This is a genomic window from Amycolatopsis antarctica, from assembly GCF_002262875.1.
GTDB classification, from domain to species: domain Bacteria; phylum Actinomycetota; class Actinomycetes; order Mycobacteriales; family Pseudonocardiaceae; genus Amycolatopsis; species Amycolatopsis antarctica.
Genome location: NZ_NKYE01000006.1, coordinates 1 through 115,343 on the forward strand (window position 1 = coordinate 1; position 115,343 = coordinate 115,343).

65 protein-coding genes, 1 tRNA gene and 1 pseudogene (1 of these 67 running past the window's edge) are annotated in these 115,343 nt (G+C 70.3%); 45 read left to right on the forward strand and 22 right to left on the reverse strand.

Going from position 1 to position 115,343, the window contains the following annotated elements; genetic code table 11:
• Positions 1-102 (forward strand): annotated as a pseudogene (locus tag CFN78_RS11370) (IS5/IS1182 family transposase); the annotation flags it as partial.
• 362 nt (positions 103-464) lie between these two features.
• Here the strand turns inward: CFN78_RS11370 and CFN78_RS11375 are convergent.
• Positions 465-548 (reverse strand) — tRNA-Leu (locus CFN78_RS11375).
• A gap of 101 nt (positions 549-649) precedes the next feature.
• Between CFN78_RS11375 and CFN78_RS11380 the strand changes: the two genes are divergently transcribed.
• Entirely contained in the window at positions 650-1,987 is a 1,338-nt protein-coding gene (locus CFN78_RS11380) for a M20/M25/M40 family metallo-hydrolase (RefSeq protein ID WP_240519399.1), read from the forward strand.
• A gap of 35 nt (positions 1,988-2,022) precedes the next feature.
• Here the strand turns inward: CFN78_RS11380 and CFN78_RS11385 are convergent, their stop codons facing one another.
• From CFN78_RS11385 to CFN78_RS11395, 3 genes are read right to left on the reverse strand one after another with little or no spacing between them, the layout of a single operon-like run.
• Positions 2,023-2,268, reverse strand: coding sequence for a DUF5703 family protein (locus CFN78_RS11385; protein WP_094862725.1), 246 nt, complete (start codon positions 2,266-2,268; stop codon positions 2,023-2,025).
• On the reverse strand, positions 2,265-3,320 hold the full coding sequence (locus tag CFN78_RS11390; RefSeq protein WP_094862726.1) for a YncE family protein: 1,056 nt from the start codon (positions 3,318-3,320) through the stop codon (positions 2,265-2,267). The genes CFN78_RS11385 and CFN78_RS11390 overlap by 4 nt, the downstream gene beginning before the upstream one ends.
• Positions 3,321-3,362: 42 nt before the next feature.
• Positions 3,363-4,328 (reverse strand): aldo/keto reductase, encoded by a 966-nt coding sequence (locus CFN78_RS11395; RefSeq protein WP_165777527.1) that lies wholly within the window; start codon positions 4,326-4,328, stop codon positions 3,363-3,365.
• A 215-nt stretch (positions 4,329-4,543) separates the two neighbouring features.
• Between CFN78_RS11395 and CFN78_RS11400 the strand changes: the two genes are divergently transcribed.
• The 4 genes from CFN78_RS11400 to CFN78_RS11415 all read left to right on the forward strand — a co-directional run bounded on the left by CFN78_RS11400 (position 4,544) and on the right by CFN78_RS11415 (position 9,460).
• Positions 4,544-5,590 (forward strand): LLM class F420-dependent oxidoreductase, encoded by a 1,047-nt coding sequence (locus CFN78_RS11400; protein WP_094862952.1) that lies wholly within the window; start codon positions 4,544-4,546, stop codon positions 5,588-5,590.
• 1 nt (position 5,591) lies between these two features.
• Positions 5,592-6,428 carry an undecaprenyl-diphosphate phosphatase gene (locus CFN78_RS11405; RefSeq protein ID WP_094862727.1) on the forward strand — a complete coding sequence of 279 codons (837 nt, stop codon included), beginning with the start codon at positions 5,592-5,594 and terminating at the stop codon, positions 6,426-6,428.
• Between the two features lie 55 nt (positions 6,429-6,483).
• Positions 6,484-7,203 (forward strand): histidine phosphatase family protein, encoded by a 720-nt coding sequence (locus tag CFN78_RS11410; protein ID WP_094862728.1) that lies wholly within the window; start codon positions 6,484-6,486, stop codon positions 7,201-7,203.
• 205 nt (positions 7,204-7,408) lie between these two features.
• Positions 7,409-9,460, forward strand: coding sequence for a M3 family metallopeptidase (locus tag CFN78_RS11415; RefSeq protein WP_094862953.1), 2,052 nt, complete (start codon positions 7,409-7,411; stop codon positions 9,458-9,460).
• A 97-nt stretch (positions 9,461-9,557) separates the two neighbouring features.
• Here CFN78_RS11415 and CFN78_RS11420 read toward each other — a convergent pair whose 3' ends face one another.
• The 6 genes from CFN78_RS11420 to CFN78_RS11445 all read right to left on the reverse strand — a co-directional run bounded on the left by CFN78_RS11420 (position 9,558) and on the right by CFN78_RS11445 (position 22,651).
• Positions 9,558-10,547 (reverse strand): malate dehydrogenase, encoded by a 990-nt coding sequence (locus tag CFN78_RS11420; RefSeq protein WP_094862729.1) that lies wholly within the window; start codon positions 10,545-10,547, stop codon positions 9,558-9,560.
• A 120-nt stretch (positions 10,548-10,667) separates the two neighbouring features.
• The gene (locus CFN78_RS11425) at positions 10,668-12,731 is read right to left on the reverse strand and encodes an FUSC family protein (RefSeq protein ID WP_094862730.1); all 2,064 of its coding nucleotides are present in this window, start codon (positions 12,729-12,731) and stop codon (positions 10,668-10,670) included.
• Positions 12,728-15,979 (reverse strand): GH92 family glycosyl hydrolase, encoded by a 3,252-nt coding sequence (locus CFN78_RS11430; RefSeq protein ID WP_094862731.1) that lies wholly within the window; start codon positions 15,977-15,979, stop codon positions 12,728-12,730. Before CFN78_RS11430 ends, CFN78_RS11425 begins: the two co-directional genes overlap by 4 nt.
• Before the next feature lie 63 nt (positions 15,980-16,042).
• Positions 16,043-20,335, reverse strand: a complete 4,293-nt coding sequence (locus CFN78_RS11435) for a GH92 family glycosyl hydrolase (protein WP_094862732.1) — start codon at positions 20,333-20,335, stop codon at positions 16,043-16,045.
• Between the two features lie 182 nt (positions 20,336-20,517).
• Entirely contained in the window at positions 20,518-21,831 is a 1,314-nt protein-coding gene (locus tag CFN78_RS11440) for a M20/M25/M40 family metallo-hydrolase (RefSeq protein WP_094862733.1), read from the reverse strand.
• The gene (locus CFN78_RS11445) at positions 21,824-22,651 is read right to left on the reverse strand and encodes a M55 family metallopeptidase (RefSeq protein ID WP_094862954.1); all 828 of its coding nucleotides are present in this window, start codon (positions 22,649-22,651) and stop codon (positions 21,824-21,826) included. The genes CFN78_RS11440 and CFN78_RS11445 overlap by 8 nt, the downstream gene beginning before the upstream one ends.
• A gap of 159 nt (positions 22,652-22,810) precedes the next feature.
• On the opposite strand from CFN78_RS11445, the gene CFN78_RS11450 reads away from it, so the two are divergent.
• From CFN78_RS11450 to mptB, 5 genes are all read left to right on the forward strand, one after another.
• Positions 22,811-24,589, forward strand: coding sequence for an ABC transporter substrate-binding protein (locus CFN78_RS11450; RefSeq protein ID WP_094862955.1), 1,779 nt, complete (start codon positions 22,811-22,813; stop codon positions 24,587-24,589).
• A gap of 36 nt (positions 24,590-24,625) precedes the next feature.
• Positions 24,626-25,630: an ABC transporter permease gene (locus CFN78_RS11455; protein WP_094862956.1), complete on the forward strand. Its 1,005-nt coding sequence runs from the start codon at positions 24,626-24,628 to the stop codon at positions 25,628-25,630.
• 38 nt (positions 25,631-25,668) lie between these two features.
• Positions 25,669-26,577 carry an ABC transporter permease gene (locus tag CFN78_RS11460; protein WP_094862734.1) on the forward strand — a complete coding sequence of 303 codons (909 nt, stop codon included), beginning with the start codon at positions 25,669-25,671 and terminating at the stop codon, positions 26,575-26,577.
• A complete protein-coding gene (locus tag CFN78_RS11465; RefSeq protein WP_240519400.1) occupies positions 26,574-28,238 on the forward strand; it encodes an ATP-binding cassette domain-containing protein in 1,665 nt (554 codons plus the stop codon). Before CFN78_RS11460 ends, CFN78_RS11465 begins: the two co-directional genes overlap by 4 nt.
• 106 nt (positions 28,239-28,344) lie before the next feature.
• Positions 28,345-29,940 (forward strand): polyprenol phosphomannose-dependent alpha 1,6 mannosyltransferase MptB, encoded by a 1,596-nt coding sequence (gene mptB / locus CFN78_RS11470; protein WP_094862736.1) that lies wholly within the window; start codon positions 28,345-28,347, stop codon positions 29,938-29,940.
• Positions 29,941-30,060: 120 nt separating this feature from the next.
• Here the strand turns inward: mptB and CFN78_RS11475 are convergent, their stop codons facing one another.
• Entirely contained in the window at positions 30,061-30,486 is a 426-nt protein-coding gene (locus CFN78_RS11475; protein WP_094862737.1) for a TIGR03668 family PPOX class F420-dependent oxidoreductase, read from the reverse strand.
• Between the two features lie 129 nt (positions 30,487-30,615).
• Between CFN78_RS11475 and CFN78_RS11480 the strand changes: the two genes are divergently transcribed.
• Genes CFN78_RS11480 through CFN78_RS11490 form a run of 3 tightly spaced genes read left to right on the forward strand, consistent with a single transcriptional unit; the run spans position 30,616 to position 32,038 of the window.
• Positions 30,616-30,897, forward strand: a complete 282-nt coding sequence (locus tag CFN78_RS11480; RefSeq protein ID WP_094862738.1) for a hypothetical protein — start codon at positions 30,616-30,618, stop codon at positions 30,895-30,897.
• The gene (locus CFN78_RS11485) at positions 30,894-31,076 is read left to right on the forward strand and encodes a hypothetical protein (protein ID WP_094862739.1); all 183 of its coding nucleotides are present in this window, start codon (positions 30,894-30,896) and stop codon (positions 31,074-31,076) included. The genes CFN78_RS11480 and CFN78_RS11485 overlap by 4 nt, the downstream gene beginning before the upstream one ends.
• 59 nt (positions 31,077-31,135) lie before the next feature.
• Positions 31,136-32,038 carry an acyl-CoA desaturase gene (locus CFN78_RS11490; RefSeq protein WP_420807875.1) on the forward strand — a complete coding sequence of 301 codons (903 nt, stop codon included), beginning with the start codon at positions 31,136-31,138 and terminating at the stop codon, positions 32,036-32,038.
• 9 nt (positions 32,039-32,047) lie between these two features.
• Here CFN78_RS11490 and CFN78_RS11495 read toward each other — a convergent pair whose 3' ends face one another.
• On the reverse strand, positions 32,048-32,962 hold the full coding sequence (locus CFN78_RS11495; RefSeq protein WP_240519401.1) for a S66 peptidase family protein: 915 nt from the start codon (positions 32,960-32,962) through the stop codon (positions 32,048-32,050).
• A complete protein-coding gene (locus CFN78_RS11500; RefSeq protein ID WP_094862740.1) occupies positions 32,959-34,914 on the reverse strand; it encodes a S9 family peptidase in 1,956 nt (651 codons plus the stop codon). The genes CFN78_RS11495 and CFN78_RS11500 overlap by 4 nt, the downstream gene beginning before the upstream one ends.
• A gap of 188 nt (positions 34,915-35,102) precedes the next feature.
• Here CFN78_RS11500 and CFN78_RS11505 point away from each other — a divergent pair, with 188 nt between their 5' ends.
• From CFN78_RS11505 to CFN78_RS11525, 5 genes are all read left to right on the forward strand, one after another.
• Positions 35,103-35,678, forward strand: coding sequence for a DUF3090 domain-containing protein (locus CFN78_RS11505; RefSeq protein WP_094862741.1), 576 nt, complete (start codon positions 35,103-35,105; stop codon positions 35,676-35,678).
• 7 nt (positions 35,679-35,685) lie between these two features.
• Positions 35,686-36,489 carry an SCO1664 family protein gene (locus CFN78_RS11510; protein ID WP_338065523.1) on the forward strand — a complete coding sequence of 268 codons (804 nt, stop codon included), beginning with the start codon at positions 35,686-35,688 and terminating at the stop codon, positions 36,487-36,489.
• 80 nt (positions 36,490-36,569) lie between these two features.
• Complete coding sequence (locus tag CFN78_RS11515; protein WP_094862742.1) at positions 36,570-37,376, forward strand: DUF3097 domain-containing protein; 807 nt, start codon at positions 36,570-36,572, stop codon at positions 37,374-37,376.
• 79 nt (positions 37,377-37,455) lie between these two features.
• Complete coding sequence (locus CFN78_RS11520; RefSeq protein ID WP_094862743.1) at positions 37,456-37,887, forward strand: NfeD family protein; 432 nt, start codon at positions 37,456-37,458, stop codon at positions 37,885-37,887.
• A 54-nt stretch (positions 37,888-37,941) separates the two neighbouring features.
• Entirely contained in the window at positions 37,942-39,393 is a 1,452-nt protein-coding gene (locus CFN78_RS11525) for an SPFH domain-containing protein (protein WP_094862744.1), read from the forward strand.
• A gap of 165 nt (positions 39,394-39,558) precedes the next feature.
• Here the strand turns inward: CFN78_RS11525 and CFN78_RS11530 are convergent, their stop codons facing one another.
• Together CFN78_RS11530 and CFN78_RS11535 are read right to left on the reverse strand one after the other, a co-directional pair.
• Positions 39,559-40,332, reverse strand: coding sequence for an SGNH/GDSL hydrolase family protein (locus tag CFN78_RS11530; RefSeq protein ID WP_094862960.1), 774 nt, complete (start codon positions 40,330-40,332; stop codon positions 39,559-39,561).
• 162 nt (positions 40,333-40,494) lie between these two features.
• Positions 40,495-41,010 carry a CGNR zinc finger domain-containing protein gene (locus CFN78_RS11535; RefSeq protein WP_094862745.1) on the reverse strand — a complete coding sequence of 172 codons (516 nt, stop codon included), beginning with the start codon at positions 41,008-41,010 and terminating at the stop codon, positions 40,495-40,497.
• Positions 41,011-41,035: 25 nt separating this feature from the next.
• Here CFN78_RS11535 and CFN78_RS11540 point away from each other — a divergent pair, with 25 nt between their 5' ends.
• The gene (locus CFN78_RS11540) at positions 41,036-41,224 is read left to right on the forward strand and encodes a hypothetical protein (protein ID WP_094862746.1); all 189 of its coding nucleotides are present in this window, start codon (positions 41,036-41,038) and stop codon (positions 41,222-41,224) included.
• A 26-nt stretch (positions 41,225-41,250) separates the two neighbouring features.
• Here CFN78_RS11540 and CFN78_RS11545 read toward each other — a convergent pair whose 3' ends face one another.
• Positions 41,251-42,438, reverse strand: a complete 1,188-nt coding sequence (locus CFN78_RS11545) for a glycine C-acetyltransferase (protein ID WP_205660493.1) — start codon at positions 42,436-42,438, stop codon at positions 41,251-41,253.
• 57 nt (positions 42,439-42,495) lie between these two features.
• Positions 42,496-43,545, reverse strand: a complete 1,050-nt coding sequence (gene tdh, locus CFN78_RS11550) for an L-threonine 3-dehydrogenase (protein WP_094862747.1) — start codon at positions 43,543-43,545, stop codon at positions 42,496-42,498.
• Positions 43,546-43,871: 326 nt separating this feature from the next.
• Here tdh and soxR point away from each other — a divergent pair, with 326 nt between their 5' ends.
• From soxR to CFN78_RS11570, 4 genes are read left to right on the forward strand one after another with little or no spacing between them, the layout of a single operon-like run.
• On the forward strand, positions 43,872-44,327 hold the full coding sequence (soxR, locus tag CFN78_RS11555) for a redox-sensitive transcriptional activator SoxR (protein ID WP_094862748.1): 456 nt from the start codon (positions 43,872-43,874) through the stop codon (positions 44,325-44,327).
• Between the two features lie 46 nt (positions 44,328-44,373).
• Positions 44,374-44,763, forward strand: coding sequence for a YidH family protein (locus CFN78_RS11560; protein ID WP_094862749.1), 390 nt, complete (start codon positions 44,374-44,376; stop codon positions 44,761-44,763).
• Positions 44,760-45,119: a DUF202 domain-containing protein gene (locus tag CFN78_RS11565; protein ID WP_094862750.1), complete on the forward strand. Its 360-nt coding sequence runs from the start codon at positions 44,760-44,762 to the stop codon at positions 45,117-45,119. The genes CFN78_RS11560 and CFN78_RS11565 overlap by 4 nt, the downstream gene beginning before the upstream one ends.
• Positions 45,120-45,165: 46 nt before the next feature.
• On the forward strand, positions 45,166-46,155 hold the full coding sequence (locus CFN78_RS11570; protein WP_094862751.1) for a LacI family DNA-binding transcriptional regulator: 990 nt from the start codon (positions 45,166-45,168) through the stop codon (positions 46,153-46,155).
• Positions 46,156-46,158: 3 nt separating this feature from the next.
• On the opposite strand, the gene CFN78_RS11575 is transcribed toward CFN78_RS11570, so the two are convergent.
• On the reverse strand, positions 46,159-46,590 hold the full coding sequence (locus CFN78_RS11575) for a hypothetical protein (RefSeq protein ID WP_133116330.1): 432 nt from the start codon (positions 46,588-46,590) through the stop codon (positions 46,159-46,161).
• Between the two features lie 242 nt (positions 46,591-46,832).
• On the opposite strand from CFN78_RS11575, the gene CFN78_RS11580 reads away from it, so the two are divergent.
• The 8 genes from CFN78_RS11580 to CFN78_RS11615 all read left to right on the forward strand — a co-directional run bounded on the left by CFN78_RS11580 (position 46,833) and on the right by CFN78_RS11615 (position 59,970).
• Entirely contained in the window at positions 46,833-48,164 is a 1,332-nt protein-coding gene (locus tag CFN78_RS11580; protein ID WP_240519402.1) for an RNA polymerase sigma factor, read from the forward strand.
• 1,833 nt (positions 48,165-49,997) lie between these two features.
• A complete protein-coding gene (locus CFN78_RS11585; protein WP_094862754.1) occupies positions 49,998-52,700 on the forward strand; it encodes an aldehyde dehydrogenase family protein in 2,703 nt (900 codons plus the stop codon).
• Between the two features lie 36 nt (positions 52,701-52,736).
• Positions 52,737-54,440 (forward strand): thiamine pyrophosphate-binding protein, encoded by a 1,704-nt coding sequence (locus tag CFN78_RS11590; protein ID WP_094862755.1) that lies wholly within the window; start codon positions 52,737-52,739, stop codon positions 54,438-54,440.
• A 46-nt stretch (positions 54,441-54,486) separates the two neighbouring features.
• Positions 54,487-55,746, forward strand: coding sequence for a beta-ketoacyl-ACP synthase II (gene fabF, locus CFN78_RS11595; protein ID WP_094862756.1), 1,260 nt, complete (start codon positions 54,487-54,489; stop codon positions 55,744-55,746).
• Between the two features lie 71 nt (positions 55,747-55,817).
• A complete protein-coding gene (locus CFN78_RS11600) occupies positions 55,818-57,128 on the forward strand; it encodes an AMP-binding protein (RefSeq protein ID WP_133116331.1) in 1,311 nt (436 codons plus the stop codon).
• An 85-nt stretch (positions 57,129-57,213) separates the two neighbouring features.
• Complete coding sequence (fabI, locus tag CFN78_RS11605) at positions 57,214-58,041, forward strand: enoyl-ACP reductase FabI (RefSeq protein ID WP_094862758.1); 828 nt, start codon at positions 57,214-57,216, stop codon at positions 58,039-58,041.
• A gap of 76 nt (positions 58,042-58,117) precedes the next feature.
• Positions 58,118-59,170, forward strand: a complete 1,053-nt coding sequence (locus CFN78_RS11610) for an ATP-binding cassette domain-containing protein (RefSeq protein WP_240519403.1) — start codon at positions 58,118-58,120, stop codon at positions 59,168-59,170.
• On the forward strand, positions 59,170-59,970 hold the full coding sequence (locus CFN78_RS11615) for an ABC transporter permease (protein WP_094862760.1): 801 nt from the start codon (positions 59,170-59,172) through the stop codon (positions 59,968-59,970). The genes CFN78_RS11610 and CFN78_RS11615 overlap by 1 nt, the downstream gene beginning before the upstream one ends.
• A 205-nt stretch (positions 59,971-60,175) precedes the next feature.
• Here the strand turns inward: CFN78_RS11615 and CFN78_RS11620 are convergent, their stop codons facing one another.
• Both CFN78_RS11620 and CFN78_RS11625 read right to left on the reverse strand, forming a co-directional pair.
• Complete coding sequence (locus CFN78_RS11620; protein WP_240519404.1) at positions 60,176-60,379, reverse strand: hypothetical protein; 204 nt, start codon at positions 60,377-60,379, stop codon at positions 60,176-60,178.
• Between the two features lie 29 nt (positions 60,380-60,408).
• A complete protein-coding gene (locus CFN78_RS11625; protein ID WP_133116332.1) occupies positions 60,409-60,729 on the reverse strand; it encodes a hypothetical protein in 321 nt (106 codons plus the stop codon).
• 173 nt (positions 60,730-60,902) lie between these two features.
• Here CFN78_RS11625 and CFN78_RS11630 point away from each other — a divergent pair, with 173 nt between their 5' ends.
• The 12 genes from CFN78_RS11630 (at position 60,903) to CFN78_RS11685 (ending at position 97,564) form a co-directional block, all read left to right on the forward strand.
• A complete protein-coding gene (locus tag CFN78_RS11630) occupies positions 60,903-62,111 on the forward strand; it encodes a sensor histidine kinase (RefSeq protein WP_094862763.1) in 1,209 nt (402 codons plus the stop codon).
• Positions 62,112-62,344: 233 nt separating this feature from the next.
• The gene (locus CFN78_RS11635) at positions 62,345-63,454 is read left to right on the forward strand and encodes an SAM-dependent methyltransferase (protein ID WP_094862764.1); all 1,110 of its coding nucleotides are present in this window, start codon (positions 62,345-62,347) and stop codon (positions 63,452-63,454) included.
• Between the two features lie 75 nt (positions 63,455-63,529).
• The gene (locus tag CFN78_RS11640; protein ID WP_094862765.1) at positions 63,530-64,642 is read left to right on the forward strand and encodes a 50S ribosomal protein L11 methyltransferase; all 1,113 of its coding nucleotides are present in this window, start codon (positions 63,530-63,532) and stop codon (positions 64,640-64,642) included.
• A gap of 1,416 nt (positions 64,643-66,058) precedes the next feature.
• Positions 66,059-67,318, forward strand: coding sequence for a beta-ketoacyl-ACP synthase II (gene fabF / locus CFN78_RS11645; RefSeq protein ID WP_094862766.1), 1,260 nt, complete (start codon positions 66,059-66,061; stop codon positions 67,316-67,318).
• A 60-nt stretch (positions 67,319-67,378) separates the two neighbouring features.
• Positions 67,379-78,454 carry a non-ribosomal peptide synthetase gene (locus tag CFN78_RS11650; RefSeq protein ID WP_094862767.1) on the forward strand — a complete coding sequence of 3,692 codons (11,076 nt, stop codon included), beginning with the start codon at positions 67,379-67,381 and terminating at the stop codon, positions 78,452-78,454.
• Between the two features lie 48 nt (positions 78,455-78,502).
• Complete coding sequence (locus CFN78_RS11655) at positions 78,503-89,542, forward strand: non-ribosomal peptide synthetase (RefSeq protein ID WP_094862768.1); 11,040 nt, start codon at positions 78,503-78,505, stop codon at positions 89,540-89,542.
• Entirely contained in the window at positions 89,539-93,438 is a 3,900-nt protein-coding gene (locus tag CFN78_RS11660) for a non-ribosomal peptide synthetase (RefSeq protein WP_094862769.1), read from the forward strand. The genes CFN78_RS11655 and CFN78_RS11660 overlap by 4 nt, the downstream gene beginning before the upstream one ends.
• A gap of 5 nt (positions 93,439-93,443) precedes the next feature.
• Positions 93,444-93,656 (forward strand): MbtH family protein, encoded by a 213-nt coding sequence (locus CFN78_RS11665; RefSeq protein WP_094862770.1) that lies wholly within the window; start codon positions 93,444-93,446, stop codon positions 93,654-93,656.
• A gap of 27 nt (positions 93,657-93,683) precedes the next feature.
• Positions 93,684-94,469 carry a thioesterase II family protein gene (locus CFN78_RS11670; protein ID WP_094862771.1) on the forward strand — a complete coding sequence of 262 codons (786 nt, stop codon included), beginning with the start codon at positions 93,684-93,686 and terminating at the stop codon, positions 94,467-94,469.
• A 97-nt stretch (positions 94,470-94,566) separates the two neighbouring features.
• On the forward strand, positions 94,567-95,547 hold the full coding sequence (locus CFN78_RS11675; RefSeq protein WP_094862772.1) for a TauD/TfdA family dioxygenase: 981 nt from the start codon (positions 94,567-94,569) through the stop codon (positions 95,545-95,547).
• A 158-nt stretch (positions 95,548-95,705) separates the two neighbouring features.
• A complete protein-coding gene (locus CFN78_RS11680) occupies positions 95,706-96,914 on the forward strand; it encodes a sensor histidine kinase (protein WP_240519406.1) in 1,209 nt (402 codons plus the stop codon).
• Positions 96,911-97,564, forward strand: a complete 654-nt coding sequence (locus tag CFN78_RS11685) for a response regulator (protein ID WP_094862774.1) — start codon at positions 96,911-96,913, stop codon at positions 97,562-97,564. Before CFN78_RS11680 ends, CFN78_RS11685 begins: the two co-directional genes overlap by 4 nt.
• 18 nt (positions 97,565-97,582) lie before the next feature.
• Here the strand turns inward: CFN78_RS11685 and CFN78_RS11690 are convergent, their stop codons facing one another.
• On the reverse strand, positions 97,583-98,830 hold the full coding sequence (locus CFN78_RS11690; RefSeq protein WP_094862775.1) for a heparan-alpha-glucosaminide N-acetyltransferase domain-containing protein: 1,248 nt from the start codon (positions 98,828-98,830) through the stop codon (positions 97,583-97,585).
• A gap of 142 nt (positions 98,831-98,972) precedes the next feature.
• Positions 98,973-99,767: a GAP family protein gene (locus CFN78_RS11695; RefSeq protein WP_094862776.1), complete on the reverse strand. Its 795-nt coding sequence runs from the start codon at positions 99,765-99,767 to the stop codon at positions 98,973-98,975.
• 1,041 nt (positions 99,768-100,808) lie between these two features.
• On the opposite strand from CFN78_RS11695, the gene CFN78_RS11700 reads away from it, so the two are divergent.
• Positions 100,809-115,343, forward strand: partial view of a non-ribosomal peptide synthase/polyketide synthase gene (locus tag CFN78_RS11700; RefSeq protein WP_094862777.1) — the 5' portion only. Its footprint extends 7,914 nt past the window's final position; 14,535 of the gene's 22,449 nt are visible here — the first part of the coding sequence; the start codon lies at positions 100,809-100,811; its stop codon lies beyond the right edge, outside the window.

Genomic DNA, 115,343 nt, shown 5'->3' on the forward strand with positions numbered 1-115,343 from the left:
ATCCGATTGATGGCCGCACGGCTAGCAGGCGAAAACGTCGAACCTCACGGCCCCATCGAGACCGAGGCAGCCCAACGCCTAGCAGACGACCTCACACCCTGACCACCAAGGTTTCACCACACCCTCTAAGGCGCGGCTCGCTGATGCCGAGGCACGAGTGCGGTGGCATCAAGCGGCGATCGCGGCGGGTGTCGACCTGGCTGCCGTCGTCGATGCCATCAATGACGCGCAAACCGAACGGGAGCCGCTCGGGCTGAGCTGGCGAGCATGCCCACGGCGCGCACGATCGGAAGAATCGAGGTGTATGCGATGGTCGACTCGCTGGGCGATGTTGGCGCAGCGCTAGCCTAGGCGAACTCGGAGCGGCACGCGCCGTTATACGACAAGCTCGGGGCCGAATTGCGGTACGAACACGAAGAAGCGGCCGTCGATGTGACGACCGCTTCGCGTGTGGTTAGCGAGTGTGTCCGAGGGGGGACTTGAACCCCCACGCCCGTTAAGGGCACTAGCACCTCAAGCTAGCGCGTCTGCCATTCCGCCACTCGGACTTGCTGGGACATAGAGTAACGGATCCCTGATCGGTCGTTCACCGGGGGGTGTCGCGGGTCGACGGGCTGAACGGGTGGCGTCGGGGTGGTAGGAATGCCGGGTGAGCGAAGCGACCGAGAACCATGACTCTGCCCTGGACACCGCCTGTGCCGAGGCGGTCACGCTGACCAGCGACCTGATCCGCATCGACAGCACCAACACGGGCGATCCGGACACGGTGGTGGGGGAGCGGGCCGCCGCGGAGTACGTCGCCGAGAAGCTGACCGATGTGGGCTACGAGATCGCCTACGTGGAGTCCGGCGGAAAGAACCGGCACAACGTGATCGCCCGTCTGGAGGGCGCCGACCGTAGCCGGGGTGCCCTGCTGATCCACGGCCACCTCGACGTCGTGCCCGCCGACCCGGCCGAATGGTCGGTGCACCCCTTCTCCGGCGCTGTCCAGGACGACTACGTGTGGGGTCGGGGCGCGGTCGACATGAAGGACATGGTGGGCATGACGCTGGCGATCGCCCGCCACTACAAGCGGAACAGCATCGTCCCGCCCCGCGACATCGTCTTCGCCTTCCTCGCCGACGAGGAGGCCGGCGGCCAGTACGGCGCGCAGTGGCTGGTCGACAACCGCCCCGAACTGTTCGAGGGCGTCACCGAGGCGATCAGCGAGGTCGGCGGCTTCTCCATCACGCTGAAGGACGGCGTGCGCGCCTACCTGATCGAGACCGCCGAGAAGGGCATCCGCTGGATGAAGCTGCGCGTGCGCGGCACCGCGGGTCACGGCTCGATGATCCACAACGACAACGCCGTCACCAAGCTCTCGGAGGCGGTGGCCCGCCTTGGTAATCACCGGTTCCCGCTGGTGCTCACCGACTCCGTCCGCGAGTTCCTGGCCGGGGTCACCGAGATCACCGGCTGGGATTTCCCGGAGGACGACATCGACGGCGCCGTCGCGAAACTGGGCAACATCTCGCGGATGATCGGTGCGACCCTGCGCGACACCGCGAACCCGACGATGCTCACCGCCGGGTACAAGTCGAACGTCATCCCCTCCGTGGCCGAGGCGGCCGTCGACTGCCGCGTGCTCCCCGGCCGGGTCGAAGCTTTCGACAGGGAGATCGCCGACATCCTCGGCCCGGACATCGAACGCGAATGGATGGAACTCCCGCCTGTCGAGACCACCTTCGACGGTGCCCTCGTCGACGCCATGACGGCGTCCGTGCTGGCCGAGGACCCCGGCGCCAAGACCCTGCCGTACATGCTCTCCGGCGGCACCGATGCGAAGGCCTTCCAGAAGCTGGGCATTCGCAACTTCGGCTTCTCCCCGCTGCGATTGCCCGCCGACCTCGACTTCTCCGCCCTGTTCCACGGTGTGGACGAGCGGGTACCGGTCGACGCGCTCAAGTTCGGCACCCGGGTGCTGGATCGTTTCGTCCGCAGCGCGTGACGGCCCGGTGACACCCTTCCGCGCGGCGGGGCGGCCTAGGTGATCAATTCTGGCAGCCCCGCCGCGGCGAGTTGCCTGCGCCTGCGCAGCCAGATCCGCCGCGTTCCGTCCGGGTAGAGCCGGACGTTCGACAGCTCCCACCCGGTGAACTCGGCGTTGATGGAGAGCTGGGTCGCTGCCGACAGGCGGGAGATGCCCGGTGGCAGGCGCAGCCTCCGGTACTCCCACTTGTCGTCGTGATGAGACCCGTCCACCGCCCCGTCGCCTTCCACGTCACTCATGGTGCGATCACCTGAATCCCCTCTCCGGTGGCGGAACCGACCATGACCTGACCACTCCCGGCGTCGACAGTCACCGTGTCCGGCTGGCGGACCGTGGGGAACCGGAACCGCTCCACCGGCTCGCCACCGCCCACATCGAACCCGACGACCTCGTTGCGTTCGGTGAGCGTCACCCACGCCAGGTCGCGGCGCTCGTCGTAGGCGATGCCGTACGGCCCGCCGGGCACCGGGTACCGCTGCCGCAGCAGTAGCGGGTCGGCGGAGAAGGCGAGCAGTGCACCCGCCCGCGCGTCGGTGACCAGCACCCGCGCGTGCCTGTCGACGACGGCGTTGGCAGCCCCGTCGCCCGCCCGCAGACCCTCGTTGACCGTGCCCGCGTCCAGATCGACGTCGAACAGCGCGGTCCGCAACCGGTCCAGTACCACCGTTCGCCCACCGGGGGTGAACACGTCGTCGGCGCTGTACAGCTGCCCGGTGACGGACTTCGACACGCGATCGCCGTCGAGCACGTCGACCGCCTTGCGGTCGCGTACCGACACCAGTGTCCGGTCGCCGGTCGCCGCCGTGCCGGATGGCTGTCCGGCTACCGGCACGGTGCTCAGCGCACCGTCGCCGGCGCTGATCCGAGCCAGGGCGCCCGCGCCCGGCAACGCCGCCAGGAAGCCCTCGCCGGTGGCGTCGAGGGAGTCCGCCCGCCCCGGCAGCGGCACCGAACGCGGGGGAGCGGACAGCTCGTCCAGTGGGTACAGCAGCATCGCGGGCGGACCGTCAACGGCGACACCGAGGGTCCTGCTGCCGGGGTGGACCGCCATCGCGGTGGCCGCACCCGCGGCGAGAACCGTGCCGCCGGGCGGGGTCGCGACGGGAGGGGCGGCGGCCGGGGCGACCGCCACCGGGTCGGCGACGAGCTGCAGATCGTCGCCCCCGCCCTGTTCGCCGGCACACGCGGTGACGGTCAGCGCGCAGGCGAGCGGGATCGCGAGCAGAGCAGCGGCGCGCCCTCGCACAGTGGTGCCTCCGGTGGTCCTGCGGTGTTCGGTCGCTTCCAGCATCCCCCAGGATCCCCGAGCCGTCACGTGGATGTCACCCGCGGCTCATTTCGGCCATCGCTCCGGGTAGCCGAAATCGATGCCGCTCACGTCGTCGAGGGCGGCCTTGATCGCGGGTGGCAGGGTGATCTCGTCGGCAGCCAGGGAGCCGGTGAGCTGACCGGTGTCACGGGCGCCGACGACCGGCGCGACGACTCCCGGCCGGTCCCGGACCCAGGCAAGGGCGACGACAAGAGGCGAGGTGCCGAGACCGTCGGCCGCCGTGGCGACGGCCTCGACGATGCGAGCCGCCCGGTCGGTGCGGTGCTGCTCGACGTAACCGGCGTAGGTGCCGGAGGCGCCGCGCGAGTCGGCGGGCGTGCCGGAGCGGTACTTTCCGGTGAGCACGCCGCGGCCGAGCGGCGCCCATGGCAGCAGTCCGATCCCGTGGTGCGCGGCGGCGGGGACGACCTCGCGTTCCACACCTCGCTGCACGAGCGAGTACTCGACCTGGCTGGACACGATCGGATTCGTGGTGCGCGAGGCCGCCGCCGTCGCGAGCTGCCAGCCGGAGTAGTTGGACACGCCCACATAGCGGACTTTGCCGCTGCCGACGGCGAAGTCCAGCGCCGCAAGGGTTTCCTCGATCGGTACGGTGCCGTCCCAGGCGTGAAGCTGCCACAGGTCGACGTGGTCCACGCCGAGCCTGCGCAGCGAACCGTCCAAAGCGGACAGCAGGGCGCCACGCGAGGCGCCGCCACCGAAGGGCCCCTCGGTCCGGCGCGCCACCGCTTTCGTGGCCAGCACGACATCGTCCCGCGGAACCAGGTCGCCGAGCAGGGATCCGAGCACCCGTTCGCTCTCGCCCTCGCCGTAGATGTCGGCGGTGTCGACGAGTGTTCCGCCGGCGTCGATGAACGCCACGAGCTGACTGGCGGCCTCCTCGGGATCGGTATCCGTGCCCCAGGACATCGTGCCGAGGGCCATTCGGGACACGCGCAGTCCCGACCGCCCGAGCCGTCGCTGTTCCATGCCCAAACACTAGACGGGCGCGCAGCGCCTCCATTGAGGGTGGTGGTGGGTGACGGTGTGGGCTAGACGGGCGCGCAGCGCCTCCATTGAGGGTGGTGGTGGGTGACGGTGTGGGCTAGACGGGTGCGCAGCGTCTCGGTTGAGGGTGGTGGTGGGTGACGGTGCGGGGATGGCGGGTGCGGAGCGTCCGGGGCTCCCCGTTAGTGTCGGCGTCCGTGCGATTGGGACTGAATCTCGGATACTGGGGCGCGGGTAACGACGCGTCGAATCTGGCGCTCGCCAGGCATGCGGACACCCTGGGCTTTTCCGTGGTGTGGGTGGCCGAGGCGTACGGCTCGGACGCTCCGACGGTGCTGTCCTGGATCGCCGCGCAGACCACCTCGGTGGACGTCGGCAGCGCGGTGTTCCAGATCCCGGCCCGGACGCCCGCGACGACGGCGATGACCGCCGCGACACTGGACACCCTGTCCGGTGGCCGGTTCCGGCTGGGCCTGGGCGTGTCGGGGCCGCAGGTGTCCGAGGGCTGGCACGGCGTGCGTTTCGACAAGCCGCTCGGCCGGACGAGGGAGTACGTGGACGTGGTCCGGATGGCGCTGCGCCGCGAGCGGGTGCGCTACGAGGGCGAGCACTTTCGGCTCCCGCTGCCGGACGGACCCGGCAAGGCACTGGCACTGACGGTGCATCCGGTCCGGGAGCACATTCCCACCTATCTCGCGGCGATCGGGCCGAAGAACCTGGAACTGACCGGGGAGATCGCGGACGGCTGGCTGCCGGTCTTCTACTCGCCGGAGCACGCGCACGAGCAGCTCGGCCATGTGCGGGCGGGCGCGGACAGGGCGGGACGTTCACTGGACGGCTTCGACGTGGCGCCGACGGTGCCGCTGGTGGTGGGCGAGGACTGGCGCGCCTGCGCCGACGCGGTCCGCGCGTACGCGGCCCTGTACCTGGGTGGAATGGGCAGCAGGGACAACAACTTCTACAACCGGCTGGCGGCCCGGATGGGTTTTGAGAAAGAGGCCGCGCAGGTGCAGGAGAAGTACCTCGCCAGGGACTACGCGGGCGCGATGAGCGCGGTGCCGCTGGAGTTCGTGGACGCGACCTCGCTGCTGGGACCGAAGGAGCGGATCGCGCAGCGGTTGTCGGCGCTGGCCGAGTCCGGCGTCACCACGGTCAATGTCGCGATGCACGGAGCCTCGGAGGAGGCGGGCATGGCCTCGCTGCGTACCGCGGTCGAGGCACTGGAACTGGCGGGGGTCGCCTGAGATGGGCTGGTTCGAAGCGATCGTTCTCGGTGTGGTGCAGGGACTCACCGAGTTCCTGCCGATCTCGTCCAGCGCGCACCTGCGGGTGACGGCGGCGCTGGCGGGCTGGGGTGATCCGGGTGCCGCGTTCACGGCGGTCACCCAGATCGGCACCGAGCTGGCGGTGGTCCTGTTCTTCGCGCAGAAGATCGGCCGCATCCTGGTGGCCTGGTTCTTCTCACTGTACAAAAAGGACTGGCGCGGTCATCCGGATGCGCGGATGGGCTGGCTCATCATCCTCGGTTCGCTGCCGATCGTGCTGCTGGGCCTGCTGTTCCAGGACATGATCGACAGCGCGTTCCGCGACCTGCGGATCACCGCGACGATGCTGATCGTGTTCGGCCTGCTGCTCTGGTACGCCGACCGGTACGGCAAGCAGGATCGCGATCTCGACCATCTGAACGTCCGGCACGGGCTGGGCTACGGGTTCGCGCAGGCACTCGCGCTGATTCCCGGCGTCTCCCGGTCCGGCGGCACGATCACGGCGGGCAGGCTGCTCGGCTACAAGCGTACCGAGGCCGCCGAGTACGCGTTCCTGCTGGCGGTGCCGGCGGTGTTCGGTTCGGGTATCTACAAGCTCACCGACATCGGTGGCGAGGGCAGCCCGGCCTGGGGTCCGACGATCGTCGCGACGGTGGTGGCGTTCGGTGTCGGCTACGCGGTGATCGCCTGGCTGATGAACTACATCAAGAAGAAGAGTTTCCTGCCCTTCGTGATCTACCGGATCGCCCTCGGCGTGTTGCTGTTCGTGCTGGTGTTCACCGGTGTTCTCGACCCGGACGAGGGGCCGGTCGGCTGAACGGCGGAAATGCCGGATCCGTGCCCCGGCCGCGCTGACCATCTAGGGTGACGGTGTGAGCACGGTGATCTTGCTGCGGCACGGACGCTCCACGGCGAACGGCAGGGGGGTGCTGGCCGGGCGCGCCCCCAAGGTGGCGCTCGACGACACCGGCCGCGACCAGGCGCGGGAACTGGTGCGCAGGCTGGCCGGGGTGCCACTGGCCGAGCTGGTCGTCTCGCCGATGCTGCGCTGCAAGCAGACCGTCGCGCCGCTGGTGGCCGAACGGGAGCTTCCGCGCACGGTGGAGCCCCGGCTGTCCGAAGTGGATTACGGGGAGTGGACCGGGCGGGAGATCCGCACGCTGGTGAAGGAACCGCTGTGGCGTGTGGTGCAGGCGCATCCGTCGGCGGCGGTGTTCCCCGGTGGTGAGGGCCTCGCCGCGATGCAGGCGCGCGCCGTCGCGGCGATACGGGAGCACGATGCCCGGATCACCGCCGAGCACGGTGACCACGCCGTATGGGTGGCGTGCAGCCACGGCGACGTGATCAAGTCGCTGCTGGCCGACGCGCTCGGCCAGCATCTCGATGCGTTCCAGCGGATCGTCGTGGATCCGGCGTCGATCTCGGTGATCCGCTATACCGAGACGCGCCCGTTCCTGCTGCGTACCAACGACCACGGCGGTGACCTCGCCGGGATCGTGCCCCCGCCGCCGAAAGCGAAGCGCCGCAAGAGATCCGCGGCGCCGAACGCCTCGGCCAGCGACGCCGTTCCCGGCGGCGACACCGGTCGTTAGCCGTGTTCGAGCAGGACGTCGCGCCGCTCTTCTGTGCGTTCGAGGTTCTCGTCCGGACGGAATGACCGCATCCGCGTCCTGTGGCCGGTACGTGGCCGCGGATCGTGGTTCGAGTCCTGGTCCACCTGCCGCGCGGGCGTGAGAAGTAGGGTTGGCCGGTGCCCGCGGTTCGCGGTGCGTGGACGAGGACGAGGAGCGCGATCCGATGATCTCGGCGGACAATCCGTTGGCGGTACCGAGCGAACTTCCCTACGAGTTGCCGCCGTTCGACCGCATCGCCGACGAGCACTACCTGCCCGCGTTCGAGGCAGGCATCGAGGAGCAGTCCGCGGAGGTCAGGACGATCGCGGACTCCGCCGAGCCGCCGACCTTCGAGAACACCATCGTGGCGCTGGAGCGTTCCGGCAGACTGCTGGAACGCACGTCCTCGACCTTCTTCAACCTCACCTCGTCGAACGTGACGCCGGTGCTGCGTCAGGTGCAGGCGACGGTCGCTCCGCGGCTGGCGGCCCACTCGGACGCCATCCATCTGGACGCGGCGCTCTTCGCGCGGGTGCGGGCACTGTTCGAACGCCGGGACGAGCTGGGCCTGGACGCCGAGTCGGTCCGCCTGCTCGAGCGGTACCATCGCGACTTCCAGCGGGCCGGCGCCGACCTCTCGGCGGCGGACCAGGCGCGGTTGCGCACGGTGAACGAGGAACTGTCCACCCTCAGCACGACGTTCCAGGACAACCTGCTCTCCGACACCAACGAGCTGGCCGTGCTGGTCGACTCCGCGGAGGAGCTCGCCGGGCTGTCCGAGGACGCCATCGCGGCCGCCGCGCAGGCCGCGACCTCACGCGGCGAGGACGGTCGTTACCTGCTGAGCCTCGTGCTGCCGACCGGGCAGCCCTCGCTCGGTTCGCTGCGCGACCGCGCGCTGCGCGAGCGGCTGTTCACCGCGTCGAACGAACGCGGGAAGCGGGGCAACGGCAACGACAACTCCGAGGTGCTCGCCCGGGTCGCGAGCCTGCGCGCCGAGCGGGCCCGCCTGCTGGGTTTCGAGAACCACGCCGCGTACGTGATCGCGGACGAGACCGCGGGCGAGGCGTCCGTGGCCACCGAGATGCTGCACCGGCTGGCACCGGCGGCGGTGGCCAACGCGCAGACGGAAGCGGTCGAGCTGCAGGAGCGGATCGACGCCGAGGGGGCGGGAATCGAGCTGCGTCCATGGGACTGGGCGTTCTACGCGGACCGCGTCCGCAGCGAGCGGTTCGACATCGACTCCTCGGCGCTGCGCCCCTACTTCGAACTGGAACGGGTACTGGTCGACGGCATCTTCCACGCCGCCACCCTGCTCTACGGGATCACCTTCACCGAACGCCACGACCTGCCCACCTATCACCCGCAGGTCCGGGTGTTCGAGGTGTTCGAGGCCGACGGCTCTCCGCTGGGACTGTTCCTCGGCGACTACTACACCCGCGAGGCCAAGCGCGGCGGCGCGTGGATGAGCAACTACGTGGACCAGTCCCGCCTGCTCGGCCGCAGGCCCGTGGTGGTGAACAACCTGAACATCACCCGCCCGCCGGAGGGTGAGCCGACGCTGATGACCTTCGACGAGGTCACCACGGCGTTCCACGAGTTCGGTCACGCGCTGCACGGCCTGCTCTCCGACGTCGAGTACCCGACGTTCTCCGGGGCGAACGTGCCGCGCGATTTCGTGGAGTTCCCCTCGCAGGTCAACGAGATGTGGTCGCTGTGGCCGGAGGTGCTGAGCCACTACGCCCGTCACCACCGCACCGGTGAGCGGCTGCCCCGGGAACTGGTGGACCGGCTGCTGGCCTCACAGCTCTACGGCGAAGGCTTCCGCACCACCGAGTATCTCGGTGCCGCCCTGCTGGACCAGGCGTGGCACAGCCTGGCACCGGGGGAGCGGGTGGACGACGTTCAGCGCTTCGAGGCGGAGGCGCTGGCCAAGGCGGGGGTGTCGGTGGCGGCGATTCCGCCCCGCTATCGGAGCACGTACTTCGCGCACATCTTCAGCGGGGGTTACAGCGCCGGCTACTACTCCTACATCTGGAGTGAGGTCCTCGACGCGGACACCGTCGAATGGTTCACCGAGAACGGCGGGCTGCGCAGGGAGAACGGCGACCGGTTCCGCCGGGAGCTGCTCGGCCGCGGCGGCGGCGTCGATCCGATGGAGGCGTTCCGGAACTTCCGTGGCCGCGACCCGAGGATCGAACCCCTGCTGGCACGCCGTGGCCTGACCGGCGCCTGAGCGCCCGGGCGGCTGACGGCGCGGGGCCCCCGGCGAGATGCTCGCCGGGGGCCCCGCGTGGCCGGCCGCCGGAGCGGGCCGATGTGGACGGTGCGGCTCAGATGAGGCCGAGCGCGCGCACGGCGTCGCGCTCCTCGGTGAGCTCCTGCACGGAGGCGTCGATGCGGGCGCGGGAGAACTCGTCGATCTCCAGGCCCTGGACGATCCGGTACTCGCCACCGGAACAGGTGACCGGGAACGAGGAGATGATGCCCTCGGGCACGCCGTAGGACCCGTCGGACGGGATCGCCATGGAGGTCCAGTCGCCCTCGGCGGTGCCGTTGACCCAGGTGTGGACATGGTCGATGGCCGCGCCCGCGGCCGAGGCCGCCGAGGACGCGCCGCGGGCCTCGATGATGGCGGCGCCGCGCTTGGCGACGGTCGGGATGAACTCGTCGGCCAGCCACGCCTGGTCGTTCACGGCTTCGGCGGCGTTCTTGCCACCGACCTCGGCGTGGAAGATGTCCGGGTACTGGGTGGCGGAGTGGTTGCCCCAGATGGTCAGCTTGGTGATCTCGGAGACCGGGACGTCGAGCTTCTTCGACAGCTGGGCCAGCGCACGGTTGTGGTCCAGGCGCGTCATGGCGGTGAAGCGGCCCGCGGGCACGTCCGGCGCGTGCGACTGGGCGATGAGCGCGTTGGTGTTGGCCGGGTTGCCGACCACGAGGACCCGGATGTCGTCCGCGGCGCCCGCGTTGATCGCCTCGCCCTGCGGCTTGAAGATGCCACCGTTGGCTTCGAGCAGGTCACCGCGCTCCATGCCCTTGGCCCGGGGGCGGGCGCCGACCAGCAGTGCGACGTTGGCGCCGGAGAAGGCCTGCTTCGCGTCGTCGAAGATGTCGATCCCGGACAGCAGCGGGAACGCGCAGTCGTTCAGCTCCATCGCGGTGCCCTCGGCCGCCTTGACCGCCTGCGGGATCTCCAGCAGTCGCAGCCGCACCGGGGTGTCGGCGCCGAGAAGCTGGCCGGATGCGATGCGGAACAGCAGCGCGTAGCCGATCTGGCCGGCCGCGCCGGTGACGGTCACGTTGACAGGGGCTTGGGTCATGTCGAGGTCTCCAACAGCTGGGTCGATGCTTTGCGTGTAGGTCGGATGCTATCCGTCGCGACCTGGCCCCATCCGGTGTGTCGGGTCACGTCCGGCTGAACCGGTCGAGCGGGGCGTGCCTCAGGCGGTCGCGCCGAACGCACGGCCCAGTGCGACCACAGCGCCGTCGAGCTGCTCCAGGCCCGCCAGGACGGAGCGCTGCTGGGCGTCCGCGGCCGCGGCGGCGGGCGGCAGGCCGGACGGCGCGGCGAGTGAGCCGGCGACCGCCTCGCCGGGCGCGCGCACGGCCGTGAGCAGGACGTCCACCGCGGCGATGAGCCTGCCGCTGACCTCCCGCAGGCCGTGGTCGTCGGCGAGCAGGCCGGGCTGGGCGCGAGCGGCGACGTGCCGGGCCCGTAGCCCGATCGTCTCCAGCCCGGACAGCACGTACCAGCCGTAGTCACGACGCGAGCTGCTGACGTTGATCGGATGGGTGAGCGGTTCGACCGTGGTCCGGACCTGCGCGATCGACCGGTCGATGTCGCGGGAGAGCGCGATGATGCTGACGTTGTCCTTGCCGGACAACAGGACCGTCGCCTGGACCACGAACTCGCGCAGTTCCTCCAGGGTGGCCGCCACGTCGTCGAGCATCACCGACCTGGTGCGCACGGGAACGATGACGAACGCCGCCAGCATGCCCGCGACGGCGCCGACCGCCGTCTCCGCCAGCCGGATCCAGAGCACCTCGATGCTGAAGGTGCCGAGCAGGCTGTAGAGCAGGCCGAGCATGGTGGTGATGAAGAAGGCCATCACGGCCTGGGACACCCGGGACATGTAGACCATGCCGAACACGCACAGCAGGATCAGCACCAGCGTCGCCGGGACGTTGCCCGCCACCAGCAGGGCCGACACGACGCCGCCGAAGAGCCCGACGAGGGTCCCGCCTAGCCGTCGCGCACCCTTCACGAAGGTCGCGCCCGCCGTCGACGCGCCGACGAAGACGACGAACACCGTGAGCACCGCCCAGTACCACCGCTGCGGTGAGACGAGTTCGCCGCCGACGACCGCCAGGCCGCCGCCGACCACGGCCTGGATCGCGCTGCGGGTCTGGTTGTCGTAGGCGAACGCGCGGGTGGGCTCCTCGGGTTCCGCCTCCGGTTCCGGCTCGGTCTCGGCCGAGAGGTCGTGCTCGGCGATGCGCTGCGCGTTGACGTCGGCGACGGCGAGTTCCGCGATGGCGCGCCGAACCTGGTCGCCGGGGGCGGCCCGGTCGGCCAGCCTGCTGCCCTCGACGAGCATCCGGCTGAACTCCTCGGTGGCGCTGATCAGCGGCAGGTCGCGCGGATCGCGTTCGATCAGCGAGCGCAGCCGGTGCAGGTCGGCGACCAGCGCCGACCGGGTGTCCGCGGGCAGCGCCTCCTCGGCCGCCTGCCGGACGCTGCCGGTGAGACCCTGTACCGCCAATTCCACCTCGATGGCGCGACGTCGCAGTCTCCCGGCCGAGGCCGGGCCCACGACGTCCTCGGCGGTGTCCTCGATCAGCAGCACGCACTCGTGCAGGCGGGTGACGGCCCGGTCGAGCGCGGTCGTGCTGGGGTCCTCGCTGCGGCTGGCGAGGTGACCGGCGGCGGTGCGCACGACGGCGGCGAGCCGGGCCCGGAACGCGACCCGGACCCGCAGCAGCTCCTGTTCCGGCCGCCGGGGCAGCAGCAGGAACCGGACCAGTGCGCTGCTGAGCACACCGATCACCAGCGCCAGCAGCAGTGTGGGTACCTGCGCGAGCCTGGTCTGCAGAAACATGGCGAAGAAGAACAGGAAGAACGCGATCGAGCCGAGCGCCGTGCCCCTGGGCCCGAAGCGTTGCGCGTACACCGCGACGAAGATCAGCAGGACGAACACGATGCTGTCCAGCGGCGGTACCTCGGTACCGAGACTGGCCGCGGTCAGCGCGACCGCGCCGGTCAGCGCACCGAGCAGCATCGTGACCGCCTGGTCGCGCGGCTCCGGGTCGCTGACGGCGAACGCGGCCAGCATGGCACCGATCGCGCCGACGATCGTCGTGGTCAGCGGCAGGCCGAACGGCAGCAGCGCCAGCACCGCGATCGCGATGCCGGCCACGGCCGAGACACCGAGGCGCAGGCGGACGAAACCCGGGTCGGAGGCGAGGAAGCGGTCACGCAGACCGGACCACAGACGTGCGATCACTGCGGCGTCCCGGCGAGCAGTTCCCACTGGGCGAGGCGCAGGCGCCTGCCGCGGACCGCGGTGACCCGCAGGCGGTAGTGTGGAAAGCTCGCGGGTTCCGGCAGCGAGAACGGGCGCGTCTGCCTGCGCCAGCGGAACCGCTGGCCCTGCCGCCGGTCCAGCACCGACCAGGCGACGCCGTCGGCGGAGCCCTCCAGAGTCCAGTCGGCGGGGTCGCCACCCCGGGCACCGGAGGTCAGCGTGTAGCGCAGGACCGGTCGCGGTTCTTCGTCCACCGTGTACCCGATCGTCGCCGTCGAGCCCGGCAGCACCGCCTCGGTGCGGGTGGAGTCGTCGGTGAGCTCGGGGATCTCGCCGCCGGGACCGTGGGCACGGCCGCGCAGGTCGGTCGCCGGGGCGGGCCGCGTTCCGGCCGCGGTCACCGACGGCGGCTCCAGGCCCGGTGCGGCCCCCCAGCCGGAGGGCTCGGTGGACAGGGTGAACTCCAGGACCGCACCGCCGGCCAGCCGATCGTGCGGCAGCCACGGGCGGTCCCAGGCGGTACCGTCCACGGTGAGCCCCGCGACGTGAACACCCTCGCCGCGAGCCCGGACGACGAGTGCGCGCTCACCCGGCAGCCGAACCGTCACCTCGCGGAACAGTGGCGAGCCGACCGCGTAGCCCGGGTTGCCCGGGGCGAGCGGGTAGAGGCCGAGCGCGGCGAACACGTACCAGGCGGACATCTCGCCGTTGTCCTCGTCGCCCGGGTACCCCTGGCCGATCTCGCCGCCCACGTACAGCCGCCGCAGCACCTCGCGGACGATGCGCTGGGCAGCGGCGGGGTCGCCGGCGTGCAGGTACATCCACGGGATGTGGTGCGAGGGCTGGTTCGAGTGCCCGTACTGGCCGAGCCGCACGTCCCTGGCCTCGGTCATCTCGTGGATCACGCCGCCGTACCCGCCGGGCGCGCGTCCCGTCTCCGGGGTGGCGAAGAACGTGTCCAATGTGGACCGCAATCCGGTGCGTCCGCCATGCAGGGCGGCGAGTCCGGCCCCGTCGTGCGGCGCGCTGAACGCCGTGTTCCAGCCGTTGGTCTCGGTGTAGTCGCCACCCCAGGCCGCCGGATCGAAAGCATCCGGTGCCGAGCGCCAGGAGCCGTCCCGGTGGCGTCCGCGGAAGAAACCGGTCGCCGGATCGAAATGGTGGACGTAGTGCAGGGCCCGGTCGCCGAAGTACGCGGCGTTGTCGGCGTACTCGGCGCGGCGCGGATCACCGGGTGCGCACCGTTCGTGCAGCGCGCGGGACCAGGCGGCCAGGCCGAAGTCGTTGACGCAGCCCTCCAGCGTCCAGGACAGGCCCTCCCCGGTCGAGGCGGGCGTGTAACCGAGGAAGATCGACTCGCTGATCCCCTTGCGCCCCACGCGTTTCGACGGCGGGGTGACCGTGGCGTTGCGCAGCGCCGAGTCGTAGGCGGAAGCGACGTCGAAGTTCCGCACACCGCGCAGGTACGCGTCGGCCAGCACGACGTCGGAACTGGTACCGGTCATCAGGTCGGCGTAACCGGGGGAGGACCAGCGCGAGATCCACCCACCCTCCCGGTACTGCTGCACGAATCCGTCGAGCAGTTCGCCGCAGCGGCGCGGGGCGAGCAGCGCGTAGGCGGGCCAGCAGGTGCGGTAGGTGTCCCAGAAACCGTTGTTGACGAACAGTTCCCCGTCCACGACCGGCGCCCCGGTGCGCCTGCGGGTGCTCGGCCGGAGACCGCGCCGGACCGGGCTGGCATGGCGTACCCGCGGGCTGCCGGGCGGGCCGGTGTCCTCGTGCGCGGAGTTCGGGTACAGGAACAGCCGGTACAGGTTCGAGTAGAACGTGCGGAGCTGGTCCTCGGTGGCACCGACGATCTCCACCGCTCCGAGCAGTTCCTGCCACGCCGCGCGGGCACGGTCGCGGGCCTGTTCGAAGGTGGTCCCATCCGGAGCCTCGCGTTCGAGGTTGCGGCGGGCCTGCTCGGCGCTGATCAGCGAGGTCGCCAGGCGCAGGGTGACGGTGGGGGCGTCGAAGGTCAGCGTTCCGGTCACCGTCCTCCACCACGGCCTCCGGACCCGGCCGCCGCCGGTGGGACGCGCGTCGACGCGGGCGTGCACGTACATCCGCCGCGCCCCGGTGGAGAGCCGGCTGCGTACCCAGGTGTGCCCGGTGACCACGCCCCGCCGCGGATCCACTCGCAGACCGCCGCGATTGCGCGCGTTGTCGAACAGCAGCCGCCCGCCGGGGCCGGGAAAGGTGAAGCGCAGCACCGCGGCGTGGTCGGTCGGAGCGATGTCCACGGCGATACCGCAGGCAAACCGCACGCCGTAGTGATGCGGCAGGTCCGTCTCGTCCTCGTGCGAGAACGTCAGCGCCCGCTCGGCCCTGCCGGTGGTCAGCCCGCCCATGCCAGGCATCACCTGGAAGGTGTGCCGGTCACCCATCCACGGGCTCGGCTGGTGGCTCACCGCGAACGCCTGCAGCGCCGGGACGTTCCGCTCGTCCGAGCCGCGGTGGTACTCGTAGAGCCAGTCGAGAGCCCCCGCGTTCGTCACCGGTGTGAGGAAGTGGAAACCCTGCGGTACGGCCGTCGCCGGAAAGGTGCCACCGCGGGAGAAATCCCGGCTGGAGTGGCTTCCCCGGGTGGTACGGACCCAGTCGACCTGGTCGCGGCCGCCCCGGCGAGCGTGATCGCCGATCCGCAGATCGTCGATCCAGCCGCGCACGGACGGTCCCTCACCGGGCGTTTCGTTCTCGGGCGGAGCCGTGACCAGGACGATCGCGGTGATCCTCCGTCCCCGTGCGTGGTCCCCGAGCCGGCAGCGGACCAGGTTCCACTGATCGAGGTACAAGGTCTTCGCGGTGCCCTGCCCTGCCGCCTCGCAGGGCGCCCCGTACTGGTCCGGCACGATGGAGTCGGAGAGCCGCCCCCCGTCGGCGAACTCCAGGTCGATGGCGACGAAAGTGCTGCGGTGACCGGGTTCCGCCGCCGATTCGGGGAACACGGCATAGGACAGTTCGGTGTCCGCGCCGATGTCGAGGCCGACCCGGAACAGGGTCGTGCGGGAGGCACCCGCCGCGGCGAAGCGCAGTGCGCGCGTGCCGGTGAACCCGGCGCCCGCCCTGGCGGCGAGCGGCCGCTCCGGTCCCGCTCCGACCGTCACGCCGGCGTCCGCGAGGGGGAGCGGGTCACCGGTTTCGAACGAGGTGAAGAACCCGGTCGAGTCGGCGGTGCGCGGCATGCCGCCACGGTAATCGGTCGCGGCCGCGGCGGCCCGGCCACCGTCCGGCGGCCGGGCACACCCCTAGCCCGTGCAGCCGCCGCTCACCGGGCCGCGCACCTGGTTGCCCAGCCCACGGTCGACGGCGGCGGGTTCGTTGCCCGCGCAGTTCAGCGGCCCGTCGATCGTGTTGGCGGCGATCACCGGGCCCTTGCTCCCGGTGACGTTCACCGGACCGTGGATCCGGTTCGTCTCCAGTGCCACCGTGCCGGACGCGGAGGTGACCGAGACGGGCCCGGTGACCTCGACCCGGGACAGCGCCACCGTGCCGGCGCCGTCCGCGGTCACCGGCCCGCTGATCGAGCCACCGCGGGCGATCAGATCGGCCCCGCCGGACACCGAGACCGGACCGCGGACCGCCGCGTCCCGCAGGCAGGTGGTGCCCTCGGTGACGCGCAGCGGGCCGTTCCGCTCACCGGTGACCGTGTCGGTGCACGCCGGCGCGTTCTTGCCGAGGAACTCGACCTCCGCGAGCACCGCCGGACCGCCGGTAGGCGTCACCCGGTAGTAGGTGTAGTTGCCCGGGGCGGCGACCGTGAACGCCCGTGTCTGCTGCCGCCAGGCGAAGGCCTCCCCGGAGCGCTCGTCGACCGTGGCCCAGTTCTGGCCGTCGTAGGAACCCTGCACCAGCCAGCCGGACGGTTCGCCCGCGCCCTTCGGCGAGGTCAGCGTGTAGTGGCTGACCGGGTCGCCGGGCTCGGTGAGCTGGTACTGCACCCACGGGGTCTCGCCGTCCACCGCCGCCTCGGTGGCGGAGCTGTTGTCGAACACGGCACCGACGTCGGCCCCGTCCGCGGAGGTCGCCGTGCCTTTGCCGGGTCCGGTGACGTCCCGCAGCGGCGCGGGGGGAGCGTCGCCCTCGGTGATGGAGGGCAGCACGTCATCCTCGCCGGTGCCCCAGTTCGACGGGGCCGGGCCCATGTCGAAGTCGAGCACGGCGCCGTCGGCGAGCACCTCGTGCGGCAGTGAGGTGGAGGTGTGCTCCTGTCCGTCGATCCGCAGCCCCTGCACGTAGACGTTCTCCGCGCTGTTCTCCGGGGCGTTGATCACCACGTCCTTGCCGCCCGGCAGGTGGATGGTGGCCTTGGTGAACAGCGGTGAGCCGATCGCGTACTCGGCGGCCCCCATTCGCAGCGGATAGAAGCCCAGCGCGCTGAACACGTACCAGGCGGACATCTCGCCGTTGTCCTCGTCGCCGGCGTATCCCTGGCCGAGTTCGCTGCCCAGGTACAGCCGGGACAGCGCTTCCCGCACCTTCTCCTGGGTCTTGGCGGGCTGCCCGGCATAGTCGTACATGTACGGGATGTGGTGCGAGGGCTGGTTGGAGTGGCCGTACTGGCCCATCCGCACGTCGCGGGCCTCCCGCATCTCGTGGATCACGCCGCCGTAGGAGCCGGGGAAACCGGCCGTCTCCGGCGTGGCGAAGAACTCGTCCAGCTTGTCCCCGAGTTGCTGCCGTCCGCCGTAGAGGTTGGCCAGGCCCTGGCCGTCCTGCGGCACGGTGAACGCCATGTTCCAGCCGTTGGTCTCGGTGTAGTCGTGACCCCACACCCTCGGGTCGTACTCGCCCGAGGGCACGCGCCACGTCCCCTCCTCGTCCTTGCCCTGGAAGAACCCGGCTTCCGGGTCGAAGGTGTTGACGTAGTTCTGGGCGCGCTCGGTGAAGTACTCGTAGTTGGTCAGGTACTCCTGCTTGCGCGGATGCCCGTCCGGTGCCTCGTCGTGCAGCTTCTTCGACATGCTCGCGATGCCGAAGTCGTTGACGTATCCCTCCAGCGCCCAGGACATGCCCTCCTCGGTGGAGGTCGGCGTGTAGCCGAGGAAGATCGAGCTGTCGATTCCCTTGCGCCCCACGCTCTCGTCCGGGGGTGTCACCGTCGCGTTCTTGATCGCCGCGTCGTAGGCGGCCTCGACGTCGAAGTTCCCGACGCCCTTGAGGTAGGCGTCGGCGAACGCGACATCGGAACTGGTACCCACCATCAGGTTCGCGTAGCCGGGGGAGGACCAGCGGGAGACCCAGCCGCCGTCGCGGTACTGCTGCACGAAACCGTCGATCATCTTCCCGGCCTGTTCCGGATCGAACAGCGCGTACGCGGGCCAGGTGGTGCGGAAGGTGTCCCAGAAACCGTTGTTGACGAACATCTCCCCGTCGACGACTGCCGAGCCGGTCTGTGTCGGCGTGTCCTCGCCCGCCTTCGGCGACACCGGGCTGGCGTAGCGCATCACCGGCGCCTGTGCGGTGCCGACGTTCTCGTGTCCGGCGTTGGGGTAGAGGAACAACCGGTACAGGTTCGAGTAGAGGGTGGTGAGCTGGTCGGCGCTCGCGCCCTCCACCTCGATCACGCCGAGCGTGTCGTTCCACCTCGACTTCGCGTCCGCACGCACGCTCTCCAGCGTCGACTCCGGCGCCAGTTCCAGTTCGAGGTTCTTCCGCGCCTGCTCCACCGAGATCAGCGAGGTCGCGATCCGCATGTTGACGGTGCGCGATTCCCCCGCGTCGAACCGTAGGTAGCCGCGAACGTCGTCGCGTTCCTCGCCGGGCAGCATCTCGCCGGTGGTGGCGGGACGGTCGAAGGTCGCGTACACGAACATCCGGCCCGCTCCCGCGGACAGCCCGCTCTTGACGTCGGAGAACCCGGACATGGTGCCGGTGGCCGGATCCAGCGTCAGTCCGCCCTCGTTCGACACGTTGTCGAAGATCAGGCTCGTGTCGTCGCCGGGGAAGGTGAACCGGAACATCGCCGCGTGATCGGTCGGGGCGATGTCGGTGCGTACCCCGTTGTCGAACTCGACGCCGTAGTGGTGCGCGGTCGCGGTCTCCTTGTCGTGGGAGAACGGCAGTGCGCGGGCGTCCCGGTTGCCGTCGGGGACTCCCTCGGCCGCCGAGGGCATCACCTGGAACGTCTGCCGGTCACCCATCCACGGGCTCGGCTCGTGACTGACGGCGAACGCCTCCAGCTCGGGCCGGTTCGCTTCGTTGTTGGCCTCGTGGAAGTCGTAGAGCCAGCTCGTCGACCCGGCGTCGGTGACCGGAGTCCAGAAGTTGAACCCGTGCGGCACGGCCGTGGCGGGAAAGTTGTTGCCACGGGAGAACGTGCTGTTGGCGTGCGTGCCGCGGGTGGTCAGCACGTGATCGGCGGGTGTGGCCGCGGGATCGGCCGGAGCGGCCGCGCCGATCCGGACGTCGTCGATCCACCCCTTGAGCGAGCCCGGCCCGGCCGGGTTGTCGTAGGCGACGAGGATCCGGTCGACGGTCTTGCCCGCCGCGACCACACCCAGGCCGGATCGCACCAGGTTCCACTGGTTGACCGACAGGGACTTCGCGGCGCCCTGGCCCGCCGGGGAGAGCTCGAAGCCGTACTGGTCGGACGCGCCGAGCTCGCTGAGATAACTGCCGTCGGTGAACGCCAGATCGACGGAGACGTTGGTGCTGGGGTACTTCAGGTCCTCGCCGACGAACTCCGGCATCACCGTGTACGACAGCTCGCTGTCCGCGGCGACGGGCAGGTCGACGTCGAAGACCTTGTTGTACGAGTAGCCGCGCCCCTGCTCGGTGTGCGTGCCGGAGTAGCGCAGCGCGTGCAGGCCGCTGTAGCCGGCGCGCGACTTGCTGGTGTACCCGGTCGCCGGGCCGGCCCCGGGTGCGCTGCGCATGTTCGGCGGCGGCGGGGGAGCGGGCGCGTCGTCGGCGAGCAGGACCTCGGCCAGTTGCAGCAGCGGCGCGCCGTGGTTGCGGGTGACGTCCACCCGGTAGAAGGCGAACGCCTCGGTGGCCGGGATCCGGAATTCCTTGGTCTCGCCGCGTTCGCCGAACGACTCGCCGGTGCGGGTGTCGATGTCGGTCCAGGTGCTGCCGTCCGTGGATCCGCGCAGTACCCAGTCCTGGGGGTCGCGTTCCGCCGCGTCGTTCGCGGAGGTGAGTGCGTAGCGGGTGATCGGGGTGGGCTCGCTGAGGCCGAACTGGGCCCAGCCCGCCGGTTCCTCGACGAGCCACTTCGAATCCGTGCTGCCGTCGACCAGGTTCGCCGCGACCTCACCGGAGGAGGTCTTCTCGCCGCTGGCGCTGATCTCGGTGACCTTGCCGCGGATGTCGCCGGGTACCGCCGTCGCGTCCGAACCGTCCACGCCGGACGCCTTGGCCGTACCGGAGGCGTCCGTGTCGACCGTGTCCACCCAGGCCGGTTCCGGCTCGCCCGGCTCGAAGGACGAGGCGAACCCGGCCGGTGCGGGCGCCGCGGCGACGGCCGGGGGGACCGCGGTCACGACGCCGGTGATCACGGCGGCCGACAGCAGAATCGAGGTGGCAGTGCGGGGCATCGTCGCTCCAGCCGGGTTCCGGTGACAGCACGCACCTGTCGGCACGCGCGCGCCACGGCCGCCGGCGTCGGTGCAGCGCACGGAAAGGGAAGCGTCGGCCTGACATCGTTGTCAACAGTTCCGCCGATTTCTGGCCGAAATCGGACAAGCCCGCACCGGAACGGCTCAGCGGCCGGGTGGACTCAGCAGTGGGTCAGGAAGTGCTCGACGACCCGGGTGCCGAAACGCAGGCCCTCCACCGGGACACGTTCGTCGACACCGTGGGCGAGCTGCCGGTAGGGAAAGCCCTCCGGCAGCCACAGCGGTGCGAAGCCGTAGCACTCGATTCCCAGCGGCGTGAACGCCTTCGCGTCGGTACCGCCGCCCATGCAGTAGGGCACGACGACGGCGTCCGGGTCCTCGGCGCGCAGTGCGCAGGCCATCGCGTCGAACCACGGCGAGTCCACGCTCGCCTGCACCGGCGGCTGGTGCGCGACGAACTCGCGCCGTACGTGCGGGCCCAGCAGTTCGTCCACCGCGGCGAGGAACTCGTCCTCCGTGCCCGGCAGCACCCGAGTGTCGACTTGGGCGTGCGCGGTGGACGGGATGACGTTCACCTTGTAGCCGGCGTCGAGCATCGTCGGTGTCGTGCTGTTGCGCACCGTCGAGTCGGCGAGCCCGGCCGCGGGCCCGAGCGCCGCCAGCGCCGCCAGCACACCGTCCGATGTGGACAGGTCCGGCGGTGTGCCGACCGCGGCGCCGGCTCGTTCCAGGAACGCACGGACCGCGGGTGTCAGCCGGACCGGCCACTCGTGTTCGGCGAGCCTGCGCAGTGCGGCGACGAGGCGGTTGACGGCGTTCTCCTCGTTGCGCCGCGAACCGTGGCCCGCGCGACCGTGTGCGGTGAGCCGCATGTGCGCGGTGCCGCGCTCGGCGGTGGCCACCGGGTACAGCCGCACGGTGCCGCCGTCGGTGGGAACGTGATAGGTGTATCCGCCGGACTCGCTGATGGCCACCTGGCAGCCCTCGAACAGGCCGGGATGGTGCTCGACCAGCCAGTGCGCGCCGTACTCGCCCCGATCCTCCTCGTCGGCGAGGAAGGCGAAGACGATGTCACGGCGCGGGGTTCGGCCGTCGCGGGTCATCGCGTGGATCGCCGCGAGCACCGTGGCGCAGAAGTCCTTCATGTCGACGGCCCCGCGACCCCACAGGCAGCCGTCGCGGATCTCACCGGAGAACGGCGGCACCGTCCACGCGGTGGCGTCGGCGGGGACCACGTCGAGATGGCCCTGGACGAGCAGGGCGGGCAGCGAGCGATCGGCACCTGCCATCCGGGCCACCACGCTGGCGCGCCCCGGCGCCGATTCGTACAACTCGGGCACCAGGCCCGCATCGGTGAGTAGTCCGGCGACGTACTCGGCGGCCGGGCGTTCGCCCTCGGCGTCGCCGTCGCCGCGGTTGGTGGTGTCGAAGCGCAGCAGTCGCGCGCAGAGTTCGACGACGTCCGGCTCAGCCATATTTCCCCTGTACCGCACCGCCCGCGATGGCGGTGACGATCTTGAACGCCTTCATCGCGCCGGTCATGTCCGGCGCGTCGAAACCGACCCGGCGCACGTCGATCTGCTCCACCGTCGGGATCACGGCCGTGGCCTGTGCGAGATGGCTGGCGTCGAACTCGACCTCGATCCGGTGCGGGACGTGGACGACCTCGACCGTCCCGGCCGCGGCCATCACCGTCTCGGCCGCCTCGGTCAGCAGCCGGGTCGTGCGCGCGGGTGGCAGGCAGATGGCGGCGTAGCGGCTCACGCAGGTCTTCACGGTCACCATGCCGGCCCCGGGCGCGTAGTCGGCGGCGTCCTCGCAGGCCTTGTCGTCGCCGGTCACCATCAGTACCGGAACCCCGTACTCCGCGGCCAGGGCGGCGTTGAGCCGTCCCTCGCTGGCCGGCACCCCGTCCAGCCAGACACCGGTGATCTGGTTCTCCAGGTAGGTGTGCGACAGGACGCCGTCGCTGCCGGCGCCCGCGTGGTAGCCGAGGAACACCAGCCCGTCGAGTCCGGAGTCGATGCCCTGCATCATCGACAGCGGCTTGTGCCGCCCGGTGAGCATCGTCGCCCGTTCGTCCAGATCCTCCAGCAGCAGGTTGCGCTGCGAGGAGTGCGCTTCGTTGACGAACACGTCCGTCGCCCCGCCGGCGTGCAGGCCGGCGACGGTCGCGTTGACGTCCCCGGTGAACATCCGGCGGAACCGCTGCCACTGCTCGGTTCCCGGCACGACGTCGTCGGTCCAGGTGACGCCGGTGGCGCCTTCCATGTCGGCAGAGACCATGATCCGCATGGCCGACACCGTAGCCGGTTAGTCACGGCTTGGCATTGACTATCGGCAATCGTTGACTTTACCGAGGGGTAAGTGGTTACTTTTCGGCTCTGGTCGGGAGTTCATCTGCAATTCGAGGTGGTCAAGGTGCTGTTCACCGAACGCGGGCGCGTGCGCGCCCTGGTCGCGGTCGCCGCGGCGGCAACGCTCGTGGCGGGGCCGTTCACCCCGGTCGCGCAGGCGCAGGACGGAACGGTCCTGCGCGTGGCGATGGTGCAGGAGATCGACCACCTGAATCCGTTCACCGCGATCATGGCCTCCAGCACGATGGTCGGCCGGATCAACTGGGAGTTCCTCACCCTGCCCTCGGCCGAGGACGCCACCCCGACCGGTGGCCTCGCGGAGAAGTGGGAGCCGTCCGCGGACAAGCTGAGCTGGACCTTCACCCTGCGCGAGGGCATGAAGTGGTCCGACGGCAAGCCGCTGACCGCCCGGGACGCCGCGTTCACCTTCAACCGGATGATGACCGACGAGAAGGCGGCCGAGGCGAACGGCAGCTACGTCGCGAACTTCGAGACGGTGACCGCGACCGACGACCGGACACTGGTGATCAAGACGAAGGAACCGCAGGCCAGCATGACGGCGCTGGACGTGCCGATCGTCCCGGAGCACATCTGGTCCGGGATCACCGACATGTCCGATCCGAGGACGGACACCGTCGAGGTGGCCGGGGTCGGCAGCGGGCCGTTCCAGATCACCGAGTACCGGCCGAACGAGGTCATCAAGATGAAGGCCAACCCGGAGTACTTCCGGGGCAAGGCCAAGGTCGACGAGGTGCAGTTCGTCCGCTACGAGAACGCGGACGCCGCCGTCAACGCGCTGCAGAACAAGGAAGTCGACCTGATCAACCGGCTCACGCCGACCCAGTTCGACGTGCTCAAGAACGCCGATGGGGTGACCACCAACCAGGCCGCGGGCCGCCGCTACAACGACCTGCTGATCAACCCCGGCGCGCAGAACGCCTCTCGCACGCCCATCGGAGACGGTCACCCCGCGCTGAAGGACGTCCGCGTCCGCAAGGCCATCGCCCGCTCCATCGACCCGAAGACCATCGTCGAGAAGGTCAGCGGCGGATACGGCGAACTGCCCGGCGGGATCATGCCCCCGCTCTACAAGGACTACCACTGGGAGCCGAGCCAGGCCGAGCGATACGACTTCGACCCGGCGGCGGCCAACGCCGCCCTCGACGAGGCCGGCTACCGGAAGGGCCCGGACGGTGTGCGCGCCGGCCCGGACGGCAGGCCGCTGACCCTGCGTATCACCGGCCGTACCAGTGAGGACTTCGACCTGCGCGTGGCCGACTACCTGGTCGGCTGGCTCGACGCGATCGGTATCAAGGGCGAGAAGCAGCTCGTCTCGGACAACGAGGTGGACGTGATCACCTCGGCGGGCAACTACGACCTCGCCATCTCCGGCTACGGCACCAACCCGGACCCCGACTACATCCTGTCCAAGCAGAGCTGCGGAAGTCTGCCTATCGAGTCGGGCAGCAGCAGCACCGCGACGTTCTTCTGCGACGACGAGTACGAGCGGCTCTACGCCGCGCAGGGCGCCGAGGTGGACCCGGTCAAACGCGCCGAGCTGGTGAAGCAGGCGCAGGCCCGCTTCTACGACCAGGTGCCCAGCGTGGTGCTGAGCTACGACAACGTGCTCGAGGCCTACAACTCCGAGAAGTTCGCCGAGTTCACCAAACAGCCCGTCGCCGACGGGCCGATCATGGAGCAGACCGGCTACTGGGGTTACTACGGCGCGGTACCCGCCGACGGCGCCGAGGGCGGCGACTCCGGGGGCGTGCCCACCGGCGTCTGGATCGGTGTCGGCGCGGTCGCGCTGGTCGCGGTTGCCGCGGGTGGCGTGGCGGTCGGCAAGCGCAAGCGCACCGCCGACGACGAGGAGTAGGAGTCCGACGACGTGACTGACGCGCTGACCAACAGTATGCGCGCCGATCAGCGCGACCCGGTCGAACCGCGCGGTGGCTCCGGTACCGCACGGTTCTTCGCCGGCAAGATCGGCGGTGCGCTGGCAAGTCTCCTGCTGGTCATCGGCCTGGGGTTCCTGCTCTTCCGGGCCATTCCGGGTGATCCGGTGGCCACGCTGATCCGTGACCGTCCCACCAGCCCGGAGCAGCTCGCGCAGCTCCGCGAACGGCTCGGCGTCGACAAGCCACTGTACGAGCAGTTCGCGGATTACTTCGGTGGTCTGCTCAGGGGTGACCTCGGCACCTCGTACATCTATTCCCGGCCGGTCGCCGACATGATCGGCGAGCGGGTGGGGCCCACCCTGCTGCTGGTCGGCACCGCCACCGTTCTCGCCGTCCTGCTCGGGTTGTGGCTCGGCGTCCGGGCGGCCTGGCGGCGCGACAGCATGTTCGACCGCGGGCACACCGGGATCGCGCTGACCCTCTGGTCGGTGCCGCAGTTCTGGCTCGGCATGTTGCTGCTCATCGCCACCGGCGGCCTGTTCCCCAGCCGGGGGATGCGCTCCGCGGACATCCCGCCGGACTTCGTCGCCGAGATCCTCGACGTGGCACACCACATGGTGCTGCCGGTACTCACCCTGCTCGCGGTGATCTACGCGCAGTACATGCTGGTGATGCGCTCCTCGCTGCTGGAGGAGATGGACGCCGACTACCTCACCACGGCGCGGGCGAAGGGCTTGCGCGACGATCTGGTACGGCGCAGACACGCGGTGCCGAACGCGCTGCTGCCCACCGTCACGCTCGTGTTCCTGCAGTTCGGGATGATCATTTCCGGGACGGTCACCGTCGAGGCGGTGTTCTCCTGGCCCGGTCTCGGCCTGCTCACCTACCAAGCGCTCGACGGGCCGGACCTGCCCTTGCTGCAGGGCGTCTTCGTGGTGCTGGCCGGGTCGGTGATCGTGATGAACCTGATCGCGGAACTGCTGTACCGGGTGCTTGACCCGCGGGTGCGTGCGACATGACCCGGCCCGGCAGTGGCGTACCCGAACCCGGAGGATCGATGACCGAGCAAGCGAGCGATGCGCGCGCGATCGTCTGGCAGCGCAGGCGCGCCTCGGCGCGCGCCATGTGGAAGGAGTTCGCCACCAAGAAGGGCGGACTGTTCGGCCTCGGCCTGCTCCTGCTCGTCGTGGTGCTGGCACTGCTCGCACCGCTGATCACCGACGAGTCCGGGCTCGACGTCACCAGGGCCACCGGTAGCCCGCTGGAGCCACCGAGCCCGGAGTTCCTGCTGGGCACCGACGTCGACGGCAGGTCCGTCCTGCTGATGACCTTCTGGGGCGCGCGGATCTCACTGCTCGTCGGCTTCGCCGCCACGGTGCTGTCCGTCGTCATCGGCACGCTCGTCGGCGTCACCGCCGCGCACTTCGGTGGCTTGACCTCCGCGACCCTGCTGAGGTTCACCGACTTCTTCCTCGTGCTGCCGTCACTGGTGCTGGCGATCGCGCTGTCCTCGGTGCTCCCGAAGGGCGCGGCGACGATCATCCTGGCCGTCGGCGTCACCTCCTGGCCGGCCACCGCGCGCCTGGTGCGGGCGCAGACGCTGACCATCGAGAGCAGGCCCTACATCGAGCGGTCCCGCGCACTCGGTGGCGGTCACCTGCACATCGTCGGCAAGCACGTGCTGCCGGCCGTGATGCCGCTGGTGCTGGCGAACACGACGCTGGTCGTCGGCAACTCCATCATCTCCGAGTCGACGCTGTCCTTCCTCGGCCTCGGCGACCCGAGCGTCCCGTCCTGGGGCTCGATGCTGCAGCGCGCGCTGAGTTCCGGTGCCATCAGTGGGGGAGCATGGTGGTACCTGCTGCCGCCGGGACTGGCGATCGTGGTGATCGTGCTGTCGTTCACGCTCGTCGGCCGTGCGTTCGAGACCGTGCTGAACCCGCGACTGAAGGGGCGTCGTCAGTGAGCCCGCTACTGGAACTGTCCGACCTGGGCGTCACTTACCGCACGCACGACGGTGACGTGCCTGCCGTGCGTGGCGTGAACGTGCGCATCGAGGCCGGTGACACGCTGGGCATCGCGGGGGAGTCGGGCTCCGGCAAGTCCACGGTGGCGATGAGCGTGCTGCGCCTGCTGCCGAAGTCGGCGAAGGTCAGCGGCACGATCGCGCTGGACGGCGAGGACATCGTCGGGATGCGGTGGGGGCGGCTGCGCGCCGTGCGCTGGGCCGAGGCGTCCGTCGTGTTCCAGGGCGCCATGCACGCCCTCAACCCGGTACGCCGGATCGGCGCGCAGATCGCCGAGCCGATCGTGCTGCACGCCGGCGGTGGCGGTGCCCCGTCCGAGGCGACGCTGAAGAAGCGGGTCGCCGAACTGCTCGAGCAGGTAGACCTGCCCGCGTCACGGGCGGGGGCGTACCCGCACGAACTCTCCGGTGGCCAGAAGCAGCGGGTGATGATCGCGATGGCGCTGGCCTGCGAGCCCCGGCTGATCATCGCCGACGAGCCGACCACGGCACTCGACGTGATCGTCCAGGCCCAGGTGCTGAGCCTGCTCTCCCGTCTGGTCGCCGAGCGGGACATCGGCCTGGTGATGATCAGCCACGACCTGTCGGTGCTGGCGTCCACCTGCGCGCGGATCGCGGTGATGTACGACGGCCGGATCGTGGAGGAGGGCCCGAGCCGGGAGGTCATGGGCGGTCCGAAGCACGAGCACACGCGGGCGCTGGCGGCCGCGTTCCCCACGGTCGGTGATCCGGTGTCCCGCTTCGCCCCCGCCACCAGCAGGCCGCTGGCCCCCGAGCCGGCGAACAGGGCGCGCGCCGGGGAGGGGGAGCCGCTGCTGGAGGCGCGCGGGCTTCGCGTCTCCTTCCGGGACCGCAAGGGCGCGCGGGTCGACGCCGTCGCCGGCGTCGACCTGGAAGTGCGCAGGGACGAGATCGTCGCGCTGGTCGGGCAGTCCGGCTCCGGCAAGACCACGCTCGCTCGCACGCTGCTCGGCCTGCAGCCGCCCTCGGGCGGGGAGGTCCGCTACGACGGTGCCCCGGTGCCCGGCTCCGGGGCCGCGCTCAAGGCGTACCGCCGTCGCGTGCAACTCGTCCTGCAGGACCCGGCGAGTGCGCTCAACCCGCGTCACACCGTCTACGAGGCCGTGGCCGAGGGACCGCGGATCCACGGGATGGCCGCCGAGGGCGGGGAGCGGGCGATCGTCACCCGGGCGCTGGAGGCGGCCGAGCTCCGCCCCGCCGACACATACCTGCCGCGGCTGCCGCACGAACTCTCCGGCGGGCAGCGCCAGCGGGTCGTCATCGCGGGAGCGCTCGCGCTGGAGCCGAGCGTGCTGGTCGCGGACGAGCCGGTGGCCTCCCTGGACGCCTCGGTCCGCGGCGAGATCCTCGCCCTGCTGCTCCGTCTCCGGCGGGAACTGGGGCTGGCGGGACTGGTCATCACGCACGACCTGGGACTGGCCTGGAACATCGCCGACCGGGTCGCCGTGATGTACCGCGGCGAACTGGTCGAGGTGGGCCCGGTGGAGCAGGTGCTGCTCGATCCGCGGCACGAGTACACCAAGTCGCTTCTCGCGGCACTACCCTCCGGTACCAACCTGCGCGCCGAGGCGGACCGGTGACCGGCCGGGCCCGGCCCGGCTCCGGGCACGTTCGTGCGCACAGCGGACGGAAACGCCCCGCTGCCGCCGATCAGCGCAGTTCGGGTGTGTAATCTCAGACCTCGACATGGCGACCACCACAGACCCTGCGGCGGAGGCGGGCTCCTCCACGAAACGTGCCGCCGACGCATCGACGGCGTCGGCGGGCACGGATGACTTCCTGGTGCCCTCTCGCTTCCCGTACCGGACGATCGCGATGGGTGCGCTCGGCAGCACGCTGCTCATGCTCGCCGCGCTCGGTGCGGGCGGAATCCTGATCCGGGACCCCGTTCTCGGCCACGGCCCGCTGTCCTGGATCCGCTTCGGCCACGGCCGGGCGCTGGCTACGGCGTTTCTGTACGTCGGCTTCGCGATGATCGTCTGGGCCTGGGTACGTCTTGGCCGGTACGTGCTGGCGAACCGGATCGGCACCAAGGCGATCCTGGTGGCCGCCGCCTGCTGGATCACCCCGCTGCTGGTCTCGCCGCCGCTGTTCACCCGGGACGTGTTCTCCTACCTCGGCCAGGGCGCGCAGCTCCTCTACGGGCACGATCCCTATTCCTACGGGCCCGCCGAACTCGACGTGCTGCCCGACGTCGTCGCCAACGTCCACGAGCTCTGGCAGACCACGCCGGCGCCGTACGGGCCACTGTTCCTGCTCATCGCCAAGGCGATCGTCTCGGTCACCGGCAACAACGTGATCGCGGGTGTGGTCGTCACCCGGCTGGTGCTGCTCGTCGGCCTCGCCGGAATGGTCTGGGCGCTGCCGCGGCTGGTTGGCAAACTGGGTGGCAAGCTGCCGGTCACGATGTGGCTGGCGGTGGCCAGCCCGATGACGGTCATCCACCTCGTCGGCGGCCCGCACAACGACCTGCTGATGCTCGGTTTCCTCACCATCGGGGTACTGGCCGCGCTGGAACGCAAGCACGTCATCGCGGTCATCCTGGTGACGATCGGCATGCTGATCAAACCGACCGCGGCCGTGGCGCTGCCGTTCCTGGTGTGGGTGTGGGCGAACCACCTTCCCGGGGAGAACAAGCTCGGCAACTTCGTCCGGGCACTCGTGCCCGCCGTCGGCCTGTTCGGTGCCGTGTTCGTTACCGGCACCTGGGTGTCGCTGGGCTCGTTCAATCTCGGCTGGGTCACCGGACTGTCCGCTCCCGGCCTGATCTCGAACTGGATGAACTTCCCGACGGGCATCGGCGAGTTGTTCTACACCTTGGTGAACCTGGTGGTCGACGTGAAGTCGTCGCCGTTCGTCACCGTCGCCCGCGGTCTGGCCTGGATCGCACTGGCGGTGTTCGCGGTCCGCCAGTGGTGGAAGGCTCGCGACGGCGGCAACGAGGCGGTCTTCCGGATGGCCGTGACCCTGCTTGCCGTCGCCATCCTCGCCCCGCCCACCCTTCCCTGGTACCTGACCTGGGGTTTCGTCCTGGCCTCGACGTTCCGCTGGGAACGCAAGCACCTGTCCATCGTGGTGGGTGTCGCCGTGGCTCTGGTCCTGGTCTATTACCCGACGGGGGAGCAGGGGCTGTACGACTGGTGGTTCATGGCAGGCGTGCTGGCGGCCAGCCTGTACGCGGCGGCCTCGCTGCTCCGGCCGGATCCGCTGGGCCTCATCCAGGCCTGGCGCAGGCCGAAAACCGAGGAGAAGGCTGCCGAGAAGGCCCCGGCCGAGAGCTGATCGGCAGTCCTGTCGGCCGTTCGCACACGGCCTTCAGGGTGTATAACGGCATATACGCCAGCGCTCTCCGCAGCCGTTTTACGTGCACGCAAACAAATACTCAAAGACGGGACACGGGGGTCAGCCACTACCTGCCCAGCCGCTCCACGCTTGTACCCGGATCAGAACGATCGTCGCCGACGGTGGTCGCCGCGCGTATTGCGGATACTTCGCCGTCAGTGCGTCGACGGCCTCGCGGTGACCGGCCTCGCCGGGGGCGCACTGGGTGGCCGTGCCGTCGGCACGCGTCCACCACAGCGTGCTCCAGTCCTCGGCGTAAGCGTCGGCCAGCACGGTGACCGCGGGATTCGCCGCGATGTTGCGCAGCCGGCGCAGATCGTGACCACGTTTGGGCTTGTGGTCCACGGCGAAGGTCAGGACGTCATCGCCGAGCAGCGCGAAGGTGACCGGGACGAGATGCGGGACGCCATCCGGCGACGCGGTCGCCAGTCTCGCCACCCTCGCCCGCACCAACCGGTTGCGCGCTTCGCCGGATTCCAGCCGCATCACCCCACGCTACGTGGCGGGTTACGACGCGCCGGGGCTTGCCCCCGGGCGTACCGTACGTAGCAGCACACTCGCGCTCCAGCCCCTGGCGCCGTCCGTTCACCTCACCGAGCGAAACGGCGGGAGCCCATGAGTATTCCCACCTCGACGGCGGGCGGTTCGCCCCAGCCGTCGATCCGCCCCGGCAACGGCGAGCCGGTGCCCATCATCGCCTCCTACCCGCCATGGCAGGGTCTGCAACTGCACAGTTTGGCCGTCGCAGTGGAGTTTCGCTGCGGACCGTGCGGACTGCGGCACGAGTCGGCGATGGTGGCCACCAGCCCGGGCACGCTGGTCTGCCCCTCCTGCTACGCCCGGTTGAGCCTGGCGGCGGCACCGGTGCCCGCGCAGCGGTCGGCGGTGCGGTGGTGAGCGCCGCCGGGCAAGCCAAGTCGTACGACAGCACCACCGACCCCACCGACCCCACCGACCCCACCGACCCCGCCGTGCAGCGTTGGGAGATCGAGGGTGGACGGGTCGGTGAACCGGCCCGGCCATCCCGCGTCGATCCCGTCCTGGAATCCGCACCGCGTATCACGCGGTCCGAGTGAATCGAACGCCTATGAGGGCAACGCAGGACACAGAGCCGGCACGTACGCCGCCACGGCCGATGATCTCGGGGCAGCATTCGATCGGTGAACTGGTGACCATCAGGCTGTTCCTGGTGATTCCGTTTCTCGGCCTCGTCACGCTCGCCGTGTTCGTCTGGGGCTGGGGCCTGACCTGGCTGGACCTCGGGATCGCCGTCGTGATGTACGTGGTGTCCACACTCGGCGTGACGGTCGGCTACCACCGCTACTTCACCCACGGCGCCTTCAAGGCGAACCGCCCACTGCGGATCGGCCTCGCCGTCGCGGGCGGACTCGCCGCGCAGGGGCCGGTGATCGGCTGGGTCGCCGACCACCGCCGTCACCACGCCTTCTCCGACAGGGAGGGCGATCCGCACTCGCCATGGTTGTTCGGCACCTCGCCGGCCGCACTCGTCCACGGCTTCTGGCACGCGCATCTCGGCTGGCTGTTCGGCAGGGACAAGACCAACGTCGCGCGGTTCGCACCGGATCTGGCGGCGGACCGCGACATTCGGGCGGTGGACCGGCTGTTTCCACTGTGGGTGGCGGCGAGCGTGTTGCTGCCCGCGGCACTGGGCGGGCTGATCGGCTGGTCGTGGTGGGCGGCGCTGACCGGGTTCCTGTGGGGCGGGCTGGCCAGGATCTCCTTGCAGCACCACGTGACCTGGTCGGTCAACTCGATCTGCCATCTCGTCGGCTCCCGGCCGTTCATCAACCGGGACCGGTCGGCGAACTTCTGGCCACTGGCGCTTCTGTCCATGGGGGAGTCCTGGCACAACTCGCATCACGCGGACCCGACCTGCGCCCGGCACGGCGTGCTGCCCCGGCAGGTGGACGTGTCCGCGCTGGTGATCCGGTTGTTCGAGCGGCTGGGCTGGGCGACAAGGGTCCGCTGGCCCACGCCGCACCGGCTGGGCCGGCTTTCCGCCGTCGACGAGTCGTGACCGGGCCGGTCACGACTCCAGGGCGGGCCGGGTCAGCGTGATCGTTCCGGCGTCGGCGTCGAGTTCCACCTCGGCGCCGAACGGGAGCGACAGCGAGGCCGGGATGTGCCCGAACCCGAACTCCCACGCGATCGGCACGCCGAGCGATCCGAGCCGGTCGCGCATGAGCGCCCGGACATCGTCCGGGGTGCCGCAGTCCGCCCACGAGCCCAGAGCGATCCCGGTGACGCCGTCGAACCAGCCGGAGCGCAGCAACTGGGTGAGGATGCGGTCCAGCCGGTAAATGTCCTCGCCGACGTCCTCCAGCAAGGCGATGCCGGACACCGGACGGTGGTGTTCGGCGGCGCCGAGGCCGGCGGCGAGCAGGCTCAGGTTGCCGCCGACCGTCACACCGCGGGCCCGTCCGCCGACCAGCGCTCCTTGGCCGCCGGTGATCGTCAGCGGACCTTCTCCGGTGAGCAGTCCGTGCAGCCGGGCGGCGGCGATCTCGTCGAAGTGCGCGCTGGCCGGCATGGGAGAGAACACAGTGGACAGTCCCAAGTGGACAGCGATGGCCTCGTGCAGCGCGGTGACGTCACTGGATCCGGCGAACAGTTTCGGCCCGGCGGACCGAAGTTCACCCCAGTCGAGCAGGTCCAGGATCCGCATGCAGCCGTAGCCGCCGCGCGCGGCGAACACCGCGTCCACGTCCGGGTCGAGCCAGGCGTCGCGGAAGTCCGCCGCGCGGGCGTCATCGGCCGCGGCGAGATAGGGAAAGATCGGATGACGAGACCGGACGGAGTCGTACACCCGCACCGACACCTTCCAGGCCGCCAGCGCGTCCAGCGCGGAGTCCAGCAGGTGCGCGGCCACCGGCCCGGCCGGGGCGACCAGTGCGACGGTGTCGTCCTGGCGCAGCCGGCGCGGACGGGTCAGACCGGTCACCGCTGGAGATCGAGCGCGGGAACGCCCGGGGTGTCGAAGCCGAGCACCTGGCCGTAGAAGGACAGCTCCGCCTCCAGCGCGGCGATGATCGTTGCGGATCTGCGGAAGCCGTGCTGCTCGCCCTCGAAAGTGAGATAGGCGTGCGGAACTCCCTTGCCACGCAAGGAATCCACGAAGCGGTCGGCCTGTTCCGGTGGGCAGATCTCGTCCTCGAGTCCTTGCAGGAACAGGACCGGGCCGGCGAGGCCGTCCGCGTTGTTGATGGGGGAGCGGTCGCGGTACCTGGCCTCCGACTCGGGCAGCGGACCCACCAGTCCGTCCAGGTAGCGGGATTCGAAGTCGTGTGTCTCACCTCCCTCTCCGGTCCAGCCGTAGAGGTCGAGAATGGGGAACTTGACGGTCCCCGCGCGGTAGGTGCGGACGGTGGTCATCGAGGCGGCGGAGGTGAAACCGCCCGCGCTGCCACCGCGGATGGCCAGCCGGTCCGGATCGGCGATGCCCTCTGCCACCAAAGCCTCGGCTACGGCGACGCAGTCGGCGACATCGACGACGCCCCACTGTTCGCGCAGCCGTTCGCGGTAGCGCCTGCCGTAACCGGTGGACCCGCCGTAGTTCACGGCGACCACGCCGATGCCGCGGCTGGTGAAGAAGGCGAAGTCCAGGTCGAGCACATTGGAGTGCCTGCCGGTCGGCCCGCCGTGGACGTGCACGACGTAGGGCGGCAGCTCGTCCTCGGCGCCGGTGTAGGCGGGGTTGGTCGGCCGGTAGAGGTATGCGGGTACGGGTTCGCCCTCTGCGGTGGTGAACACCCGTTCCTCGGGCACCGCGAGATAGGCGGGATCCGGCAGGCGGTCCGGAGAGGGCGCTTCGCCCGGTCGCGGCGTCAGCTCGGTGAGGGTTGCCGTGGTGAGGTCCACGTGCACGACGGCGTTCTCCTGCCGGGGTCCCGCGGCGATGCCGGCCACTCCGGCGGCGAACGGCGCGATCGCCGACCAGACGGGCAGATCGGCGGCCGCTGCCACGTCGGCGACGGTCGCGGTGGCCTCATCGAGGAGGGCGAGCCTGCCCGAGTTCAGCACCGCGTGCCTGCCCTCGCCGAGCGGTACGAACCAGCGGGTTCCGAGCTTCCAGAGTGGGCCGCCGAGTTCCTCGGTGACCGGCGCGAGGTTGTGGGCCTGCCCGTCGAGGCCGACGCGGTGCAGATTCCACCAGCCGTCCGGGTCGGCGAGCGCCAGCAGCGTGTCCGCCGACTCCCACTCGACCTGGCACACCGAGACGTCCGGCCCGCCGGCGACGACGCGGTGACGGCCGAGTTCGCCGCCGGGACCGAGTTCCGCGACGCACAGTTCGGTGCCGTCCCACGGCATCGCCGGGTGGTTCCAGCCGAGCCAGGCGGCGTGGGTGCCGTCGGGCGAGAGCTGGGGGGAGCTGAGGAAGTGGTGGCTGGCACCGAGGGTGCGTACGCCGGCGCCGTCGAGGGGGATGGCGACCAGGTCGCGGCTGACGTCGGCGCGACGGGGGCCGACGCCGACCTCGCGCACGGCCCACACCTCACCCTCGGCCCCGTGCCGCAGGTCGCCGAACCGGACTCCCTGGGGGACGGTGGGCTCGGGGGTGACCGGCCGGGTGTCGCCCGAGGTGAGGTCGCGTACGTAGACGCGCTGGTCGTCCCAGTTGGTGAAGACGAGCGTGCCGCCGGTCACCAGCCACGGGCGTCCGCCATACTCGTGGACGCGGTTGCGGGCGTTCCACGGGGCCGGGAGCATCTCCTCGACCAGACCGTCGCTGCCGGATCTGACCAGTGCCAGGCGTCCGCCCTCGGCCGGCCGTGATTCGGCCCACCACACCTCCCCGTCCACCACATCGGGCCATTGCGGCGTACTTCCGGCAGCAGCGACGTCAGCGGCGCTGATAGGCGACTTCCACGTTCCGTACGGGGCGATGTCGGGCATTGCGCCAGCCTAGGGCGTCCGGAGTGGATCTTCACTGATCGGTTCGGGGTCATCGCGGGTCCGGCTGGGGGAACCGGGGGACAGTCCGCCGCACACGGTCTCCGGTACACCGCCGTGCGGGCGGTGGTGCCGCTTGACGGGGCCGCCGGATGCCGATCATGTGCGGGTGGCCTAGGGTCGGAGGTGCCATGGCTCGTGTCATCCACGTCTTCCGTCAACCCGACCGCTTCGTCGCGGGCACCGTCGGGGAGCCCGGCGACCGCACGTTCTATCTGCAGGCGTCCGAGGAACTCCGCACGATCAGCGTGACGATCGAGAAGCAGCAGGTCGCGGTGCTGGCCGAGCGGCTCGGTTCGCTGCTGGAAGAGGTCTCCAACCGTTTCGGCGCCGAGGTGCCGGAGGAGGTTCCGGACGAGCTGGTCGACACCGGCCCGCTGGACGTTCCGGTGGAGGAGGAGTTCCGGGTCGGGACGATGGGCCTCGGCTGGGACGCCGAGAGCAGCGCGGTCGTGATCGAACTGCTGGCCATCACCGAAGGTGAGGTCGACGAGACGGTGGTGCTGGACGACACCGAGGAGGGGCCGGACGCGGTGCGCGTGTTCCTCAGCCCGGTGGCGGCGCGGGCGTTCGCGGATCGCGCCGACCGGGTGGTGAACGCGGGCCGCAGGCCGTGTCCGCTGTGTGGCGAACCGCTCGATCCGGCCGGGCACATCTGCCCCCGGCAGAACGGCTACCGGCGGGACCCCGAAACCACCGAGGACTGAGCCGTACGTGCCGGAACAACTCGATGTGGACGATTCCGCGGTCCCGGAACTGCTCGCCCGGGGTGAGCTGACCGTCGAGGGCAGGCTCGTCGACGCGTCGAACGTCACCTTGTTCTGTTCGATCTCGCTGGACGGTGTTACGGCGAACGCGGTGTACAAGCCGGTATCCGGTGAGCGTCCGCTGTGGGACTTCCCGGACGGGACGCTGGCCGGCCGTGAGGTGGCGACGTACCTGATCTCGGAGACGTCCGGTCTCGGCGGCGTGCCGCACACGGTGCTGCGGGACGGCCCGTTCGGTGAGGGCATGGTGCAGTTCTGGGTGGAGACCACTCAGGACGAGCTGGTCGACGTACGGGCGCCGGCGGACCTGCCGGACGGCTGGCGGGTGGTGCTGCATGCCCACGACCGGCTGGGTGAGCCCGCGGTGCTGGCGCACGCGGACGATCCGGGGCTGCGGCAGCTCGCCGCGCTGGACATCGTCGTGAACAACACCGATCGCAAGGGCGGGCATCTGCTCGTCGCGAGCGGTGGCCGGGTGTTCGGCGTCGATCACGGGATCTGCCTGCACGCGGACCCCAAACTGCGGACGGTGCTGTGGGGCTGGGTGGGTGAGCCGCTGCCGGACGACGTGGCGGAGAAGCTCCGGCGGTTCCGCTCGACGCTCGACGGGGATTTCGGCGTGTCGCTCGCGGCGCACCTGACCGGCCGTGAAATCGGTGCGGTGTCGCGCCGGGTGGATTCGCTGCTCGCGGCCGGGAGTTTCCCGGAGCCGAACGACGAGTGGCGTGCCATTCCGTGGCCGCTGTTCTGATGTTGCGCGCACGGTGCGCCGGGGGGATGCGCGGCGTGGCGTGACCGGTGTGCCCTTGCAGACCGATATCGTCCCCGGCCGTGCGCTCCCATTCGTATGACGACGTGCTCGCAGGCCCGCGACGGAAGAAGATCCCCGAGGTCCCTGCCGAGGCGGGGCTGGTGGTGGAGGACCCGGCGAGCGGTTTCTGCGGTGCGGTGGTCCGGATCGAACACGGAAACGTCGTGCTGGAGGACCGGCGGGGCGCGCACCGGGTGTTCCCGCTGAGCCCGGCGGGGTTCCTGCTGGAGGGCAGGCCGGTCACCCTGGTGCGGCCCGCCGTCGCGCCCGGGCCGGAGCGCAGGATGTCCGCCTCGGGTTCGGTACGGGTCGAGGGCCTGCGGGCCCGGACGGCCAGGGACTCGCGGATCTGGGTGGAGGGTAAGCACGACGCGGAGCTGGTGGAGCGGGTCTGGGGCCACGACCTGCGGGTCGAGGGCGTGGTCGTCGAGCCTCTCGACGGGGTCGACGAACTGTCCGGCCGGATCGCGGAGTTCGGTACGGGGGCGGGGCGCAGGCTCGGCGTGCTGGTCGACCATCTTGTGCCCGGGAGCAAGGAGTCCCGCCTGGTCGAGGCGGTCACGGATCCGAACGTCCTGGTCACCGGCCACCCGTACGTGGACATCTGGCAGGCGGTGAAGCCGGAGGCGGTGGGTATCGCGCGGTGGCCGGTGGTGCCGAAGGGCCTGCCGTGGAAGGAAGGCGTGTGCGAGGCTCTCGGCTGGGGTGAGTCGTGGGAGGGCTGGCAGCGGGTTCTGGCAGGTGTGCGCGGTTTTCGCGATGTGGAGACCCCGCTGCTGGGAGCGGTCGAACGCCTGATCGACTTCGTCACGGTGGCTCCGGAGTGAGTGGGTGCGAAGGTCACACGTAGATCACGTCGGGGCGCACCGTCAGTTGTCCCCGGTGACTTTCTGAGAGCATGGGGTCATGACTCCGGCACTCATTTGGCTGATCGCGGGAATCGCTCTGATGGTGGCCGAGGTCGTCTCCGGTGATTTGGTTCTCCTGATGCTCGGCGCGGGCGCGTTGTTCGGCGCCGGCTCCGCGGCGCTCACGGGTAACGCATTCATCGACGTGGCGGTCTTCGGTGTCGCCTCGGTGGGATTGCTCGTGCTGGCCCGTCCGGCGCTGAAGCGGCGCTTTCTCTCGGGGCCCGGCGTGAAGACGAACACGGAGGCGCTGGTCGGCGCCGAGGCGATCGTGTTGTCCACAGTGGACATCCAAGGTGGACAGGTGAAGCTGGCCGGGGACGTGTGGTCGGCGCGCAGTTTCGCAGGCGGCCAGGTCATTCAGCCGGGAACCATGGTCACCGTCGTGGAGATCTCGGGGGCTACCGCGGTTGTGTCCGCCGAACCCTGATAGTCATGTGCCAGCCCATTCCCGTGGACACTCCATGAAGGGGAGATAGTCTCGATGACCGCAACGATCATTGTTGTCGCGGTAATAGCGTTGTTCGTCATCGTCACGGTCGCGAAAGCGATCATGGTGGTACCGCAGGCCCAGTCTGCGGTCGTCGAGAGGCTCGGTCGGTTCCGTACCGTCGCCTCGCCCGGTCTGAACTTCCTGGTGCCGTTCCTGGACAAAGTCCGTGCCCGAATCGATCTGCGGGAGCAGGTCGTGTCGTTCCCGCCCCAGCCGGTGATCACCCAGGACAATCTGACCGTGTCGATCGACACCGTCGTGTACTTCCAGGTGACCGATTCTCGTGCCGCTGTGTACGAGATCTCGAACTACATCGTCGGTGTCGAACAGCTCACCACGACGACTCTGCGCAACCTGGTCGGTGGGATGAGCCTCGAGGAGACGCTGACCTCGCGCGACCAGATCAACGGCCAGTTGCGTGGCGTGCTGGACGAGGCGACCGGTCGATGGGGTATCCGCGTCGCCCGCGTCGAGCTGAAGGCCATCGATCCGCCTCCGTCCATTCAGGACTCGATGGAGAAGCAGATGCGCGCCGACCGGGAGAAGCGCGCGATGATCCTCACCGCGGAAGGTCAGCGGGAGTCCGCGATCAAGACCGCGGAAGGGCAGAAGCAGAGCCAGATCCTCGCCGCCGAGGGTTCGAAGCAGGCGACGATCATGGCGGCCGAGGCCGAGCGGCAGTCCCGCATCCTGCGCGCGCAGGGTGAGCGGGCGGCGCGGTACCTGCAGGCGCAGGGGCAGGCGAAGGCGATCGAGAAGGTGTTCGCCGCGATCAAGGCGGGCAGGCCGACACCGGAGGTTCTGGCGTACCAGTACCTGCAGACGTTGCCGCAGCTCGCGCAGGGCGACGCCAACAAGGTCTGGATGATCCCGAGCGACTACGGCAAGGCGCTGGAGGGTTTCGCTCGTGCGCTCGGTGCTCCGGGCGACGATGGCGTGTTCCGGTACGAGGCGCCGAAGGAGGAGGCCGCACCGCCGAACCTGGACGAGGATGAGGTCGCGTCCTGGTTCGACACGTCCACGGACCCGAAGGTGGCCGAGGCCGTCGCGGAGGCGGAAGCGGTGGCGCGCAAGGAGGTCGGCGGCCCGTTGAGCGGCCCGCCGCGCTCGGTGCCGGCGGCGCTCGCACCGCTGCGCGGTTCGTCGTCCTCGGCCGTGGAACCCGCCGATCCGCCCGCGCCTCAGGAGCGCGAGCAGCAGGCGATCGAGCAGCAGCCGCAGACGCAGCAGTTGCCGCCCAGCGCTCCCCAGGCGCAGCAGCAGGTCCAGCCACAGCAGGCGCAGCCTCAGCCGCAGCAACCGCAGCAGCAGGCGCCACAGCAACACCAGCCGGGGCAGCAGCACCAGCCCGGCCAGCAGCGTGGCTATGGTGGTCCGCCGCCGCAGGGGCCCTACGGTGGCCCGCAGGGCGGACCGTTCAACCAGCCCGGCCCCGGCCGGTAACCGCGCGGAACGGAAGCCGAACCGGCCCCGGTCGTCAGTTCGACCGGGGCCGGTTCGCGCGGTTCACCTCTCGGACAGCCGAGCGGGTCAGCGGTGAACACCTCGTGCGGATCGGCCCCCAGTGGGGTACGCCTGCCGGGCCCGGCTGCGCGCAGACGTTTCCGGTTACCGGTGTCCTGGCTGGTCCACGGGCGCGAGCTCGGGCCGTTTGGCCGCCACCGCATCGCCGGAGGACTCACCGCGCAGGCGGCGCAACAGCCAGGGTGTGGCGTGTTCGCGGACCCAGGCCAGATTCTCCGCGCGGCGTCTGGCCGGCTCGAGGATCTTCGCCGGTCCGAGGTCGGCCGCCGTGACCTCGTGGTCCACGGAGAGCGCGTCGAGTACCGCTGCCGCGACGAGCGTGTGGCCGTGGGCATTGAGGTGGATACGGTCGGCGGACCACATCCGGCGGTCGCGCAGGGCCCGCATCGCCCACATGTCCACGAGGGTCGCGCCGTGCCTGCCCGCGATCAGGCGGACGTGCTCGTTGTAGATGGCGGTGCGCCCGCGCATCCGGCGGAACACCGGGTCCTCGACACCGTCGACGCCGGTGAACAGGACGACCGTGGCACCGGTCGCGGCGAGCGTACCCACGGCGTGGTCGTACTCCTCGGCGAGGGCATCGATGTCGACGCGGGGCCGCATGAGGTCGTTGCCACCCGCGTAGACCGAAACCAGGTCCGGGCTGAGGTTCAACGCCCGGTCGAGCTGCGTGCCGAGGATCTCGCGCATCAGCTTCCCGCGGACGGCCAGGTTGGCGTATCGGAGTTCGGGCGTGTGCCGGGCGAGTGCGCCCGCCGTCCGGTCGGCCCAGCCGCGGACGCTGTTGGGGGAGCCGGGGTCGTCGTCGCCGACGCCCTCGGTGAACGAGTCGCCCAGCGCGACGAAGCGGGTGATCATGCCGGTCACTCTAGGCGCTGTCCTGCGGTTCCCGATCGACGGGGATTCGTGGTCGAGGCGGTTACCGGTACGCCGCCGGGAAGCCTCTCGTACCGACGGCCTCCTGCCGGGGCTTCGAGACGATGTCGCCAGGAACCGCCACGGCGCGGGCGGGACCGGCTGTCACGTGCGTTCCCTGCGGCGGTGCTCGGCGACGTGGACCCGTCCCGCGCACCGTGTGGTGCAGTAGCGCCTGCGGCCGTTGCGCGAGGTGTCGATGTAGACGGTGCGGCATTCCTCCCGGGCGCAGGCGCCGATGCGCGCGGGCTCCTCGCACAACGCGTGTGCCAGGCCGCCGGCGGTGTATGCCTGCACGCGGCGCAGCCGTGCCGCCCGTTCACTCGCGTAGTGCAGGTGTGCGGGTGAGTCGTCGTGGCGGGAGATGTAGGGCTGGCTGGCGGAGTCAGCGAGCAGCCGGTTGAGCAGGTCGACGCGGCGGTCGGTTCCGGTCTCCTCGAACACCTCGCGGAGCCGTGCCGCCCACTCGGCGATGGCGGCGGCTTCGCCGGTGGTGAGGCGGTCGAGGGACATGCCGTGGGCGCGCATCACGGCGACCAGTTCCTCCGGGGTGGTGGGGCCGAGGTTGACCAGGCTCGCGGCCACCTGCGCGGCCGAACCACCGTAAGGGTTGAAATGCACTGAGCCATTACAGCACGGTGGGGCGATGACAGTGCGAACGTGCCCGCGATGTGGCTGGCCGGTGGCGGAGCTGACACCGGACCCCGGGGAAGAGCTGCCGACCTCGGGGGGCAGGGTCGGCTACCGCCGGTGTGTGTGCGGGAGCTGGCTGGTGGTACTCGACGGCATCGTCGCCGGATCGACGCGGATACCGGGCGGCCTGCCCGCGGGGTGACCGGGAGGCCACCCCGCGGGTAGTGGTCAGGCCCGGGCGTCGAGTTCCGCGCGGACCTCGGTGAAGGCGCGCACGGCGTGTTCGATCTCCTCGGTGGAGTGCGCGGCGGAGAGCTGCACGCGGATACGCGCCTTCTCCTTCGGTACCACCGGGTAGGAGAACGCGATGACGTAGATTCCCTTGCCCAGCAAGGCCTGTCCCATCCGGTCGGCCAGGGCCGCGTCACCGACCATCACCGGGACGATGGGGTGCTCACCGGGCAGGATGTCGAATCCGGCCTCGGTCATCCCGGAGCGGAACAGAGCCGTGTTGTCCCGCAGGCGCTGCCGTGCGTCGTCCGAAGTGGACAGAATGTCGAGGACCTTCAGCGATGCGCCCACGATCGCCGGAGCCAGGGAGTTGGAGAACAGATACGGCCTGGATCGCTGCCGCAGCAGTTCGACGATCTCCGCGTGCGCGGCGACGTAACCACCGCTCGCGCCACCGAGGGCCTTGCCGAGGGTGCCGGTGACGATGTCGACCCGGTCGGTCACACCGAACAGTTCCGGAGTGCCCGCCCCGGTCGCCCCGGTGAAACCGACGGCGTGCGAGTCGTCCACCATGACCAGCGCGCCGTGCTTCTCGGCGAGATCGCAGATCTCGTCCAGGGGCGCGATGTAGCCGTCCATGGAGAACACGCCGTCGGTGACGATCAGCCGGTGCCGTGCTCCGGCCGACTCGGTGAGGCTGCGTTCCAGATCGGCCATGTCACGGTTGCGGTAGCGGAATCGCTGCGCCTTGGACAGCCGGATGCCGTCGATGATGCTCGCGTGGTTGAGCTCGTCGGAGATCACCGCGTCGGCATCGGTCAGCAGGGTTTCGAAGACACCGCCGTTGGCGTCGAAACAGGAGCTGTAGAGGATCGTGTCCTCGGTGCCGAGGAACTCGGAGAGCCGCTGTTCGAGGACCTTGTGTGGTTTCTGCGTTCCGCAGATGAACCGGACCGAGGCCATGCCGAAGCCCCACTCGTCGAGTGCGGTCTTGGCGGCGTCGATCAGGGCGTCGTCGTCGGCGAGGCCGAGGTAGTTGTTGGCGCAGAAGTTCACCACCGTGTCGGTGCTGACCCGGATGGCCGAGGCCTGCGGGCTGGTGATGACTCGTTCGGACTTGTACAGACCGGCGGCGCGGATGTCGTCCAGCGTCTCGCGCAGGTCCTGGCGCATCGTGTCGAACACGGTGTGCCTTCCTCCTAGTGGGTGGGTGACTCGGTTGCGGTGGTGCGGGTGGTGGGATCAGGAGGCCGAGTGCAGGGTCGCCCTGGTCCAGTCGATGACCACCTTGCCGCAGTGTCCGGACCGGGCCGCGGCGAAGGCCTCGGCGTGCTGGGCGTAGCCGAAGCGGTGGGTGATCAGCGGGCTGATGTCGAGGCCGCCCTGCAGCAGCACCGACATCGCATACCAGGTCTCGTACATCTCGCGGCCGTAGATGCCCTTGATGGTGAGCATGCGCGTGACGACGGTGGCCATGTCCACCGCGATCTCCTCGGCGGGCAGGCCGAGTACCGCGATCCGGCCGCCGTGGCGCATGTTGGCGATCATCTCCTGCATCGCCTGTGGTTTCCCGGACATCTCCAGGCCGATGTCGAAGCCTTCGCTCATGCCGAGGTCCCGCTGCACCCGCTCGATGGTGGTGTTGCTGACGTCGGCGGCGACGGTGACGCCGATCTTGCGGGCCAGTTCGAGCCGGTACGGGCTCACGTCGGTGATCACCACGTGGCGCGCGCCCGCGTGCCGGGCGACGGCGGCGGCCATGATGCCGATCGGGCCCGCACCGGTGATCAGGACGTCCTCACCGAGAACCGGGAAGGTGAGCGCGGTGTGCACGGCGTTGCCGAACGGGTCGAAGATCGCGGCGACGTCGGGGTCGACCTCGTGCCGGTGCACCCACACGTTCGCCTCGGGCAGCAGGACGTACTCGGCGAAGGCGCCGTCGGTGTGCACGCCGAGGCCGATGGTGCGGATGCAGAGGTGGCGCTTGCCCGCCATGCAGTTGCGGCAGTTGCCGCAGACGATGTGGCCTTCCCCGCTGACGAGGTCGCCCTTCTTGACCTCGCGCACGCCGGGGCCGAGTTCGGCCACCTCGCCGACGAACTCGTGGCCGAGCACGAGCGGTGTCCGGATCGACCGGGCGGCCCAGTCGTCCCAGCCTTCGATGTGCAGGTCGGTGCCGCAGATGCCGGTGCGCAGGACCTTGATCAGGACCTGTCCCTCACCGGGTTGCGGGGTCGGCACGTCGGCCAGGTCGAGCCCAGGTGCGGCGGCGGGCTTGAGCAGTGCTCTCATCGAAGTGGTACTCCCAGCGTGTCACCGGCGCGTCGTGGTCCGGCGAGGTCGTCATACGTGTGCGCATTGTGTGAGCCCCGCAACCATAGCCCGGTACGCGCTGGTGGCCGACCTGCCCCGGATCGGGCGGGAGGCGGCGGGCCGGTCGGCGAAGCGGCCGTGCCGGGTGCTGCCGAGGTGATCGTGGGCTGCGGGGGAGGCGCCGTCCACTCGCCGTTCCGCTGTGTGGGCGGGTGCCCTTGTCCGATGGCACGATCACGGGGTAGAGCCTCGAGCAATATCCAGGTCGCTGGCACGGTACGACGACGGGCGGAGGGAACCGCGTGATGCACGAACCTCGTTGGGACCAGCAGGAACTCACCGTCGGCGAGGTCGCCTCCCGTAGCGGCGTCGCCGTGTCGGCCCTGCACTTCTACGAGAAGCAGGAGCTGATCAGCAGCAGGCGCACGGCGGGCAACCAACGCCGCTACCGGCGAGATGTGCTGCGCAGGGTCGCGCTGATCCGAATCGCGCAGCGGGTGGGCATCCCGCTGGCCCAGGTGCGCGAGGTGCTTGCCGAGCTGCCGGACGGGCGGACGCCGAACCGTCGCGACTGGCAGCGGCTCTCGCGGCACTGGCGGGACGAGCTGGACCAGCGGATCCGGCACCTGGAGCAGTTGCGGGACGATTTCACCGAGTGCGTCGGATGCGGTTGTCTGTCCATCGACCGGTGCAAGCTGGCCAATCCCCACGACCGGCTGGGGGAGCGAGGCGCCGGGCCTCGGCGGCTCCTCGGCGGCTAGCCGGTCGCGCTGACTACAGTGAGTCCCGGTCCGGGTGGAGGGAGACATGGGAAAGCTACGCGATGCGGTGCTGGGAACCGGCCTGTACGACGAGGGCGAGGATCCCGACTACCGGTTCTCGCTGGCCAACGAACGCACCTTCCTGGCCTGGATCCGTACTTCCCTCGCCCTGCTCGCGGGTGGCGTCGCGGTACTGCAGCTCGTGCCGGACCTGGGGCCGCGGTGGGCGCGTGTGGCGCTCGGTGCGGGCCTGATCGTGCTGGCCGTATTGCTGGCCGCGATGAGCCACCGGCGCTGGCGCCGTAACGAACGGGCGATGCGGCTCAAGGTGTCTCTGCCACCGACCGCGCAGATCCCCTTGCTGGCCTACGGACTGGGTCTGGCGGCGATCGGGGCGCTGGTGGCGGTGCTGCTGGTCGGGTCGCCGAAACCATGACTGTCCCGGCCGGGCCGGAGGGTGGGGACCCGGCGGTGCTCGACGCGGGCTTGCAGGCGGAACGCACCCGGCTGGCCTGGTCGCGTACCGCGTTGTCGATGGTGGTGTCCGGGGCGTTGCTGCTGCACGCGGGGCTGGGTGGAGCGGGGCCGCTGTCGGTGGTGCCCGGGGTGCTGGTCATGTCCGCGGCGGTGGCCTGTTACCTGTGCGGGGTCCGCCGTTACGTGCACGTCCGGGCGGCCGTGCGGGCCGGACGCCGGGTGACCCAGTCCGGGGTGATCCGGGCGCTGAGTGCGTCCTGTGTGCTGACGGGCCTGCTCGTGCTCGCGGCGCTCGTACTGCGCGAAACAACCTGATCGCGTTGCCCGTTGTGCGTCAACCGGGTGAACGCTAGCGTGCCGCATGCACTCTGCGTCCGGTCCGACGATCCGCACGGTCGCCGCGCGCGCGGGGGTGTCGATCGCGACCGTGTCGTACGTGCTCAGCGGACGCACCGGCGGTCACACCAGGGTCAGTGAGGGGACCCGCGCCCGCGTGGTGGACGCGGCCGCCGAGCTCGGCTATGTGCCGAACCAGTCGGCGCGAGGGGTGCGCTGCGGGCGGACCGATCAGGTCTGTTTGGTCCTCCGTTCCCCGCACACGCCCTCGGCGCAGGCACTGGCCGACACGGTGTCCTCGGCGATGAGCGCGCACCGGTTGAACACGCTGATGCTCGTCGGTGGCGACTGGGAGAACTTCCTGCTCCGCCGCGGCGCCGACGGCGCGTTCGTGGACCTTCGTGGCGCCGAGGAGGCCGGTGTGGCGGGGTTGCGCCGCATCGTCGATCGCGGGATCGCACTGGTGGTGATGCACGCGACGGTCGATCCGGACGGATTCGACGTGGTGCGCCCGGACGAGACGGGTGCCTGCGGGCAGGCCGTCGCTCTGCTGTCCGAGGGGCACCGGCGGATCGGCTGGCTGGGCGGGCGTGCGGGTGGTTCACCGCGGTACGCCGGATACGTGCTGGCCCTGCGAGACGCGGGGCTCGGCCTGGACGAGTCGCTGGTCCGGTTCACCGGGGCCTCGCGGGAACACGCCTACGAGGAGGCGCTGCGCCTGCTCCGGCGCCCGGACCGGCCCACCGCGATCGTGGCGGCGTCCGATCTGGCGGCGATCAGTGCGTTGTGGGCGGCTCAGCGGCTGGGCCTGCGTGTCCCCGAGGACCTGGCGATCGTCGGTGCGGGCAACTCGCCGGAGGGAGCCGCGACCGAGCCGCCGATCACGACGGTCGGTCCGCTGCCGTTCGCCGCCGACATCGCCGGCCTGCTGCTCAGCAGGCTGGCGGGCGAGGCGCCGGTGACCGGCCGCGTGCACACCTCGGCCTGGGTGCTGCACCGCAGGGGCACCGCGTGATGCTCAGGTTGTCCGGGCGGAGACGCAGACGACCTCGGTGCCGTCCTCGGCCGAGGTCTCGCTGACGGTGGCAGTGCCGTCGATGTCTATGGCGCAGGAGCGCGGGTTCGGGCCGGGCATGACGCTGACGCGCAGGCCCATGTCGCCGGGAGTGGTGGTGGTGAAGCTCGCCGAGTCCGTGCCTGCCTCGGGCATCGCTATCGGCCCGGTGTTGCCGAACACGGCGCCGCTCACCTGGAACACCGCACCAGGCGGGCCGTTGACGCGAATCGTCACCGTGTGCTCGGTGAGGGGTGGTGTCTCACCGGGCGGGGCCGGCGGCGGGCTCGGCGCCGCGGCGTTCTCCGCGGGCGGCGTCGCCGGCGCGGCCGGGTGCGTATCGCACGCGCCGAGCAGGGCGGCCGCGAGCACCAGTGCCGTCGCGACCTTCTTCATGTTCGCCCCCGCCGGATACGATGCGTACCCGAACAATTATGCCCAGTTACCTCCGATCGTCGGAACCCCACCCATCGACCTGTCCGAATCGTGATCGGTCCGCCGTCGTACGCACCTTCGCGTGAACGTGCGAAGGATCTTTCGGGTTCGGTCGGCAGATGCGTCCTGGCGGGCCCGCTGCGAGGATGGGGAGCGTGGCCGAGGTACGGCCCGGCCCGTCGCGGAGATTCCGGCATGCAGACGTGAGTACGTACGGAGGCCCCGGTGGCCCGGCCCCGGTGGAGGACCTGCTGCGCGAACTCGCCCCGCGAGTGCTCACGGCTGTGGTCCGCCGGTACGGGCACTTCGACTCGGCCGAGGACGCGGTGCAGGAGGCCCTGCTCGCGGCATCCTCACAGTGGCCGGAGGAAGGTGTCCCGGAGAATCCGCGCGGCTGGCTGATCACCGTGGCGGCGCGCCGCCTGACCGACCTGTTGCGCACGGATGGGGCACGTCGGCGCCGGGAGGACGCGGTGGCCTCGTTCGCGCCGGCCGGGGAGTCCCGTGCCCGGCTTTCGGACAGCCGTCCCGCGGCGGACTCCGACGACACGCTGACCTTGCTGTTCTTCTGCTGCCACCCGTCGTTGACCCCGGCCACGCAGGTGGCGCTGACGCTGCGGGCGGTCGGCGGGCTGGGCACCGGCGAGATCGCGCGTGCGTTTCTCGTCCCGGAGACCACGATGGCGCAGCGGATCAGCAGGGCGAAGCAGACGATCAGGAAGGCGGGTGCGGACTTCGGGCCCCCGCCACCCGGGGAACTCGACGAGCGGATCGACGCCACGCTGCACGTGCTGTACCTGATCTTCAACGAGGGATACACGGCAACGGCCGGCTCGGATCTGCAGCGGGCGGACCTGACCTCGGAGGCGATCCGGCTGACCAGGGAGCTGCATCGGCTGCTGCCCGGACGCGGCGAGGTGAGCGGCCTGCTGGCGCTGATGTTGCTGACCGACGCGCGGCGCGCGGCGCGGTCGCGTCCGGACGGTGCCCTGGTGCCGCTGGCCGACCAGGACCGGAGCCTGTGGGACGCCGGAGCCATCGAGGAAGGGGTCACGCTGATCACCGGGGCACTGCGGACCACCGTGTTGGGCCCCTACCAGCTTCAGGCGGCGATCGCGGCCGTGCACTCGGAGGCGGAGCACGCGGACGAGACCGACTGGCGGCAGATCCTCGCGCTGTACACGGTGCTCTCGCGCGTGTCGGACAATCCGATGGTCACGTTGAACCAGGCGGTGGTGGTGGCGATGGTGCACGGACCCGAAGCGGGCCTCGCGTCCCTGGAGCCGCTGGACCACGACGCCCGGACGGCGCGCAGTCACCGGCTCAGCGCCGTTCGCGGGCATCTGCTCGACATGGTGGGCGACCGCGCCGGTGCCACGGCGGCGTACCGCCTCGCGGCACGGTCGACGACGAGCGAGCCGGAACGGCACTACCTGGAGTCCCGGATCCGCCGGCTCGACGACACCGGACAGGACCGGTGCGCCTGGCATGAACCACCCGGATCAGCCGCGGGCGGGGCAGGCCCGGACAGGTGACCGGAGCCCGTTCGTCCGGTCGCACCACACCGGGACGCGCACTGCGGTGCTCGCTCGTTCCACGGAGTCTGCGAGCAGGTGGGCCCCGGTCACGTGCGGACGCGCCTACCACGCCGGTGGGACGTTCGGGGTAACCGAGCCAGTCCGGGTGCGGGTGTGCGCGTTGCGCCTTTTGGTGTAGCGAATTCCTTGCGCAGCGGCGGAGATTCACTGTCGCGACCGGCCCGTCCTCCTCCGTGCGGAGGAACGCGAACTGCCGAGCCGTCCGCAGCCGTCTACCCAGAATTCGGCAGTCCTACTTTCGAAGGATTTCCCGCTCCGACTTTGGGGCTATTCGTCCTGGGGTGGACTGTCCGAAATGGACGAACTGCCCGTGGTGAACCCCAACCTGAAAGTCGCACGTTCGTACGATTTCAGGCAGGAACGACATGCACCCTCCGTAATCGACCGGCTGACGGGAGCGCGCATGCGGTGGACGTCGTTACGGCGAATGCCTGCGCCGGTCAGCGAGTGTGCGGTGACCCGCTGCGGTCATGAAACGGCGTGTCATCCTCGGTTTCCCGTTCCATGGCGCCGAAGTGAGGCCGCCCGATCCGGATGTTCCCGTATCGGATCGCGTGGCGACAAGGGCCTGAGTCCGGCCCCGGACGTCGCAGGGGGCTCCGCGCCAGAGGTCCCGTCCGGCCCCGAGCACTGATCGCGCAGGGCACTCGACGCGGGCCTCCTGCGTGCGGAGCGCGCTGCCGCCACAAGGGCACTGGGCCGACCGGAGCAAGGTGATCCCGATACGGAGCGTGTGAGCCTGCCCGGCTCTCGCGAACGGGCGGGCGTTGGCAAACCGGTCCGCTAATAGGAGGAGGAGCTTCCCGATAGCCGCATCCGCCGGTCGCGGCCGGTGTTTCCCGTGCTGGCGCGGCTCAGGTCGATCGGTTAACCTGGCGCCGCTGAAGAATAGGGATCGTCAACTGGGGTGATGAGAATTGATGGACAGTCGCCGGTAAAAAACGTGCGTTCGGACCTGGGCCGGTCCCTGAGTCCGTTCGGGCCGGATGTGCGATATTTGTTTCCGGTGCACTCGTGGTCGTGGTGACAATTGCGTGACTCCCGTCCGCATTGTCCGTGATCACCGTGAGGTCACGCGCGCGTCCGGTCGTGAAACCGCGACCGGAATCGTCGGGATGAAGCATCCCGGCGGTTGGGGCGTGCGCACGGGAATCGCGCGACTGAATTCGGTGGTAAGTACCTGTCGGCGGATGCCGTGAATTCGCCCGACGTGGACGCGGACTGGGGTGCGCGTGCGCGGGGGAGTCGGCGCGTCACGGGGTCGGTGATGTGCGCAGGTGCGGCCTGGCGCGGGTCGGCCATGGCACGGCTCGCGTCAGGACCGCCGGTCGCGTTCATTTCACAATAGAACAAATGCACAGGAAACTGTCGGTTAATTCACGCTTCCCGCTCGGGTGGCGGCCTATGGCCCCGCCTATTATTTCGCGTGTCCGCGTTCGGCCAATCGCGTGGTCGGCACGGCTTTCGGTGAGTCCCGTGGAGATTAGGTGAACGGGTTTCTCGAACAACGGGAACCGCTCGCTCATCCATTTCGTCAGGGGTTGACACTCGAATAAGTCGATGTCTATCCTCCTTCGGGAGGATTCAGATGGGAAACCTCCCATCAGGAAGTAGGTCTTTGGTCTGACGCGAGCGCGTTGTATCCACTTCGCTCGGCTCGCAGTCACACCGTCAATCAATACGACGTGTTCGATTCACAAATCGGGGTCCGCCTGCTCGGGCCGTGAATTGGAACTCGTCCCAGGCACGGGGATCGGGAGCCGGAACAGCATGCTTGTAAACGAACTGGACCAGGAGAGTTCGCCGAGCCAGGTCCGCGTGCAGAGCCGAAGCCTCATCCGACTGTTGCGGGACCGCGGCGTCTCGGCGGACGACCGGGTGGTGGTCTCGGCCGGGAACTCCGGCGACTTCGTCGTCACCCTGCTGGCGCTGATGGAGCTCGGCGTGTCGGTCGGCCTGCTCGACGCGCGGCTACCCGCCGCCGAGAGCGCGCAGCTCGTCGCCGAGTCCGGTGCCCGATGGTTCCTGTCCGATCAGGAACTCGACGCCGCCTACGACCGCGTGCGCGTCGGGTGGATGGAGATCGGCGAGATCAACGCCGCCGCCCGCGAACACCGCGGCTCCGACGACGTCGACGATGATGCCGAGCTGACGTTCGCCCGCTGGTCCGAGCGTTCGGACGCACTGGTCGTGTGGAGCTCGGGCAGTTCCGGAGTGCCGAAGGGAATCGTGCGGTCCGGCGAGTCCGTGCTGTCGAACGTCGAACGCACCCGGGTCCGCATGGGCTACACCGAAGACGACGTCATGCTGCCCCTGCTGCCGTTCACCCACCAGTACGGGCTCTCGATCGTGATGCTCTGGTGGTCCTCGCGCGCCTCGATGGCCATCGTGCCCAGCCGGCGCATCGACCTCGCCCTGGAGACCATCGACCGCCGCGGCGTCACCGTCGTCGACGCCGTGCCCGCCGCCTACCACACGTTGCTGCGGATCATCGAGGGCCGCAAGGGATCCACGGCACGGATCGACTCCGTGCGCATGTGGTGCGTGGGCGGGGAACCGCTGAGCGCCGACCTGCAGGCCAAGTTCACCGAGCGGATCGGTACGCCGCTGCTGGACGGCTACGGCACCAGTGAGTGCGGCAACATCTCGCTCGCCGCCCCGGACAACGCGATCCGCTGCGGGCGTCCGCTCGACGGGGTGACCATCGAGATCCTGGACGAGCGCGGCAACGTACTGCCTGCGGGCGAGATCGGCGAGATCGTCGTGCGCACCCCCGACGTGATGAACGGTGTGCTTGAGCTGGGCGGCCGGGTCCGCCCGGTGCACCGGCCCGTCTACCGCACCGACGACCTCGGGCAACTCGACGAGCACGGCAACCTGCGCGTGTTCGGCCGCAAGTCCGCGGTGCACCGGTTCGGTCACACGCTGTACCCCGAGGTGATCGCCGAGCGCGCCGGAGCCTGCGGCGTACCGGTACGGGTGCTGCCGGTGGAGGACCCCAGGCGCGGCATGCAGCTCGTCTTCGTGGTCGCCGATCCGGCCGCCCAGCCGGTCGCCTACTGGCGGCAGACCATCGGCAAGTTCGTCTCCGAGTTCGAGAAGCCCAACCGGATCGTCGTCCTCGACGAGTTCCCGCAGAAGACCAACGGCAAGACCGACCTGCAGGCGTTGCAGGACATCGCCGCATCCGCGGTGGCTCTGGAAGGTGTGAAGGGCGTGCTCCCCATGGATCGTGTCAACGACGCCGCCGAGGTTCCGGAATCCGCGATTCCGTTCCCGGATCGGCTGGCGCGGCTGGAAGAACTGGTGAGCCTGCTGCGCAGCAGGCGATCCGAGGTGCTCGAACTGCTGACCGAGGTCAGCAACCACAAGACCGCCTACGGCGAGATCGACGCGACCATCGCGGCCCTGGAGGGCGCGGCCGCGGAGGTCGGCCGCTACTCGCCGCCGGCCGTGGACCAGGTCGGCGTGCTGATGCCGTCCAACATCCCGCTGTACAGCTATGCGCTTTATCTGGCGATTCCCAGCCTGTACAGCAAGCGCGTGGTGTTCCGTCCCTCGCGGCGGATCGAGGACCAGACCCGCAAGCTGCACGAGCTGCTCTCCGGCGTGCACGGGCTGCCGATCGTCCTCGACGACGGTTCGCAGGCCGAGTTCATGGAAGGTGAGGGCGCGCGCTCGGACGTGCTGGTGTTCACCGGCACCTACAAGAACGCCGAGAAGATCCGCACCAGCCTGCGCACCGATCAGCTCTTTCTGTACTTCGGGCAGGGCGTCAATCCCTACATCGTCGGGGCGGACGCCAACGTCGGCTCGGCGGTGGACGGGCTCATCCGGGTGCGCATGCTCAACTCGGGCCAGGACTGCTTCGGCCCCGACGTGGTGTTCGTGCACACCTCGATCAGCGCCCAGTTCTGCAACCTGCTCTGCCGCCGCGTCGACGGCCTGCGGTACGGCCGGTTCGAGGACCCGACCGCCGACTACGGCGAGATGTTCTACCTCGACGCCTTCGACGCCTCGCTCGAGTACCTGCGCAAGAACCGTGAGCACCTGGCGGCCGGTGGCGAGGTGAACTTCCTCAACGGCCATCTGCGCCCCACCGTGCTGATCCGGCCCGCCGAGACCAAGGTGACGCCGCCCGAGCTGTTCGCGCCGATCTTCAACGTCGTGCCGTTCACCTCCGAGGAATGGCTGCACACGATGCTGGACCACCCGTTCTTCGAGGAGCGGGCGATGGCCGCGACCGTCTACGGCGGGATGGACGACACCGTCGAGATCCTCGAGCGCAGGCACACGGTCAGCGTGAACGAGACGCTGATCGACATCGACAACGGCAACGCTCCTTTCGGTGGCACCGGGATTCGCGCCAACTACGCCTCCATCGGCAAGCGCCGTTACGCGCAGCCGCTACTGGTCAGCAAGGCGGTCGCGGAGCACCTGTCGCCCGCGGAGACCGTCGAGCAGTCCGCCTGAACCACCGCACCATCCGATTCCGTCAGTGGGAGATCCATGAACTCGGTACCCGGTCACTCGATCCGCGGCTGCTGGAACGCCGCACTGTCCATCCTCGGTGACGCCGGGGTGGACACGGTGTTCGGGTTGCCCGGCGACGATCTGGACGCGTTGTCCGCGGCCGACCGGGCCGGTGCCCGGTTCGTGGTGGCCAGGGACCAGCGCAACGCCGTGTTCATGGCGGTCGGCTACGCCCTGCAGTCCGGACGACCCGGGGTGGCACTGGTGGGCAAGGGGCCTGCCGTGACGAACACGGTGACCGGCCTGCTGGAGGCGGCCTGCTCCGCGGCTCCGGTGGTGCTGCTCTCCGGCGGAACGTCCATCGAGCATCGGGGTAGTGGCGCCTTCCAAGAGCTGGACCAGCTCTCGGTCATCGCGCCACTGGTGAAATGGGCGGCCAGGGTGGACCACCCTGCGCGGCTGGTGCCGACGCTGCGCCGTGCTCTGCTGGTGGCCGGCGCCGGCGTGCCGGGGCCGGTGTACGTGGAACTTCCGGACCATCTGCTCACCGAGGAGATCCCGGTACGGGCGGAGTCCGCGCCAGGGGCGGAGGTGCCCGCGGCGGTGACCCTGCCCGGCGACTCGGCGGCGGTACGGGCGCTGCGCTCCGCCGAGCGTCCGCTGCTGCTGGTCGGCGGCGGCATGCGGCACGGGAACGTGGACGGGATCATCGAGCGGTTCGCGGAAGCCCACGGCGCCGCGATCACCTGCACCGCGAGCGGACGCGGTGCCGTCGACGAATCCTCGACCCTGTTCTGCGGGCTGTCCGGTCTGTACACCCCGGAGGAGGCCGCCCGGCTCTGGGCGGAGACCGACTGCGTGCTCGCGCTCGGCAGCAGGCTCGAGGAGACGGCCACCTTCGGCTGGCCCGAAGGCGTCGGCACCGAGGTACCGGTCATTCAGGTCAATGTGGACGCCGCCGAGTTCGCGACCGGTTTCGCCGGCCCCAAGGTACTCGCGGACGCCCGCGCCGTGCTCGGATCCTGGCCCGCACCGCAGCCCCGGGAGGCCTGGGCGGAGACCGTGCGTGGGGTGCACGCCGAACTGCGGGCCGCGCAGGCAGAGAACCTGCGGAGCCTGCACGAGGCACCGGAACTGCACATCGCCGAGGTACTCGAGGCATTGCAGGACGTGCTGCCCGCCGACCGGGTTCTGGTGCAGGAGAACGGTTTGCAGGACATGTGGTCCTACCGCTTCCCGCTCTACACCTGCGACGGACCCGGCGGGTCGATCGTGCCCTCCGAGCAGACGAGCCTGGGATTCGGGGCCGCGGCAGCGGTGGGCGTCAAGCGCGCAGCGCCGGACCGGCCGGTGGTGGCGTTCGTAGGTGACGGAGCGTTCGGCCTGTTCGACGCCGACCTTCCCACAGCCGTCGCGCACGGCGGCGGAATCATCTATGTGGTCCTGCGCAACGGCGGCTACGGCTGGCTCCAATCGCAACTCAACGCACGCACGGAGAAGCCCTCCGGGTTCGCGTTCCTCGACTCCGCGGCGGTGGGGGCACGCGCCGCGGATCTGCCGGGAGTCCGGCAGGTCGCCCTCATGGACAAGAACACGCTCGCCGCCGACATCGCGCAGGCATGGAAGGCGGCCGAGTCCGGCGAGGTGGTCGTACTGAACGTCCCGGTCCGGATCGCGGACGCGATGTTCACCGAGGAAACCGCCGGGGGCGACTTCCCTGTAGTGCCGCCGATCGGCTGAGCACACAGCCCTGCGCCGAGGCGCACCGATAATCGAGGAGCGGACGATGTCAGCACACAAGCCTTCGGGTGGACGCAGGGTCGTGATCACCGGCTGGGGTGCGATCACACCCGTGGGCCTCACCGTCGACGAGACGTGGGACGCGCTGATCTCCGGCCGCAGCGGCATCGGCGCGATCACCAGCCTCGACGCCTCGGACCTGCCGACCAACCTGGCGGGCGAGGTGAAGGGCTTCGAACCGCGAAAGTACATGTCGCACAAGCAGTTGCGCCGGATGGACCCGTACGCCCAGTACGCCTACGCCGCCGCGGGCGAGGCGCTGCGGGCGGCCAAACTGGACGTGGACGAGGAGAACGCCGCGCGTGTGGGCGCGCTGATCGGCAGCGGCTACGGACCGATGCAGTCCATTGTGGAGCATATCGGGGCGATCAACGAGCGGGGCCCGCGAGCGATCAGCCCCTTCGCCCCGATCACCGGCGCGATCGACAGCGCCGTGGGCGAGGTCAGCCTCGAGTACGGGCTGGCCGGCCCCACCAGGGCGATGAGCAGCGCGTGTGCCTCGGGCACCGACTCCATCGGCGAGGCGGCACGCTGGATCCGTTACGGCATCGCCGACGCGGTCGTCTCCGGCGGCGCCGAGCACATCTTCACCCGCGTGGACATGGCGGGCAGCGGGAACGCGAAGGCGCTGTCCCGGCGGACCGGCTCGCCGACCGAGGCGTCCCGTCCGTTCGACGAGGACCGCGACGGCTTCGTGATGAGCGCGGGCTCCGGCGTGCTCGTGCTGGAGTCCGCCGAGCACGCCGTGGCCAGAGGCGCGACGATCCTGGCCGAGCTCGCCGGGTACGCGGCCACCTCGGACGCCCATCACTGGACGGCACCCCACCCGGAGGGCCGTGGTGCACGCGCGGCCATGCGAGGCGCGCTCGCCGACGCCGGCATCGAAGCGTCCGAAGTGGACTACATCAACGCACACGGCACCAGCACCGTCTACAACGACCAGTCGGAACTCGACTCCATCCGGGCCGTGTTCGGTGCCAGGGCCGAGCAGATCCCGATCAGTTCGACGAAGTCGATGACCGGTCACATGATCGGAGCGGCCGGAGCCGTCGAGGCGATCGTCGGCGGACTGGTGATCAACAAGGGCATCGTGCCGCCGACGATCAACTGCCACAAGCCGATCGACGAGGCGGTCAACTTCGTGGCCAACGAGGCACAGCGGCACGACGTCGACGTGGTCATGAGCAACTCCTTCGGTTTCGGCGGCCACAACGCCGTCGTGGTGCTGCGCCGGTGGGCGCCCTGAGCAGAGCGGACATCGCACGCGGCGGCGGGCCGGACGACCGGGGCCAGTGGGCCCCGAAGGGAGCGAGAACGATGCACGAACGTGCCGGACGACAGTTGTCGGACAGGGGTGCGGGGCGATCGCTCGCCGGAATCGCGGAGCTGACGCTGCCCGGCCTGCTGGAGATCCCGCTCGACCGGATCGCTGACGCGACCGCCGTGGTCTGCGGAGCCGAAGCGGTCAGCCATGCCGAACTGCACAGCCGCGCCAACCGGCTGGCCCGGTCGCTGATCACCAGGGGGGTCGGCCCGGACCGGCTGGCGGCCGTGGCACTGCCGCGCACGGTGGACGCCGTGGTGGCCGTTCTGGCGGTGCTGAAGGCGGGTGGCGCGTACCTGCCGGTGGACCCCGGCTCCTCCGCCGCCGAGTTCTCCCGGGTGCTGGCCGAGTTCCGGCCGGTGTGCGTCCTCGCGACGACGGACGCCGCGCCGGCGCTGCCAGTGGCGGCCTCCGCGGAAACCGTGCTGTGGCTGGACGATCCGGCGATCGCGGCCGAGCGGGCGGCCCAGGACGACGCCCCGGTACGCGACGAGGACCGGTCGGCGCGGCTGGCCCCGCAGCACCTCGCCTACGTCCTCGGCTGCCCGGGAACCGCGGAGCGGCTGGAAGGCGTCGCCGTGCAGCAGCGGGGAGTCGTCGCGCTGGCCCGCTGGGCTGGCCGCTACTTCGGGACCGAGACGCTGTCCTCGGTGCTGATGTCGAGTTCGCTGCACTGTGACGCCTCGGTGTTCGAGTTGTTCCCCGCCCTCGCCGTCGGCGGCCGGGTGGAACTGGTGGACGATCTGGCGTCGGTCGCGGCCCGTGGCGGTTGGTCCGGTGGCCTGGTCTCCGGCACGCCGCCGGTGCTGGCGGGCCTGCTCGCCGCGGGTGCCGACATCGACGCGCGCAGCGTGGTTCTGTCCTGCGAGAACCTGCCCGCACCCGTGCGCGACGAGGTACTGCGGTGCGTTCCGGACCCGGAGATCGCCAGTGTGTACGGGCGCCCCGAGGTCACCGTGTACAGCCTGGCCCGGCGCGCGCACGGACCGCGGGGCCAGGACAGCGCGCCGCCCGGTGGCGCGCCGCTGCTCGGTACCGGCGCGCACGTGCTCGACGCGAGCCTGCGTCCGGTACCGGCGGGGGTCCCGGGTGAGCTCTACATCTCCGGGGCCGGTCTGGCCCGCGGGTACCTCGGTGACGCCGCACTGACCTCCGCACGGTTCGTGGCGAACCCGTTCGACGACGGCGGCACCCGGATGTATCGCACCGGTGATGTGGTGTGCCGTACCGAGAGTGGCGATGTCGAGCATGTCGGCACCCTCGCCGCGCCGCCGGTGCCCGAGCGCGCGGCGGTGCCCTCGTGACGCCAGAGGGAAGCAGACGGCACGGCGGGGCGCGTCATCTCGTTCCGCGGCCGGAGAACCACCGATCCACGAAGCAAGGACGAACATGGATTTGTTGAAAGGCAAGAACATTCTGGTGACGGGGGTCCTCACCCAGTCGTCGATCGCGTTTCACGTCGCCAGGGTCGCGCAGGAGCAGGGTGCCAACGTGGTGCTCACCGGTTACGGCCGGCTCCGCCTGGTGGAGCGGATCGCACAGCGCCTGCCTCAGCCATCGCCGGTGATCGAACTGGACGTGACCGACGAGCAGCAGCTCGGCGCGCTGGCCGACCGGGTCCGTGAGCACGTGGGCGGCAGGCTCGACGGGGTGCTGCACTCGGTCGCGTTCGCGCCGCAGGGCGCAGTGGGCGGCAACTTCATGACGACCGGCTGGGAGGACGTTGCCTCCGCGCTGCGGGTCTCGTCCTACTCGCTGCAGGCGATCACCCGCAGCGTGCTGCCGTTGCTGGGCAAGGGATCCTCGATCGTCGGCCTGGACTTCGACGCCGCCCGCGCGCACGCCGAGTACGACTGGATGGGCGTGGCGAAGGCGAGTCTGGAGTCCTCGGCGCGCTACCTCGCGTCCTACCTCGGTGCGGAGGGGATCCGGGTGAATCTGGTCGCGGCCGGTCCGTTGCGGACGACCGCGGCGAAGGCCATCGGTCCCGGCGGCAACGACGCCGCGGCCCAGGAGGGCAAGCGCTGGGATCAGCGCGCCCCGCTCGGCTGGGACGACCTGGAGTTCGACCCCGTCGCCCGGGCCTGTGTCGCGTTGTTGTCCGACTGGTTCCCGGCGACCACCGGAGAGATCGTGCATGTCGACGGTGGCGCGCACGCGGTCGGCGACCGGCCCGGTACCCCGCGGTCGTCGCTGCCGATCCCGGCACCGCGATGAGCGGGCCGGAAATGTGGCGCACGGTGCTGAACCGCCGACGGGAACCGTCCCTCGGCCGAATCGAATCGGGTGGACGTTGACTGCGACCGAGGTTCCCGCAGGCACCTCCACACTGGCCGTGCGGGCACGCGACATCGTCAAGACCTTCGGCGCACATCGCGCCCTGGACGGGGTGGACCTCGACATACCCAGCGGGACGGTGCTCGGTCTGCTCGGCCCGAACGGTGCGGGGAAGACGACGATGGTCCGGGTACTGACCACCCTGCTGACGCCGGACAGCGGAACCGCCACCGTCGCCGGGCACGACCTGGCGACCGAGGCCGGAGCCGTGCGCGAGTCGATCGGACTGTCCGGTCAGTACGCGGCGGTGGACGACAACCTCACCGGGTACGAGAATCTGTACTTCGTCGGCCGCCTTTACGGGATGAAGCGCGCGGCCGCCGCGGCGAGGGCGCGGGAACTGCTGGCGCAGTTCCAGCTCGAGCACGCGGGCGACCGGCTGTCCAAGACGTACTCCGGCGGGATGCGCCGCAGGCTGGACCTGGCCGGTGCCCTGGTGATCAGCCCGCCGCTGATCGTGCTCGACGAGCCCACCACCGGACTGGATCCGCGGTCGCGGCTGAACACCTGGGACCTGGTACGGACGCTGGTCGCCGACGGGACCTCGGTGCTGCTGACGACCCAGTACCTCGAGGAGGCCGATCAGCTCGCCGACTCGATCGTCGTGATCGACCGCGGCCGGGTGGTCGAGCGGGGCACCGCGGACGAGCTGAAGAACCGGATCGGCAGCGAACGCCTGGAACTCGTCCTCGCCGACCGCGCCGACCTCCCGGTGCTGCGCACCGTCCTGCGCGAGGTCGGCGCCGCGGAGCCGGTCATCGACGAGCAGGTACGCCGGGGCCACGTTCTCGTGCACGTCGGCACCAAGACGGTGACCGAGGCCCTGCGGCGGCTGGACGACGAGGGCGTGCACGTACTGGAGGTCGCGTTGCAGCGGCCGAAACTGGACGATGTGTTCCTCACCCTCACCGAACGCGATGCGCACCCGGACCCCGAATCCGAGCGTCCGGACCCGGCGGGCAAGGGCACACGGAGATGGCTGCGCCGGGGCGCGAAGGGTGGACAGTGATGAGCGTTCTGGTCAAGGGCCTCACGGACGGCTCGATCATCGCCTGGCGCAATCTGCTGCACGTCCGCCGCAATATGGACTGGCTGTTCGCGGCCGTGGTGCAGCCGATCATGTTCGTGCTGTTGTTCGGGTTCATCTTCGGCGGGCTGCTCGGCGGTGAGGCGTACCGGGAGTTCCTGCTGGCCGGGATCATGGTGCAGACGCTGGCGTTCAACTCCGCGTTCACCGTGATCGGCCTGTCCAACGATCTGCAGCGCGGTGTCATCGACCGGCTGCGGTCGCTGCCCATCTCGCGGGCCGCGGTGATGGTCGGCAGGACCAGTTCGGACCTCGCGGTGAGCATGGTCGCGATGCTCGTCGTGTCGTTGTGCGGCCTGCTGATCGGCTGGCAGATCCGCGGCAGCGTCCTCGACGCGATCCTGGCTTACCTGCTGCTGCTGGTGTTCGCGTTCGCCATGTCGTGGATCGGTGCGTTGATCGGCCTGTGGGCACCCAGTGCCGAGGTGGCGCAGAGCGCGGGTCTGATCTGGCTGACTCCGCTGACCTTCGTCTCCTCCGGTTTCGTCCCGGAGTCCTCGATGCCCGGCCCGTTACGGGTGATCGCCGAGTGGAATCCGCTCACCGCGGTGATCAACGCGGCGCGAACTCTGTTCGGCAACCCGAATCCGCAGGGGGTTCCGCCGCTCGACGGCTGGCCCGCCGAGAACTCCGCGCTGTACGCCCTTTTGTGCTCGGTGCTGATCGTCGCGATCTTCGTGCCGCTGAGCATGCGTGCCTACAAGCGGGTGGCCTCGCGGTGAGGCGTTTCTACCCGGTCCGACCGGGGGAGAAGCGCCGTTCGTGACCGTGTTTCGTGGCCGGCGAGGCGGCCGGGTGCACCGAGCAGATCGTGACAGATGAATCGTCACAAATGAAAGGCGGGCGGCCGAATGAACTCGGCCGCCCGCCTTTCGGAAGCTGCGCCGACCCTGGGGGATTGACCGGCGCAGTTGGCGTGTCGGGTATCTAGTTCTTCTTCGTGGCCATACCGCGGTATGCCGCCGTGATGCCGACCATGATGACGGCGATGAGTGCGACGGTGACGGCGAGGTTGAGGACGAATGGAGAGTCCTCGAGGAACTTCTGCTTCAGCGCGTTCAACCCGACGATCGCGATCGCGTAGACCCACCAGGGCGCCCACTTGCCTTCGCTCTGATTCTCTTCGCTCACGTTAATCTCCGTTCAGTTCTGTTCGGCGATCAGCAGTACTTCTCGACCTTTTGCGCGGCCGAGTCGACCTTGCCGCTGTCCCCGGACAGCAGGTCCTTGGCGGCACTGACCACCGTCGACTCTTCCCCCGAATCGGATCCACCGGACTTGCTCAGTTCACGATCCACCCGCTTCACCGCGGACTGGAGTTCGTCGCTGACGAGTTGCTTGGACTCCGGTGTCGCCTCCAGCCATGACTGCGCCGCCGTGCACACGAGCCATTTGTTGCTGCCGAACGAACCGCCCGGCTTGCAGGCCCCGACCACGGTCAGGGAGCAGAGCGCGATCAGGACGATCACTCTGGTCCGCACGCAAACACTTCCTTTCCCGGGGCGTTCGTCTCGTGTCGTGGCCGGTCAGGCTCTCCGGCTACCATTACGACAATGGCCGAATCACCGGCCGCCGCGCATCGGCGGTACGTACGGCTTCGCCGTCATCAGTTAGTAGGATGCTGCCGTAGAGTGCCTGCTGGTTGGATCGGAAAATGACCACACGTGTCCGGCTTCTACCGGCTCGTCTGAGCGACCTGCCGGAGTGGCTGCAGGACGTCCTCGTGGTCGTGATCTCCCTCGCAATCGGCCTCACGCTGTATCTGACGGATTTCTCCCCGCTGCACACCGAAGCCGACTGGGCGCCTGACTGGTTGCGCCCGGTGTTGTTCGCGGCCATCTGCCTCGCCGAGCTGTTCCGCAGGCGGGCGCCCGCGTTCGCCGTGACGGCCGGACTGGTCCTGGTCGTCGTAGACGGGCTGCTCGGCGTCACCATGCCGATGTGGATCGTCTACGCGGACCTGTTGTACGCCGCGACGCTCTACGGTTCCCGGCGACTGGGCCGGGTCACCATTCCCGCGGCGGCGGTCGGCATGGAAGGCGCCGTGCTGGCCTCGGTCATCCTCGTCCACGACTGGCGGGCGACGATCGTGTCGAGTGTGACCGCGTTGCCGTTCATCGTGATCCCGGTGTGGTGGGCGGCGAACATCCGGCAGCACCAGGAACTCGCGGCGACGGAGCGGGCCAACGCCGCCCAGCTCGTCCGGATCGCCGAACTGGACCGGCGTGCCGCCGTCGCCGCGGAACGCGCCCGGATGTCACGCGAACTGCACGACGCCATCGCCGGGTACGTCTCCGCCATAGCCATCCAGGCCGACGCTGCGTTGTCGATGAACCAGGCACAGTCCAAGACCATGCGTACCGTGCTGGACTCGATCCGGGAGAACAGCGTGCGCGCCCTGGAGGAGATGCAGGCGATGATCGGACTGCTCAGCGCCAACGGGGCCGGTGCGGACGACGAGGCCTCGCCGCCGGCGAAACTGTCGGATCTGCCGCGCCTGGTCGAGTCGGCCAGGGCGAGTGGGCTGGCCATCGACGTTCGCTCGGAACTCGGCGAGACGGCGTCGATCCCGGGCACCGTGGGGCTCACCGCGTACCGGATCACCCAGGAGGCGCTGACGAACGCCGTCAAGCACGCGCCGAACTCGAAAGCCAACCTGGACATCAGGCGCACGCACGGATCGCTCGTGGTCGAGGTGACCAACGAGCTGACGGCGGCCTCCAGTGCCGAGGCGGGCTGTGGCGCCGGACTACTGAACATGCGCAACAGGGCGACGGCGGTGGGCGGCTCCTTCGACGCCGGCCCGGACGAGCCGGGCTGGTCGGTGCGCGCGGTGCTGCCGATCGAGGAAGGTCAGTACTGACTTCCTGCCAGGGCCCCGGACGCGTCGAGGAGCAAGCGGTTCGTCCATTCGGCGCAAGGAATCCGCCGCCCGGTACGTGATCCACCCAGTTGTGTCCACAGTGGACCTGGTGCGGGTTCTCCCGATGCGTGGGTCGATCGAAAGAAGGACGACAGGCTCCGCGGACCGTCGGATATGATCCGCACGCGCGGACGCGCTGGAGGCGTCCGCCATTTGCTCGATGGGAGAACCACGTGACACGTTCGCTCGTCACGGAGTCCGAGGCCACGGGCCGTCCGCTACAGGTGGCCGTGGGCCGCGCGGGAACGCGCTCGGAGGCCGCCGTGCTCTTTCCCTCACTGGGCGAGTATCCGGTCTACGACCCGATGGCCTACCGGTTCATGCTCGACGACGAGCGGCGCAACGAGCACTACGCCGCGGCCGTACGGCGACACGCTCCCGGGCGCACGGTGCTCGACATCGGCACCGGCCACGAGGCGGTCTGGGCGATCGAGAGCGCCCGCGCCGGAGCGAGCCACGTCTACGCCGTCGAGGTCATCCCGGAGACCGCCGCACTGGCCCGCAAGACCATCGCCGAGGCTGGCCTCGCCGATCGCATCACCCTGATCGAGGGCCTGTCCACGGACATCGAACTGCCCGTCAGGGCGGAGGTCTGCGTCTCCGAGATCATCGGCACCCTCGGTGGTTCCGAGGGTGCCGGTCCCGTGTTGCGGGACGCGCGCCTGCGGCTGCTGACACCGGACGGGGTGTTCGTGCCGCACCGGTCGGCTACCACTGTCGTGGCGGTCGACCTCGACACCGCCTTCGGTGGCAGGCGGCCCGCGTTTGCCCCTATCGCCGTGCGCTACCTGGACAAGATCTTCGGCTCGGTCGGCCGGCCGTTCGACCTGCGGGTGTGCGTTCCGCGGTTGAACGAGGCGGCGTTCCTCTCGGAGATCGCCGAAGTCGAGTCCCTCGAGTTCAACGGCGAACTGCGACCGGAGGGCACCGATCACCGCGAGCTGCGGGTCACGAAATCCGGAACACTGCACGGTTTCGCGCTCGGCGTGCGGCTCTGGGTCGACGAGAACCAGTCGCCACTCGACTCGTTCTCCCAGCGCACCAACTGGTTCCCGGTCTACGCACCCGTCTCCACCGCGGGTCTGCCGGTGGCCGAGGGGGATCGGATCACGCTGGAGTTCGTGACACGGCTCAGCGACGACGGGGTGCATCCCGACTACGAGCTGACCGGGGAACTGGAACCCGTGGCAGGGGAGCGCGTCCCGTTGCACTGGAGGTCCGGTCATCACGACATGGGTTTCCGGACGAACGGCTTCTACCGCGAACTGTTCCCCGGCGACTGAGCCGTAGCACGTCCGCCGCACCACCCGCCGCGCCCGCGCGCATGACGTGCGGCCTCGACAAGGAGTGACCAAGACATGAGTTCCTACCGCCTGGCCGAACTGAGTCTTCCGGAAGGCTCGACCCCGGTTCGCGTGGCAGCCACGGACGATCGCTGGTTCGACATCGCCGTGCCGTCCGTGGGGGAGTACCCGGTCTACGACGACATGCTGTACCAGATCATGATCGCCGACACCCCGCGCACCGACGGCTATCGCCGCGCGGTCCGCCGGCACGCTCGCGGGAAGACGGTGCTCGACATCGGCACGGGCCAGGACGCGCTCTGGGCGATCGCGAGCGCCGAAGCGGGCGCGCGCAAGGTCTATGGCGTCGAGACCATTCCCGAGTCCGCCCGTCTGGCACGCGACGCCGTGGACCGGGCGGGATACAGTGATCGCGTCACCATCGTCGAGGGCCTGTCGACCGATGTGGAGCTGCCGGAGCCGATCGACCTCTGCGTGTCCGAGATCATCGGCACCCTCGGTGGATCCGAGGGTGCCGCCTCAGTGCTCTCCGCCGCCCGCCGCGACTTCATGGCACCCGGGGGCGCGTTCATCCCGCAGTGGTCGGCGACCACCGTGGGTGCGGTGGACCTGTCGGTGCCCGTTCCCGACCTGCAGATGTGCCTGGACGGAGACACCGCCAAGTACCTGGAGAAGATCTTCGAGCACGTCGGGAGGCCGTTCGACGTGCGGATGTGCCTGCCCGGTCTGCGGATCGAGGACCTGATCTCGACCAGGGCGACCGTCGAGGAGCTGACCTTCGCGGACGAGATCCCGATGGACGGCAAGGACCAGCGAGAACTGGTCATCACCCGCGACCGCACCCTGCACGGCTTCATGATCGGCATGCTGCTGCGGATCGACGATGTCGAACCGTTGATCGATTCGACCGCGCAGGCCAGTAGCTGGATTCCGGTGTACGCCCCGGTGTCGGACGAGGGCATACCGGTGCGGGAAGGCGACCGGATCGTTTTCGACTTCTCCTGGTCGCTCAGCGACGACGGTGTCCACCCCGACTACCGCATGGAGGGTGAGATCCGCCGGGCCGGTCAGTCGGCGGTCGCGTTCGAGTGGGACTCTCCGCACCATGGAACGGTATTCCGCGGAAATGGTTTCTACCGATCGTTGTTCCCCGTCGAAGGTCCTTAGAGGTCCATTTACCGGTCCGGTGGGCCCGGCGATCCGTCGCCAGGCCCACCGGACCGTTTTGTGTCCGGACCACGTGTTCCCGGATGTGGATGCGACTGTTGTTTCACGAGGGTGAGCGAGAACGGCCCAATGGTGGCCACCATTCGGCGTAGTGCTCGGCGAATCGTCGAATCACGAGACCGCGGTATTCGCGATGTGGGACGGGTTTCGCCGCTACTGCGCCCACTCTCCTGATGAGAATTCCAGTGTTAGGGACAGTCGCGTCGAAGGTGCCGTTCCCTCGGTATGAGTGTGCCAGTGGACCCTTGGCCATTGTGCGGATGCGCTTCGACCTGCGGGATCGGCGAAACGACCGGATCCCGCCCCAGGGGATCGTCGCGAGTCACAGGCGAGGACCTGCGGAAATGCGGATGCCGCCCAGTTGAATACTTTACGAACGTGTCGATCCAAGTAGCCATCACAACCGCGTTCGCCTCCTACTTTCGATCGACCTCGCTGTAAGCCGTTCGTGCTATTTCACGAGGCCACTACCCCCATCTGCGGCCCTGCGCCTCCTGCTCTGGTGCCAGAGCGGACCGAGCGCGGACCGAGCAGGACAGGGTGGGCGCATACGCTCGGTGACGGACGGGCGTGACCGGTGAATCTTTACCGGACCGTCAAACCCATTCGGGTGACGCTTGTCGATCGGTGTTCTGAAGTGCGTATTCGTGGCGGTGAACTCCCCGGCGTACCCGCCTAGACGGCGGCGAGGGGGCCGGGCGACAGTCGCGACCGAGCGCGTCCGCCCGCGTGATCCCGCCGGTCGGGGCGGTCGCGGAGCCCGCGTCGCCGCCGGATCGGGCCCGGCGACCGTCGCCGTGCGGGAGATTTTCTCCGGACGGCGATCAATTCCCTCGTCGGCAGGGGGCAATTGGACCAGAATTGTTCCGGACCGGTTAATGCGGTTTACCGTAAACAATATCGCTCGCTCCGTTTGCACGCAGCGTAGTGGAATGCCGAGAAGATTTCCGGAAGTCGCATAACGGCAGCCCGCCGTGCCGTTCGTACGGTTCGGCGGACAGTGATCGATCGCGACTGAGGGCAACCACGGCGATTACTCCGCAGGACTGGCTAGTTGCTTCGTTCTCGACTAAATTCGCTGATCGAAGACTGGACAAGTGCTGGGGCGATAGATATTGGACTTCATCGGTCGCGAGGTCGGTCGTGGGATCGAGACGACCTCGGATCGAACAGGTGTACTGACGCGATGAACGGTTGGTTTCGTTTTCGCGGCCACGGCCGTTAATCACGCGCGTCGGACGAACTGCTGCTCGTACCGGCGGTCCCCGTCTTATCGGGGAACCGCTCGTGGTCGCGGGTCGGTTTCCCATGCTCGTCGGGGTTTTCCGCCCGGCCACGTAGTGAAAGGAGTCGACGATTTCAGCACCGAATGATCACCAGAGCCGGAAAGCTGTCGTGACCGGGTGGGGTGCGGTGACACCGGTCGGGCTCACCGCCGACGACTCCTGGCGTTCGCTGCTGGCCGGTCGCAGCGGCATAGCGACGATCGAGTGCGTCGACGCCTCCGACCTGCCGACCGACATAGCCGGCGAGGTACGCGGCTTCGACCCGGAGAACTACCTGTCCCGCAAGCAGGTTCGCCGGATGGACCCGTACGCGCAGTACGCCTTCGCCGCGACCGCCGAGGCCCTGCAGATGGCGAAACTGGACATCGACGAGGACATGGCACCTCGGGTCGCGGTGCTGATCGGCAGCGGATACGGGCCGATGAACGCGATCGCCGAGCAGGTCGCCTCACTGGCCGCGAAGGGACCCCGAGGGGTCAGCCCGTTCGCCCCGGTCACCGGGGCGATCGACAGCGCGGCAGGCGAGATCAGCCTCGCGTTCGGCGCCGCGGGCCCGACGCGGGCGGTCAGCACCGCCTGCGCGTCCGGCACCGACGCGATCGGTGAGGCGGCCCGGCTGATCCGCTACGGCGTGGCCGACGTGGTGATCGCGGGTGGCGCGGAGAACATCCTGACCCGGAACGAGATCGCGGGCAGCGGGAACGCGAAAGCGCTCTCCACCCGGACCGACGCACCCACCGAGGCGTGCCGGCCGTTCGACGAGGACCGCGACGGCTTCGTGATGAGCGCGGGGGCCGGCGTGATGATCCTGGAATCGGCGCAGCACGCGGCCGCCAGGTCGGCGCCGGTGTACGCCGAGGTCGCCGGTTACGCGGCGACCTCGGACGCCTATCACTGGACGGCACCGCATCCCGAGGGCAGGGGAGCACGCGCGGCCATGCGCGGCGCACTCGCCGACGCCGGGATCGATGCGTCCGAAGTGGACTATGTCAACGCGCACGGGACGAGCACGGTGCTCAACGACAGGGCGGAACTCGAATCCGTTCGTGCGGTGCTCGGCGATCGGGCCACCCGGATCCCGATCAGCTCGACCAAGTCGATGACCGGTCACATGATCGGCGCGGCGGGTGCGGTGGAGGCCATCGTGGGCGCCCTCGTCATCAACGAGGGCATGATCCCGCCGACGGTCAACTGCCACCGGCCGATCGACGATGAGATCAACTTCGTGCCGCTGGAGGCGCAGGCACACGAGGTCGACGTGGTCATGAGCAATTCGTTCGGTTTCGGCGGTCACAACGCCGTCCTGCTGCTGCGGCGCTGGCCCGGCTGAGCGCTCGGCACGAGCACCACCGGACCGAATCACCTACTCATCGGGAGCGAGAACAAGGTCATGCACGAGGTTTCCAGCCGGCGTCGGCGACTCTCCGTAGGCCAGCTCGGCAAGTGGTACGGCCAGCAGCTGAACCCCGACAACATGTTCATGCTCGCGGAGTACCTGGAGATCGACGGTGCCATCGACGTCGACCTGTTCCAGGAGGCCCTGCTGCGGACAGTTCTCGACGCGGAACCGGTGCAGACCCGGTTCACCGCCGACGACGAGGGCGTCTGGCAGTACCTCGTGCCCGAGGCGCCACTGACGTTCGTCGACGTCAGCGGCGAGCAGGACCCGATGGCCACCGCGCTGGACTGGATGCAGCGCGACCTCTACAAGCCGTTCGACGTAACCGATGCGCCGCTGTCGATGGACACCCTGTTCCGGATCACGCCGGACAAATACGTCTACTACATGCGCAACCACCACCTCAACGCCGACGGTGGTACCGGTCCGATCTTCGTGCAGCGCCTCGCCGAGATCTACACGGCGCTGGCCGGAGGCACCGAGTACAGCCCCAACACCTTCGCGACTCTCGACGAGTGCCTGGCCGACGAGGACGCCTACCGGTCCTCGCCCCAGTTCGAACGCGACCGCGCGTACTGGAACGAGCGGCTCGCCGGACGGCCCGAGGCCGTGGGCCTCACCGCGTCCACCGCGATGGCCTCCGTTCGGCCGGTCCGGCAGACCGCCTATCTCGGCGACGCCACCATGACCGGTCTGCGCGAGCTGGCCCGGAGCAACGCCAGCACCTGGTCGATCGGGCTCACCGCCGCGGTGGCCGCCTACCTGCACCTGGTCAGCGGTGCCAAGGTGGTACCGGTCGGCTTCCCGGTCATGGCCCGCAAGAGCAAGCTGCTGCGGGAAACGCCGTTCATGGCGGCCAACGTCCTGGCCCTGATCGTCGACATCGATCCGTCGATGACTTTCTCCGAGGTGCTGCGCGCCACCACCGTCGAGGGCCGGAACACGCTCAAACACCAGCGGTACCGGCAGGAGGACATCCTCCGCGACCTGAACATGCTGGAGGGCGCGCGGGCTCTGGCCAAGATCACCGTGAACGTGATGCCCTTCGACTACAGCCTGACCTTCGGCGGGCACAACGCGACGGCGCACAACCTGTCCAACGGTGTGATCGACGACTGCGAGGTCGTCGCCTACGACCGCCACGACGGCGGCCCGGTCCGGATCGATTTCGACGGCAACGAGGAGCTCTACGCCCAGGAGGAGATCGCCGGCCACCTGGCGGGCCTGCTGCGACTGCTGGACCGCATGGTCGCCGAGCCGGACGTACCGCTGGCCCGGTTCGACCTCGTCGACGAGGCCGAACGCCGGCGGGTGCTCGTCGAGTGGAACGACACCGCCGTCGACGACGACCTCGAGGGCGTCGTGGAGCGCGTGCAGCGCACGGCCCGGTCCACCCCCGACGCCGTCGCGGTCGTGGACGCCGCCGGGGAGACCGGCTACGCGCGGCTCGCCGGCCGGGCCAGTGCACTCGCGCGCAGGCTGCGCGCCCTGGGAGCGGGGCCCGGCTCCATCGTCGCGCTGCCGACCGACCAGGGTGCCGACTTCATCACCGCGGTGCTCGGCGCGCTGGGCGCCGGCGCCGCGTACATGCCGCTGGACGTGGACGGGCCCGCCACCCGGGCGGCCGCGCTGCTGCGGGACAGCCGGGCCGGTTTCGTCGTGGCCCGTGCGGACCGTGCGGAGGGCATCGAGCGTTTCGTCGCCGAGGCGGACGCCGCGGTCGAACTGCTGTTCCTGGACGACGCGATCGACGGTCCGGACGACCTGCTGCCTCCCGTGGGCAGTGGTGACGATCTGGCGTACGTGCTGTTCACCTCCGGGTCCACCGGAAAGCCGAAGGGGGCGATGGTCCACCGCGACGGGCTGGTGAACCATCTGCTCGCCATGGTCGAGGACTACGACCTCACCGCCGCCGACACCGTGGTGCAGAACGCGCCGCTGACCTTCGACGTCTCGGTGTGGCAGATGCTCACGCCGCTGCACGCCGGCGGGACGGTCCGCGTGGTGGGCAGGACCGTGGCCGCCGATCCGGACGCGCTGTTCCGGCTGGTGGCCGAGGAGAAGGTCGCGGTGCTGCAGATCGTGCCCTCGCTGATGCGCGCGGCACTCGATGTGTGGCAGGCAGAGGACACCTTCCCCGCACTGCCCTCGCTGCGGTGGCTGGTGGTCACCGGTGAGCCGCTGCCGGCCGACCTGTGCGTGCGCTGGCTGGAGCGCTACCCGGACATTCCGCTGGTGAACGCCTACGGCCCTGCCGAGTGCGCGGACGACGTGACCTGCGCGGTCATCGACACCCCGGACCGGGTGCGCGACGGCGTGGTCCCGATCGGCAAGGCACTGCGCAACACCCGGCTGTACCTGCTCGACGACCGGCTCCGGCCGGTGCCGGTCGGGTCGCCCGGTGAGCTCTACGTCGGCGGTCTGGTCGTCGGCAGGGGATACCTGGGCGAGTCGCGGCGCACGGCCTCGTCCTTCGTGGCGGATCCGTTCAGCCCGCGCGCGGGTGCCCGGATGTACCGCACCGGTGACTATGTCCGGCACCTTCCCGACGGTGAACTCGTGTTCCTGGAACGACGGGACCACCAGGTCAAGATCCGTGGCCACCGGATCGAGCTGGGCGAGATCGAAGCCGTGCTCGCCCGGTTCCCCGACGTGGGTCCGCTGACCGTGGTGGCAAGGGAGGACCGGCCGAGGGAGAAGAACCTCGTCGCCTACGTGGTGGCCGGCGAGACCGGCCTCGACCTCGACGCGCTGCGCGCCTTCGCCGGCGCGGAACTGCCCGACTACATGGTTCCGTCGGCGATCGTCGAACTCGACGCGCTTCCGTTGAGCCCCAACGGGAAGCTGGACCGCAAGGCGCTGCCGGCACCGGATCTCGCGCGAGCGGGCAGGGCTCCGCGCACCGCCAACGAGGAACTTCTCGTCGGGGTGTTCGCCGAGGTGCTCGGGGTGGAGCGGCTCGGGGTGGACGACAGCTTCTTCGACCTCGGCGGGCATTCCCTGCTCGCCACCCGGCTGATCAGCCGGGTGCGGTCGCTGTTCGACGTCGAACTGACCATCCGCGCGGTGTTCGAGGGGCCGACGGTGGCTGCGCTGGCGGCAAGGATCGGCAGGGCGGGGACCGCACGGGCCGCGCTGACCGTCGCGCGTCGCCCGGAGGTCCTGCCGCTGTCGTTCGCCCAGCGCCGGCTGTGGTTCCTCAACCGGATGGAGACCACCGGTGCCGGGGTGTACAACCTGCCGCTGCCGCTGCGTCTGCGCGGCACCCTGGACTTCGCGGCGATGGTGGAGGCATTGGGCGACCTGGTGGGCAGGCACGAGGCGCTGCGCACCCTGTTCGAGGAGTCCGGAGGCGAGCCGCGGCAGCGGATCGTGCCCGCCTCGCGGGCCCGCGCGATGGTGGCCGCGACCACGGCCGAAGAGGACATGGACGAGACGCGGCTGCCGGACCGGCTGACCGAGACCACCGGGCACCGCTTCGACCTCTCCGTCGAGTTGCCCCTGCGGGCATGGGTGTTCCGCCCCGGCGCCGACGAGTGGGTTCTGATGCTCGTGGTGCACCACATCGCCGGAGACGGCTGGTCCTTCGCGCCGCTGCTGCGCGACCTGGAGGAGGCCTACCGGGCGCGCGCGGCGGGCACCGCCCCGGATTTCGATCCGCTTCCGGTGCAGTACGCGGACTACACGCTGTGGCAGCGCACGGTTCTCGGGTCCGAAGAGGACGGCGAGAGTGTGGCGGCCCAGCAGGTGCGGTTCTGGCGGGAGCAGCTCGCCGGGGCACCGGAGGTTCTCGATCTGCCCACCGACCGGCCAAGGCCCGCGGTGGCCTCGTACGCGGGCGCCCGGGTGATGTGGTCACTCGACGCCGAGGTGGCGACCGGGGTGCGGGATCTCGCGCGGGAGCGTGGGGTGAGTGTGTTCATGGTGATGCAGGCTGCGGTGGCGGGGTTGTTGTCGCGGTTGGGTGTGGGTGTTGATGTGCCGTTGGGGACGGTGGTGGCGGGGCGTACTGATGAGGCTTTGGATGAGTTGGTTGGGTTTTTTGTGAATACGTTGGTGGTGCGGACGGATGTGTCGGGGGATCCGTCGTTTGTGGAGTTGTTGGATCGGGTGCGTCGTGGGGATTTGGCGGCGTATGGGAATCAGGATGTGCCGTTCGAGCGGTTGGTGGAGGTGTTGAATCCGCGTCGGTCGTTGTCGTGGCATCCGTTGTTCCAGGTGATGGTGGTGTTGCAGAACGTTCCGGAGCCGGATCTGGACCTGCCGGGACTCGACATCGAGCTGGAGACCGTCCGCACCGAGGACTCCCGTTTCGACCTCTGGTTCGATCTGCACGAACGCCACGACGCCACTGGTGCGCCGACCGGGATCGACGGGTTCATCGAGTTCGCGACCGATCTGTTCGACGCCTCCACGGTGCGGGCGATCGGTGCGCGCCTGTCGCGGCTGCTGGCCGCTGTCACCACCGATCCGTCGACCAGGGTGAGCCGGGTCGAACTGCTCGACTCCGACGAGCGGCGTGCTCTGCTGTCCGGCTGGAACGGTGCGGAGACCGCCTCGCCGGGAGAGTCGCTGGCGGCCCGCTTCGAGGCACGGGCAGCGGCCGCCCCGGACGCACCCGCCCTGCAGACCACTGACGGGATCTGGACCTACGCCGAGGTGGACGCCAGGGCGAACGCCTGGGCGGACGAACTCACCGCCGCGGGAGTCGGCGTGGAGACCGCGGTCGCACTGTTGCTGGACCGTTCTCCCGAACTGGTCATGGCTATCCTCGCGGTACTCAAGGCCGGCGGGTTCTACGTACCGCTGCACGACTCGTACCCGGTGGAACGACTCAACTTCATTCTGTCCGATGTGGACGCTCCGGTACTGCTGACCGACCGGGAGGCGCTGCCGTCCGGGCTGAGCCCGGATCCCCGGGTGCTGCGCCTGACCGATCTCGGCGCGGATTCGGGCACACCGGGGCCGAGATCACGGGTGCGGCCGGACGGACTCGCCTACGTCATGTACACCTCGGGGTCGACGGGCACGCCGAAGGGGGTGGCGGTCACCCACGCCAACGCGGTCGCGCTGGCCACCGACAGCGCGTTCACCACACCGGCGCACGAGCGGGTGCTGCTGCACTCCTCGTACGCCTTCGACGCCACCACCTACGAGCTCTGGGCGCCGCTGCTGCGCGGTGGAACGATTGTGGTGGCCCCGCCAGGGGACCTCGACATCCCGGTGTTGCGCCGGATGATCAGCGAGCACCGGGTCACCGGCCTGTGGCTGACGGCCGGGCTGTTCCGGCTGGTCGCCGAGGAGGCGCCGGAAACCCTGTCCGGCGTCGCGGAGGTGTGGGCCGGCGGGGACGTCGTACCGCCCTCGGCGGTCGAGCGGGTCCGTGAACGCTGCTCGGGCCTGGTCGTGGTGAACGGATACGGCCCGACCGAGTCCACCACCTTCGCCACCCGTTTCGCCGTCCGCGCCGAGGACGCCGTACCCGAACCGGTGATCCCGATCGGCCACCCGGTCGACAACTGCCGGACCTACGTACTCGACACCTGGATGAGCCCGGTGCCGCTGGGCGTCACGGGAGAGCTCTACATCGCCGGTTCCGGTCTCGCCCGCGGCTACCAGGATCGGCGCGGCCTGACCGCCGCCCGCTTCGTGGCCGATCCGCACGGAACGCCGGGGGAGCGGATGTATCGCACCGGTGACCTGGTCCGCCGCCGCCGCGACGGGGCCCTGGAGTTCCTCGGCAGGGTGGACGACCAGGTGAAGCTGCGGGGTTTCCGGATCGAACTCGGCGAGATCGAGGCCGCCGTCACCCGCCACCCGCGCGTGGGCCAGGCAGTCGTGCTGATCCGGGAGGACCCGGTGGCGGGCAAGCGCCTGGTCGCCTACCTCGTCCCGGAAGGGGCGCCGGAGGACCTGGACGTGGCCGCCGTGCGGGAATCGCTCTCGGCCGAGCTGCCCGCCTACATGGTGCCCGCGGCGTTCCCGGTGGTCGATCGGATCCCGTTGACCACCAACGGAAAGGTGGACCGCGCGGCGTTGCCGGAGCCGGAGTTCGCCGGGACCGCGAGCAGCGAACCGCGCAACCGCACCGAGAAGCTGCTCTGCGAACTGTTCGCGGACGTGCTGGGCCTGGAGACGGTCGGCGTGCACGACAGCTTCTTCGACCTCGGCGGACATTCGCTGCTGGCGACGCGCCTGGCCAGCCGCGTCCGGTCGGTACTGGACGTGGAGTTGCCGATCCGCGCCATCTTCGACGCGGTCACTCCGGCCGGGGTGAGCCGGGTGATCGACGCGGCCACCGGTGGTGGCCGCCGGGTCGAGGTGCGGGAACGTCCCGAGGTGCTGCCGCTGTCGTTCGCGCAGCAACGCCTGTGGTTCCTCGACCGTCTCGACGAGTCCGGTGGCCTCTACAACATCCCGATCGCGTTGCGACTGACCGGTGAACTCGACCGGCCCGCGCTCGCCGCGGCGCTGGGCGACGTGCTGGAACGGCACGAGTCGCTGCGGACCGCCTTCCCCGAGACCGACGGCCGCGCCCGCCAGCTCGTGCTGGATCCAGCCTGGGCGCGGGAACTGCTCGACGGGGTGACCAGCAGGGCCATCGTCGACGAGGAGGAGTTGCCCGCACGGCTGAAGGAGGCGGCAGGCTGCAAGTTCGACCTGTCCCGCGAGCTTCCGCTGAAGGTGTGGCTCTACGAGGTCGGTACCACCGACCACGTTCTGCTGCTGGTGGTGCACCACGTCGCGGGTGACGGCTGGTCGCTGGCCCCGCTGATGCGTGACTTCAGCGTCGCCTACGAGAGCAGGCTGGCGGGCGCGGCACCGGAGTTCACCCCGCTCCCGGTGCAGTACGCGGACTACACGCTGTGGCAGCGCGATCTGCTGGGCGCCGAGGGCGACCGGACGAGTGTCATCGGACGTCAGCTCGACTACTGGACGACGACGCTGGACGAGCTGCCCGAGGAACTGGCACTGCCCTACGACCGTTCCCGCCCGGCGCAGCCCAGCTACTCCGGTGGCACAGTCGAACTGAACATCGACGAGGCGACGCACAGCCGCCTGGCCACTGTCGCCGCCGAGCACGGTGCCAGTGTGTTCATGACCCTGCACGCGACGCTCGCCGTGCTGCTCTCCCGACTTGGCGGGGGTACCGACATCCCCGTCGGTACCCCGATCGCGGGCCGCCAGGACGAGGCGCTGGACGAACTGGTCGGCCTGTTCGTCAACACCCTGGTGCTGCGGGCCGATCTGGGCGGCGACCCGACGTTCGCGCAGTTGCTGTCCAGGGTCCGCTCGGCCGACCTGGCCGCGTTCGATCACCAGGAACTGCCGTTCGAGCAGGTGGTGGAGGCGGTCGCGCACGAACGCTCCCTCAACCGCCATCCGCTGTTCCAGGTCATGCTGGCGCTGCTGAACACCCCGGCCGCCGCTCTGGAACTGCCCGGGCTGCGGGTCGCCGTTGCCGACTACGGGCTCGACGCGGCGAAGTTCGACTTGTCGGTGTCGTTGAACGAGCACCAGCACCCCGACTCCTCACCTGCCGGGATCACCGGGACGCTGGAGTACAGCGCGGACCTGTTCGACAGGGCCACCGCTGCCCGGATCGCGGACTGGTTCGGCGTGGTGCTCGGCCAGGTGCTGGCAGACCCGGAACGTCCGGTCAGCGAGGTCGGGCTGATCTCGGACGAGGAGCGCACGCGGGTGCTGGAGCGGTGGAACGACACCGCGGCTCCGGCGGCCGGCGGCACGATCGTCCAGGTGTTCCAGGAGCACGCCGCGAAGGCTCCCGCCGAGCGTCTGTCGGTCGTCTTCGGTGACGAGCGGATCAGTACGGTCTCACTCAACGCCAGGGCGAACCAGCTCGCGCGGGCGCTGCGGGCACGCGGCGTCGGCATCGGGGACACGGTCGCCGTCGGGCTCCCTCGCTCGGCCGCGATGCCGGTCGCGATGCTCGCCGTACTGAAGGCCGGCGCCACGTATCTGCCGATCGATCTCGGCTATCCGCCGGAGCGGGTCCGCTACATGCTCGACGACGCCGGCCCGCAACTGGTGATCGTCGACTCCGGTACCAGCGACGCGCTGCCGGAAGGGACCCCGCGACTGGTGCTCGACGAGCCCGTCGTGCACGAGGAACTCGCCGCCGGGCGGACCGGCGACCTGACCGGCACCGAACTGGGCCGGTCGCTGTCCCAGCACGACCCGGCGTACGTCATCTACACCTCCGGGTCGACGGGGGCGCCGAAGGGCGTGGTCGTCGAGCACGGCTCGCTGGCCAACCTGTACCACCACCAGCGGGAAAGCCTGTACGCCCCGGTGGTCCGGCGGCTGGGCGACCGTCAGGCGCGGGTGGCGCTGACCGCCTCCTTCGCCTTCGACGCGTCCTGGGACCCGGTGCTGTGGATGATCGGTGGCCACGAGCTGCACGTGGTCGACGAGGACCTGCGCCTGGACGCCGACGCGTTCGGCCGCTACCTGGCCGACGCCGGCATAGACCTGATCAACACCACCCCGTCCTACCTGCGCCAGCTCGTCGCGGACGGCCTGTTCGACGGGACGCGCCGCGCGCCGGGGGTGCTCATCCTGGGCGGCGAGGCGGTGCCGGAGGACCTGTGGACCTCGCTGCGGGCGGTCCCCGGTCTGGACGCGCGCAACTTCTACGGCCCGACCGAGGCCACCGTGGACGCGATGGCCTCGATGCTGGCCGAGGACGAGCGGCCCTCGATCGGCCACCCGCTGCGCAACGGCCGGGCCTATGTACTCGACGACCGGCTGCGGCCGGTGCCGGTGGGCATCGCCGGAGAGCTCTACGTCGCCGGGGCCGGACTGGCGAGGGGCTACCTGCGCCGTCCCGGACTCACCGGGGAGCGGTTCCTCGCCGACCCCTTCGGTGCACCGGGTACGCGCATGTACCGCACGGGTGACCTCGCCCGCAGGCGTTCCGACGGTCAGGTCGTGTACCTGGGGCGGGTGGACGACCAGACGAAGATCCGTGGGTTCCGCGTCGAACTCGCCGAGATCGAGTCGGTACTCACCGAGCAGCCTTCGGTCGGCACGGCGGCGGTCGTGGCCAGCAAGGGCGGCCCCGGTGCCACCACCCTGGTCGGGTACCTGACCCCGGCCGGGGACGCGCTGGACGTCGACACGGTGCGGTCGGCGATCCGGGAGATGCTGCCGGAATACATGGTGCCCGCCGCGTTCGTGGTGCTCGACGAGTTGCCGCTGTCGGCGAGCGGCAAGCTGGACCATCGCGCGCTGCCCGCGCCCGAGTTCGCCGCGGAACCGGCGGGGCGGGCCCCGCGCACCCCGCGGGAGGAGACGCTCTGCGCGGTGTTCGCGGACGTGCTGCGGGTGCCCGAGATCGGGGTGGACGACAGCTTCTTCGACCTCGGCGGCGACAGCATCATCTCGATCCAGCTCGTCAGCAGGGCCAGGAAGGAGGGCCTGGTCTTCACTCCGCGGGACGTCTTCGAACGCAAGACGGTCGCCGGGCTGGCGGCCGTGGCCGGTGAACTCGCCTCGCACGCGCTCGTCGCCGACGAGAACGGGGTGGGCGAACTGCCGCTGACCCCGGTGATGCAGTGGTTCCTCGGTGGCTCTTGGCCGATCGACGGCTTCAACCAGTACCGGCTCGTCGGGGTGCCCGCCGATCTCGGCTGGCAGTACCTGATCGGCGCGATCCAGTCCCTGCTGGACCACCACGACGTGCTGCGCTCCACTCTGCTGCCCGGTACCGGAACCGAGGGCCCCACGACCACCGGTTCACTGGAGATCACGCCCACCGGGTCGGTACGGGCACAGGAACTCGTGCGCCGTATCGACGTCTCCGGTCAGGACGAGGGCGAACGGACCGCGAGCTACGCCCGGGCAGGCGACGCGGCCCGGCAGCGTCTGGCGCCCCGCGAGGGCCGGATGCTGGACTTCGTCTGGTTCGACGCCGGACCGGACGAGCCCGGCAGGCTGCTGTTCGTCGCGCACCACCTGGTGGTCGACGGGGTGTCCTGGCGGATCCTGCTCGACGACCTGGCCGCCGCCTGGCAGGCACTGGCCGGTGGGCAGCGCCCGAAGCTCGAGCCGGCCTGGACCTCGTACCGCACCTGGGCGCGGATGCTCACCGAGGCCGCGCACGATCCCGCCTGGACCGGGCAGCTCGACGTCTGGAAGTCCATTTTGGACGGCCCCGATCCGCGACTGGGCACCCGGGACATCGACCCGGCCAGGGACACGGTCGCCACGGCGGCGTCGACCTCGGTGACCCTGCCGGTCGAGGAGACCGAACCGTTGCTCACCACCGTTCCCGCTGCGTTCCACGCCGGCGTGAACGATGTGCTGCTCACCGCGCTCACTCTGGCGGTCGCCCGCTGGCGCGACCTGCGCGGCGACCCCGGCGACGGCTCGCTGCTGATCAACGTCGAGGGGCACGGCCGTGAGGACGCACTGTCCGATGTGGAGCTTTCGCGCACCGTCGGCTGGTTCACCAGCCTGTTCCCGGCACGCCTCGACGCGGGCGGAATCACCTGGTCCGACGTCGGGTCCCGGTCCGGGCGGGTCGGTGACGCGCTGAAGCGGATCAAGGAGCAGTTGCGCGACATCCCCGACCGCGGCTTCGGCTACGGGCTGCTGCGGTACCTCAACGCCGGGACGGCCACCGAGCTCGACCGGTTGGGAGCCCCGCAGATCGGGTTCAACTATCTCGGCCGGTTCGGGACCTCCACGGCACAGGAGTCGCCGCTGTGGGCCTCGGACTCGGAAACCGAACGGCACGTGGCCGTCGGCGACGACGAACTCCCGTTCGTGCATGTCATCGAGATCAGCGCCGTCACCGAGGACACCGCCGAGGGACCGAGGTTCAGCGCGGCACTGTCCTGGCCGTCGGACCTGCTCACCTCACGGGAGGCGGATGAGCTGGCGGAGCTGTGGATGCAGGCGCTGCGTTCGCTCGCCTCCTGTGTCCAGGAGAGCACGGTCGGCGGGTTCACCCCGTCCGACCTGACGCTGGTGTCGCTGAGCCAGGACCACATCGACCTGCTCGAGGACGACGAGGAGGACGGCTATGACGACGAGGACTGAGTCGCCCGGCAGCACCCGTCCGCACGCCAAGGAAGGCCCTACGACGCCATGAAGCGCACCGCTGTCGAAGACATCCTCCCGCTGACCTGGTTGCAGGAAGGCCTGTTCTTCCACACCCAGTACGACCGGGACGGCGTCGACGTCTACACCGTCCAGAACCAGCTCACCCTGACCGGGCCGGTGGACGTGGCCGCATTGCGTGCCGCCGCCGACGCCCTCCTGCGCAGGCATCCGAACCTGCGCGTGGGAATCCGGCACAAGGGACTGGACCAGCCGGTCCAGGTGGTCCGCCGGGAGGTGCGGCTGCCGTGGCGCGAGGTCGACCTGAGCGAGCACGACGGTGAGGCGGCCGAAGTCGAGTACCGGGAACTGCTGTCGGTCGAGTGGGCGCGCCGCTTCGAACTGCACCGCGCGCCCCTGCTGCGTTTCGTGCTGGTCGCCCTGCCGGGGCAGGAGTTCCGGCTCGTCATCACCATGCACCACATCCTGATCGACGGCTGGTCGCTGCCCGTCCTGCTGGACGAGCTGTTCTCGCTGTACGAATCGCGCGGTGACACCTCCGGCATGCCGAGGGTGGCGCCCTACCGCGACTACCTGGCGTGGCTGAAGGCCCAGGACTCCGAGGCGGCGCTGGACGCCTTCGGCGAGGTGATGTCCGGCCTCACCGAACCGAGCCTGATCGGCGGCACGATGCGCGGCGGCGGGACGCCCGTCCCACCGGAACAGGTCATGCTCGAGCTGCCGGAGGAGCTCACCGAACGACTGTCCGCCGTGATCCGCAAACGCGGCTGGACCATGAACACCCTCGTGCAGGGAAGCTGGGGCCTGGTCCTCGGCACCTTCCTGGGCCGCACCGACACCGTGTTCGGTGCGACGGTGTCCGGCAGGCCCCCGGAACTGCCCGGTGTCGAGCGGATGATCGGCCTGTTCATCAACACGCTGCCGGTGCGGGTGTGCTGGTCACCGGGCGACTCGCTGTCCGATCTGCTGAGCCGCCTGCAGCGGCAGCAGTCCGGTCTGATGGCCCACCAGCACATCGGCCTGTCCGAGGTGCAGCGCCGGACCGGTCTGGGAGAGCTTTTCGACACCACGACCGTCTTCGAGAACTACCCGGTCGACGTGGACGTCGACTCCTCGCCGACCCTGCCGGGTGGCGTCCGGATCACCGACTTCCGGGGCAAGGACGCGACCCACTACGCGATCAGCGCGGTCGCGATGCCCGGCGAGCGGCTGTCGTTCCGGCTGGACTACCGGCCCGACGTCCTCGACCACGATCTGGTGGCACGGCTGGGTTCCTGGCTGCGGCGGTTGCTGGAGACGATCGCCGAGGACCCGGACCGCGGCATCAGCGCCGTCGATCTGCTCGACACCGCGGAGCGGCACCGGATGCAGGTCGAATGGAACGCGACCGGGCGAGCGCTCGAACCGGTGACACTGACGGAACTGCTCGACCGTCAGGCCGCACGCACACCGGGTGCCCCCGCGGTCGTCTACGAGCAGGCGGAAGCGGACTACCGGCAGCTGCACGAACGCGCCAACCGGCTCGCCCGGCTGCTCATCAGCCGCGGCGCGGGTCCGGAGCGGCTGGTCGCGATCGCGTTGCCGCGCGGCTGCAAGCTCGTGGCCACCGTGCTGGCCACCCTCAAGGCCGGGGCGGGATACCTGCCGCTCGACCCGTACCAGCCCGCGGACCGGCTCGCGTCGATGCTCGAGGAGACCGGACCGGTGTGCCTGGTGACCGACGCAGAGCTGGCGCCGGGCCTGCCCACCGAGGGCATCGACACGGTGATCCTGGACAGCCAGCAGGTCCGCATCGAACTGTTCGGTCACTCGGACGTGCCGGTTGCCGACTCGGACCGGCTGTCCACGCTGCGTCCCGAGCACCCCGCGTACGTCATCTACACCTCCGGTTCGACGGGACGTCCGAAGGGGACGCTGATCGAGCACCGCGCGGCGGTCAACTACCTGTCGTGGGCGGTCGACGCCTACCCGGCCGTGCGCTCCGGGTCGTTCCTGCACTCGCCGATGTCGTTCGACCTCACCGTCACCGGCCTCTACGCCCCGCTGATCTCGGGTGGCTGCGTGCACATCGGTGAGCTCGCCGACGGCGGGATCGACGACGAGGGGCCGACTTCGGAGTACGGATTCGCCTACCTGAAGGGCACCCCCAGCCACCTGTCCGTGCTGAACGTCCTCCCGGACCAATACTCGCCCAGGGCGGAACTGGTCCTCGGCGGTGAACCACTCCCCGGCGAGCAACTCGACGTGTGGCGCGCCCGGCACCCGGACGCTCGGGTGGTCAACGAGTACGGGCCCACCGAGACCACCGTCGGCTGCACCTCGCTGGTCATCGAGCCCGGCGACCGGATCCCGCCGGAGGTGCTGCCGCTGGGCACCCCGCTGTGGAACACCCAGGCCTACGTGCTGGACGCGGGACTGTCGGTCGTCCCGCTCGGCGTCGACGGGGAGCTGTACATCGCGGGGGACAACCTCGCGCGTGGCTACGTCGCCAGGGCGGGACTGACCGCGGGCCGGTTCGTGGCCAATCCCTTCGGTCCCGCCGGTTCGCGCATGTACCGCACCGGGGACATCGCCCGCTGGAACGCCCAGGGACAACTGGAGTTCGCGGGTCGCGTGGACGACCAGGTCAAGATCCGCGGCTACCGGATCGAGCTCGGCGAGATCGAGTCGGTGCTCTCCACTCACCCCGACGCCGGCCCGCTGGCCGTGCTGGTCCGCGAGGACCAGCCGGGGGACAAGCGGCTGATCGCCTACGTGGTGCCCGCCGAAGGGGCCCGGTTCGACGCGGCTGCGCTGCGTCAGCACCTGGCGGCGCGGCTGCCCGAGTACATGGTGCCCGCCGCCGTCATCGAGCTGGAGACGCTGCCGCTGACCGGCAACGGCAAGCTGGACAAGCGCGCGCTGCCCGCACCCGACTTCGCCGCGGGGGCGGACTCCGTCTCCCGCGCCCCGCGGACCATCGTGGAGGAACTGCTCGCCGGGATCTTCGCCGACGTCCTCGGCGTGGACGCGGTCGGTGTCGACGACAGTTTCTTCGACTTGGGCGGGCACTCGCTGCTGGCGACCCGGCTGGTCAGCAAGATCCGGTCCACATTGGACGTCGAGCTGTCGATCCGCTCGGTGTTCCAGTCGCCGACGATCGCCGAGCTCGCCCGCGTCGCCGAGGGTGCGACCGGTGCGCGCCGCGCCATCGAGGTACGGGAACGTCCCGAGGTACTGCCGCTGTCGTTCGCGCAGCGCCGGCTGTGGTTCCTCAACCAGCTCGAGGAGGACGGCGCCGCCTACAACATCCCGCTCACCCTGCGGCTGACCGGGACCCTGGACATCGGCGCCCTGCTGGCCGCGTTCGGCGACGTCGTCGCGCGGCACGAACCGCTGCGCACCCTGTTCGACGAACTGGACGGCCTGCCCCGCCAGCAGGTCGTGGACGCCGACCGCGCGCGCACCATGCTCGCCGGCGCGGTCAGCACGACCGACCTCGGCGAGGACGAGCTGGCCGGCGCGGTGGCCGCGGCCACCGCGCACCGGTTCGATCTGTCCGGTGAACTGCCGGTACGGCTGTGGGTCTTCCGCCCCGCAGCCGACGAGTGGGTGCTGACCCTGGTGGTGCACCACATCGCCGGGGACGGCTGGTCCTTCACCCCGCTGATGCACGATCTTGAACGCGCCTACCGCGCCCGGCTCGAAGGGCGGGCGCCCGAGTACACACCGCTTCCGGTGCAGTACGCGGACTACACGCTGTGGCAGCGCACGGTTCTCGGGTCCGAAGAGGACGGCGAGAGTGTGGCGGCCCAGCAGGTGCGGTTCTGGCGGGAGTACCTGGCCGGCGCGCCGGAGGTCCTCGACCTGCCCACCGACCGGCCAAGGCCGGCCACGTCCTCGTTCGAGGGCGACCGGGTCGCCTTCCGGTTGCCCGCCGGGCTGCACGAACGGGCCCTCACCGTCGCGCGGGAGCGTGGGGTGAGTGTGTTCATGGTGATGCAGGCTGCGGTGGCGGGGTTGTTGTCGCGGTTGGGTGTGGGTGTTGATGTGCCGTTGGGGACGGTGGTGGCGGGGCGTACTGATGAGGCTTTGGATGAGTTGGTTGGGTTTTTTGTGAATACGTTGGTGGTGCGGACGGATGTGTCGGGGGATCCGTCGTTTGTGGAGTTGTTGGATCGGGTGCGTCGTGGGGATTTGGCGGCGTATGGGAATCAGGATGTGCCGTTCGAGCGGTTGGTGGAGGTGTTGAATCCGCGTCGGTCGTTGTCGTGGCATCCGTTGTTCCAGGTGATGGTGGTGTTGCAGAACGTTCCGGAGCCGGATCTGGACCTGCCGGGACTCGACATCTCCGTCGAGGACGACGGCGGCGGCGCCGCGAAGTTCGACCTCCTGTTCAACCTGACCGAGACCTTCGACGCGCACGGTGCGCCCGCCGGCATCGACGGTGATCTGTCGTTCGCGGTCGACCTGTTCGATCCGGAGACCGCCACGGCCATCGGGCAGCGTTTCGTGCGCCTGCTCGACGCCCTGCTCACCGACCCCCGCACCCGCCTCGGGGCGGTCGATCTGCTGGAGCCCGCCGAACGGCGGCGCCTGGTCGAGGACTGGAACGACACCACTCGCGAGGTTCCGCACGCCGGTCTCGCCGAACTCGTCGCCGCCCAGGCCGCCCGCACTCCCGGCGAGGTCGCGCTCGTGTGCGCGGACCGGTCGCTGACCTACCGCGAACTCGACGCCGCGGCCGACCGGCTGGCCAACGTGCTCGCCGCGCGCGGCGTCGGCCCGGAGCGCCTGGTCGCGGTCTGCCTGCCGCGCACCGAGGAGACGGTCGTCGCGTTGCTGGCCATCCTGAAGGCCGGTGGCGCGTATCTGCCCGTCGATCCCGGCTATCCCGCGGACCGGGTCGCGTTCATGCTGGCCGACGCCGCACCGGTGTGCGTGCTGGCCGACGCCAGCACCGCGGCCTCGCTTCCGGACGGGCTCACGGTGATCGAACTCGACGCGCCGGAGGTTCTCGCCGAACGGGCCGCGGCCCCGGCAGCACCGCCGCCGGGTCTGGCCGGGCTGCCCGCCGACCGGCTGGCCTACGTCATCTACACCTCCGGTTCCACCGGCCGCCCCAAGGGCGTCGGCGTACCGCAGTCCGCGGTGGTCGACCTGGTGTCCTGGGCAGCTGACTATTTCGACGCCGATCAGCTCTCCTCGGTGCTGCTGTCCACCTCGCTGAACTTCGACGTCTCGGTGTTCGAGCTGTTCACCCCGCTGACCGTCGGCGCCCGCCTGGAGATCGTGGACAACCTTCCGGCTCTGGTCGAGCGCGGCGGCTGGTCCGGCGGCCTCGTCTCCGGAGTGCCGTCGGTGTTCGCGCAGGTACTCGCCTCCGGGGTGGACATCGACGCGAAGAGCGTCGTGCTCGCGGGCGAGGGCCTGCCCGCACAGGTGTTCAACCAGGTTCGCACGGCGATCCCCGGCGCCGAGATCGCCAACATCTACGGACCCACCGAGGCCACCGTGTACTGCCTCGCCTGGCGTTCGGACGGCGAGGACGAACTGGACCGGCCCGCGCTGACCGGTGCGCCGCTGGCGAACACGCGGGCCTACGTCCTCGACGGCGGTCTGCGCCCGGTTCCGGCCGGAGTCGCGGGCGAACTCTTCATCGCCGGGCACGGACTCGCCCGCGGCTACCTCGGTCGCGCCGCACTGACCTCCGAACGGTTCGTCGCGGACCCGTACGGGCCCGCGGGTACGCGCATGTACCGCACCGGCGACCTCGTCCGCTGGACCCAGGACGGGGACATCGACTATCTCGGCCGGGTCGACGACCAGGTCAAGATCCGCGGATTCCGGATCGAGCTCGGCGAGGTCGAGGCCGCGCTGACCGGGGTGCCGGAGGTCGGCAACGCCGCGGTCGTGTCCCGCCCGGACGCCAGGGGAGACGCCCGGCTGATCGCCTACGTGGTCCCCGCCGACGGAGTCACCGTCGAGACGCCGGACCTGCGGACCGCCCTCGGTTCCCTGCTGCCCGACTACATGATCCCGGCCGCCTTCGTCGTGCTGGACGAGTTTCCCCTCAACGCCAACGGAAAGCTGGACCGGGGCGCACTGCCCGAACCCGAGGCCGCCACGGCGGGCGCCGGGCGCGCCCCGCGTACCGACACCGAGCGCGCACTGTGCGGGATCTTCGCCGAGATCCTGGAACTGGACGCGGTCGGTGTCGACGACGGATTCTTCGAGCTGGGTGGGCACTCGCTGCTCGCCACCCGACTGGTCAGCAGGGTGCGTTCGGCACTGGGCGCCGAGATCGCGGTGCGTGCCGTGTTCGAGTCGCCCACTCCGGCGGCGCTCGCCCGTGCCGTCGACGGGGCGGGGCGGGCCCGGCGCGGGATCGTCCCGCAGCAGCGTCCCGACCGGCTGCCGCTGTCGTTCGCCCAGCGCAGGCTCTGGTTCCTCGACCAGCTCGACACCGGCGGCGGGATGTACAACATCCCGATCGCGCTGCGCCTGTCCGGCGAACTCGACTCCGACGCGCTGCTCGCGGCACTCGGTGACCTGCTCACCCGGCACGAAGCGCTGCGGACCGTGTTCCCCACCGTCGACGGCCAGCCGTACCAGCGGATCCTGCCCGCCGAGTCCGCGCGGGAAGCCCTGATCACGGGGATCGCCCGGGTTCCGGTGACGGCATCCGAACTGACCGACCGGCTGCACGAGAGCGCGGGACGGCCGTTCGACCTGACCGTGCGGCCGCCGATCGCGGCGACGCTGTTCGACCTGCCCGGCCCCGAGCACGTGCTGCTCCTGGTGGTGCATCACATCGCCGCCGACGGCTGGTCGATGGCACCGCTCACCCGTGATCTGAAAACGGCCTACCGGGCTCGCCTGCACGGCGCGGCACCGGAGTTCGAGCCGCTACCCGTGCAGTACGCCGACTACGCACTCTGGCAGCGCGCCGAACTCGGGTCCGAGGACGACGCGGACAGCGAGATCTCCCGCCAGATCGCGTTCTGGAGGGAACGCCTCCAGGGCGCCCCGGACGTCCTCGACCTGCCGGTCGACCGGGCACGGCTGGAGACCCCCAGCCACCGCGGCGGTTCCGCCGAGTGGCTGCTCGACGCCCAGACCCACGCCGCGGTCGCGGACCTGGCACGCGACCGGAACGCGAGTGTGTTCATGGTGCTGCAGGCCGCCGTGGCGACCCTGCTGACCCGTTTCGGGGCAGGCACCGACATCCCGCTGGGCACCGGTGTCGCCGGGCGCACCGACGACGCCGTCGAGGACCTCGTCGGCTTCTTCGTCAACACACTGGTACTGCGTACCGACACCTCCGGCGATCCGACGTTCGCGGATCTGCTCCAGCAGGTGCGCGCCGAGAACCTGGCCGCGCACGCCAACCAGGACCTGCCGTTCGACCGGCTGGTCGAGGTACTCGACCCGGACCGGTCCCTGGCACGGCACCCGCTGTTCCAGGTGATGGTCGTGCTGCAGAACACCGCTGAGGCCGAACTCGACCTGCCCGGGCTGACCGTCGGGCTGGAGGAGACCGGTGAGGCTCCCGTCAAGTTCGACCTGTCCTTCGACCTGGCCGAGACCCACGACGACCACGGCCGCCCGGCCGGCATCGCCGGCGGGATCGGATTCGCCCACGACCTGTTCGACCATTCCACTGTGGACTCCATGGGTCTGCGGCTGACGAGGCTGCTGGCCGCGGTGGCAGCGAATCCGGAACTGCCGATCGGCAGGATCGCGCTGCTGGACGAGGAAGAACGGGCCGCCGAGGTCAGCGGCTGCAACGACACCGCCCGTCCGGTCGCCGAGGGCACCATCCTGAGCCGGTTCGCCGACCAGGCCGGCGTCACCCCGGACGCACCCGCGTTGCTCGCCGACTCCGGCACCTGGACCTACCGTGAACTGGACCGCCGATCCGACGTGATCGCGTACCGTCTCGCCGAGGCGGGCGTGGGTAGCGGTGCACACGTCGCTCTGCTGCTGGACCGGTCACCGCACCTGGTGGCCACCATCCTCGGCGTGCTCAAGGCCGGTGGCATCTACGTGCCACTGCACGACTCCTACCCGGCCGAGCGGCTGAACTTCGTACTGACGGACTCGGCGGTGAGCGTGCTCGTCACCGACCGGGACGCGTTCCCGCCCGGGTTCGAGCCGCCGCCCCGGGTGCTGCGCACCGAGGACCTGGCAGCACCGGCCGACGAAGCCACGGGGCCACCGCAGGTCACCGTCCGGCCCGACGAGCTCGCCTACGTCATGTACACCTCGGGCTCGACCGGGCAGCCGAAGGGCGTCCAGATCAGTCACCGCAACGTGGTCGAGTTCGCGGTGGACAGCTCGTTCGCCACGGCGGCGCACCGGCGCACGCTGCTGCACTCTTCGCACGCCTTCGACGCCACCACCTACGAGATCTGGGTGCCGCTGCTGACCGGTGGCGCCGCCGCCGTCGCTCCGCCGCACGAGCTGGACATCGCGACGCTGCGCCGGATGGTCACCACCCACGAGGTGACCAACGTCTTCCTCACCACCGGGCTCCTGCGGGTGCTGGCGGAGGAGGAACCAGGCTGCCTGGCGGGCACCACCGTCCGGGAACTGTGGACCGGCGGGGAGATCGTCCCGGCCGCGGCCATCCGCCGGATCCGGGAGCACTGCCCGGAGCTGACCCTCGTCGACGTCTACGGGCCCACCGAGGCGACCGCGTACGCCACCCGGCACTTCCTGCGCCCGGCGGACGTCATCCCGGACGCGCTGCCGATCGGCTCTCCTCTGGACAACACCAGCAGCTACGTTCTCGACGCCCACCTCAATCCGGTGCCGCGCGGCGTCCGGGGCGAGCTGTACATCGCCGGAACTGGCCTGGCGCGCGGGTATCTGGGGCGCGCGGCCCTGACCTCGGGACGCTTCGTCGCCGACCCGTTCGGTACCCCGGGCACCCGGATGTACCGGACGGGGGACGTGGTGCGCCGCCGCGCCGACGGCGAGATCGTCTTCGTCGGCCGGGTGGACGACCAGGTGAAACTGCGCGGGTTCCGGATCGAGCTCGGCGAGATCGAGGCCGCGCTGGCCCGACACCCCCGCGTCGCCGGGGCAGTGGCCTCGGTCCGCTCCGACGGATCGGGCCGCAGGCTGGTCGCCTACCTGGTGCCCGCGGGAGGGCAGCCGCTGGACACCGCCGAAGTCCGCGACGCCGTCGCCGCCGAACTTCCCGGCTACATGGTGCCCTCGGCCTTCGTCGAGCTGGAGGCGCTGCCACTGACCGTCAACGGCAAGGTGAACCGGGACGCGCTACCGGAACCGGCCGTGCAGGACGCCACCACCGCCGAGCCCCGGACCCCCACCGAAGCGACCCTGTGCGCGGTACTGGCCGATGTGCTCGGCCTCGACCGGGTCGGCGTCGACGCGGACTTCTTCGAGCTGGGCGGCGACAGCATCGTCTCCATCCAGTTCGTCAGCAGGGCACGCCGGACCGGGTTGCTGTTCACCCCCAGGGACGTGTTCGAGCGGCGGACGGTGGCCGGCATCGCCGCGGTCGCCGGGACGGTCGACGAGGCCGAGGGGGAGGCCGCGTTCGACGGGGTCGGTCCGCTGCCCGCGACCCCGATCGTCGAATGGCTGCGCGCGGGCGGCGGCACCATTGACGGCTTCAACCAGTCCTATGTGGTCACCACGCCACCGGAGCTGGCGAAGTCGGACCTGGTCGATGCCGTCGCGGCGCTGCTCGACCACCACGATGCCCTGCGGATGCGGCTCGTCCGGGACCCCGCAGAGCCCGCCGAGTGGTCCCTGCGGATCCAGCCCGAAGGGTCCGTGGCCGCCGCGGAGCTCGTGCACCGCGTTCCCGCCGAAGGGCGCACCGGTGCCGCGCTCGCGGAACTGGTCGCCGAGCACGGCGAGGCCGCGCGCAACCGGCTCGACCCCGAGGCCGGGGACATGCTCGCGCTCGTCTGGTTCGACGGCGGTTTCGGCCACCCCGGCCACCTGCTGTTCATGGCGCACCACCTCGTCGTCGACGGGGTGTCCTGGCGAATGCTGCTGCCGGACCTGGCGACCGCGTGGCAGGCCGTGCTCGACGGCGACGCCCCGAGGCTGCAGCCCGTCGGCACCTCGCTGCGGCAGTGGGCGACGACGCTGCACGAGGCGGCCGGAAACCCACGCTGGACCGACCAGCTGGGATTCTGGCTGGACGTCGCCGACACCGCACAGCCCGCACTCGGGCCCGGTGCGCTCGATCCGGAACGCGACCGGCTCTCCACGGCACGCTCGATCGGCTTCGACCTCGACAGCGAGCTGACCAGCGCCCTGCTGACCACGGTGCCGACGGTGTTCCGGGCGGGTGTCAACGACGTGCTGCTGACCGGGCTGGGGCTGGCGATCCGGGAATGGCTGCGGCAGCGGGGCGAACACCACCTGGACGGGGTCCTGCTCGACCTGGAGGGCCACGGCAGGCACCAGGAGACGGTCGCCCCGGGCCTGGACCTGTCCCGCACGGTCGGCTGGTTCACCAACCTGTACCCGGTACGGCTCGACGTGGCCGACCTGGACTGGGCCGAGGTGACCGGCGCCGGACAGGCCGTCGGCGGTGCGCTGAAGCGGGTCAAGGAATCCCTGCGGGCCGTTCCCGACCACGGCCTCGGCTACGGCCTGCTGCGCTACCTCAACGCCGACACCGGCGGGAAGCTGGAAGGGTGCGGGCCACCGCTGATCGGCTTCAACTACCTCGGGCGGATGGCGGCCGAGACGGCCGGCACCGACTCGTACTGGTCCGCCGCGAGCGAGCTGGGAGACACCGCTCCCGGCGACGCCGACCTGCCGTTCGGGCATGTCCTGGAGATCAACGTGGTCACCCAGGACCTGCCAGGGGGACCCAGGCTGACCGGCGGGCTGAGCTGGCCGGCCGCGTTCCTCTCCGACGCCGAGGTGACCGATCTGGCCGAGCTGTGGCGGGCGGCGCTGACCGCACTGGCCGAGCACGCCCGCGATCCGGAGGCGGGCGGCCTGACCCCGTCCGACGTGTCGGCGGTCTCGCTCTCGCAGGACAAGATCAACCAGCTCGAGGCCCGGCTGAAGAAGGCGAGGCGGAAGTGACCCGGCCGCAGATCGAGGACATCCTCCCACTGTCGTCCCTGCAGCGGGGCCTGCTCTTCCATTCGCTCTACGACGCCGAGGGCCTGGACCTCTACACCGTCCAGTTCCATGTGGAGCTGCGTGGCGAGGTGGACAGGACGGCACTGCGCTCGGCTGCGAACACCTTGCTGCGCAGGCATTCCAACCTGCGTGCGATGTTCGTCCACGAAGGATTCGACGAGCCCGTCCAGGTCGTCCGCAGTGGCGTCGAGGTGCCATGGGACGAGATCGATCTGTCCGATATGGACAGTGTGGCCGCGGACGCGGAGTTCGCCGCGCGGCACGACGCCGAGCGGATGCGCCGGTTCGTCCTGGACGAGGACGTCCTCGTGCGCTGCGTGCTCTACGTGCTGCCGGACCGGGTGTTCCGGCTCGGCCTGACCCTGCACCACATCCTGCTCGACGGCTGGTCGGTGCCGGTCCTGCTGGAGGAGCTGTTCGAGCTCTACGAACGGCGCGGCGGTACCGCCGGGATGCCGGTGGTGACCCCGTATCGCGAGTACCTCGACTGGATCGGCAGGCAGGACACGGAAGCCGCGACGAGCGCGTGGCAGGAACTCCTGCACGGAGCCGAGGCCACCCGGATCGTGCCTGCCGACCGCGGCGGCGAGCCACGGCCACCTCGTGCGGTATCGCTGGAACTTCCCGCGGAGGTGACCGCGGCGCTGACCGAGCAGGCCCGCGACCGCGGCTGGACCCTCAACACCGCGGTGCAGGCGGCATGGGGGCTGGTACTGGGCAGGCTCACCGGCCGCACCGACGTCCTCTTCGGCGGCACCGTGTCCGGACGCCCCGCCGAACTGCCCGGGGTGGAGCGGATGATCGGCCTGCTCATCAACACCCTGCCGGTCCGGGTCGGCTGGACCGGCCAGGACAGCCTCGCCGACCTCGTCTCCTCGGTGCAGCGGCAGCAGTCCGCGCTGTTGCCGCACCAGCACGTCGATCTCGCCGAACTGCACCGGCTCCGCGGCGACGGCGAACTGTTCGACACCACGCTGGTCTACGAGAACTACCCGTCCGGCGCGGACGAGGAGCAGGTGCTCAGTGGCGGTGTGCGGATCACCGACGTGCACGGCCGCGACTCCACCCACTACGCCGTCACGGTCGTCGCCATGCCGGGCGACCGCTTGCGGTTCCGCCTCGACTACCGGCCGGAAAGCCTCGACGAGGCCGCCGTGCGCAGGCTCGGCGACTGGCTCGAGCGCACCCTGCGCGCGCTCGCGGCCCGCGCGGACGACCCCGTCGACTCGGTCGAGCTGATCACCGGGGCCGAACGGGAGCAGGTGCTGCGGACCTGGAACGACACCGCGCACCCGGTCCCCGAGGACACCCTTGCCGGCCTGCTCGCCCGGCAGGCGGCGCGCACCCCCGGTGCCACCGCGCTCGTCGACGGTGACACCGAGCTCACCTACGCCGAACTGCACGAGCGGGTCAACCGGCTGGCCCGGCGGCTGATCGCTGCCGGGGCCGGCCCGGAACGGCTCGTCGCCGTGGCACTGCCGAGGTCCACCGAGCTGGTGGTCAGCCTGCTCGCCGTGGTCACCTCCGGTGCCGCCTACCTGCCGATCGCCCCGGAGCACCCGGCCGAGCGGGTCGCGATGATGCTCGGCGACGCCCGGCCGGTATGCGTGCTCGCCCAGTCCGCTACCGCACTGGCCGGAGCCGGCGGGATGCCCGTGCTGCTCCCCGGCGACGTGGGGGAGGGCTCGCCGGAGGCCATCACCGACGCGGACCGCCTCGCGCCCCTCGACCCGCGATCTCCCGCCTACGTCATCTACACCTCCGGTTCCACCGGCACCCCGAAGGGCGTCGCCGTACCGCACAGCGGAATCGTCAACCGGCTCGCCTGGATGCAGGCGGAGTACGGACTCACCGACGACGACCGCGTACTGCAGAAGACACCGTTCGGATTCGACGTCTCGGTGTGGGAGTTCTTCTGGCCGCTGATCACCGGCGCCGCGCTGGTCGTCGCCGAACCCGAGGGCCACAAGGATCCCGCCTACCTCGCCGGCCTGATCCGCACCCAGCGCGTCACCACCGTCCACTTCGTACCCTCCATGCTGGAGGTCTTCCTCGCCGAACCTGCGGCGGCGGACTGCGCCGCCGGACTGCGCCGGGTCATCTGCAGCGGCGAGGCTCTCTCCCCGGCCACGGCGGACACCTGCCTGAAGGTCCTCGGCACGGAACTGCACAACCTGTACGGCCCCACCGAGGCCTCCGTCGACGTGACCTACTGGCAGTGCCTGCCCGCCGCTTCGAGCGTGCCGATCGGCGCACCGGTGTGGAACACCCGCACCTACGTGCTCGACGCACGGCTCGTACCGGTGCCTCCCGGCGTCCCGGGCGAGCTGTACCTGGCGGGAGCGCAACTCGCCCGCGGCTACGTCGGCCGGGCCGCGCTCAGCGCCGAACGGTTCGTCGCCAACCCGCATGGCGCTCCCGGCGAGCGCATGTACCGCACGGGCGACCTCGCCTGGTGGCATGAGGACGGCACCCTCGCCTACGCGGGCCGGGTCGACGACCAGGTCAAGATCCGCGGCCAGCGGATCGAGCCCGGCGAGATCCAGGCTGTCCTTGCCCACCACCCCGGCCTGGCACAGGTGGCCGTGGTGGTCCGCGAGGACCGGCCCGGCGACCAGCGGCTGGCCGCGTACGTGGTGCCCGCCGGCGGGCGCGCCCCGAGCGACGGCGAACTGGGCGAGTACGCCGGGGCCAGGTTGCCCGCGCACATGGTGCCCGGCACGTTCACCACACTGGACACGTTGCCGGTGAGCCCGAACGGCAAACTCGACCGGCGCGCGCTGCCCGTGCCGGAGGTCGCCGCGGGAACCGGCCGCGGCAGCCGGACGATGACCGAGGAACTGCTCTGCCGGGCCATCGCCGAGGTACTCGGCCTCGACCGCGTCGGCCCGGAGGACGGATTCTTCGAACTCGGCGGGCACTCGCTGCTGGCGATCCGCCTGGTGGACCGGATCGGCTCGCTGCTAGGGGTGAGTTCGACCGTCCGCACCGTGTTCGAGGCACCCACCGCGGCCGCGCTGGCCGGGAGGCTCGCCGGGCAGGACGCGGGCGACGACGCGATGGCGACACTGCTTCCGTTGCGCCGCAACGGAGACCTGCCCCCGCTGTTCTGCGTACATCCCGCCGGTGGCCTGAGCTGGTGCTACGCCGGGCTGCTCGGCGAACTCGATCCGGCCATCCCGGTGTACGGCCTGCAATCGCCCGAGGTGGTCGAGGGCGGCTCGGAGGCCTCGATCGCGCAGCGCGCGGCCGGCTTCGTCGAACGGATCCGTACGCTCCGCCCCGAGGGCCCTTACCGGCTGCTCGGGTGGTCGGCGGGTGGCCACATCGCGCACGAAATGGCGGTGCAGCTACAACGGCAGGGCGCGGAGGTCGACCTGCTGGTGACGCTCGACGCCTACCCCGCACGTCCGGACGACCGTCTCGATCGTGAGCGGATCTTCGCGGACATGTTCGCCGCCACCGACGTGGTGCGGTCCGATATGGACACCGAACCGGGCAGGGCGAAGGTCTTCGAGACCGTGCGCGCCGGTCTCAGCGGGCACGACTGGATCACCGACGAGGTCGCGGGAAACGTGCTGGAGAGCTACCTGTCCACCACTCTCGCCATGCAGGCGGCGAGCCCGGGCCGGTTCGAGGGCGACCTGATGTTCTTCCGTGCCAAGGACATCGTCGGTGACGGTTCCCGCGACACCGAGCTCTGGCGCCCGCACGTCCAGGGCCGGATCGAGGTGCACCAGATGGAGCAGGTGCACGAGGACATGGCACGGCGAGACGTGCTTGACCTGGTCGCGGCGGCCGTCAACGACGCCGTGATCACCGATGAAGAGGAGTGAACGCAATGACGAACCCGTTCGAGGACAACGACGCAGGCTTCTCCGTGCTGGTCAACGATGAGGGTCAGCACTCGTTGTGGCCGCAGTTCGCCGAGGTGCCCGCGGGCTGGCGGGCCGTGTTCGGCGTCGACACCCGGCAGGCATGCCTCGACTACGTCGAGGAGAACTGGACGGACATGCGCCCGCTCAGCCTCGTCAAGGCGATGAACGAGGCCTGACACAGCTTTCTGGGGAGGTGCCGGCCGATGGCCGAACACACTGAACACGAGCGCAGACGCTGGCTTCGCGGCCGGCGCGACGGTGGCGACGCCGCGGCGAATCTCGTCTGCCTGCCGCACGCGGGCGGATCGGCAAGTTTCTACCGTGACTGGGAGGCCGGTCTGCCCGGGGACCTGGCGGTGCGCGTGGTGCAGTACCCCGGCCGGGAGGACCGCCTGGCCGAACCGTGCCTGACGAACATGGCCGAGCTCGCCGACCGGGTCACCGAGGTTGTCCTGCCGTTGTTCGACCGGCCGGTCGTGCTGTTCGGGCACAGCATGGGCGCGGCGCTGATGTACGAGGTGACCCGCCGCTGCGAGGCCGCCGGTGCGTCACCGGACCTACTGATCGCCTCGGCGCACCCTGCGCCCCACCGCAAGGAACCGGGCGGCCTGCATCTCGGCAGCGACCGGGACCTGCTCGCCGATCTGCAGAACTTCGCAGCCAGCCGGGCGATCCTGGAAAGCGAGGAACTGCGGGAGATCATGCTGCCGATGGTTCGGGCGGACTACCAGGTCATCGAGACCTACGAACTCGCCGAGCCGATTCCCGTGCGCGCCCCGATCGCGGTGTTCCGTGGCGCCGAGGACACCGACGTCGACTCCGGGCAGGGCGATGCCTGGGCCGAACTGACCGAACACGGGCGCCTGGTACGACACCAGGTGTTCGACGGCGGCCACTTCTATCTGCAGCCGCAGCAGGACAGGTTGTTCGCGGAGATCACCGGCCTGCTGGAGGCGGTACGGACGAGATCCCGCTCCGTGGCGCGATGACCGGTCGGGCACACCCGCGCCCGGCGGCTGACGCCGTTCAGCCGACACACGCAGATTTTTCCCGATATGCCGAAGTTCCCCGAATGAAGGAGGGGCCGTGCAACTGTTGGAGGATGGCTCGTCGACCACAGCGACGCTGGCGGACGGCGAGTACCGGGATCTGGATCGGATCGCCCGCGAGCTGCTCTCCGTGGCATCCGGCACCATCGACTCACCGACCTGGGTCGCCGCTGCCCGGGACGCCTGGGAGGACTCGCCCGCCGACCTCCGGCGGGCACTGAGCGCGTTTCGCAGACACTCCGGTTCCGGTGGCGCACTGGTGATCCGCAATCTCCCCGTGGACAAGGACAATCTGCCCGACACCCCCTCCGCGGACGGTTCGGTGCTGCGAGAGGCCACGGTGTCCGCCGCGACCCTGATGCTCATCGCGCACGGGCTCGGCGACCCGGGAGCGTTCCGGGCGGAGAAGTCCGGCGCGCTCGTGCAGAACGTGGTCCCCGTTCCCGGGCGGGAGGAACTCCAGGCGAACTCCGGATCGGTACGGCTGACCTTCCACACCGAGAACGCCTTTCACCAGCACCGCCCGGATTTCGTGCTGCTGCTCTGTGTCCGGCCGGATCACGAGGAGACCGCGGAACTGCGCACGGTCTGCTCACGCCAGGTACTGCCCAAGCTCAGCGAGCCGGCCAGGGAATCCCTGTGCTCGGCGTCGTTCCTCACCGAGGCGCCACCCTCCTTCGGTGACAGCGCGGGCAAGGCCGAGGCACACCCGGTTCTGCCCGGCGACCTAGACGATCCGAACCTGCGCATCGACGAGGCCGCGACGACGCCGCTAACCCCGGAGGCGGAGGAGGCGAAGGCCGAACTGAGCGGCCTTTTCGAGAGTTCGTACTCGGCCGTCCGGTTGAAGGCGGGTGACCTGGCGATCGTGGACAACAGGGTCACCGTGCACGGCCGGTCCGCGTTCACCCCGCGCTACGACGGGCGGGATCGGTGGCTGCAGCGCACGTTCGCTTTCGCGGATCTGCGGCGTTCGCGCGACCACCGCGACAACGACGGCCACGTGCTCGAGCGGTAGGCACCCGTCCCGGCAGGGCACTACGCGATTGACCCGGAAGTGGGATCGGCCGCCACCGGTCCCACTTCCTTCCCGCCGAACGTCATCACCGGTGCCGGGGGACCGGGTCATCAGTAAGAAGGATGCGGCGGGAAAATCCTATGTGCTGGAATAACCGGGTGCCCGAACGCCACAGCGGGGTCGCGTCTCCCTTCAGTCGTCTGCGGGAGTGGCAGCAGGACGGGATCATCGTCGCGAGTTCGGTGGCACTGGGCACGATGCTCTACATGTTCGGCCTCTTTCCCCGCGAGGAGACGGGCGGACCGGGCCCGAGTTGGGTTCCACCCACCCTGTTCGGCTGCATCTGCCTGGCCGAGGTGTTTCGCCGCAAGGCACCCACCATCGCGCTGATCGCGGGTTTCGTGCTCGTCGCGACCGATGCCTTCTTCGGCGTGAGCCTGCCGATGTGGATCGTGTTCGCCGACCTGCTGTACGCGGCGACTCTGTACGGGCCGCGGCGGGTGAGCAGGCGGATGGTGCCGATCGCCGGGATGTGCATCGTGTTCGCCGTCGTCGCGGCGTATATCTCGCTGCGGGAATGGCAGAGCACGATTCTGGCGGTTCTCGCGTCCATGCCGGCGATCGTGGTCCCGGTGTGGTGGGCGTCGAACATCCGCCAGCACCAGAAGATCGCCGCCGCCGAGCGGACCAACGCCGAGCAGCTCGAGAAGATCGGCGAACTCGACCGGGAGGCCGCGGTGTCCGGGGAGCGGGCCCGGATGGCCCGCGATCTGCACGACGTGATCGCGGGTCACCTCTCGGCGATCGCCATCCAGTCGGAGGCCGCGCTGTCGATGAAGGAAGGCGGCGCGCAGGGTCAGGGGCGGACGGTGCTCAGTTCCGTACGGGAAGACAGTGTGCGTGCGCTGAAGGAGATGCGGACGATGATCGGCGTCCTGCGTGCCGACGGTGGCGACACCGACGAGACCACCGCGCCCGCCCGGCTGGCCGAACTCGGTGAGCTCGTGGAATCCGCGCGCGGCAACGGAATGCGGCTCGAGGTCCACTCCGATTTCGACGAATCGACGCCGTTGTCGGCGGCGGTGGATCTGACGGCGTACCGGATCACCCAGGAAGCATTGACCAACATCACCAAGCACGCGCCGGAGAGCAAAGCGCGCGTGGACATCCGCCAGGAGGATGGAATGCTCAACGTCGAGGTGGTCAACGAACTGGCCGCCGCCCCCGAATCCGCGGACCACGGGGGAATGGGCCTGCTGAACATGCGGGAACGCGCCGTGGCGGTCGGCGGCTCGTTCACCGCGGGCCCCGGCGCGTCGGGCTGGCACGTGCGCGCCGCGCTGCCGATCTCGGGAGTGCGGGCATGACGATCAAGGTGCTGGTCGCCGACGACCACGGTGCGGTCCGCGCCGGTCTGGTCCTGATGCTCAACAACGTCGACGACATCGAGGTCGTCGCCGACGTGGGCGATGGTGCCGCGGCGATCCAGCAGGCACGGGAACTGCGCCCGGACGTCACGCTGATGGACGTCCGGATGCCCGGGGTCGGCGGTATCGCGGCGACCCGGACGCTGGTCTCCGAGGGACTGGGCGAGGTACTGGTGCTCACCACCTTCGACCTCGACGAGTACGTCTACGCCTCGTTGCGTGCCGGGGCGGCGGGGTTCCTGCTCAAGTCCGTCGAGGCGAATCATCTGGTGGACTCGGTGCGCCAGGTGGCCAACGGTGAGGGCGTCCTCGCCCCGCAGATCGTGCGCAGGCTGATCAGTGCCTTCGCCTCCTCCACCGAGCCACCGCAGGCGAAGCCGAAGTTCGACCTCGCCGATCTGACCGATCGCGAGCGGGATGTGCTGGTGTGCCTTGGCAACGGGCTGTCCAACGCCGAGATCGCGGCGCAGCTGTTCATCGGCGAGACGACGGTCAAGACCCACGTGTCGAGTGTGCTGGCCAAGCTCGACCTGCGTTCCCGGCTGCAGGCCGCGATCCTCGCCAGGGAGGCCGGCCTGGTCGCCCAGTGACCAGGCCCGCCGTACCGGTCAGGGGCGGACCAGCGAGCCCGCCGCCGTGGACAACCGGGCCAGCAGGGCCTCCAGCGGACCTCGCCCGAGGAACCTGCGCCAGACGGTGGTGAGCACCATGGTGGCGACCACGAGCACCACCAGTGGCAGGTACCCGGTCTCGGTGGCCAGCACGGTGAGCCTGTCGATGCCGATGGCCCAGATGACCACGATGTGCCCGGCGTAACCGGTGAGGGCGAGCGCACCGACCGAGGCGAGTGGTACGACGGCGCGCGGAAACCGGTCGGCCACCACAAGGCTCACACTGATCACGACCATCGCGACGCCGATCTCGGCCAGGATCTCCAGTGGTGCACCGCTGTGCGAGGCGGAGATGAACAGGAAGCCCGGATCGTCGACAGGCACGGTGCCGGGGGAGTCGGCCGTCATCAGGCGCACACCCTCGACGTCAAGGCCGCCGCCCAGGTTGCCTGCGATCCGCGCGTACCCGCCGAGCGGGTTCATCGCCGCCCACGAGGCGGCGTAGGCGGCGCTGGCCAGCACCGCCCCGGCCAGCGCCATGGTCAGCCGGACCGTTCTCGCCCGCAGGTCGAGGCGGCCGATGGCCAGTCCGGCCAGCAGAAACGGCAACCAGGTCAGCACCGGGTAGGTGCCGGTCAGCAGGATCCCCTTCAGCACCTCGAGCGCCCCCTGCGCCGAGGTCAGGTCCGCCCAGCCGGGGGAGACGCCGGTACGGGTCTGCGGCACGACGGAGCCACGGAGCGCGAACGAAGCCAGTGGGCCCGCGACGGCGAGTACCGCGGCAGCCACCGCGAGGACGAGCGGGCGCACCCGCAGCAGCGGGATGGACAGGAGAAACAGCACCGCGTACACGGTGAGGATCTCCTTGACGGTCGTGCCCAGTGAGGTCAGGGCCAGACCCAGCACGAACAGCAGGACCGCCCGGACCGCGATCTGCACTCTGCGGGCACGCATCGCCCTGCCCTCGGCCGGTTCCCCGCCTCCGCTGAGCAGAGCGATCGACACGCCTGCCAGGAGTGCGAACAGAGCGGCCGAACGCCCGGTGACGAGTTGTTGCAGCCAACTGTCCGGGTTGAGCAGGTCGGGATCGAAGTGGGCGCAGAACATGCCGATCACGGCGATGCCGCGAGCGACGTCGATGCCGGCCAGACGGCGCCGTGGGGCCTTCGCAGGGCCGGACTCACCGGGCGCCGGCGAACTTCCCGGAGCGCCGGCACCTTCCTGACGGGCCTGTGACGTGGTCATGGCCCCGAGTATGGCGACACTTTTCCGGCCGGACGTCAGGAGAAAGGGGGAGGCTCGGGAGGATATTTCCGGTACTCACGCGGGTGGGTGACGGCACGCCGAGCGCGGTCACGGAGCGGATTCGCCGGTGGAACGGCGTCGCTCAGTTCGTGCCGGTCAGGCCCCACAGTTCGGCGAAGAAGCCGACGCCCTCGGTGAAGACGAAGAAGCCGACGATGCCGACCAGCAACTGCACGTTCGCCCGCGAGTTCTTTGCCAGCTTGGCCCGTGTCCGCTCCATCCACTGCTCGATACGGGACTTGAGTACCTGGTGGGTCACCAGCAGCAGGAGTTCCGGCAGCACCATGACGAGGACGTGCATGGCGAGCAGCGGCAGCCACAGCGTCCACGACAGGGAGTTGGCGGTCATGATTCCGATGGAGGCCAGGAACGGCAGCGCGGTGGCGAACTCGATGACCGAGACGACCAGGCCGAGTGCGAAAAGCGGGCCGAGCCGGTCCGATACCGGCATGCGGGACTTCTTGTTCCGGTGCCGGTCCGGTTCGCGCTTGTCCTTGACCGCGCCGACCACGGCCCAGGTGAGCATCGCGAGACCGAGGAGGGTGGTGACCGCCCAGGCCGGTGCGCTGTTCAGTGCCTTCTGCACCTTGTCGCCGAGCGCGCTCAGTCCGAGCAGGATCAGCACCCCGATGACGAAGTAGGTGCCCACCACGGCGGACAGATAGGTCAGGACCGGGACCACCGGGCTCTTCCACCGGTCGGCGGGGCGGGTGTCGGCCGCGGCCTCCGGGGGCACGTCCCCACTCTGGTTTCCCGCCGCCACGGGCGCCGGTGCCCGCTTCACGAGCAGGAAGATGGTGACGGCGATGACGGAGGGATTGAGGCTGTCCAGAAGCGCCAATCCCAGAACCGCGGCGATGATTGCGGGCACGGCCATGAAACTGTCTCCGGTTTCTCGGATTCCCGGCTGGTGCCCGTTGCGGTGTCGACGCAGCCCGTACGCATATTGCCCGGCAACTGTATCAGTCGAATTGGGATACACGAGGATGTGCCGGGATCGGTGCGGTCGAATTCAGTGCGCGCCCACACCCACGGTGGTCACGAGGTGACGGCCCGGAAGTCGCGCTCTCCGCGATCGGCAGGATTCGTCCCGGCGATGTTCCGGTATTGCCGATCGAACGTCACGCGCACCGGAAAAGGTCCTCGTATTTTCGGATGACTTATCCGGAGGGCCGTTTTCTCCCGTCCGTCGTCCGGCCTGGTCGCACCGGGCCTGGTCCGACGATCTGGGCGGCACCGGTGATGGTCGCTACGGCGAACGAAATCGCTGCCGTAGCTGCGGAACTGCCCGGACGGCAGAGCCCGTCACCGTCGAGAGGACTTCGGCGAACGGGCCCGTGGCAGCGGAATACGGGTTATCGGTGCCGGAATGTCCGGGTCCTACTCTCGAATGAGGTGTTCCCCGGACACTCGTGATAGGCCGTCGACGCGGCAGCGGGCGGCGATGACGCTCGGTCAGCGCGACGGTGGTGCGCAGCGTGACCGGCACCGGCCGGGCCGGGGAGAGGCGAGAGCCTTGTGGTTCCGGGCGTCGGGCTGCGATCGGCTGGTGACGGTGCGGGGGCTCGGCCCGGACGGGCTCCGATGCCACACGCAGGCCCCGTGCACCCTCGGTGATGCGACACGGGCCGGCCGCCGGGTCAGTCAGGTGCACGAATGCGCTCCGTGAACAAGGACCCTCGGGCGTGCCGCCGTTTCGCCGTACACCCATCCGGTTGACTCACCATTTAGCGCTCTCTAAGCTCAGGCTTAACTGGGGTTAGGCGAACTACTCGGAATCGGCAGTGGGCCTTTTACGCGCTCTGTCGGACGGCCGGGGCGGTCTATTCGTGTTTTCGGCACACTGATTCGGACGTAGACGCGATCACGCATGTCGCCGTACTCGATGCACCGTCAGCAGCAGGTCGACAGTTGAGGAATGGCATTGTCTTACGGTCGCGATTCTCGCTTGCCCTTGTCGGACGGTCAGGCCGGAGTGTGGTTCGCCCAGCAGCTCGCTCCGCAGAATCCGATCTACAACCTTGCCCAGCGCATCGACATCGGCGGGCCGCTCGACCCGGAGCTGTTCGAGACGGCGGTGCGTCGTGCCGTGGCCGAGACCGAGACGTTCCTGGTCGATTTCGTCACCGAGGACGACGGCGGCATCCGGCAGGTCGTCGACCCGGAATCCCCGTGGCCATACCGGTTCCTCGACCTCGGCGGGCGCCCCGACCCGGACACCGAGGCCGACGAACGGGTGCGCGCCGAACTGGGACGCCCGCGGCGGCCGGGTCTTGACCCGCTGCTCGCGCAGACGCTCGTCAAGCTCGGCGAGGGCCGTTTTCGTTGGTACATACAACTTCACCACCTCATCGGCGACGGTGTCACCGTCTCCATGCACACCCGCCGCGTCGCCGCGATCTACACCGCGCTCGACGCGGGTGACACGGTGCCGGACCACGATTTCGTCGCCCTTGCCGACGTGCTGGCCGAGGAGAAGGCCTACCGCGATTCGGCGCAGTACGAGAAGGACCGCGCGTACTGGCGGGAACGGCTGGCCGGCCTGCCCACGGAACCCGGGCTCGCACCCGCGCCCGCCACCCAGGCCACCGGATTCCTGCGCCGCTCGGCGGAGACCCCGCCGGACACGGCCGAACGGCTGCGCGAGGTCGCCAGGGCCGCGGGAACGAGCTGGACCACCCTTCTGTTCACCGCCACCGCCGCCTACGTGCACCGGGTGACCGGTGCGACCGACGTCGTTCTCGGCATGCCGGTGGCGGCACGCACGGGCAAGGCCATGCGCTCGACACCCGCCATGGTGTCCAACGCGGTCCCGGTACGGCTCACCGTACGGCCGGACACGACGCTGACCGAGCTGATCCGGCGGACCTCGACGGCGATGCGGGAAGCCCTGCGGCACCAGCGTTACCGCTACGAGGACCTGCGCCGGGATCTCGGGCTCGGCGGTGCCGGGCGGCTCGTCGGTCCTTCGGTGAACGTCATGCCGTTCGACGCGGGCCTGCGCTTCGGTTCGCACACCGCGGTCAAGCACGTGGTGTCCACCGGGCCGATCGAGGACCTGTCGGTCCTCGTCTACACCCAGCCCGACACGACGAGCCTGCGGGTGGTGCTGGACGCGAACCCGGACAGCTACCGTCCCGAGGATCTGGACCTGCACCACGAACGGTTCCTGCGACTGCTCGGCAGCGTGCTGGACGCCGGGCCGGACACGGTCGTCGGCGCGCTGGAAGTGCTCTCGGCCGACGAACGGCGCGGCCCCACCGGTCCCGCCATCGACACTCCCCGGCCCGGCGTCGGTGTTGTGCACCTGTTCGAGCAGCGAGCGCGCACCGCACCCGACGCGGTCGCGCTGGTCTCCGAACGGGACGACCACACCTTCGGCGAGCTGGACGCGCGCGCCGACGAGGTCGCCGCTGCGCTCGCGGTGCGCGGCGTCGGCGCGGAGTCCCGCGTCGGCGTGTTCCTCGGCAGCAGCCCGGAGCTAGCGATCGCGGTACTCGGCGCGGCGAAGGCGGCGGCGGTGTTCGTGCCACTGGACGCGGCCCACCCGGCGGACCGGCTGCGCTGGATCGCCGCGGACGCTGGCGTCGAGGTGGTGCTCAGCTCCCGGGCCCTGCTCGATGATGTGCGGAACATCCTGCCGGGCACGGCCGTGCTCTGCGTGGACGATCTCGGCACCGGGAACGACGGTGCCCGGAAGCACGGTGCGGGGGCCGCGTCCGGCTGGATCGCCGAGGGAGCGGCCTGCGTCTTCTACACCTCGGGCTCCACCAACGTGCCCAAGGGCGTGGTCTTCGGGCACCGTGAGCTGGAGAACTTCACCCTGGCGATGGTGGAGGCATTCGGCCTCACCGCGGACGACCGCTTCCTCCAGGTCGCGTCCACCGGATTCGACGTGCTGCTGGAGGAACTGCTGCCGACGCTGGTCGCGGGCGGAGCGGTGGTGTTCCCGGGCGACCGGTTCCTCGCCTCCGGCGCGGACCTGGCCGACCACACCGAGCGGTTCGGCGTCACCGCCGTCGAGCTGACCACGGCCTACTGGCACGAATGGGTCGACGAACTGGCCCGCACCGGCCGGAAGCTGCCCGGTTCACTGCGCATGGTCGCGGTCGGTGGCGAACGCATCCACCCCGAACGGCTCGCCCAGTGGAGCGAACTGGGCACCGACCTGGTGCACGTGTACGGGCTCACCGAGGCCACCGTCACCACCACGACCTTCCGGCTCCCCGCGGGGCAGCGACCCGATCCGGCCGGGGTGCTGCCGATCGGGCACCCCATCGGAAACGCGCGGACCCACGTGCTCGACTCCGCGCTCCACCCGGTACCGGCGGGTGTGGCGGGCGAGCTGTACGTGGCGGGTCTCGGGCTGGCCCGTGGCTACGCGGACCGTCCGGGGCCGACCGCGTCCCGGTTCGTGGCCGACCCGCATCCCGGGGCGCCGGGCGCCCGGATGTACCGCACCGGCGATGTGGTCCGGCGTCGCCGGGACGGCGAGCTGGAGTTCGTCGGCCGGGTCGACGACCAGGTGAAGCTGCGCGGGTTCCGGATCGAGCTCGGCGAGGTGGCGACCGTACTCGGCCGCCATCCGGGCGTCGGGCAGGTGTCGGTCGTGATCCGGGAAGACCAGCCCGGCGACCGTCGCCTGGTCGGCTACGTGACGCCCGGCGAGAACGCCGCGCCCTCGGCCGAGGAGTTGCGTGCCCATGTCGCGCGGCAGCTTCCGGAGTACATGGTGCCCAGTGCCGTCGTCGGCGTGGACGTCCTGCCGCTGACCGTCAACGGCAAGGTCGACCGCGCCGCCCTTCCCGCCCCCGAGCGGGAGACCGCCTCCGCGGGTGGCAGGGCACCGCGGGACGACCGTGAAACCGTGCTGTGCGGGCTTTTCGCCGAGGTCCTCGACGTTCCCCGGGTGACCATCGACGACGGATTCTTCGACCTGGGCGGGCATTCCCTGCTCGCCACCCGCCTCGTGTCGCGCATCCGGTCCACCCTGGGTGCCGAACTCGACGTGCGCACGCTCTTCGACGCGCCGACCGTGGCCGCTCTCGGCGAGGCGATCGCCACCCGCGCGGAGGGTGACCTCGCGCACCGTCCGGCGCTGGCCCCCCGGCACCGTCCGGACACTCTGCCGCTGTCCTTCGCCCAGTACCGGTTGTGGTTCCTGCACCGGTTCGAGGGACCGAGCCCGACGTACAACGTCCCGCTGGCCCTGCGGCTGACCGGCGAACTCGACGTCGAGGCGCTGCGCGGTGCACTGGCCGACGTCGTCGACCGCCACGAAACGCTGCGCACCGTGTTCCCGGAGACCGGCGGCGTGCCCCGGCAGGACGTCCTGACCGTGACGGATCCGCGCCTGGCGCGCACCGAGGTCGCCGAGGCCGACCTGGACGCCGCCCTGGCGGCCGCGGCGAACCGGGCCTTCGACCTGGCCACCGAAGCTCCACTGCACGCCGAACTGTTCACTGTGGACGGCACCCGGCACGTCCTGTTGGTGCTGCTGCACCACATCGCCGGCGACGGCGCGTCGATGGCCCCGTTCGCCCGCGACCTCGCCACCGCCTACGCCGCCCGGCGCGCGGGACACGCCCCCGGCTGGAACCCGCTACCGGTGCAGTACGCCGACTACACGCTCTGGCAGCGGGAACTGCTCGGCGAGGCGAACGATCCCGGCAGCAGGCTGGCCGCCCAGCTCGGCTACTGGACCGGAGCTCTCGCGGACCTGCCGCAGCGACTGGAACTGCCCACGGACCGCCCACGCCCCGCCGTCGCCACCCACCGCGGCGCCACCGTGCCGCTCACCCTCGGCACCGACCTGCACGCACGGCTGCTCGATCTCGCGCGGGACGCGGGCGCCACCCTGTTCATGGTGGTGCAGGCCGGATTGTCGGCGCTGCTCGGCAAACTCGGCGCGGGCACCGACATCCCGCTCGGCGCGCCCATCGCCGGGCGCACCGACGACAACGCCGACGAACTCGTCGGCTACTTCGTGAACACCCTGGTGCTGCGCACCGACATCTCCGGGGCGCCCACCTTCGGTGATCTGCTCGCCCGGGTCCGGGACGCGAGCCTGGCGGCCTACCGCAACCAGGACGTGCCGTTCGAGCATCTCGTCGAGGTACTCAACCCCGTTCGCTCGGCCGCACACCACCCGCTGTTCCAGGTGATGCTGGCCGTGCAGAACAACGCGGGCCTCACCGTGGACATGCCGGGGCTCGACGTCGAGCCGGAGGTCTTCCACAACGGGGTGGCCAAGTTCGACCTCACGTTCACGCTGGACGAGCGTACCGACGCCGCGGGAGCGCCCGCCGGCCTTGCAGGCGCGATCGAGTACAGCGAGGACCTGTTCGACCGCGCCACGGTGGAGTCGATCGCCTGCCGTCTCGACCGGCTGCTGTCCGCCGTCGCCGCCGACCCGGCGGTCGTGATCGACACGCTCGACGTGCTGGACGAGGCGGAGCGGGAGAGGCTGCCGCGGCTCGCCGGCGCCGACGCCCCTGAACTCGTCGCGGGCACGATCACCGCGTCGTTCGCGCAACAGGCCGCCGCGACCCCGGACGCCCCAGCGATCATCGAGGGAGAGTCCGAACTCACCTACGCCGAGCTCGATCGCGACGCCAACCGTCTGGCCAGGGTGCTGCTGGAGCGTGGTGCCCGCCCCGGCTCGACGGTCGCACTCCTGCTGCCGCGTGGCGGGCGGCAACTGGTGGCACTGCTGGCGGTGCTGCGTACCGGCGCCGCCTACGTGCCCGTCGACCCGGACCATCCGGCGGAGCGGATGCGCTTCATGCTCGACGACGCCGCACCCGCCCTGATCCTGACCACCGCCGCCGCCCGAGGGTCGCTTCCCGCGGCGGCGGACCGGGTGATCGCACTCGACGACCCGGAGGTGACGGCGCGGACGGGCAGGGCAGCGGGCACGGAGGTGACCGAGGCCGAACGCGGAACGCCGCCGCACCCGGCCGACGCCGCCTACGTCGTTTACACCTCGGGCTCCACCGGCACCCCCAAGGGCGTCGTGGTCACGCACGGTTCCGTGGTCAACCTGGCGATCGACCAGGCCCGGCGGCTCGGTGCCGGCGAGGGCAGCCGGATGCTGCAGTTCGCCTCGCCCAGTTTCGACGGCGCCGTGTTCGAGATCTTCGTGGCCTGGCTCAGCGGGGCGGCCCTGGTGACGGCCGGACGCGAACGCCTCCTGCCCGGCGAGGACCTCGGCGCGCTGCTGGCCCGCACGGGCGTCACCCACCTCGCCATGCCGCCCGCGGCGCTGGCGGCCATGCCCGAGGACGGACTCGACGGGCTGGACTGCCTCGTCGCCGTCGGTGAGGTGCTGCCACCGCACCTGGTGGACCGGTGGGCGCCCCGGGTGCCGATGCGCAACGGCTACGGCCCGACCGAGTTCACCGTGAGCGCGACCATGAGCGCCCCGCTGGTGGCCGGCGCGGGCGGGCGCCCGCCGATCGGCGGGCCGATCGCGAACACCCGCGCCCACGTCCTCGACGCCGGCCTGCGGCCGGTGCCGCCGATGGTCGTCGGCGAGCTGTACCTCGCGGGGGCCGGGGTGGCGCGGGGATACCTGGGGCGGCCGGGTCTGACGGCCGGACGTTTCCTGCCGGACCCGTTCGGCGAGCCGGGTGCCCGCATGTACCGCACCGGCGACCTCGTCCGCCGCCTTCCCGGCGGGGAGCTGGACTTCGCCGGCCGCGCCGACGGCCAGGTGAAACTGCGCGGTTTCCGCATCGAACCCGGTGAGGTCGAGTCGGTACTCGCCGGGCATCCCGAGGTCGCCGAGGCGGCCGTCGTGGTCCGGGAGGACCGCCCGGGAGACCGCCGCCTGGTCGGCTATGTCGTCCCGATGGAGCAGGGTGCCCCCGAACCGGATGCGCTGCGCGACCACGCCGCCGGAATTCTTCCGGCACACACGGTGCCGGCGACGGTCGTCGTCCTCGCAGAGCTTCCGTTGTCCCCCAACGGAAAACTGGACCGAGACGCACTTCCCGTCCCGGAGACGGCGGGCAGCGCCACCGGGCGCGAACCGCGTGGCGGGCAGGAGAAGGTCCTTTGTGGACTGTTCGCCGAGGTGCTGGGCACCGAGGTGGTGTCGATCGACGACGGCTTCTTCGACCTCGGCGGGCACTCGCTGCTGGCGACCCGGCTGGTGAGCCGCATCCGCGCCGTCCTCGACGTGGAACTGGAGATCCGTACGCTGTTCGAGGCACCGACCGTGGCCGAACTGGCGGCCAGGCTCGGTGGCGGCACCTCGGCACGCCCCCGGCTGCTGCCGATGCGACGGCCGGACCAAATCCCGCTGTCCTACGCGCAACGCCGCCTGTGGTTCCTGCACCGGCTGGAGGGGCCGAGCGCGACCTACAACGTGCCGATGGCCCTGCGCGTCACCGGAGACCTCGATGCCGAGGCGCTACGGGCCGCACTCGCCGATGTCACCGGCCGGCACGAGAGCCTGCGCACCCTGTTCCCGGAAACCGACGGCGAACCGCACCAGCGGATCGTCACCGTCGCCGAGGCCGCACCCCGGCTCACCCTCACCCGGGCCGGCGCCGAAGACCTTCCCGCCGCGCTGGAGAACGCCGCCCGGTACGGATTCGAGCTGCGCGAGGAACCGCCGTTGCGGGCCGAACTGTTCACCCTCGGCGAGCGCGAGCACGTCCTTCTCCTGCTGCTGCACCACATCGCCGGTGACGGCTGGTCGATGGCGCCGCTGGCGGCCGACCTCGCCACGGCGTACGCGGCCAGGCTCGCCGGCCACGCCCCGGAATGGGCACCGTTGCCGGTGCAGTACGCGGACTACACCCTCTGGCAGCGGGACCTCCTGGGCGATCCCGGCGAACCGGACAGCAGGTTCGCCCGCCAGGTGCGCTACTGGCGCGAGGAGCTGCGGGACCTGCCGGAGACGCTGACGCTGCCGACGGACCGGCCACGCCCCGCGGTCTCCGGGCACCGCGGCGGGGAGACCGCGTTCACCCTCGACACGAGCCTGCACCGCGAACTCGCCGAACTGGCCCGCCGCTGCGACGCCAGCCTCTACATGGTGCTGCAGGCGGCCGTGGCGGCGCTGCTCACCGCACTCGGCGCGGGCACTGACATCCCGCTCGGCGGTGCCGTCGCCGGACGCACCGACGAAGCACTCGACGATTCGGTCGGCTTCTTCGTCAACTCGCTCGTGCTGCGCACCGACACCGCGGGGGACCCGACCTTCGCCGAGCTGGTCGGGCGGGCGCGGCGCACCAGCCTCGACGCCTACGCGAACCAGGACGTGCCGTTCGAGCACCTGGTGGAAACGCTCAACCCCACCCGTTCGCCCTCGCACCACCCGCTGTTCCAGGTGATGCTCGCCCTGCAGAACACGCCGGAAGGCCGCTTCTCCCTGCCCGGCGCCGAGGTCCGCCCCGAGCCCGCGCACACCGGCACCGCACGCTTCGACCTGTTCTTCGACCTCAGCGAACGGTACGACGCGGACGGCGCGCCCGGCGGGATACGTGCCTTCGTGGAGTACAGCGCCGACCTGTTCGACGAGTCCACCGCCGCCCTGCTCACGGCCCGGCTGGTGCGTCTGCTGCACGCGGTGGCCGCCGACCCTGGCCTGCGCCTCGGCGAACTCGATCTGCTCACCGATGACGAACGCGAGGCCCTGCTCGACTTCCCCGCGGTCGAACCGCTGCCGCGGCTCGCGCTGCCGGAACTGTTCACGCGCACGGTCGCCGCGAACCCGCAGGCCGTCGCGGTGGTCCACGGCGAACAGGAGATCACCTACGCGGAACTGGACGCCAGGGCCGAACGCCTCGCGGCGGCGCTGGCCGGGCACGGCGTTCGCGCCGAGGACACCGTGGCACTGTTGCAGGAGCGGTCCGCCGACCTGGTCGTGTCCGTGCTCGCCGTCGTCCGCTCCGGTGCCGCGTACCTGCCACTGGACGAGCGGCAACCAGACACCCGGCTGCGGCAGGCGCTGGACGGTGCGGGCACCACCCTCGTGCTGACCGACCGGCCCGGGCGCGCCACCGGGCTCGGCGGCGGGGTCACCGTCGTGGACGTCAGCGATCCCGGGCCGTCCACCGGGCACCCGCCGGCGCTCGCGACGATCAGCCCGGAGCGGCTGGCGTACGTCATGCACACCTCCGGTTCCACCGGAACGCCGAAGGGCATCGCTGTCAGCCACGGCGACGTCGCCGCGCTCGCGCTGGACCACCGCTGGAGCCCGGACGCCCAGCGCCGCGTCCTGTTGCATTCCCCGCACGCCTTCGACGCCTCCACCTACGAGCTCTGGGTGCCGCTGCTCTCCGGCGGCACGCTCGTGGTGGCTCCCACCGGAAGGCTGGACACCGACCGGCTGCGCACCCTGATCGTCGGGGAACGGATCACCGGCCTGTGGGTGACGGCAGGGCTGTTCCGGCTGCTCGCCGAGGACGCACCGGAATGCTTCACGGCGGTACGGGAGGTGTGGACCGGCGGCGACGCGGTGTCCGCGTCCGCGGTCCGGCGGGTCCTCGACGTCTGCCCGGACACCACCGTCGTCAACGGGTACGGGCCGACCGAGACCACCACCTTCGCCGCGAGCAGGCCCACCCGGGCGGGGGAGCGGATCGGGGCGACCGTGCCGATCGGCCGCCCGCTCGACGGGATGCGCGCCTACGTGCTCGACGCGGGGATGCGACTGGTTCCCCCCGGCGTCACCGGTGAGCTGTACCTGGCGGGCCGCGGTCTGGCACGCGGTTACCTGCACCGTCCGGGCTGGACGGCGGAACGGTTCGCGGCCGACCCCTTCGGCCCGGCAGGCTCGCGGATGTACCGCACCGGCGACCTGGCCCGCTGGTCGGCAGGTGAACTGGAGTTCGCCGGACGCGCGGACGACCAGGTGAAGCTGCGCGGGTTCCGGATCGAACTCGGCGAGGTGGAGTCCGCGCTCGCCGGCCACCCCGAGGTGGCCCTCGCCGCCGTCACCGTGCGGGAGGACCGCCCCGGCGACCGGCGGATGGTGGGCTACCTGGTTCCGGGGGAGACCGGGTCCGCACGCGACGGCCGGGTCGAGCGTGAGCAGATCGGCGAATGGCAGCAGATCTACGACACGATGTACGGCGGCTCCACCACAGAAGGCACCCCGGAGCTCGGCGCCGACTTCTCCGGCTGGAACAGCAGCTACGACGGCAGGCCCATCCCGCTGGCGGAGATGTGCGAGTGGCGCGACGCCACCGTCGAGCGCATCCGGGAGCTGCGGCCGCGCCGGGTACTGGAGATCGGCGTGGGCACCGGGCTCCTGCTGGCGGGGCTGGCACCGGACTCCGAGGCGTACTGGGGCATCGACTTCTCCGCGCCGGTCATCGAGGAACTACGCAGGCGGGTGGACGCGGAACCGGCGCTCGCCGGGAAGGTCGAGTTGCGGGTCGCCGCTGCCGACGAACTCGACGCATTGCCCGCGGGATTCTTCGACACCGTGGTGATCAACTCCGTCGTGCAGTACTTCCCGAACGCCGCCTACCTCATCGGAGTGATCCGCGAGGCGGCCGCACTGCTGGCACCCGGCGGGACGGTGTTCGTCGGTGACGTCCGCGATCGCAGGCTGCTGCGCGGTTTCCGCGCGGCCGTGGAATTCTGCGGCGAAGAGCAGCCCGAGTCCGCGGGCGCGCTGCACGGCGCCATCGAGCAGAGTGTCCGGCTGGAGAAGGAACTCCTCATCGACCCCGGCTTCTTCGCCGCGCTCCGCCCCGAGGTCACCGGCCTGACCGGGGTGGACGTGCGGCTCAAGCGGGGCCGGGCACACAACGAGCTGACCCGCTACCGCTACGACGTCGCCCTGCAGCTCGGCCAGGAAGCCGATTCGTGGCAGGACACGCCGTCCTGGGACTGGGCGGCCATCGGCGGTTCGTTCGACGCGCTGGCCGGGTTGCTCGGTGAGTGCGGCCCGGCACGGGTCCGGGTCACCGGTGTGCCCAACGCCCGGATCGCGCACGAGACCACCGCGCTGCGGGTGCTGGACGAGACTGGCTCGGTCACCGCCGGCGTGCGGGCGCTGCACACCCCGGCCGGCGTCGACCCCGAGGCGCTGCACGAGCTCGGCGAACGCCTCGGCTACCGGGTGTACGTCACCTGGGGTACCGACGCCGGCACCGGCGCCATGGACGTCCTGTTCGGCGACACCTCCTCCGGTCGCCCGTCGGATCTGTATCTGCCGAACGGCCCCGCCGGGAACGCGGCGGCGTTCTATGCCAACGATCCGGCGGCCGTGCGTGAGCACGGCGCGCTCGTCGGCTCGGTGCGCGACTGGCTCGGCGAACGCCTGCCCGACTACATGGTGCCCGGCGCGCTGGTCGTGCTGGACTCGCTTCCGCTGACCGCCAACGGAAAACTCGACCGCAGGGCCCTTCCCGCACCCGAGTTCACCGGCACCCCCGGCGGGCGGGCGCCGAACACTCCGCACGAGGAGATCCTCTGCGGCCTGTTCGCCGAGATCCTCGGCGTCGACCGGGTGTCGGTGGACGACAGCTTCTTCGACCTGGGTGGGCACTCGCTGCTGGCCACCCGCCTGGCCAGCCGGGTCCGCGCCCGCATGGGCGTCGAGCTGCCGATCGCGACCCTGTTCACCGCACCCACGGTGGGTGAGCTGGCGCCCCGGCTGACCGAACCCGGTGAGGTACGTCCGGCACTGACCGCGGGGACACGTCCGGCCCGGGTGCCGTTGTCGTTCGGGCAGCGCCGGCTGTGGTTCATGCACCGCATGGAAGGCCCCAGCGCCACCTACAACATGCCCGCCGCGCTGCGGTTGTCCGGTTCGGTGGACGCGGGCACGCTGCGCGCGGCACTCGCGGACGTCGTCGGCAGGCACGAGATCCTGCGGACGGTGCTGCGCGAGGAGGACGGCACGCCGTACCAGCACGTCCTGCCCGCGGACACGATCGAGGTGGATCTGCCGGTCACCGCGGTCACCGAGGCGGACCTGCCGGCCGCGCTGTCCGCGTCCGCGCAGTACGTGTTCGATCCCGCCGCGGACATACCCGTCCGGGTCGAGTTGTTCGCCCTCGGCGGCGGCGAGTTCGTGTTGTTGCTGCTGCTGCACCACAGCGCCGGCGACGGCTGGTCGATGGTGCCCTTCACCCGCGATCTGAGCGCCGCCTACCGCGCGCGGCACGAGGGCACCGCCCCGCAGTGGGAACCGCTGCCAGTGCAGTACGCCGACTACACGCTCTGGCAACGTGAACTCCTCGGCGACCAGGCCGACCCGGACAGCCGCATCGCGCGCCAGCTCGACTACTGGTCGACCACCCTGTCGGGGTCGCCGGACCGGCTGGACCTGCCGACCGACCGGCCGCGGCCCGCCGTGGCCAGTTACCGCGGCGACATCCTCGCCTGGACCGTCGACCGGGACCTGCACGCCGCCCTCACCGCGTTCGGCCGCGGCCGGGGCGCCAGCCTGTTCATGGTGCTGCAGGCCGGACTCGCCGGGCTGCTCACCCGGCTCGGCGCCGGCACCGACATCCCGCTGGGCACACCGATCGCCGGGCGCACCGACGAGAAGCTGCACGACCTGGTCGGATTCTTCGTCAACGCCCTCGTCGTACGTACCGACACCTCCGGCGATCCGACCTTCGCCGAACTCGTCGACCGGGCCCGGGTGGCGAGCCTCGGCGCGTTCGCCCACCAGGACGTGCCCTTCGAGCACGTGGTGGAGACCGTCAACCCGGCCAGGTCACCCGCGTACCAGCCGTTGTTCCAGATCAGCCTCGCGCTGCAGAACGCTCCCCGGGGAGAGATCGAGCTGCCCGGCGTGACCGTCCACCCGGAACCCTCCCTGCGCACCGACGCGTCCCGGTTCGACCTGTCCGTCAACCTCAACGAGCGGCACACCGACTCCGGTGAACCGGACGGCATGGACGTCTACGCGGAGTACAGCACCGACCTGTTCGACGCGGACACCATCAGGACCCTGCTGCGCCGCTGGGGTGACTTCCTCCGGGAACGGGTCGCCGCCCCTTCGGCCCCGCTCGGCAGCGGCGACGTGCTCACCGCTGACGAGCGCACCCGCCTCGCCGGGTGGAACCGCACCGAGACCGCCGAACCCGGCACCGACGTGGTGACCCTGTTCGAGAACCGGGTCGACGCCGCACCGGACGCTCTCGCGCTGGCCGGTACCGGTGGCGAACTGACCTTCGCCGAACTGGACGCCAGGGCCGAGGCCGTCGCGAGCGCACTGACCGCCCGCGGCGCGGGTCCCGAGTCCGTGATCGCCGTGGCGGCCGGGGCGGGACCGGACATGGTCGTCGCCGCGCTGGGCGTGCTCAAGGCGGGAGCGGCGTTCCTGCCGCTGGACTCGGGCCACCCGGCGGATCGCCTGCGCTGGATCACCGGCGACGCCGGCGTCCGGGTGCTGCTCACCCACCGGCCCGCACTGTCCACAGTGGAGAAAACCTTCGCCGGCCTCGACGTGCTGTGCGTGGACGACCTCGCCGCGACCGGAAACGGCGGCGGTGACGATGACGGGAACTGTGCTGGGTACACCACCAGGACGCCGCGCCGCACGCTCGACGGCGCCGGGGCGGCCTGCCTGTTCTACACCTCCGGCACCACCAATCTGCCCAAGGGTGTCGTGTTCGCACACCGCGAGCTGGCCAACTACACCGCCGCCATGGTCGAGGCCTTCGGTCTCACCGCGCACGACCGGTTCCTCCAGGTGGCGTCCATCGGATTCGACGTACTGCTCGAGGAACTGCTGCCCGTTCTGATCGCGGGCGGCACCGTGGTGCTGGCGGGCGACCGGCTGCTCGCCTCCGGCACGGACCTCGCCGACACCATCGGACGATTCGCCGTCACCGGGGTCGAACTGACCACCGCCTACTGGCACGAGTGGGTCGACGAACTCACCCGCTCCGGGCGCGCGCTGCCCGCGTCCCTGCGCTTCGTCGCCGTCGGCGGTGAACGCATCCGGTCCGACCGGCTCGCCCGCTGGACCGAACTCGGCCCGGACCTCGTGCACGTGTACGGGCTCACCGAGGCGACCGTCACCAGCACCACCTACCGGCTGCCCGCGGGCAGCGCGCCGGACACCGGCGAACTGCCGATCGGTCACCCCATCGGCAACGCCAGGACCCACGTGCTCGACGCCGCGCTGAACCCCGTGCCACCCGGCGTGGCGGGGGAGCTGTACGTGGCGGGCCTCGGCCTTGCCCGCGGTTACACCGGACGTCCCGGGCTGACCGCGTCCCGGTTCGTGGCCGACCCGTTCGACCCGGCCGGTGCGCGGATGTACCGCACCGGCGACGTGGTGCGCCGCCGCGCCGACGGCGAACTGGAGTTCGTCGGCCGCGTCGACCACCAGGTCAAGATCCGCGGCTACCGCGTCGAACCCGGTGAGATCGAGACAGTCCTCGGCAGGCACGAGCACGTAGGGCAGGTGGCCGTGGTCGTCCGCGAGGACACCCCCGGCGACAAACGACTGATCGCCTACGTGACCGCGGCCGGGCCCGCCCCCGTGGACACCGAGCAACTGCGCGCCCACGTCGCCCGGGACCTGCCCGAGTACATGGTCCCCGCCGCCGTCGTCGGACTCGACGGCCTGCCGCTGACCGTCAACGGCAAACTGGACCGCGCCGCCCTTCCCGCCCCCGTCCTGGCCACCGCACCCCAGGGGCGGGCGCCCGGGAACTCCCGGGAGGCGGCCCTGTGCGCCCTGTTCGCTGAGGTCCTCGACGTACCCGCCGTGTCGGTCGACGACAACTTCTTCGACCTCGGCGGCCACTCACTGCTGGCCACCCGACTCGCCTCCCGGATCCGCGCCGAACTGGGCGCCGACATCGGGGTCCGCACCCTGTTCGAAGCGCCCACCGCCGCCGCGCTCGCCGATCTGCTGCCCGGCAGGGAGACGGCGGACGAGCGCCCGGAACTGCTCCCGGCACCGCGGCCGCGGAATGTTCCGCTGTCCTTCGCGCAACGCCGCCTGTGGTTCCTGCACCAGCTCGAAGGACCCAGCCCGACCTACAACGTCCCGCTCGCCCTGCGCCTGCACGGCCCGCTCGACATCGACGCCCTGCACGCGGCCCTGACCGATGTGCTCACCAGGCACGAAACGCTGCGCACGGTGTTCCCCGCCGTGGACGGGCGCCCGTCCCAGCACATCCTCCCGGCCGGGTCCGCCGCCATCGACCTGCCCGTCACAGCCGTCGAGGAGGCCGCCGTGGACAGGGCGCTGGAACGCGCCGCGAGCCACGGGTTCGAACTGAGCACGGAACTGCCCCTGCGCGCCGAACTCTTCTCGCTGGGGCAGGACCGGTTCGTCCTGTCCCTGCTGATGCACCACATCGCCGGGGACGGCTGGTCGATGGCCCCGTTCGCCCGCGACCTCGCCCAGGCCTACACCGCCCGGCGTGAGGGCCGGGCGCCGCACTGGAACCCGCTGCCCGTGCAGTACGCCGACTACACGCTCTGGCAGCACCGTGTCCTCGGTGAGCCGGAC

Excerpts from the sequence above, each read along its gene's own strand:
- CFN78_RS11430 (WP_094862731.1), bottom strand. The coding sequence starts at position 15,979 with ATGCCGCGCACCGCCGACTCGACCGGGTTCTTCACCTCGTTCGAAACC.
- CFN78_RS11475 (WP_094862737.1), bottom strand. The coding sequence starts at position 30,486 with ATGCGGCTGGAATCCGGCGAAGCGCGCAACCGGTTGGTGCGGGCGAGG.
- CFN78_RS11440 (WP_094862733.1), bottom strand. The coding sequence starts at position 21,831 with ATGGCTGAGCCGGACGTCGTCGAACTCTGCGCGCGACTGCTGCGCTTC.
- CFN78_RS11600 (WP_133116331.1), top strand. The coding sequence starts at position 55,818 with ATGCACGAACGTGCCGGACGACAGTTGTCGGACAGGGGTGCGGGGCGA.
- CFN78_RS11505 (WP_094862741.1), top strand. The coding sequence starts at position 35,103 with ATGGCTCGTGTCATCCACGTCTTCCGTCAACCCGACCGCTTCGTCGCG.
- CFN78_RS11655 (WP_094862768.1), top strand. The coding sequence starts at position 78,503 with ATGAAGCGCACCGCTGTCGAAGACATCCTCCCGCTGACCTGGTTGCAG.
- tdh (WP_094862747.1), bottom strand. The coding sequence starts at position 43,545 with ATGAGAGCACTGCTCAAGCCCGCCGCCGCACCTGGGCTCGACCTGGCC.
- CFN78_RS11650 (WP_094862767.1), top strand. The coding sequence starts at position 67,379 with ATGCACGAGGTTTCCAGCCGGCGTCGGCGACTCTCCGTAGGCCAGCTC.
- CFN78_RS11415 (WP_094862953.1), top strand. The coding sequence starts at position 7,409 with ATGATCTCGGCGGACAATCCGTTGGCGGTACCGAGCGAACTTCCCTAC.
- CFN78_RS11390 (WP_094862726.1), bottom strand. The coding sequence starts at position 3,320 with ATGCTGGAAGCGACCGAACACCGCAGGACCACCGGAGGCACCACTGTG.
- CFN78_RS11460 (WP_094862734.1), top strand. The coding sequence starts at position 25,669 with ATGACCGAGCAAGCGAGCGATGCGCGCGCGATCGTCTGGCAGCGCAGG.
- CFN78_RS11445 (WP_094862954.1), bottom strand. The coding sequence starts at position 22,651 with ATGCGGATCATGGTCTCTGCCGACATGGAAGGCGCCACCGGCGTCACC.
- CFN78_RS11435 (WP_094862732.1), bottom strand. The coding sequence starts at position 20,335 with ATGCCCCGCACTGCCACCTCGATTCTGCTGTCGGCCGCCGTGATCACC.
- CFN78_RS11570 (WP_094862751.1), top strand. The coding sequence starts at position 45,166 with ATGCACTCTGCGTCCGGTCCGACGATCCGCACGGTCGCCGCGCGCGCG.
- CFN78_RS11685 (WP_094862774.1), top strand. The coding sequence starts at position 96,911 with ATGACGATCAAGGTGCTGGTCGCCGACGACCACGGTGCGGTCCGCGCC.
- CFN78_RS11670 (WP_094862771.1), top strand. The coding sequence starts at position 93,684 with ATGGCCGAACACACTGAACACGAGCGCAGACGCTGGCTTCGCGGCCGG.
- CFN78_RS11540 (WP_094862746.1), top strand. The coding sequence starts at position 41,036 with ATGACAGTGCGAACGTGCCCGCGATGTGGCTGGCCGGTGGCGGAGCTG.
- CFN78_RS11590 (WP_094862755.1), top strand. The coding sequence starts at position 52,737 with ATGAACTCGGTACCCGGTCACTCGATCCGCGGCTGCTGGAACGCCGCA.
- CFN78_RS11530 (WP_094862960.1), bottom strand. The coding sequence starts at position 40,332 with ATGATCACCCGCTTCGTCGCGCTGGGCGACTCGTTCACCGAGGGCGTC.
- CFN78_RS11385 (WP_094862725.1), bottom strand. The coding sequence starts at position 2,268 with ATGAGTGACGTGGAAGGCGACGGGGCGGTGGACGGGTCTCATCACGAC.
- CFN78_RS11565 (WP_094862750.1), top strand. The coding sequence starts at position 44,760 with ATGACTGTCCCGGCCGGGCCGGAGGGTGGGGACCCGGCGGTGCTCGAC.
- CFN78_RS11690 (WP_094862775.1), bottom strand. The coding sequence starts at position 98,830 with ATGACCACGTCACAGGCCCGTCAGGAAGGTGCCGGCGCTCCGGGAAGT.
- CFN78_RS11520 (WP_094862743.1), top strand. The coding sequence starts at position 37,456 with ATGACTCCGGCACTCATTTGGCTGATCGCGGGAATCGCTCTGATGGTG.
- CFN78_RS11490 (WP_420807875.1), top strand. The coding sequence starts at position 31,136 with ATGATCTCGGGGCAGCATTCGATCGGTGAACTGGTGACCATCAGGCTG.
- CFN78_RS11615 (WP_094862760.1), top strand. The coding sequence starts at position 59,170 with ATGAGCGTTCTGGTCAAGGGCCTCACGGACGGCTCGATCATCGCCTGG.
- CFN78_RS11630 (WP_094862763.1), top strand. The coding sequence starts at position 60,903 with ATGACCACACGTGTCCGGCTTCTACCGGCTCGTCTGAGCGACCTGCCG.
- CFN78_RS11575 (WP_133116330.1), bottom strand. The coding sequence starts at position 46,590 with ATGAAGAAGGTCGCGACGGCACTGGTGCTCGCGGCCGCCCTGCTCGGC.
- CFN78_RS11640 (WP_094862765.1), top strand. The coding sequence starts at position 63,530 with ATGAGTTCCTACCGCCTGGCCGAACTGAGTCTTCCGGAAGGCTCGACC.
- fabF (WP_094862756.1), top strand. The coding sequence starts at position 54,487 with ATGTCAGCACACAAGCCTTCGGGTGGACGCAGGGTCGTGATCACCGGC.
- CFN78_RS11525 (WP_094862744.1), top strand. The coding sequence starts at position 37,942 with ATGACCGCAACGATCATTGTTGTCGCGGTAATAGCGTTGTTCGTCATC.
- mptB (WP_094862736.1), top strand. The coding sequence starts at position 28,345 with ATGGCGACCACCACAGACCCTGCGGCGGAGGCGGGCTCCTCCACGAAA.
- CFN78_RS11480 (WP_094862738.1), top strand. The coding sequence starts at position 30,616 with ATGAGTATTCCCACCTCGACGGCGGGCGGTTCGCCCCAGCCGTCGATC.
- CFN78_RS11420 (WP_094862729.1), bottom strand. The coding sequence starts at position 10,547 with ATGACCCAAGCCCCTGTCAACGTGACCGTCACCGGCGCGGCCGGCCAG.
- CFN78_RS11665 (WP_094862770.1), top strand. The coding sequence starts at position 93,444 with ATGACGAACCCGTTCGAGGACAACGACGCAGGCTTCTCCGTGCTGGTC.
- CFN78_RS11695 (WP_094862776.1), bottom strand. The coding sequence starts at position 99,767 with ATGGCCGTGCCCGCAATCATCGCCGCGGTTCTGGGATTGGCGCTTCTG.
- soxR (WP_094862748.1), top strand. The coding sequence starts at position 43,872 with ATGCACGAACCTCGTTGGGACCAGCAGGAACTCACCGTCGGCGAGGTC.
- CFN78_RS11455 (WP_094862956.1), top strand. The coding sequence starts at position 24,626 with ATGCGCGCCGATCAGCGCGACCCGGTCGAACCGCGCGGTGGCTCCGGT.
- CFN78_RS11405 (WP_094862727.1), top strand. The coding sequence starts at position 5,592 with ATGGGCTGGTTCGAAGCGATCGTTCTCGGTGTGGTGCAGGGACTCACC.
- CFN78_RS11395 (WP_165777527.1), bottom strand. The coding sequence starts at position 4,328 with ATGGAACAGCGACGGCTCGGGCGGTCGGGACTGCGCGTGTCCCGAATG.
- CFN78_RS11500 (WP_094862740.1), bottom strand. The coding sequence starts at position 34,914 with ATGCCCGACATCGCCCCGTACGGAACGTGGAAGTCGCCTATCAGCGCC.
- fabI (WP_094862758.1), top strand. The coding sequence starts at position 57,214 with ATGGATTTGTTGAAAGGCAAGAACATTCTGGTGACGGGGGTCCTCACC.
- CFN78_RS11585 (WP_094862754.1), top strand. The coding sequence starts at position 49,998 with ATGCTTGTAAACGAACTGGACCAGGAGAGTTCGCCGAGCCAGGTCCGC.
- CFN78_RS11560 (WP_094862749.1), top strand. The coding sequence starts at position 44,374 with ATGGGAAAGCTACGCGATGCGGTGCTGGGAACCGGCCTGTACGACGAG.